This window comes from Streptomyces sp. NBC_00872 (assembly GCF_045161915.1).
GTDB lineage: Bacteria > Actinomycetota > Actinomycetes > Streptomycetales > Streptomycetaceae > Streptomyces.
In genome coordinates this window covers 5,575,219-5,690,561 of record NZ_CP108806.1, presented here as the reverse complement: position 1 = coordinate 5,690,561, position 115,343 = coordinate 5,575,219, and the positions used below count along the sequence as shown (strand labels likewise).

The following is a 115,343-nucleotide window of genomic DNA, read 5'->3' as shown; positions in this document are numbered from 1 at the left end:
GTGCTGCATCTGACGGAGTGGCGCGAGTTCCGCGAGCTGGACCCGGAGGTCCTGGGCGAGGCGGTAACCCGCCGCCTGATCCTGGACGGCCGCAACGCCCTGGACCCGGCCCGCTGGCGCGCGTCAGGCTGGACCTACCGGGCGATGGGCCGCCCCCGGGCGTGACTTTTCCGCCCGGGACCGGCACGTCTCCGCAGCCCGGTTCCGTCCTCAATCGCCGGACGGGCTTGATGTGGACCCGGACCGGACGGGAAGCCGGGGTCCGGGCGGGAGGGGGCCGGGGTCGCAGGAGGTGCGTGTCCGGACACTAAAGCGTGATTTGTGCCGCACACCGAGCCGCACCTAACAAACCGACCCGCACGCGGCGTAAATCATGCCGTCCGGACATGTACCTCCGGAGTGCCCCGGCACCCGCACCACCCACACACCGCACCCGCGCCGCAGGCGCGCACCGCACGCGCCTCGGTAGGGCGCGTCAGGCCGTCGGTTCGCCGTCCAGTTCCTCCAGTGTCGCCCGGGACGGGCCCCGTACGGTCTGGGCGCCGCGTGCCGTGTCCTCCGCCGCGCGCAGTGCGCGCACCGAGTTCTGCCAGGTCAGCTTGGCGAGATCCGCCGTCGACCACTTGCGGGAGAGGAGTTCCGCGATCAGATTCGGATAGCCGGAGACATCGTCCAGGCCCCGCGGGGTGAAGGCCGTACCGTCGAAGTCGCCGCCGATCCCGATGTGGTCGATACCGGCGGTCTCGCGCATATGGTCGAGATGGTCCGCGACCGTCGCCGCCGTCGGGACCGGACGCGGACGCTCCGCCTCGAAGGCCTCATGGATCTTCATGGCCGGGGGCGTGGTGTCGAGCGGATGCAGACCGTGCGCCTCCATGTTCTCGTCCGCCGCCCGGGTCCAGTCCACCGCCGCGGGGAGGATGAACTTCGGTACGAACGTGGCCATCGCGACCCCGCCGTTCGCGGGCAGCAGTTCCAGCACCTCGTCCGGGACATTGCGCGGGTGGTCGCAGATCGCCCGCGCCGACGAGTGCGAGAAGATCACCGGCGCCTCGGTCACGGCCAGCGCGTCCCGCATGGTCGTGACGGCCACATGCGAGAGGTCGACCAGCATGCCGGTCCGGTTCATCTCGCGGACCACCTCACGGCCGAAGGCGGAGAGCCCGCCCACCCCCGGGGCGTCGGTCGCCGAATCCGCCCACGCGTTGTTGTCGTTGTGGGTGAGCGTCATATAGCGGACACCCAGGGTATGGAGGGCGCGCAGGGTCGCGAGGGAGTTGTTGATGGAGTGGCCGCCCTCGGCACCCATGAGCGAGGCGATCCTGCCGTCGCGGCGCGCGCTCTCCATGTCGTCCGCCGTCAGCGCGCGGACCAGATCGCGCGGATGGCGGGCGATCAACCGGCCGACCACATCGATCTGTTCGAGCGTCGCGCTGACCGCGTCGTCACCGGCCATGCCGGACCGTACGTACACGGACCAGAACTGTCCGCCGACACCACCGCGCCGCAGCCGGGGAATGTCCGTGTGCAGCCGCGCCGACTGATCCCCGGCGATGTCGAGCCGGTCCAGGTCGTAGCGGACCTGCTCCCGCAGCGCCCACGGCAGATCGTTGTGCCCGTCCACCACCGGGAATTCGGAGAGCAGTCCGATCGCCTGGGCGAGGAACTCGGCGGCGGCGGGGGCGGTGTCCGGAGAGCCCGGCGCGCTCACGGCGCTCACCGTCCGAACCCGAAGTGCTCCGCGCCCTCGGCCTTGGCCCGCAGCCGCTTGCCCTTCTCCGTCGCCTGTTCGTTCAGCTCCTGCTGGAACTCCCGCATCCGGGCGGTCAGTTCGGGGTCGTGGGCCGCGAGGATACGGGCGGCCAGCAGCCCCGCGTTACGGGCGCCGCCCACCGAGACCGTGGCGACCGGGACCCCGGCCGGCATCTGGACGATGGAGAGCAGCGAGTCCATACCGTCCAGATACTTGAGCGGTACGGGCACACCGATCACCGGCAGCGTGGTCACCGAGGCGAGCATGCCCGGCAGATGGGCGGCGCCGCCCGCGCCCGCGATGATCGCCTTCAGCCCGCGCCCGGCCGCCTGCTCGCCGTACGCGATCATCTCGCGCGGCATCCGGTGGGCGGAGACGACATCGACTTCGTACGGGATCTCGAACTCGTGGAGGGCCTTCGCGGCGGCCTCCATGACGGGCCAGTCGGAGTCCGAGCCCATGACGACGCCGACAAGTGGTCCGGCGAGAGAGGAGGTCATTCGGTGATCGTTCCTCGGAGGTAACCGGCGGCATGGCGGGCGCGCTCCAGCACGTCGTCCAAGTCGTCGCCGTAGGTGTTGACATGCCCCACCTTGCGGCCGGGCTTCACGTCCTTGCCATACATATGGATCTTCAACTGCGGGTCCCGGGCCATACAGTGCAGATAGGCGGCATACATATCGGGATAGTCGCCACCGAGGACATTGCACATGACCGTCCAGGGCGCGCGCGGGCGCGGATCGCCGAGCGGCAGATCCAGCACGGCCCGCACATGGTTGGCGAACTGCGAGGTCATCGCGCCGTCCTGGGTCCAGTGCCCGGAGTTGTGCGGGCGCATCGCCAGTTCATTGACGAGGATGCCGGGCGTCCCGTCCTCGTCACGGGTCTCGAACAGCTCCACCGCGAGATGGCCGACGACTCCCAGCTCGGCGGCGAGCCGCAGGGCGAGCCGCTGGGCCTCGCCCGCCAGCTCGTCGGGCAGACCGGGCGCCGGCGCGATGACCGTGTCACAGACCCCGTCGACCTGCCGCGACTCGACCACGGGGTACGCGACGGCCTGGCCGTGCGGCGAGCGCACGATGTTCGCGGCCAGCTCCCGTACGAAATCGACCTTCTCCTCGGCGAGCACCGGGACCCCGGCCCGGAACGGCTGCTCGGCGTCCTCCTCGGACCGCACGACCCAGACGCCCTTGCCGTCGTAGCCACCGCGCACCGTCTTCAGGACCACGGGAAAGCCGCCCACCTCGGCCGCGAAGGCCGCGACATCCGCCTGATCGGCCACGACGCGGTGGCGCGGGCAGGGGGCGCCCAGCTCGGTGAGACGCGCGCGCATCACGCCCTTGTCCTGGGCGTGCACCAGCGCGTCGGGGCCGGGCCTGACGGGGATGCCGTCCGCCTCCAGGGCACGGAGGTGTTCGATCGGGACATGCTCGTGATCGAAGGTGATCACATCGCAACCGCGTGCGAAGTCACGCAGCGTGTCCAGATCGCGATAGTCGCCGATCACGACTTCGCTCACCACCTGGGCCGCCGAGTCCTGGGGCGTGTCACTGAGGAGCTTGAATCTGAGGCCGAGGGGGATACCCGCCTCGTGGGTCATACGGGCGAGCTGACCGCCGCCGACCATGCCGACTACCGGGAACGTCACGCTCCCAGGGTATCCGCCGTCCACGGGAGCCCGTCCGCCCGCGCCGACCGCCGCCCGGTACGCCCCCTGCCCGCCACCACTACCCACCATCGCCCGTCACACACCGCCACAACCGGTCACGTAACGTCGCGTTTTCCTTCACGTACAGTCGCTCAGGCGGCCGTGAGAGGCGCTGGTTAGCATGGTCGGAACTGACGCCGACCCGGACGGGGCTGAACAGGCATATGAGCGAACGGGGCGCACTCCGCGTGCGACTGGACCGGCTCGTACGCGAGGTGGCCAAGTTCGGCGCGGTGGGCGGCGCGGGTCTGCTGGTCAATCTCCTGGTCTTCAATCTCGTACGGCACACCACCCCCCTGCCCGTGGTCCGGGCCAGCGTCCTGGCCACCGTCGTGGCGATCGCCTTCAACTACGTGGGCTTCCGCTACTTCACCTATCGCGACCGCGACAAGAATCGCCGTACCAAGGAGCTTTCGCTCTTCCTGCTGTTCAGCACGGTCGGTCTGGTGATCGAGAACGGCGTGCTCTACACCGCGACCTACGGATTCGACTGGGACACCCCGCTCCAGAGCAATGTGTTCAAGTTCCTGGGCATCGGTGTCGCCACGCTCTTCCGCTTCTGGTCGTACCGCACCTGGGTGTTCAGGACTCTGCCGGGCACCGGGCGGACCGGTCCCGCGGCCGGGTCGCCCGCGACGGAGACCGCGAACGCGGCGGGCACGGCGAACGCGGCGGACACAGCGAACGCGGCGGACACGGCCCGTGCGCGGGCGCGGGCGCGTCAGCGGACCGGACGGTCCTGATCCTTCTGCGTCTTGCGCGCACCGGCCTCACGGCTCAGGAAGAGCGCGAAGACCGGCGGCTGCTGCTGGAGCAACTCCAGCCGCCCGCCGTCCGCCTCCGCCAGATCGCGCGCCACGGCCAGCCCGATCCCGGTGGAGTTGCGGCCGCTGATGGTCCGCTCGAAGATCCGCGCGCCGAGATCCGCCGGTACGCCGGGGCCCTCGTCGGTCACCTCGATCACGGCCTGGTTGCCGGTGACCCGGGTACGCAGCGCGACCGTACCGCCACCGTGCATCAGTGAGTTCTCGATCAGCGCGGCGAGCACCTGGGCGACCGCGCCCGGGGTGCCGACGGCCCGCATACCCTGCCGTCCCGAGCAGACGATGGCGCGTCCGGCGCTGCGATAGGCCGGGCGCCACTCCTCGATCTGCTGCTTGACGACCTCGTCGAGATCGAAGGCGACGGCCGAGCCGGTACGCGGATCGCGGGCGTTGGTGAGCAGCCGCTCCACCACGTCCGTCAGCCGCTCCACCTGGGTCAGCGCGATCATCGCCTCCTCCTTCACGGTGTCCAGGTCGTCGGTGGCGGAGATCTCCTCCAGCCGCATGGACAGCGCGGTCAGGGGCGTACGGAGCTGGTGCGAGGCGTCCGCGGCGAGCCGCCGCTCGGCGGTGAGCATCCGCGCGATGCGTTCGGCGCTGGAGTCGAGGACATCGGCGACCCGGTCCAGCTCGGGCACCCCGTACCGCTTGTGCCGGGGGCGCGGATCGCCCGACCCCAGGCGCTCCGCCGTCTCCGCGAGATCGGTGAGCGGCGAGGCCAGCTTGTTCGCCTGCCGTACGGCCAGCAGAACGGCGGCGATCACGGCGAGCAGGGCCACCGCGCCGATGATCAGCAGGGTTCTGCCGACCTCCCGGTTGATCGAGGAGCGCGGCTCCTCGACCGTGACGGCCTCGCCCTCCTCGCCGTCGGCGGTGCCGCGGATGACGCTGCCGGTGGGACGGGTGCCGATCTCGACGGGCGCCCGGCCGGGGATCTCGATCCTGGCGTACCGCGTCCGGTCGATCTGCTCGGAGAGGACCTTGGCCGTGATGTTGTCGCCGCCGAGCAGCCGGCTGTCGACGATGCTCGCCAGACGCACCGCCTCGGTCTCCACGCTCTCCTGGGCACTGTTGCTGATCGTGCGGGTCTCGACGATGACGAGCGAGACCCCGAACACGGCGATGACGACGAGCACCACGGCGAGCGTGGAATTGATCAGACGACGGCGCATGGTGCTGCCCTCCGGGCGGGGTGACGCGTTCGACGGCCCGAGACGTCAGTTCTGCCGCAGCGCCTCTTCGGCGCTTCTCGGATCTCTTTCTCAGCTCTTCTCGAACTCGGCTCTGCTCGAACTCAGCTCTTCTCGAAGCGGAAGCCGACGCCCCGCACCGTGGCGATATAGCGCGGGTTCGCCGCGTCGTCGCCGAGTTTCTTGCGCAGCCAGGAGATATGCATGTCGAGGGTCTTGGTCGAGGACCACCAGGTGGTGTCCCAGACCTCGCGCATGAGCTGGTCACGGGTGACGACCCGGCCCGCGTCCCGGACCAGGACCCGCAGCAGGTCGAACTCCTTGGCGGTGAGCTGGAGTTCCTCGTCGCCCATCCAGGCGCGGTGCGACTCGACATCGATCCGTACGCCATGGGTGGCGGGGGCCGGGGCGGAGTCGGCGGCGCCGCGCCGCAGCAGCGCCCGTACCCGGGCGAGCAGTTCGGCGAGCCGGAACGGCTTGGTCACATAGTCGTCGGCGCCGGCGTCCAGTCCGACCACGGTGTCCACCTCGTCGGCACGCGCGGTCAGCACCAGGATGGGTACGGCGTGGCCCTCGGCGCGCAGCCGGCGGGCGACTTCGAGGCCGTCCATACCGGGCAGGCCCAGGTCGAGCACGACCAGATCCACACCGCCCTGGAGTCCGGCGTCCAGCGCGGTCGGGCCGTCTTCGCGGACCTCGACCTCGTAACCCTCCCGGCGCAGGGCGCGGGCCAGCGGCTCCGAGATGGAAGCGTCGTCCTCGGCGAGCAGTACACGGGTCATGTGGTGATGGTAGACCGCACCGGGCGGCCCCCGGGCCGCGCTCGGCGAGGCCTGCGGGTCCAAGGTTCGATCCCATGATCTACCTTCGAATGCAAGTATGTTATTCCATCATTACCTATGATTCACCCCCCAAGTCCCTTCATATACCACCCTGTCCTGTCGTATGGTGGCTGCGCCCATGGAGCACGCCCCGGAAGGAACGACCCATGGCGTCCAGCCTGGCGAAGGACTCACCCAGTCTCCCCACGGGCCCCGAGAAGACCTTCTTCGGCCACCCCCGCGGACTGGCCACCCTCTTCATGACCGAGATGTGGGAGCGCTTCAGCTTCTACGGCATGAGGGCCCTGCTGACCATCTATCTGCTCTCCGGCGGCCCCGACGCGTCGAAGGGGCTCCGGTCCGGCGGGCTCGGGATGGACCTGGCCACGACGACGGCCGTCTACTCCATCTATCTGTCCATGGTGTATCTGCTGGCCCTGCCGGGCGGCTGGCTGGGCGACCGGGTCTGGGGTCCGCGCAGAACGGTCACGATCGCGGCCTGCACGATCATGACCGGCCATCTCGTACTGGCCCTGCCAGGGCCGAAGAGCTTCTTCGCCGGACTGGCGCTGGTGGCACTGGGCTCGGGCCTGCTGAAGGCGAACATCTCCACGATGGTCGGCCATCTCTACGAGGGCACCGACGACCCGCGCAGGGACGGCGGCTTCACCGTCTTCTACATGGGCATCAACATGGGTGCCTTCTTCGCCCCGCTGGTCATCGGCACCGTGGGTGAGAAGTACGACTGGCATCTCGGCTTCGCCCTCGCCGCCGTCGGTATGGGCATCGGCCTGCTGGTCTTCCTGCTCGGTACGCGGCATCTCAGCCCGCGCAGCAGCGTCGTCCCCACCCCGCTCTCCCGCGAGGAACGCGCGACCTGGCTGCGCAGGGGCACGGTCTGGCTGCTGATCGCCGCGGTGTTCTACGGTGTCGCCGGCCTCAGCGGCCACTTCACCCTGAACTGGGCGATGGTCCCGCTGACGCTCGCCGGGGTCGCCATCCCGGCCGGGGTGCTGATCCGGATCAAACGGGACAAGGAGCTGACCCCGGCCGAACAGACCAGGATGTCCGGATACATCTGGTTCTTCGTCGCCGCCGCCGTCTTCTGGATGATCTACGACCAGGGCGGCTCCACGGTCCAGGCGTTCGGTACGACGAAGGCGGACGGCCAACTCTTCGGGCTGACGTTCCCGACCTCCTGGTACCAGTCGCTCAACCCGGTCTTCATCATGGCGCTGGCACCGGTCGCCGCCTGGTTCTGGCTCTGGCTGAACCGCGGGGGCCAGGAGCCCAGCACGGTGGCCAAGTTCGCCGCCGGGCTGTTCTTCGTCGGTGTCTCGTTCTTCTTCTTCCTGGTCCCGCTGGTGATGTCCGGCGACGGCACGCCGGTCAGCCCGATGTGGCTGGTGGGCATCTATCTGATCCAGACGGTCGGGGAACTGTGCGTCTCGCCGGTGGGTCTGTCGGTGACGACGAAGATGGCGCCGGTGAAGTACGCGAGCCAGATGATGGGGGTCTGGTTCCTGGCGGTCACCGCGGGCGACTCGGTCACCGGGATGCTCTCCATCGCCGGAGTCGATCTGAGCCGCGCGGGGGTGGTGGGCCTGGAGGCGGTGCTCGCCGTCGCGGCGGGGTGCGCGGTCTTCCTGTACCGCGGGAAGGTGCGGGCCCTGATGGGCGACATCCACTGAGCCGCCCGCGGGGGACGAGCGAGATGACGGCGCCGCGCCCCCGGAAGTGCGGCGGCACCGACGTACGCGAGTTCACATACGTTCACACGTTTGCGTATGCTTACACGCTTTTATGCGCGTCTGCGCGCTTTGCGGCACGTATACGCGCGTTACGTCGGCGGCGCGGCCAGCTCCGCCCAGACCGTCTTGCCGACGGCGCCCGGCGTCCTGATCACACCCCAGTCGAGACAGAGCCGCTGGACGATGAACATGCCATGGCCTCCGGGCCGTCCCGCGCGGTGCGGGGTGCGGGGCGCCGGCTGTCCCGCACCGCGGTCCGTGACCTCCAGCCGCAGCACCTTGCCGCTGTAGGTGACCCGTAGCATCTCGGGCCCCTCCGCGTGCAGACAGGCGTTGGTGACCAGCTCGGAGACGACGAGCAGCACGTCCTCCGCCGCCGCCCGCCGGTCCGCGGCCGACGCGGGGAGCCATCCCCAGTCGTGGAGCGCCTGGCGGGTGAAGTCGCGCGACAGCGGAACGACACCGCTGGCGCCGGAGAGCGCGAGCGTTCGCACCCGTACGTCGGACGGCACGGAAGGCTGTTCCGCGTCCGACTCGGGGCCGAAGTCGCCCGGCCGAGGCTGCCGGGTGGTGCTCATCAGCGCTTCACCTCACCGATTCACCAATTCACGAGTTCATACATACAGTGCGAGATTCCTGTGCGGGCCCGCCGGGGGTCTTCTGCCCCTCCGAATCGTGACAACACCCACTTCTCGCCACGGAAACCGTGGCGCGGATGACAGGACACGGGTAACAGGAGGAGCGCGTGAGCCGGAAGAGGCGCCCCGGGCAGGGCCCGGCCGGCCCGGTCGGTCGGCCGGAACGGCCGGATCGGTCAGGTCAGGGCGTCCTCGATCGAGTCGTGGACGGTGAACACCGCGTCCGCGCCGGTGATCTCGAAGACACGCGCCACGGCGGGCAGCATGCTGACCAGATGGACCCCTCCCCCGGCGGCCTCCGCCTTGAGACGGGCACCGAGCAGCACATTGAGTCCGGTGGAGTCACAGAACTCAAGCTGGGAGCAATCGATCACCAGGCGTGCCTGGCCCCGTTCGAGGGCGTCGTCGAGAGGCGTCTGCAACAGTTCGGCCGTGTGGTGATCGAGCTCACCGGCCACTGTCACTATCTCGCTCCGGCCCTCGGCCCGAACCCCGATCCGGAGTCGGCCCCGGTTCGCGCTACCGACCGTCTGGCGGTCCATGTCCGTCCTCTTCGCCTTGTCGGATGCCGTCTGTCAGATGCCATCGCCGGTCGAACATTACGCCTTTCACACGTTACCCGGTACTCCAAGTCCCCAGCATTACGGGCAAACAGCGCAATTTACACTTGCAACGACCCCTGGTGAACCGGTATGGCTGGAAGAGACACACCCGACACGGCCGGCTTGGAGGCGCCGCACACCGCTTCGAACACGCACTGGCGTCGGCAGCCATATGCCGAGAACGATGGAGGAGACCATGTCACCCCCGCCCCCCACCCATCGGGCCACGGCTCCCGAAGTCCCGGAGAGCCTGGCGGACCCGACAGACTCAGCGCACCCGACAGACTCAACGGACCCGGCGGACCTGGAAGGCCTGGACGGCCTGGCGGATCTGCCCGAGATCCCGCCCTTCGCCGAAGTCGGGGCCATGGACGCACGGGCCCTGTCGAAGACGCTCTTCGCCCGGCTGGAGTCCCTCGAAGAGGGCACGTACGAGCACGCGTACGTCCGCAACACCCTGGTCGAACTGAATCTCGCCCTGGTGAAGTTCGCCGCCTCCCGGTTCCGCACCCGCAGCGAACCGATGGAGGACATCATCCAGGTCGGCACGATCGGCCTGATCAAGGCCATCGACCGGTTCGAGCTGAGCCGCGGTGTCGAGTTCCCGACCTTCGCGATGCCGACCGTCGTCGGCGAGATCAAGCGCTTCTTCCGCGACACGTCGTGGTCGGTACGTGTCCCGCGCAGACTCCAGGAGCTCCGGCTCGACCTCGCGAGAGCGGGCGACGAACTGGCGCAGCGGCTCGACCGCGCGCCCACCGTCGGTGAACTCGCCCAGCGCCTCGGCATCTCCGAGGAAGAGGTCGTCGAGGGCATGACGGCGAGCAACGCCTACACCGCGAGTTCACTGGACGCGCAGCCCGAGGAGAACGACAGCGAGGGTTCGCTCGCGGACCGGATCGGCTACGAGGACCACGGGCTCGAAGGCATCGAGTACATCGAGTCGCTCAAGCCGCTGATCGCGGGCCTTCCGCAACGGGACCGTAAAATTCTCTCCCTGCGCTTCGTCGCCAATATGACGCAGTCGGAGATCGGCGAGGAACTCGGCATCTCCCAGATGCATGTGTCCCGGCTGCTCTCCCGCACCCTCACCAGGCTCAGAAAGGGTCTGACGCTGGAGGAGTAGCGCCCGCCTGCGGCCACGGCCGCCGCGTCCCCGTCCCCGGAAGGGCCCGCCCGCGCACAGGGCGGGCCCTTCGGCGTTATTGACGGCTCGTCCGGTATGGGACACATTGAGCCGGGGGCAGGGGGGAACGGAATGGCTCGTGGGGAGGGCTGCCCGGCGGAGCACTCGGTGCGCTCGGTGGACGACGACGCCGGTACGGCGTACGCGGCGCTGGAGACACTGATGCGGCAGCGCCTGGGCAGGGAATGTGTGTATGTGCCGTCATGCCGTCTGGGGTTGTATGTGGCGCTGCGCCACTGGTGCCCGCCCGGTGGACGGGTCCTTATGTCGCCGGTCAACGATGACGTGATCTTCTTCGTGGTGCTCGCGGCCGGACTGCGTCCCGTACAGGCGCCGTTGAACGCGCGGGACGGGTCTCTCGACCTGTCGGCCGTGCCCGACGCGTACTGGCGCGGACTGTCCGCCGTACTGACCACCAATCTGTACGGGAACCCCGATCCGGCGCCCGAACTGCGCGCCCGGTGCGACGCGTCGGGCATTCCGCTGATCGAGGACGCCGCGCACGCGCTGGGCAGCGAGGTGGCGGGACGACCGGTCGGGAGCTTCGGTGACGCGTCCGTGTTCAGTCTCTCCAAACATGTGGGGGCAAGGACCGGCGGATTCCTCACGGTGGCGGATCCGGCGTCGCGTCGGGACATGACTGCGGCCCGGGACGCGCTGCTGGAGCCGTCGCGTCTCCTCTCCGAACTCACCTACGCGCTGCGCCCGTACGCCGAGGCCGGGGTCCGCGGACTGCGGCTGGTACGGGCGGCGCGGGCCGCGCTGAGGCTGCTCGGACAGGAGGAGCGGGCGGAGATCCGGATGCCGCTGCGGCCCGGCGAACTGAGGCGGGCGATCGACGGCGGGGCTGGTCTCACGGCCCTTCACCCCTGGGTCCGGGTGGATCTGCACGACTACCGTCTCCGGCCCGGCCGGGTACGGCTCGGACGTACGGAACGGCTGCTCACCGGCCTCGACGAACGGCTCGACGCCCATCGGCGGGGTACGGAGAAGCTGCTGGCCACCCCGTGGGGCAGCCCCCGGGGCGGCCCGGTCGGCGGAGTTGGCGGCGGAGTTGGCGCGATCGGCGGCGGGGTCGGCGGCGGAGTTGGCGGCGGCGGAGGGCTCGTACCCGTACAGCCGCTGTTCCGGGTGCCGTTGCTGGTCGAGGACCGGGACGCGGCCGTCGCCGCCCTCGCCCGGCATCGTGTCACCACCGGGTATCTCTACGATCCGCCGCTGGACGTCTACGCGGGCGACGCCTTCACCGATCCCTCGCCCTCCCCGGAACCGGCCGCCTGGTTCGCGCGGCACGCCCTGCCGGTCGACCCGCGCCGGGCGGACCGGGTGATCTCCGTTCTCACCGCGCTGGGCGCCCGGCCGGCGAAGCGCCCGGACGTAAGGCCCGGGGAACGGGTGGAGGAACGGCACCTGGAGCGAGGAGGGCTCGGCGGCGAGGGGTTCGGCGGCGGTGGCTGACACCACCCGGTTAGGGAAGCCGGCCGCCGATCCCGCGGACTCCGCACCCGGCTCCCCGGGGACTCGGCGGACACGGCGGACACGGACCGACTCCCTCGTCGGCGGCGGCGACTCGATGTTCCGCAACGCCTATGCCCTGATGCTCTCCACCGGTGTCTCCGCCGCCCTGGGCCTCGGATTCTGGCTGGTCGCCGCCCGCTACTACACGGAGGAGGCGGTGGGACAGGGCTCGGCCGCCATCGCCGCCATGCGGCTGCTGGCCTCGATCACCGCCACCACCATGATCGGCGCGGTGGTGCGCTATGTCCCCCGGGCCGGCCGGGCCACCGGGCCCCTGGTGTGGCGCGCCTACACCATCAGCTCACTGGTCGTGTGCGTCGCCTGCGTGGTGTTTCTGCTGACCCTCGATCTATGGGGTCCGTCCTACGCGCCGCTCGACGGTGTCACCGCGGGCCTCGTCTTCACCGCGTCCTGTGTCGCCTGGGCGCTGCTGACCCTCCAGGACGGTGTGCTGACCGGGCTGCGCAAGGCCTTCTGGGTGCCCGTCGGCAACGCCGTCTTCTCCATCGGCAAACTGCTGCTGCTCATCGTGTTCGCCGGCGCGCTGCCCGTTCTCGGGGTCTTCGTCTCCTGGGCGGCGGCCATCGCCCTCTCCGTACTGCCGCTCGGCTGGCTGGTCTTCCGCAGGCTCATCCCCCGGCAGGCGGCGGCCGACCGGGACCGGGAGCCACCGCGGCCCGCCGACATCGGGCGGTTCCTGGCGGGTGACTCGGTCGGGGCGCTGTTCAGCCTGGCGATGATCAATCTGCTGCCGGTGATGGTCGCGGTCCGCTTCGACGCCGCCCACAACGCCTTCTTCTACACGGCCTACACCGTGGGCGGCACGATGGAGTTCATGGCCATCAACATGGCCTCCTCGCTCACCGCGCACGCCTCGCACAGTCCGGACCGGCTCGCCGAGGGCGTACGCGGGGCGCTGCGCCGGATGACGTTCCTGCTGGTGCCCGTGGTGCTGGTGCTGGTGCTGTTCGCGCCGCAGGTCCTCGCGCCCTTCGGGGACGACTACGCGCGCAACGGCACGACCGTGCTGCGGCTGCTGGCCGCCGCCGCGCTGCCCCGGGTCGTCGTGGAGCTGTACATCGGGGTGCTGCGGGTCCAGGGCCGTACGGGCATGCTCGCGGCCCTCCAGGGCGTCATGTGTGTACTCGTGCTCGGCAGCGCGCTGTTCCTGCTGGGCCCCGCGGGGATCTCGGGCGCGGGGCTGGCGGTGCTGCTGTCCATGACGCTGGTCGCGCTGGTGGCGGCGCCGGGGCTGCGGGCGGCGCTGCGGGACGGTCACCGTACGGGGCGGGGGCAGGGGCAGGGGCGGGGTTGGGGTTGGCGTCGGAGGCGGGGATCAGGTCGGGGACAGGGGACGGGCCAGGCAGCGGGACAGGGGACGGCGGGGCGGGGAGCGGGCACGGACGAGTACGGCACCGAGTGGGCCCGCAGGGCCGCCAGGCGCCGTCGGGACACGACCGAGGAGGCGTCACGGGAGCGGGCGGAGTACGGCACGACCTGGGCGGAGCGCGCGGCGTATCCGCACGGTGTGCACGACACCGCGACCCCGGCCTTCGGCCTCCCCATATCCGCGTCCGAACGCACAGGGGCCCGGCGGTCCGAACCTGCGCCCGCGTCCGCACCCGCCGACGAGAGCCGGACGGTCAGTCTGCTGTGGCTGCTGCTGGGGATCGCGTGCGGACTGTTCTGGTCTCCGCTCGCACGGGCCGAGGACATCGGCCGTGATCAGCTCTCCGGCGGCCAGCTTCTCGATGTGCTGCCGCCGTTCACCCTGATCGCGGGCATCCTGCTGATCGTCGTCCAGTGCGCCGCCGTCTCGCTCGACCGGCCGGGGCGGGTGCTGCTCACACTGACACCGCTGATCACCTTCGCCGCGCTGCACTCGGCGCCCCCGCTCCTGGGCGTGCCGCCCGACCGGGCGTCAGGTCCCTGGCACGCGCTCGTCGCGGACCTTCCCGACGCGGCGCTGCGGGCCCTGCCCATCGCCCTGCAACTGCTGTGTCTGGGGCTGACCGCCGTCACACTGTGGGCGCTCCGCACGGACGGACGGATCACGGCGGGCGTGGTGTGGGTGCTCGCCGTGGCGGGCTGGGCGGCGCAGCACCCGTTCGCGACGGTGGCGCTGCCCGTGACGGCCGGACTGTGCGCGGTGACGGCGTCGGCCTTGGCCGTACGCCCCCGCCGCCGCCCCCGTACGCCGTCGCCGTCACCGTGAAGGAACGGGCTGTTGGAAGTACGGGTCACGGCCCGCCTCCCGGTAACCCTCCAGCGCCGGGCCCTTGTCGACGGTGAGATCGCAGTGCCGGCCCGGTACGGGACGGTTCCAGTGCACCAGCGCCCGTACACCCGGGAGGGCCGGCACGACCTCCGGGATCTTCTCGTACCAGCCGCGCTGCCGGCCGGGACGGGCGGGATCGGGCGCCGTACTGAACTCGGCGAGCATGATCGGCTTCCGGTCGGACACATGCGCGCGCAGCCACTCGTAGGACGGCCGCTGGCTGCGCTCGAAGTCCAGCCAGTTCGTGGAGTCATGACAGGCGAAGTAGTTGTACTGGTCCATGCCGATCCAGTCCACGTACTCGTCGCCCGGATAGAGCGACCTCATCAGCTCGGCGTTGCCCAGATAGCCGGAGACCGTCCACACCCACACCACGTTGTCCACACCGAGCTTCTCGAAGCGGTCGTGGATATGGCGGTAGGCGGCGATGAACTCCTCGGGCGTGCCCGCGTCCGGGGTGCGGAAGTCGGTCTCCTGGTCGAAGGAGAAGAAGACGCGCTTGCCGTACGCCTTGAGACGGCGGGCCTGCGGATCGATGATCTCCTCGTCTAACTTCCCGGCGGCGACATTGCGCCAGCCGAGCTGGGTCTCGGTCCAGTTCTCGTGGTGCGGCTCGGTCCACACGGTGGACTCCCAGGCCAGCATCAGCATCCGCTCCCGGCCCAGCTCCCGTTCGTCGGGGGTGAGCAGCACACCGTCCCGGGGGGTGTTGGACATGTCGTGGTAGTTGTAGACGAGATCCAGCTTGCGTCCGATCTTCTTCTCGAAGCCGTACACCGCGTCCTTGAGCGAACCGTTCTCCGCGTACGGCACATACGCGCCCCACCAGGCCCCGCAGGGCGGCTCCAGCGCGGGGCCGGCCGCGCACCGTGCGCCCCGCGCCGGGTCCCCCGGTCCGGTGGCGCCGATCCCGAGACCGACGAGCAGCGCCCCGGCGGCGGCCAGGATCAGCGCGACATGGGTGGACCGGTGCCCGCTCTTGCCCCGGTGCCGTGTCGGTATACCCGTCACCGGCCCCTCCAGGGGCCCGGTTTGAGGCGCTCGGTGGCCCGTAGAGCCGCGGCCTCCCGGGTCGCGGCGGGCAGCGGTACGGCGGGCAGGGGCGCCACCACCGTGCAGAAGGCGGCGAGCGAGGCCAGGAAGAACGTGACCGAGTAGCTCTCCAGCACAAAGAGCGCGGTCGCGGTGAGCGTGGCGAGGGACAGACTCAGGGGCGCGGCGAGTGCGACCGTCTCCAGCAGGGCGCCGCCGGGCCGGGTGCGCTCGGCCGGGGGCCGGGGCAGGAGCAGCGCGCATCCGGGACCGAAGGTGACGAAGAGCAGGACGGGGAGCCACCGCAGGGGGGAGCCGCCGGGCAGCGCCGTGACGGCGAGCGCCACCCAACCGGAGAGGGCGAGGGCGGCTCTGAGCCATAGCCGTAGCAGGGGCGGTCCCGGTGCCCGCGAGTCGGCCGGCTTCTCGATGTCCGTCACGGCGGCTGCCTCCTCCTCGTGCGTCATCGGTCAGCCGTAACCGTGGTGGTGGCGGCGGGATCCGCTATGTGCTCCAGCACGAGCCCGTGCTCGTTCTCCTCCACGACCCGGAACAGCGGCGAGGCCTTCAGCGCCTCGCTCATCCGGGCGAAGCCGCCGTACGGCAGATATCCCTCGCCGGTCGTGGCCCTCTCCTGGGTCCGGGTGAGGATCACATAGGCCGGACGACCCTCCGGAATGCCCGCGTCGAGATAGCCGACCGGATCCCGGAGCATCTTCAGGTTCTCCGGCACTTCCTGCTCGGTGAAGAACCAGCGCTCGTACTGGTCGTAGCGGTAGTAGGCACCGGGGAAGGACCCGGTGGTGGCCAGGATCAGCGCACCCTCCGGAGCCCGGTCGTACGCCCGTCTGACCAGCGCGGTCTCCGCGGGGGGCGCGTACTGCATCGCCTCCTTGCCGTAATACGACGGCAGGAAGCCCGCCAGCAGGGCGATCAGCGCCACGGGCAGCGCCACCGCGCCGGTCCCACGGGCCAGCCGCCGCGCCCCGCCGGTCCCCGCGACGGTGGGCACCAGGGCCGCCGCGGCGAAGAACGCCGTGCCGGGCAGCCCGAACAGATAGACGCGGAAGAGCATCTCGCCGCCGTAGTCGTTGACGGCGAAGAGCGGTACGGGCGCGGCGGCGGCCAGCAGCAGGGGCAGGGCGCTCCGGGTCAGCGCGCGCCGCAGCAGCACCGCCGTACCGGCCAGAATGCCGAGCACGGCCACCATCATGATGTTGGCGTCGCCGACCAGTTCGGGCCCGGGGCCGGTCGGTTCACCGGCGAACCCCGCACGGGAGTTGCTCAGCAGATCGCCCGCCGTGTCGCGCAGCGTGCCGAGCGTGTCCAGGAACAGCACCCGGCCCATCGTCAGATCCCAGACGAGCATGATGACGCCGGTGACCACGAGCAGCCCGATATTGCGGTAGCGCCGGGTGAGACAGAGGGCCATCAGGGTCATACCGAGCATGACCGGGGTGAGCTGGTGCGAGGCGTTGACCGCCGCGACGAGCGGGGCGAGAAGCGCCACACCGACCGCCCGTTGCCGAAGACCGGTGGGCGGTGGGACGGAGGCCGCTGCCGGGTCCAGATCCGGCCGGTCGCGCAGCCGGCCGGCGGCCCCCGGGCGTACGAAGTGCCGTACGACCACGGCGAACACGGTCAGGAAGAGCAGATAGGCGAAACCCTGGGGGGAGAGATAGTCCTGTCCGACCCAGTTGGCGAGCTGGAAGATCCAGACCGCCGTCCACACCAGACGCCAGTCGTCGCTGAACGTGCGGTAGATCAGTATCAGGACCGGCATCGTCAGCAGCCCGAACGCGACCGGCGCCCAGTTGGTGTACACCGCCGCGCCCTCCACCCCGAAGGCGCGGACGAGCGCGGCGTTGAGCGAGAAGAAGCCGGGCCACTGGTCGTACGCGGACATCCCGCCGGAGAGTTCGACGGTGGGGTGTACGGTCCCCTCGGCCAGCAGCCGGGCGATCACGGCGTCGTGCTTGGACGCCCAGGCGTAGCGGACCGAGTCGTAGAGCAGGGCGGGCGGCGCCTTGAGCGCCAGGAGCAGGGTGACGCAGTAGGTCAGCGGCCACCAGGGAGCGGTGCCCGCGCGGCGCAGACTGACCAGGAAGCCGGCCGAGAGCACCACCGGCGCGGCGTAGAAGGCGATCGGGAACCGGTCGAGGAGCCCGAAGTCCCCCATGCCGTGGAAGTCGATCCGGGGTAACGACCAGCTCCACAGCGCCGCCGCGACCACCAATGGCAGCCAGGTCAGCAGGAGTTGGGGACGGAACAGGGCCGTCGCGGGGCCGGATCCGCGACGGTGCGCGGCGAGGGGCTCCGCCACCGGGACGTCCGGCGCGGGAGCGTCCGACGCGGGGGCATCAGGCACGGGGACGTCCGGCACGGAAGCATCCGACGCGGAGGCGTCCGGCACAGGGGCATCCGACACGGGAGCGTCCGGTGCAGGGGCGGGCTCGGGCGGGGGCTCGCCGCTCCCCTCGACCGGCGTGGGCACGGGCTGTTGCACAGTGCGACTCCCCCCACAGATGTGGTCGCGGCCGTCACGCCGCTGTCCCTGAAGCGAAGTATAGGAATTCTCAACGCGTTTGTTTCGGTTCTATCCGGCGAACTCGGGCCCATGTATCCGGGCCCGCGCGCGGCGGTACAGCCGCCACCCCAGCGTGCGCGGGGAGTCCGGGAAGGGGGCCGTCCTGGCCCGCTCGCCGTCCGCCGCCCCGCCCGCCATCCAGGACGCCACGTCCGCCGCGGTGTGCGTACGGCGCACGATGAGCCGGGAGACGCGGTATGTCTCGTCCCGCTCCGAGCTGTGCGCGTGGCGCACGGCGACGGCGGAGGCGTATCCCGCGCGCTCGGCGGCCCGGCGCACCGCGCGGCTGTTGTAGCCGTGCGGATAGGCGAGATGCGCGACCTCATGGCCGAGCGTGTCCTCCAACGTGCCTTTCGCGTCGCGCAGTTCACGGTGGAGATCGGCGGGGCGGAGGGTGTCGAGCGTGGGATGGGTGACGGTGTGGGCGCCCACCTCCATCCCGTACCGCTCCAGCGCGGGCGCCTGGGCCAGCGTCATCATCGGCGCGGGCGGCAGCAGGCTGGTCAGGCCCGGGGTGATCGCCCCGGTGGTCAGATACGCGGTGGCGGGCAGGGACCGGACGGCGAGCGCCTCGGCCGTGGGGCCCGGCAGATCGGCGAATCCGTCGTCGAAGGTGAGCACGACGGGCCGGGGCGGCAGGGGCATGCCACCCGTCGTCCCACGGCCGGTCAGGGCGCTGATCGTGACGGGGGTACGGCCGCTGGCGAGGACGGCGTCCAGGTGGGTGGCGAAGTCCCTTGGGGTGACGGTGAATTCGGCGATCCAGGCGGGCGGGTCGTCCATCACCGCGTGATACAGGAGGACCGGAATGGGGGCGGGCGGGCCGTCGCTCATCACCGCCCCCCGCTTGTCCGACGGCGTACCCGTGCCCGACGGCGTACCCGTGCCTCACCGCGTGGCTGTGCCTCACCGCGTGGCTGTGCCTCACCGCGTGGCTGTGTACGGCCGTCCGTCTGACGGCGTACCCGTATCCGCGCCTTCAGATAGCCGAGCGGTCCGTACAGCATTCCCCGCCGCTCCAGCCGGGAGAGGTCGCGCGGCCAGGCATGGGCCCGCGCGCCATGGGTCCCGGGCGCCGGATCCCCCGCCGGATCCGGACGGTGCGCCGTGATGGCGCGGGCGTGGGCGAGACCGCGCGGCAGCTTGGCGAGCAGCGCGGGCAGCAGCGCCGGGTGCCTGACCAGGATCGCGGTGAGATAGGCGGTCAGACCCGCGCCGTAGCCGTACGCCTGGTTCCGCAGGTCCTGCCAGGTCTCGCGGTGGTGGTGCCAGACGAGCGCCTCGGGCGCGTAGCGCAGCCGGTGCCCCTCGGCCAGGATCCGTACGAAGGCGTAGAGGTCGTCGCCGCCCCTGGCGGGGGTGCCGGTGCCGGTGGCGGGATCGAAGCCGCCCACGGCCCGCAGTGCCTCGGCGCGGAAGGCCATATTGGCGCCGGAGCCGAAGCTGCCCGCGGTGAACGGGAAGAGCGGCTCGTCGGCGGGCGGGCTCGCCGGGTCGTACAGCCGGGGCTCGAAGCCCTTGGCGAAGCCGCCATGGCTCTCCAGCAGGATCTGCGCGGAGGTGGTCAGCCGCGCGGGAAGGATCAGTCCTGTGACACACCCCAGGCCGGGATCGGCCGCGAAGGGCGTGGTGAGCGCGGTGAGCCAGTGCGGATCGGCGATCACGTCGTCGTCGGTGAAGGCGATGACCGTGCCGTCGGCGGCGGCGGCACCGCTGTTGTGCGCGACGGCCAGACCGGGGCGCGGCTCCTGGACGTAGTCGACGCGGCCGGCGTAGCGGGACTCGACGAGATCGCGGGTGGCGGTCGTGACGGGCGCGTTGTCGACGACGAGGACACGGAAGTCCGGGTGGTCCTGCGCGAGGAGCGAGTCGAGGGCACGGGCGAGCTGTCCGGCGCGCTCGCGGGTGGCCACGACGACGGTGGTACGGGGAGGCGCGGTGACCACGGCCGCGGGCGGCGCGGGCGCTCCGTACGCGGGCGCTTCGCGTACGGGCGCTTCGCGTACGGGCTCCGCGGGCGTCGGGGCCGCGCGTGTCGGCTTCGCGGGCGTCGGCTCTGCGGGTGCGGGCGGACCGTACGGACCCTTCCGTGCGCGGAAGACGGCCGTGAGGACCTCCGCCGGATCCTCGTCCGCCCCGACATGACCGAGCACGGTGGCGATGGGGCGGCCCCGGAGCCGGACGAGCGCGAAGATGTCCCCGGCGCCCGGAGGCGGACCGCCGAGCGCCGGGCCGAAGGACAGCACCGGGCCGTCCGGGCCGTCGGGATCGAGGTCCAGTTCGGCCACGGCGATGGGCGGTAACTCCCGTAACCCCGGCGGCGGTCCGCCGGACGCATACGACGTCGCCGTCGCCCTCGACGCGGACGCGGATGTCGACGCGGATGTCGACGCGGATGTCGACGCGGATGTCGACGCGGATGTCGACGCGGATGTCGACGCGGATGTCGACGCGGATGTCGACGCGGATGTCGACGCGGATGTCGACGCGGACGGTGATGTGCTGGGCGTGCTGGGCGTGCTGGTCATCGGCTCCCCCGTCGGTGATACGGCCCCCGCCGTCACTTCTCCCGCAGCCGGCCCACCCGGTTCAGCGTGCGCTGCGCGTATCCGGCAAGCTTCGGCCGGCTCCTCACAAAGCTGTGCGCCCTGCGGGACGGCTCCCGGCTGAGCCAGTGCAGAGCCGCCCGCGCGCCCGGCCGCGCCACGGAGCCCTCGTACACCCGCACTCCGCCGGTCTTGAGCGCGTCCTTGTACTCGGCGGCCCCGCGCCCCAGATCGAGCACCTGGATCCCCGCCCCGGCGGCGGCCTCGGCCATCCGCAGATGCAGGATCAGCCCCGGGGAGTACTTGGCGAACGCGGGGTCGTACGCTGGGAACCAGCAGGCCAGGACCGTGCGCGAACGCAGCCCGAAGTGCGCGGCGACCGGCCGGTCCGCGACATAGAGCACGGAGAGCACACCGGAGCAGCCCGGCGCGCGTGTCTCGGCCAACTGCCGTACGAGCGCGCTGATCCACTCCTTGGCGAAACGGTCACGGCGGCCCGTCCTGCGGTACTGCGCGGACTTCCACTCCATGAGCCGGCGCAGCGCCGCCGGATCGCGCTCGTCGAAGACGAAGCGGACCTCGCCCGCCTGGCGGCCGAGCCTGCGCTCCTTCGCGCTCGTCGTCCTGAGGAACTTGGGCGACCGCGCGCGCAGCGCCGTCTCGTACGCCTCGTATCCCTCACGGACGTCGATGACCGGGGACTCGAACTCCTCGGCCGTGGCGGGGGCGAACAGCTCCTGTCCCGCCTCCAGATTGTCGAACTCCCAGGCGGAGAGCGAGCAGGCCTTCAGCAGCTCGGGCGCCGACAGCCGCAGGCCGTCGCGGAACACGGCTCCCTGCACATCGGACACACCGAGGCCGATGGCCCTGCCGTGCCCCAACGGTCCTGTCTCGTACGGGAAGAAACCGACGGGCTCGCCGGCACGCGGGCCGCCATAACCGGACACGCCCCCCGCGCCGTCCTCGGCCGGATGCTCCCGCACCACCGCCACCCGGGCGGTGGGCCGGACGCGGCCGACGGCGCGGGTGAACTCCGGCTCCATGAAGGGACTGGCAGGCGCGCCGGACAGGGCCCTCAAGGCCCGCCACGCGTCGATCTCGGTCTCGTCGAGACTTCCCGGCTCGGCGACTCGGATGCGCGCCCGGTGGCGCGCGGCACTGCGTACGTCACTCATTTCGACCCCCCGGTCCCCAACCCCACCGAAAGGACGGTACCGACCCAAATCATTCCGGGATAGGGCCCGGCGACCATTCGCCAGAGGCTGAACAACTACTGTCCGAAGCGGTCCGATCGCTCATAGGATCGCATCACGCGTAGATCGAAGCAGTCGCCCGGGAGGAGGTCCCCTTGCTCACGTCGCACCGGATGGACCCGACGGGCGGCTGCCCCCATGCCGCCAACGCCGCGCTGCTGACGAGGGGAGCCGTGGCCCCGGTCGTGCTCCCCGGCGAGGTGCCGGCCATGGCGGTGCTGGGGCACGAGGCGCTCAGGGAGTTCCTCGGCCACCCGGATGTCGCCAAGGGCGCCGAGCACTTCACGGCGCTGCGCGAGGGGCGGATTCCGGACGGCTGGCCGTTGAAGACCTTCGCCACCGTGCGGGGCATGACGACGGCGGACGGAGCGGACCACCGGCGGCTGCGGTCGCTGGTGAGCAAGGTGTTCACGGCCCGGCGGGTGGAGGCTCTGCGGCCGGGTATCGAGCGCCTTACGGAAGAGCTGCTGGACGGTCTGGCGGACGCGGCGGGGACGGACTCCGGGCGCGGCGGCGCCGTCGATCTGCGCGCCCGCTTCGCGCTGCCGCTCCCCATGAGCGTCATCAGTGAACTGCTGGGTGTGGACGCCGAGTTCAGGGACCGGCTGCATGTCCTGTCGACCCAGCTCGTGAGCACGGACATAGGCCCGGAGGAGGCGATGGCCGCCAACCGGGAGATGGTGGCCGTGCTCGGCGCGGTGGTGGCTTCCCGCAGGGCGCGGCCGGGCGACGATCTCACCAGTGCGCTGATAGCCGTCCGCGCGGAGGACGGCACCGCCGCCGATCACGGTGCCGACACCGACGTTGACGCCGACGCCGGTGCGAGAGCGGATACGCCCACGAGCGGCGACCGGTCGGACCGGCTCAGCGAGTCCGAACTCATCGGCACCCTGCTTCTGATGATCATCGCGGGACATGAGACCACCCTCAATCTGATCACCAACGCCGTCCGCGCCCTCTGCGCCCACCGTGACCAGCTCGAACTGCTCCTGGAGGGCCGCGCCGACTGGGCGGACGCGGTGGAGGAGACCCTGCGCTGGGACAGTCCGGTGAGCTACTTCCCGTTCCGCTATCCGACCCGTGATCTGACCGTGGACGGCACGCTGATTCCCCGGGGCACTCCCGTGCTGGCCGGTTACTCGGCGGCCGGCCGCGATCCGTCGGTCCATGGCCCGGACGCCGGCCGATTCGATCTCGCCCGCCGCCCGTCCTCCGCCATGACCCGTCATCTCTCCCTGGGCCATGGCGTCCACTACTGCCTCGGGGCTCCTCTGGCGAGGATGGAGACCACCATCGCCCTGAGGCAGTTGTTCACCCGCTTCCCCGGCCTGAAGGTCGCGGTCACGGAAGAGGAACTGCCCCGCCAGCGGAGTTTCGTGGGCAACGGTGTGCGCGAACTGCCCGTGGTGCTCGGGTAGTCCGCCGTATGTTCGATTGTGGTTGTCAGCTCACGTACTCATCGGACCGTACTCATCTCGGGTGGTCATAGACACCGTCGGGGCGTCATAGACGCAGTCCCACGGCCAGGGCGATCGTGAGCCCGAGGGTGCAGACCGCGACGACGAACCACGTCTGATGCTTCGCTTCGGGAGTCATGGGCGGCCTCGTCCTTCGCGCTCACGCAGATAGTCCATGAATGTGCGGCACATCCGTGCCATGGCCCGCATGTAGACCCAGTCGGCCATGGCCCCGTCGCCGGGCCCGCTCTCCGTCAGGTCGTACCAGTCCTTGAGCGCGCCCTTCGCCCGCACCGTGTGCTCGGCCTCGGGCACCCTCTCGACGAGACCCACGAGCCGCGCCCCATGGGTGATGAGCCGCTCGGTGAGATCGCTGATCTCCTGCGGAGGGGGCATCAGACGATGGGGAGCCAGGGCACGATCGGCGTCGAAGGCGATCGCGTCGAAGGCCGAGGCTATGGAAGTGGCATCGTGGGCCATGGCCTCGGTGTGCGCGTTTTCGTCTGTGCTGCCGGCTCTGTGGTCTGTCACTGTGGTCACCTTGGCCCCCGTCTTCGTGTGATCGGCGTCTACGAAGAGAAAACCGCGTTATCAGCCTCCACGAGTACCGTGGAAGCAGGTCTGAGAATGAAAGCCATGAACGCACTGGGGGAGTTGAGAGCATGGCGAGTAACTCACGCACACCCAATACCGGGCTGGCCTGCCTGCTTGAGCAGGCGAAGTGGTCCCGTTCGCAGTTCGCGCAAATCATCAACCGCATGGGTGCCGAAGCCGGTCTCGAGCTTCGCTACGACCAGTCCGCCGTCTCCCACTGGGTCGCGGGCACCATGCCGAAAGAGCAGGTCAGACCCCTGATACTGGAGGCGTTCGCGCGGAAGCTCAACCGGCCGGTCACCCACTCGGAGGCGGGGCTCACGGTCGCGTCGGCCGGCTTCTCCTCGACACGTACGTCCGTTCAGGGGTCCGTACACGGGTCCGCACAAACGTCCATGCACGCCGCCCCGGACGATCCGGCGGCTCGCGTCAACACCCTTGAGGAACTCGTCGACATGGGGCGGGCGGACATGGATCCGTCACGTCGTGGCCTGATCGCGGCGGGGCTGTTTTCGGCCGCCGTCGTGGTGCCCCTGTTCCCGGATCTGGCACAGGCCGCCACTCCGCCGCCGGCCGCACCGGGGAAGCGGACGGTCCGGATCGGCGCGCCCCAGGTGCAGGCCGTACGGACGATGACGGACCGGATCGCCAACATCCTCGATGAACTCGGAGGCGGTCACGCCCGCCCGATGGCCGCCGCGTTCCTGGTGAACACCGTGATGCCATGGCTGAAAGCGGAGGCCGCGGAAAGGGTACGCAACGACATGCTGGCCGCCGCGTCGGATCTGGTCTATCTGACCGGGTGGATGGCGATGTACGAGCGCGCGCACGGGCTCGGTCAGCGCTACTACCTCAGGGCGCTCGAACTGGCGGGCGCCGCCGAGGACCATGTCACCTACTGCCGCACCCTGCGCGGTATGTCCCTCCAGGCGTCCAATCTCGGCTACGGCAGACGGGCCCTGGAACTCGCCGACTCGGCCGCCGAGGCGTCCTCGAAGGCGGAGCCGCGCCTCCAGGCGTTCCTGTCGGGACAGCAGGCCCACGCCGCCTCGATGGTCGGCGACAAGCGCCAGGCCTTCACCCGGCTGCGGGAGACCGAGACGGCGCTGACCAAGGCGGACAACAGACGCGAGTCCATCGGCGGCTACGACCAGACCGCCTATCTCTTCCATGTGTCGCACGTGCTCTACGAGTTCAAGGACCTGCCGGGCTCGATCTCCGCGCTCCAGCAGTCCCTGAAGGCACAGCAGAAGAACGAGCGCCAGGGCCGGGTGCACTTCCTGGCCGTGCTGGCGCAGCGCCAGTTGGAACTGGGCCATCTCGAAGCCGCGTGCGGGAGCTGGTGGCAGTTCCTGGACGACTACGAGCATGTGTCCTCGGCGCGCGGGGACGAGCACTTCGAGACGATGCGGCGGCGGTTGAAGCCGTACGCGAAGACGCGCGCGGTACAGCGGCTGCGACCGAGGATGGACGAGGTCGCCGTACTGAAGGGCTGATCCGGACGCGGCCGGTCACCGGCCGGTTCCTCTTCCCGCTCAGAACATACGCAGGCCGCCACGCCAGACGGAGGAGACCAGGGGGACTCCCGGGCGGTAGGCCAGATGGACATGGCTCGGGGCGTCGAGAAGTACGAGGTCGGCGCGGGCACCGGGGGTGACACGACCGATGTCCTGGCGGCGCAGGGCCGCCGCGCCACCCGCGGTGGCCGACCAGATCGCCTCGTCGGGGGTCATGCCCATGTCGCGTACGGCGAGGGCGATACAGAACGGCACGGACGAGGTGAAGGACGAACCCGGATTGCAGTCGGTGGAGAGCGCGACGGTGGCGCCCGCGTCGAGCAGACGGCGGGCGTCCGGCCAGACGGCGCGGGTGGAGAACTCCGCGCCGGGAAGGAGGGTCGCCACGGTGTCGCTGTGGGCCAGCGCGTCCACATCGGCGTCGGTGAGATGGGTGCAGTGGTCGGCGGAGGCGGCGTCGAGCTCGACGGCGAGCAGCACCCCGGGGCCGTAGGAGAGCTGATTGGCGTGGACACGGGGCTGGAGGCCCCGCGCCAGGCCCGCGGTGAGGATCGCGCGGGCCTGGTCGCCGTCGAAGGCGCCCTGTTCGCAGAAGACATCGATCCAACGGGCGTACGGAGCACAGGCGTCGAGCATCTCGCCGGTGACGAGGGCGACATACGCGGCGGGGTCGTCGGCGTACTCGGGCGGGACGATGTGCGCGCCGAGATAGGTGACCTCGTCGGTGTGGTCGCAGGCGATACGCACGGCGCGGGCCTCGTGCTGGACGGTCAGCCCGTAGCCGGACTTGGTCTCCAGCGTGGTGGTGCCCTGGCGGAGTGCCTCGGCGAGATAGCGCGCGACATTGGCGGCCAGCTCGGCGTCGGTCGCGGCGCGGGTGGCGGCGACGGTGGTGCGGATGCCGCCCGCGGCGTAGCCGCGTCCCGACATCCGGGCGTTGAACTCCTCGGTGCGGTCACCTGCGAAGACGAGATGGGAGTGCGAGTCCACGAAGCCGGGGACGGCGGCCCGGCCGTCCGCGTCGACGGCGTTGTCAGTGGCGGGTGCTTTGCTTGATTCACCGACCCAGGCGATGCGGTCGCCGTCGATGACGACGGCCGCGTCCTGGATCAGACCGATGGGGGTTCCGTCACCGAGGGAGGGGTCGTTGGTGACCAGACCGGCGATGTTGGTGATGACGGTGGACGTGGGCGTGGCCGTGGCCGCGGTCATGGTGGTGGTCGTGCTCATGGCGGGGGTTCTCTCCTCCGGCGGCTTCGGTCCGCGCGGCTCGGGGGGCCTGGGCGGCCTGGGCTCTGTAAGGCGTGCGGGGGATGTCGGGGGTGGGGGAGCCGTCAGCCGCGCAGGGCAGCGATGGACTCGGCGAGGGCCTGGGGCACATCGGGCACGAGCGCGTGGACCCCGTCCCGTACGAGATGACGGCCGCCCACGACGGTGTGGCGCACATCCGCAGCGGAGGCGGCGAATACGGCGGTCTCCGCACCGAGCCGGGTCAGTGGGCCCGCTGTTCTGACCGAGTCCAGCGCGATCGTGACGAGATCGGCGAGCGCGCCGGCCTCGATCCGGCCCGCCTCCGGCCGGCCGAGCGCCGCATGGCCTCCGGCGGTGGCGGCGTGCAGGAGGGACGCGGCCGTCCAGTGGCCACGGCGGCGCGAGCGCAGCCGTTCGTCCAGCTCCATCGCGCGGGCCTCTTCGAGGATGTCGATCACGGCATGGCTGTCGCTGCCGAGGGACAGCGGCGAGCCCGCGCGCTGAAGACGGGACGCCGGGCCGATGCCGTCGGCCAGATCGCGTTCCGTGGTGGGACACATACAGGTGCCGGTGTGGCTGGAGCCCAGCAGGGTGATGTCCTCGTCGGTGAGATGCGTGTTGTGGACCCCGGTGGTGCGTGTGCCCAGGACACCGTGGTCGGCGAGGAGCCGGGTGGGGGTGCGGCCGTGGACGGCGAGGCAGGCGTCGTTCTCCGCGGTCTGTTCGGAGAGATGGACATGGAGCGGGGCCCGGCGCGCCTCGGCCCATTCGGCGACGGTGGCGAGCTGTTCGGCGGGGACGGCGCGTACGGAGTGGATGGCGGCGCCGATCAAGGCGTGGTCGCTGTCCTTGAGCGCGGAGACACGCTCGGCCCAGGTGTCGGCCGTGCCGTCGGAGAAGCGGAGCTGATGGCGCTCCAGGGGCGCCCCGCCCCGGTGCTTGGTGAGGCCGGCGGAGAGATAGGCGGTGTCGAGGAGCGTGATCCGGATCCCGGCCTCGGCGGCGGCCGCGATCAGGGCCTCGCCCATCGCGTTCGGGTCGGCGTAGGGCGTGCCGTCCGGCGCGTGGTGGACATAGTGGAACTCACCGACGGCCGTAATGCCGGCCAGCGCCATCTCGGCGTACACGGCGCGGGCGAGCGCGTGGTACGAGTCCGGGGTGAGCCGGGCGGCGAAGCCGTACATGAACTCGCGCCAGGTCCAGAAGGTGCCCGAGCCGACCTGGACGGTGGAGCGCAGGGCGCGGTGGAAGGCGTGGGAGTGGGTGTTGGCCAGACCGGGGAGGGTCAGTCCGCGCAGAACGGTCGCGCCGGCGGGCGGGGCCGGGACGCCGGTGCGCACCTCGGTGATCCGGCCGTCGCCGGCGGCGGCGCCGACGGTCACACCGGGCTCGACATGGTTGTCGTACCAGGCGTGTTCCAGCCAGTACAGGACGTCGGGTGCCCGGTGGGTGCCCGGTGCGGTGCGTGTCTCCGGTGTGCCGCCGCCGGTGACCCGGGCGGCCTCCGCGATCTCGGCGGGAGTCATGATCCGGGTCCTGCCCGGCGCCGCGGTCGGCCGGGCCCGCTTCGGCTGCGCCGCCGACGGACGCGCCGACTGGGGACGCGCTGCCTGGGGACGCGCTTCCGCCGCCGGTGCCGCCCCCAGGCGGGCCGTCTCCGGGCGGGCCGTCTCCAGGCGGGCCGTCTCCGGGCGGTGTGCCGTCCGCGGGTGGGACGGCTCCAGGCGTGGCGGTTCCAGGCCTGGTGGCTCCGGGCGTGCTGCCGCTGTCGGCTGCGTCATGTGCACGCGAGTCCTTCCAGTACGTCGGCGAGTGCCAGGACCCCGGCCACGCAGTCGTCCTCGGCCGCGAACTCGGCCGGGGAGTGCGAGACACCGGTGGGGTTCCGTACGAACAGCATGGCGGTGGGGATGGAGCCGGACAAAATACCCGCGTCGTGTCCGGCGCCGGTGCCGAGGACGGGGACGGCGGACCGGGCGCCCGGACGCTGTCCGAGGATCTTGCCGAGTTCGTCCCGCAGGGCGTGCTCGAACTCGACGACGGGCGTGAAGGACTCGCGTACGACCCGCAGTTCGATACCGGCGCGGTCCGCGTGGGCGCGGGCGGCGGACTCGATCCCGGCGACCACCGTGTCCAGGACGGACTGGTCGGCGGCGCGGGAATCCAGCCAGCCACGGACGAGGGAGGGGATGGCGTTCACACCGTTGGGCTCGACGGAGACCTTGCCGAAGGTGGCGAGGGCCCCGGCGAGTTCCGCCTCGCGGCGGGCGGCGAGCACGGTCTCGGCGTAGGTCAGCATCGGGTCGCGGCGGTCGGCGAGACGGGTGGTGCCCGCGTGGTTGGCCTCACCGTGGAAGTCGAACCGCCAGCGGCCGTGGGGCCAGATCGCGGACGCGATACCGACGGGGTCGCCGGAGAGATCGAGAGCGCGGCCCTGCTCGACATGCAGTTCGACGAACGCGCCGATACGCGCGAGCCGTTCGGGGTCGGGCCCGAGGGTGGACGGATCGTGTCCCGCCGCCTCCATCGCCCGGGGCAGCGGGACCCCGTCGCCGTCGCGCAGCTCATAGGCCTTCTCGGCGGTGAGCCGGCCCGCGGTGAGCCGGGAGCCGACACAGGCGAGCCCGAAGCGCGCGCCTTCCTCGTCACCGAAGTTGGTGATGGCGACGGGCCTGGTGAACCGCGCTCCCCTGCGGCGCAGTTCATCGAGCGCGGCGAAGGACGAGACGACACCGAGGGGACCGTCGAAGGCGCCACCGTCGGGTACGGAGTCGAGATGCGAGCCGGTGACGACGGCGTCCCCGGCGAGCGGATCGCCCAGCCAGGCCCACTGGTTGCCGTTGCGGTCGAGTTCATGGACCAGCCCGCGGATCTCGGCCTGCGCGCGGAACCACGCGCGACAGTCGGTGTCGGCGGCGGTCCAGGCGTAGCGGCGGTAGCCGCCGCTGCCGGGATCACGTCCGAGAGGGACGAGATCACGCCACATCTCATGGAACGAGGGCGGGCTCGTACCGCCCCCGGCCGGCACGGACGCCCGCCCGGCCGGGGCGGCCTCGGCCGGCTCGGGGAGTGTGTCGTCGGGGCCGCGGGAGGTCATGCCGGGACGCCGTCGGTGGCCGTGGCGGGGGCTTCGTCCTCGCGCATGGGGATCCGCACATCGCGTTCCCCGGCGACCGATTCCGCGATGTCGTAGCCCGCGTCGACATGCCGGATGACGCCCATGCCGGGGTCGTTGGTGAGGACCCGGCGGATCTTCTCGCCCGCGAGCCTCGTCCCGTCGGCGACCGTGACCTGGCCGGCGTGGATCGAGCGGCCCATGCCGACGCCACCGCCATGGTGGAGGGAGACCCAGGAGGCACCGGAGGCGACATTGACCATGGCGTTGAGCAGCGGCCAGTCGGCGATGGCGTCGGACCCGTCGAGCATGGCCTCGGTCTCGCGGTACGGGGAGGCGACCGAGCCGCAGTCGAGATGGTCGCGGCCGATGACGACGGGCGCGGCGAGCTCGCCGGAGGCGACCATGTCGTTGAAGCGCTCGCCCGCCTTGTCGCGCTCGCCGTAGCCGAGCCAGCAGATCCGGGCCGGCAGACCCTGGAAGCGGACGCGCTCGCCGGCCAGCCTGATCCAGCGGTGCAGCGACTCGTTCTCCGGGAAGAGTTCGAGGATCGCCTTGTCCGTCTTGTGGATGTCGGACGCCTCGCCGGACAGGGCCGCCCAGCGGAAGGGGCCCTTGCCCTCGCAGAAGAGTGGCCGGATATAGGCGGGTACGAAGCCGGGGAAGGCGAAGGCACGGTCGTATCCGGCGAGTTGGGCCTCGCCCCGGATGGAGTTGCCGTAGTCGAAGACCTCGGCGCCCGCGTCCATGAAGCCGACCATCGCCTCGACATGCCGCGCCATCGACTCACGGGCGCGCAGGGTGAAGTCGGCGGGCTTCTCGGCCGCGTACGAGGCCATGTCGCCGAAGTCGACGCCGAGCGGCAGATACGCCAGCGGGTCGTGCGCCGAGGTCTGGTCCGTGACGATGTCGACGGGGGCGCCCTCGGCGAGCATCCGGGGCAGCAGCTCGGCCGCGTTGCCCAGCAGTCCGATGGAGAGCGGCCGGCGCGCGTCCCGGGCCTCGGTCGCCAGCCGGAGGGCGTGCTCCAGGCTGTCGGCGCGCACATCGAGATAGCGGTGCTCGATCCGGCGGTCGATGGCGCGCGGGTCGCAGTCGATACAGATCGCGACGCCGTCGTTCATGGTCACGGCCAGCGGCTGGGCACCGCCCATCCCGCCCAGACCCGCGGTGAGGGTGATCGTCCCGGCCAGTGTCCCGCCGAACCGCTTCGCGGCGACGGCCGCGAAGGTCTCGTAGGTGCCCTGGAGGATGCCCTGGGTGCCGATATAGATCCAGGACCCGGCCGTCATCTGCCCGTACATGGTGAGCCCGAGGGCCTCCAGCCGCCGGAACTCCTCCCAGTTCGCCCAGTCGCCGACCAGATTGGAGTTGGCGAGCAGCACGCGCGGCGCCCACTCATGGGTCTGCATGACACCCACGGGACGGCCGGACTGGACGAGCATCGTCTCGTCCTGCTTGAGCGTGCGCAGGGTACGGACCATGGCGTCGAAGGAGCGCCAGTCGCGGGCGGCCTTGCCGGTGCCCCCGTAGACGACGAGCTTGTCCGGGTGTTCGGCGACCTCGGGGTCCAGATTGTTCTGGAGCATGCGGAGGGCGGCTTCCTGCTGCCATCCCAGGGCGCTCAGTTCCGTACCGCGCGGTGCCCGTACGGGGCGGGGTCCCGACATGGCGTTGCCTCCTCCTTGGTGGGTCTGCCGATCCTCGGCGGGTCCGCCGGTCCTCGCTGGGTCCGGCGCCCCTCGGGGAGTCCGCGACCCGACGGACTGTTGGCCGATCTATTCACATCCTGGCTTGATGAATACTTGTAGTCAACCGCTGCGTGGGCGCCCGCCGGATGATTGGCTGGAGTCCATGGCCTCGGTTCAGCACAACAGTCAGAGCGCGGATCACGGCGCGCGACACGACAGCCGGCACGGTACGGATCGCCATCCGGCCGGATCCGCGCCCGGACGGGCAGGACACACCGGCCGCACCGGCGCGGCGGCCCGCCGTGACCTGGCCGTACGGGCGGCGGTGGCACAGGGGCTGATCAGCGAGGCCGAGCCGGTGCTCGCGCTGCTCGATGTGGCCGGAATCCGGTCCTCGGCCGCCGCGCTCCGCGCCGCCTTCGACGAGGTCGTCGCTCCCGGCACCGCCGTGCTGCACGCCTTCGCCGTGAAGGCGACCGCGCTCGTGCCCGTACTGCGTCTGCTGGCCGCTGAGGGCATCGGCGCCGAGGTCGCCAGCCCTGGTGAGCTGGCGCTCGCCCGCGCGGCCGGGATACCGGCCGACCGCACCGTCCTCGACTCCCCCGCGAAGACCACCGCCGAACTGCGTGAGGCCATCGCACTCGGGATCGCCGTCAACGCCGACAACCCGCAGGAGCTGGCGCGTATCGACGCCCTGGTCGGCTCGGGCGGGACCACGTCCCCGTTCGGGCTACGGGTCAATCCGCAGACGGGAGCCGGCTCCATCGGCGCGCTGTCCACCGCGACGGCGACGTCCAAGTTCGGGGTCGCGCTGCGCGACGAGGGCGCCCGCGCCTGGGTCGTCCAGGCCTATCTGGACCGCCCTTGGCTGACCCGGCTGCACACCCACTCCGGATCGCAGGGCCTTCCGCTGGAGCTGATGGCCGAGGGCGTACGGGCCCTCCACGGACTGGCCGAGGAGATCAACGCGGCGGCGGGGCGCCGGCAGATCGACACTCTCGACATCGGCGGCGGCCTTCCGGTCAACTTCGCCTCCGACGAGGAGACACCGACGTACGCGGCCTACGCCCGGCTGCTCAAGGACACCGTCCCCGGGCTGCTGGACGGCGGCTACGGACTGGTGACCGAGTTCGGCCGCTCCCTGCTCGCCAAGCACGGCCTGGTGCTCGCCCGGGTCGAGTACGCCAAGTCCGCCGGAGGCCGTCCCATCGCGGTGACGCACGCGGGCTCGCAGATCGCCACGCGCACGGTCTACAACCCTGTGTCCTGGCCGCTGCGCATCGCCGCGTACGACGCCGGGGGACGGCCCAAGAGCGGCCCGGACGTGGCCCAGGACATCGCGGGACCGGCCTGCTTCGCGGGCGACCTGCTGGCCGAGAACAGAGCGCTGCCGCTGCTGGAGCAGGGCGATCTCGTCGCCGCGCTGGACACCGGCGCGTACTACTTCACCAACCACTACGCGTACAACAGCCTTGTCAGACCGGGCATCCAGGGCTTCACGGTGCGGCCCCGCGCCGGTACGGACGGGGCCGACGGGGTGGGCGGGGCCGACGGGGCGGGCGGGATCGACGGTACGGACGGGGTGGGCGATACGGACGAGGTGCGTTTCACGACCGTACGAGCGCCGCAGACGGTCGAGGAGATCGTCACCGAGTCGGGCGGCGCGTACGCGGACGCGTTGCTGGACGACTGAGCCCGAGCCCAGGCCCGGACCGGCCGAACCACGTCGCATGTTCCTATGGAAAATGCCAGAACTCCCTCCCCCCGCACGGACGTTGCGTAATCTCACGGTTACTGCCGTACAGCAGTGCGCCCGTACACCCGGCTGGGAGGGGGAGCCCGCGTGCCCGGAATCGACGCATGCCTTCAGGAAGCCATGAGCCTGCCAGGGGCGCGCGGAGCGGCCATAGTCGACTGGACCAGCGGACTCGCCCTCGGCACGGCGGGCGAGTCGCCCGGCGGCGACCACGAGGCCACCGCCGCCGAGACGGCCGAACTGGCCAGGGCGGCGGCGGAGTACACCGCGTTCGCGCCGGCCCCGGGAGCGGCCGAGGGGACGGCATCGGGACCGGCATCGGGACCGGCGTCGGGACCGGCGTCGGGACCGGCGTCGGCATCAGCACCGGGAACGGGAACGGGAACGGCGTCGGGAAAGGCGTCCGGAACGGCCGACGGCGCAGGCTCGGCCGACCAGGACAAGGGTCCGCCCGTCGAGGACCTGATCGTCACCAGCCGCACCGGCTATCACATCCTCAGCTTCGTCGAGACGGCCTTCGACAGCAGCGTCTTCCTGTACCTCTGGCTCGACCGCGACACCGGCAATCTCGCCCTGGCCCGGCTGCGTCTGGGCCAGCTCGCGGAACGGCTGGTACTGGGATGACCGCCGAGGCCCCCTTACCGGCGATACCGCCGGAACCCCCGACGCCCCAGACGCCCCCGACACCACCGTCGCCGCCGACCGCCTCCGTCTCCCCGATGCTCGTCCGGCTGGCCGGCGAACGCGCCACCGGCGCCCTCCTCCGTGACCACGGCACGCTCTATCTCACCGACGGCCGCATCGTGCACGCCGAGAGCCCCGCCGCCCCCGGGATCGACGTCCTGCTCACCGCGGGCGGCCGACTGCCGCGCGCGGGCTGGGAGGAGGCGGTCGACCGGGCCGGTGCCCGCCGCGAGGTCGGCAGATTCCTCGTGGAAAGCGGCCGGCTCGGCGACGGCGAGCTGGAGATCTGCCATCTCGGCGCGTTGTTCGACGCGGCCTTCTTCGCACTCGCGCCGGGCAGCGGCCCCACCCGCTTCCGTTACGGCGTGGCCCACTGGATCGGTCCCGTACGCCCCGTACCGGCGGCGGCCGTCGAGCGTGAGACACGGCGCAGACGCGAGCTCCTCGACCGGGTCTGGCCGTATCCGGCCGTCGACACCGCGCCCGTGGTGGCCCGCGGGCCCGCACCCGGTCAGGCCGTCACCCGCCGCCAGCGCGCCCTGCTGGAACTGGCCGACGGGGTGCGGACCCCGGTGGCCATCGCGTGGGCCCTGGGACGGCCCGCCTTTCACACCCTGCTCGATGTCCGGCGGCTGGCCGCGGCCGGACTGGTCGAGACGCCCGACGAACCGTCGGCGGCCCCGCCCGCGCCGGTCCCCTCCTGGGTCGCCACGGTCGCCGCCGACCCGGACATCGCCCTGTTACGCCGGCTCCGCGACGCCCTGGAGGCAAGCCTGTGACTCCCCGCTCCATCCCCTTCCGGTCCGCCCCCTTCCGGTCCGTGCTCATCCGGTCCGTGCTCATCCGGCCCTCGCTCATCCGGCCCGTCCCTTGCCTCGCCTGCCCCGTCCGGTACGCCGCCACGGCGTCATGAGGCGCGCTCTGCGGGCGCGTGCCGAGAGGAGACAGCTCATGACGGCAGAAGCCGAGGTGCTCGGCGAACTCAGACGGCTGCGGGCCCGGCTGCCCCAGCTCACGGGCGCGCTCGCGGCCAGTACGGACGGTCTGGTGCTGGCCCAGGACACCACCGGGGTCGAGCCCGAGGGGGTGGCCGCGCTCACGGCCGCCGCGCTGGGCGTCGCCGTACGGCTCACGGACACCACGGGCCAGGGCGGATTCCGGGAGCTGGTGATCCGCGGGGAGCTGGGCTATGTGGCGACGTACGCGGCGGGCTCCTCGGCGGTCCTGACGCTCCTCGCGGAGCCCAAGATCAATGTGGGCCGGCTCCATCTGGAGGGCCGCCGCTCCGGTGCCCGTATCGGCGAACTGGTCGACGGCGCCCTCGAACGGCTGGAGAACGCCTGAGCCTCCCGCCCCCTCTCTCCCCGCCGCTCCCTATCTCCCCGCCCGCTCTCCCTCCCCTCTCCTCGCGCGACTTCACGCACCACCCGGACGTCCGGAATTCCCCGGACCTCCACCGGAACGGAAGGAAGTACGACATCCATGGCCAACACCGACGCGGCTCTCAAGCAAGCCACGACCGCCATCGAAGGAGCCCTGGGGGCCGCCCTCGTCGACTACACCAGCGGGATGGCCCTCGGTACGGCGGGCGGCAGCAAGGATCTCGACATGACGGTCGCCGCGGCCGGCAACACCGATGTGGTCAGGGCCAAGGTCCGCGCCCTGGAACTGCTGGGGATCAAGGAGGAGATCGAGGACATCCTGATCACCCTCGGCGGCCAGTACCACCTGATCCGGCTGCTCAAAGGGCGTGGCAACAACGGGCTGTTCCTCTATCTGGCGCTCGACAAGTCACGCGCGAATCTGGCGATGGCCCGCCATCAGCTCATGAAGATAGAGGCCGATCTGGAGGTCTGACCGCCCGAGTCCGGCGCCGGACCCCGGCCGCCCCGGGCCATGGGCCTGTACGGGTACGGTACCCACCGGCCCGGCGGGGCCCGCCCGGCGGGCGGCCGAGGGGCCGGGAGCCGGGAATCGGGGACCGGGTCCCGAAGTCGGAAGCCGGAGCGCCGGAACAGCCGCCCGGCGGCCGTCCGGGAGCCCTGCGACCGTCCGGGAGCCGCCCCGGCGCCGCCCCGACGGCCGACCGCGCCGTGCGCTCCCCCGGCTCAGCGACGGCGTGTTCCGCCCGGCGCCGCGTCGCCCGCGGCGACACCCGTCGTACGGAAGCCCTTCACCTGCCTGCCGACGGGCCGGCCGGAGCCGGCCCAGTCGGTGCGCACCCAGAGCAGTTCGTCCTCGCGCCGCTCCCGGCGTCCCAGCCAGCCGGCCTTGAGCCACAGACCGGCGCCCGCACCCGCCAGGGCGCCGCCGCCCGCGCCGGGCAGCGCCAGCGAACCGGCCACGGCCACGAGAAAACCCGCGAGCAGCCACCAGCGGTGGGCCCGCCGCCAGTTCCGGGTGGTCACCCGACGGTCCTGGAGATAGTCGTGCCGGCCCGCCCGCTCGGTCCGTTCCGCCCACGCGCTGTATCTGCGACGGTGTACGAGGGCGACGGCCGCGGCACACACCACGAAGAGCGCCGCCCCCGCGTAGACACCGATCCTGCGGCCGGTCAGTCCGGGGAACACGATCCCGATCCCGGCGGCGAGCACCCCGAGCCACCACAGCGGGACCGCGCCGGCCCGTACGATCACTGCCACCCGTGCCAGAGACTGCCCTCCGCGTCCCACTGTCCGCCTCCTCGTTCCGGTGAGTTTGGCGGGCAGATTAATGACGTTCTCTGAACTTTTCCTGAGAACGGCACGGGACTGAGCCGAACGGAGCGGAGGAGCGGAACGGAGCAGCACGGAGGCGGGACGGAACGGAGCTATTCGACGAACAGTCCCCGCGCCGCCGCCCGCGCGTCGAACTCCTCCAGCCGCGCCTGCGCCTCCGGCAGCCCGTCGCACATCGCCTCCAGCAGCATCCGCCCCAGCAGCATCGGCGCACACGCCGTGTCGAAGGCGAGGCCGGTGCCGACGGCCGCCGGAATCAGCAGATCGCTGTGCTTGGCGACGGGCGCGAACGCGGAGTCGGCGACCGTCACCACCGTCAGCCCGGCCGACCGCGCGTACGCCAGCGTCTCCACGACCTCCCTCGGATGGCGCGGCAGCGCGAAACAGAGCAGCGTGCTCGCGCCCGCGTGCCGGGCGGTGTCGATCCGGTCGGCGAGCATCGTGCCGCCCTCGTCGAGCAGCCGTACGTCCGGATGGACCTTGGCCGCGAAGTAGGCGAAGCCACGCGCCTGCGAGGAGGCCGCGCGCAGACCGAGCACCGGCAGCGGACGGGAGGCGGCGAGCAGCCGGCCGGCCCGCTCGACCGGCTCGGGGTCGGCGAGCAGCTCCGCGAGTTGCCGCAGGTTCTCGATCTCGCCACGTACGGCCTGCTGGTACTCGTTGGGGGTGGTCTCGCCCGCCACGGGAGCGCCGGGCGCGACCTCCCGCAGATGTCTGCGCAGCGCCGGATAGCCGTCGAAGCCGAGGGCGACCGCGAAGCGGGTGACGGACGGCTGGCTGACTCCGGCCAGTTCGGCCAGTTCGACGCTGGAGAGGAACGGCGCGTCCCCCGCCCGGCGCACCATGCTGTGCGCGATGCGCCGCTGGGTGGGGGTCAGCCGGTGGCCCTCGAAGAGCTGCTGGAGTCGGGCGGCAGGGCTGTCGCTCATGCGATCCCCCTTGTCTGATCTGTCGGATCTGTCTGATCGGTCTGGTCGTTGCTCGCGCGGATGGTGGCGTTCGTACGGGCCGGCCGCCCGTCGTCGGCGGCCAGCTCGGTGAAGCGGTCGAGCAGCGCGGCGGCCGCCGTCACATCATCGGTCAGCGGACGGTCGCCGACCTCCTCGTCGAGTACGGTCTCGGCCAGCTCGAAGGCCCGTCCGACCGGGAGTCCCGGCTCGGGGCGCAGTCCGCGCTGGCGCAGGGCCCGTACGGCGGCGACCAGTTCACAGCCGACGACCAGGCGGTACGCGCTGCCCGCGCGCAGTGTCTGACGCGCCGCCAGCGAGGCGAAACTGGCCTGCTCCTCCACGCCCCGGGACAGTACCGCGTGGCCCAGCGAGGCGGGCGCCGAGTAGGCCCGCAGATCACCGAGGGCGGCCCCGGCGGCGTACTCCAGGATCATCACACCGGAGCTGGCGGGCTCGCCGTCGGCGAGGAAGGGCCGCAGCCGGGTGAAAGCGGGCTCGTTGAGCGCGGAGAGCCGGGAGGTGGACAGCCGCGCGGTCTGCACCAGCGAGAGCCTGAAGTGGTCCAGTGCCAGGGCGAGTTGGGCAAGATAGAAACCGCCGTGATGGTAGGCGGCGGGGACCGGGTCGGCCTCCGTGCCGGCACTGATCAGCGGGTTCTCTGCGGCTGCGTTGATCTCGACGGCGAGGGTGTTCTCCAGCGCGTCGGCGGCGTCGCGCGCCGGGCCGTGGATCTGCGGGACACAGCGGAAGCCGTACGGGTCCTGTATCCGGCCGAGCGGTGGTCCCGGCCGTTCCGGGGCGCCGAGGAAGCGCCGCATATCGGCGGCGACGGCGTACGAGCCGGGGTGCCGGCGCGCCGCGTGCACGGGCTCCGCGTACGCCTCGTACGAGCCGTCGACGGCCAGCAGGGAGAGCGCGGCGACCAGTTCGGTGGCGGCGACGAGCCGTCTCAACTCGTCCAGGGCGAGCGCGGACTGACCGAGCGTCAGGGCGTTGCTGCTGATCAGGGCGAGGGCGTCGTTGTTGTCGAGGAGCTGGGCCCCGGGAGGCGGGCCGCCGCCCTCCCAGGCGTGCTCCCAGGGGCGTTCCCCGGCGAGGGCGAGGCCCATCTGCGCGAGGGCCGCGATGTCGCCCGTACCGACCGAACCGTATTCGTTGACGACGGGGTACGCGCCGGACCCCAGCGCCTCGCAGAGCGCGGTGACGACGGTCGGGCGCAGTCCCGCGCCGCCGGCGAGCAACTGGTTGGCCCGCACGGCGAGCATGGCGCGGACCTGACGGGCCGGCAGCGGTTCGCCGATGGCGCCGGCGTGGCTGCGCAGCAGCCGCAGTCCGTGGCCGGCGGCGGCCTCGGTGGGCACGGCCTCGGTGCGATTGGCGCCGACGCCGGTGGAGCGTCCGTACACCCGGCCCGATCCCGCCAGTTCACGGGCGAGATGCCAGCTCTGCTCGACGCGCTTCATCGCCTCGGTCCCGGGTACGGGATGTGCGGCGCCGTCCGCCAGCCGGACGACATCGGCGACCGGGAGGCTCTGTCCGTCCAGAACGACGAGGGGCGTGCTCACGGGTGTGCTCGCGGGGCTTCCCGTACCCGGCGGGTCCACCATGTGGGACGACATCATGCGCGAACGCCTCCATTCCAGACGTTACGTCTCACCCCGCGACCATCCGTAACCAGTGATTTACGCCAGGGCATTGACATTCTATTCAGACACCAAGAACTCTGCATGACTATATGCAGGCCGGGCAAGGGACGACTGATGATCAGATTCGACGCGGTGAACAAACGCTTCCCGAACGGCACCACGGCGGTTCACGACCTCACCCTGGAGATGCCGGAGGGCGGTATCACCGTCCTGGTCGGCTCCTCCGGATGCGGTAAGACCACCACGCTGCGCATGATCAACCGGATGGTCGAACCGACCTCGGGCACCATCCGGCTGGGCGGCAGGGACGTGCTGGAGCAGGACGCCGCCGAGCTGCGGCGCGGTATCGGCTATGTCATCCAGCAGTCCGGGCTCTTCCCGCACCGTACGGTCCTCGACAACATCGCGACCGTGCCGCTGCTGCTGGGCTGGGGCCGGCGGAAGGCCCGTACGCGGGCGGCGGAGCTGCTGGAGACCGTGGGGCTGACGGCGGAGGCGGGCAAGCGCTATCCGCACCAGCTCTCCGGCGGCCAGCAGCAGCGGGTCGGGGTGGCGAGGGCGCTGGCGGCGGATCCGCCGGTGCTGCTGATGGACGAGCCGTTCGGCGCGGTCGACCCGGTGGTACGGACCCAGCTCCAGGACGAGCTGCTCCGTCTCCAGAAGGATCTGAACAAGACCATCGTCTTCGTCACCCACGACATCGACGAGGCGGTACGGCTCGGCGACCGGATCGCCGTCTTCCGCACGGGCGGCCATCTGGTGCAGTGCGCCACGCCCGCGGAGCTGCTGGCCCGCCCTGCGGACGGATTCGTCGCCGGCTTCCTCGGCGCGGAACGCGAGCTGAAGCTGCTGTCGCTGACGACGCTCGCGGAGGTGCCCGCGCGGCAGGCCGCGACGGCGGTACGGACCGTACGGGAGGGCGAACCGGTGCCGCGTCCGGGCGAGGGCGCGAACGGCGAGGGTGTGTACGGCGAGGGCGCGAACGGCGACGGGCCGTATGACGACGGACCGTATCTGGTGGTGTCCGCCGGGAACGAGCCGCTCGGCTGGCTCGCCCCGGAGCGACGGCCGGGACCGGAAGGCGCGGGCTCCCCCGGCACCTCCGTCTCCCCCGGCTCCCTGGTGCCGGTACGGCCGCTGCGGGACACGGACTCGCTGCTCGCGGCGCTGAACGAGTCGATCGCGTCGCCGACGGGTCTGATAGTGCGGGTCGACGCCGAGGGCGTGCTGACGGGGGTCACCTCACGGGAGACGATCCACGAGCACGCGGGCCGCAGACACCAGGAGGCGGCGCGGGCCGCCCGGGAAGCCGCCTCCCCGACGAGCACGGGCGCCGCGGCCCCGGACGCCACGTCCCCGGGCGGAGCCGTATGACCATCGAATGGGGATGGATCTCCGACCACGCGGGCGATCTCACCACCCTCGCCCTCTCCCATCTCCAGGCCGCGCTCACCGCCGTGCTCCTCGGTCTGCTGATCTCGCTCCCCCTCGCGGTACTCGCCCACCGGGTCCGGCCCCTGCGCGGCTTCCTCCTCGGGCTCTCCAACGTCCTGTTCACGATCCCGTCCATCGCGGTCTTCGTCCTGCTGCTGCCCGTCTCCGGGCTGACCAGGACCACCACCGTCATCGGTCTGACGGTCTACACGCTCGTCGTGCTGCTGCGGAACACCGTCGAAGGGCTCGACTCCGTACCCGCCAAGGCCCGTGAGGCCGCCGTCGCCATGGGCACCCGCCCGCTGCGTACGCTCCTCACCGTCGAGCTGCCGCTCGCGCTCCCCGTGATCATGGCCGGGGTACGGATCGCCACCGTCATGTCGATCTCACTCGTCAGCGTCGCCACGTACATCGGGGACGGCGGTCTCGGACAGCTCTTCACCGACGGCTTCCAGCGCGACTTCCCCACCCCGGTGGCGGCGGGCGTCGTACTGACCCTGCTGCTCACGCTGGTCGCGGACGCCCTGCTGGTGGCCGTGCAGTACGTCCTCACCCCGTGGACACGGGAACCCCGGACGCGGGAAGGAAGGGCCTGACACCACCATGTACGAACTCTTCGAGGATCTGGGCTCCTGGCTGGTCTCGGGCAAGCAGTGGACGGGTGCCGACGGCATCGGCCACCGGCTCGCGGAACACCTCCAGTACTCCCTGCTCGCGACCCTGATCGCCGCCGTGATCGCGCTGCCGCTCGGACTGCTGATCGGGCATACGGGCCGGGGCGCGTTCGTCGCCATCAATCTCGCCTCGTTCGGCCGGGCCCTGCCCACGGTCGGCCTGGTCGTACTGGTCTTCCTGGCGAGCGGTCTCTCCATGACGCCGGTGTATGTGGCGCTGGTCGCCCTCGCCGTCCCGGCCATCGTGACCAATACGTACGCGGGGATGACCGCCGTCGACCCGGAGGTGAAGGACGCGGCCAGGGGCCAGGGCATGCGCGGCCACCAGGTGCTGTTCCAGGTCGAGATCCCGCTGGCGCTCCCGCTGATCATGACCGGGCTGCGGCTCGCGCTGATCCAGGTGGTGGCCACGGCGACCATCGCCGCGTACGTCAGCTTCGGCGGACTCGGCCGGTATGTCTTCGACGGCCTGGCCCAGCGCGACCTCGTCCAGGTGCTGGGCGGCGCGGTGCTGGTGGCGGTCGTCGCCGTCGTCCTCGATCTGGCGCTGTCCGGACTCCAGCGCGTTCTGTTCCGCCATCGCACCGCCGTCTAGGGAGAGACCACCCCGATGAACACCCGGAACACAGGAAACACCCGGCGCACACTGCTCGGCGGTCTGCTCGCCGGTGCCGCCATACCCGTACTGGCCGCGTGCAGCACCGGCATCACCTCCCTGGACGGCCAGGGCACCGGAGGCGGCGCGGGAGGCGGCTCCAGCGCGGGCGGCATCACGATCGGCACGGCCAACTTCACCGAGAACCAGATCCTCGGTCATCTCTACGCGACCGTGCTCGAAGCCGTCGGGGTGAAGACCACCGTCCGCGCCAACCTCGGCACCCGCGAGATCCTGATCCCGGCCCTCAGGGGCGGCGACATCGATCTGCTCCCCGAGTACCAGGGCGCGCTGCTCCACTACCTCGACGCGAAGGCGACCGCCACGGAGGAGGGCGAGATGCAGAACGCCCTCGCCATCGCCCTCCCGGCGGGCCTCCAGGTCCTCCCGTACGGCCGGGCCGAGGACTCGGACGCCTTCGCCGTCACCCGCGAGACCGCCGAGAAGTACGGCCTCACGACGCTGGCGGACCTGAGGAAGCAGAACGGCAGGCTGGTCATCGGCGCCGCGCCCGAGGTGAAGAAGCGGGTGGTCGGTGTCGTCGGGCTCAAGGAGGTGTACGGCGTGGAGTTCAGGGAGTTCAAGTCGCTCGACTCCTCGGGCCCCCTGGTCAAGGGAGCCCTGAAGAAGGGGGACGTGGATGTCGCGAACCTCTTCACCACGGACACGGACATCGTCACCGAGGGCTGGGTGGTCCTCACCGACCCCAGGAACCTCGTCCCCGGCCAGCACATCGTCCCCCTGATCGCCGACCGCAAGGCCGACTCGACGGTACGCAAGGCACTGGCCCGCCTGGGCAACACCCTCACCACGGAGGCCCTCACCGAACTCAACCGCCAGGTCGACAAGGACAAGAAGGACCCGGACGACGTGGCCCGCACCTGGGCCACCACCCACGGCCTGACGAAGAAGTGACCGTCGGCGAAGTGACCGTCGGCCGGTGAGGCGGCGCGGCTTCGGTCGTGCCGGTTCGGGACCGGTTCCGCGCCGGTTCAGGTCTTCCGTCCGGTCAACTGCCCCTTGTCGGGGGGCAGTCGGCCGGTGCGGGGCCGTGGCCCGGCCGGAGTCCGTCCCGGTCGCGGCACTAGAATCCGGGCCGGTACCGGCGATACGGGAGGATCATGCGTCAGCAGGGGTACGTGCGCGTCGCGGCGGTGGGGCTGGGCATGGTGATGGGGTTGGGGGGTCCTGGCCGCCTGTGGCGGCGCGGAGCGCGAGGACACCGCTTCGGCGCTCGATGAGGCGCAGGTCCGGTCCGTACTGCCGGACGCGCCGTCCATGCCGGGCTGGAAGACCGCCAAGAAGGTTTCGACGGGCGCCCTCGACAGTACGTTCATGCGCAGCACCATCTGCCCGAACAAGGGCAACAAGGGGTGCGAGGCCTCCCTCTTCCTGGGATCCGCCAGCTATGAGAGCGACACCGGCGACGCCCACGCCAGCCTCTGGATGGTCGCGTACGAGGACGAGAAGGCCGCGGAGGCCGGCTACGACGTGCTCTGGAAGGACACGGCGAGGAAGACCGGCAGGGAGAAGGCCGACCTCGGCCCGGTGGGCGAGGAGCGGAACGCCCGGCGCGGCCCGCTGGGCTACTCCGAGGACGCGGAGGCGATCACGGGCCAGATCCGCGTGGGCACGGCCATTCTGTGGCTCTCCGCCGACGCCCGCGACAACGACGGACTCGACAGCGGGTTCGTCCAGGACATCGCGGCGCTCTTCGCCGAGCGGGCGCGGCAGGCCCAGAACGGTGAGGATCCGTCGGCCGGCCTCGACGACGTGCGGGGCTGAGCCCGGGGAGGGTGAGGGGCCAAGAGGGGGGTTAGCCCCACTGCCCCGGGTGCGCGTGGGTTCGTACCGTAGCGGTATGGATAGCCGCGACACCGAGCTGAAGCCCGAGCTCAAGAAGGAACTCGACGCCACCCTTCAGGCGCGCCAGGAGCTGGGGGCGGATTACGAGCCCGCGCTCGTCGAGTCGTTCCTGGAGAAGATCGAGCAGCGTCTGGACGGTACGGTCGAGCGCCGTGTCCGGCGTGAGCTGGCCGAGCGGCAGATGGCGGCCGCCCGGGGCACCCGTACGGCCGCCCCCGTGGAGGGATTCGGCGAACGCTTCGGGTTCGGCGTCATCTCGCTGATCCTGGCGATCCCGCTGTCCGCCATCGCCGCGGTGAACGCGGACCTTGAGGGTCTGGTCGTCTGCTGGCTGGGCATCGTCGGGGTCAATGTGGTCCATGCCTCGCGCGGCCGGCCCCGGATGCCCGGAAAGCGCCACCGGTCGTCGTCCGACTGGGAGGACTGAGCGGCGGACCGAGCGGCGGACCGAGCGGCCGACCGAGGGCGGACGGACGGCGGACCGACAGCGAAAGCCGGTCGGTGCGGGAAAGCGGTGGCGGGGACCCGCGAAAGGTAGTCGCGGGGACCGCCGCACCCCCGTTACCGGGGGGCGGGACGACGGCGGTCCCCGCGAGGGACACGGTCCGGGTCAGGGCCGGTGTTCGTGTCCTTGGCGTCCATGGAGGTCCGGGAGCCGCTCCGGAGGTCCTTGACGCCGACAACCACTACTGTGCAGGACGCGTGTTAAGCGGGTGCTGCGTGGACGTGTCGCGCTCGTACCACTTTCGCGGATACGCGCCATCGCCCATTGAACCGCTCGCTACACAACCGTCGAGATCAGGCCTTCGACAGATACGCCAGCAGATCCTGCCTGCTCACGACCCCTGTCGGCTTCCCCTCGACGAGCACGATCGCCGCGTCGGCGCCGTCGGAACCGCTCAGCGCGGTCATCAGATCGGCCACCGGCTCACCCGAGCCGACCTGCGGCAGCGGGGACGACATATGTTTCTCCAGCGAGTCGCCGAGCGAGGCCCGCTGGGTGAAGAGCGCGTCCAGCAGCTCCCGCTCCACCACGGAGCCGATGACCTCCGCGGCCATCACATCCGGGTGTCCGGCCCCCGGCTTCACGATCGGCATCTGCGAGACGCCGTACTCCCGCAGCACCTCGATCGCGTCGCCGACCGTCTCCTCCGGGTGCATATGGACGAGCGTCGGGATCGCGCCCGCCTTGTGGCGCAGGACATCGCCGACGGTCACCGCGCCGCCGCCCTGGTCCAGGAAGCCGTAGTCGTTCATCCACTCGTCGTTGAAGATCTTGCTGAGATAGCCGCGGCCGCTGTCCGGCAGCAGGACGACCACGACATCGTCGGGGCCGAGCCCCTCGGCCACCTTCAGCGCGGCCACGACCGCCATCCCGCAGGAGCCGCCGACGAGCAGGCCCTCCTCCTTGGCCAGCCGCCGGGTCATCCGGAAGGAGTCCTTGTCGGACACGGCGACGATCTCGTCCGTCACCGTACGGTCGTACGCGGTCGGCCAGAAGTCCTCGCCGACGCCCTCGACCAGATACGGCCGCCCGGAACCGCCGGAGTAGACCGACCCCTCGGGGTCGGCGCCCACGATCCGCACACGCCCGCCGCTGACCTCCTTGAGATAGCGGCCTGTGCCGGTGATGGTGCCGCCCGTACCGACACCGGCGACGAAGTGGGTGATCCGCCCGTCGGTCTGCTCCCACAGTTCGGGACCGGTCGTCTCGTAGTGCGAGCGCGGGTTGTTGGGGTTGCTGTACTGGTCCGGCTTCCAGGCGCCCGGCGTCTCACGCACCAGCCGGTCGGAGACGTTGTAGTACGAGTCGGGGTGCTCGGGGTCGACCGCCGTCGGGCAGACGACGACCTCGGCGCCGTACGCGCGCAGCACATTGATCTTGTCCGTGGAGACCTTGTCCGGGCAGACGAAGACACACTTGTAGCCCTTCCGCTGGGCCACGATGGCGAGACCGACGCCGGTGTTGCCGCTCGTCGGCTCGACGATCGTGCCGCCGGGAAGCAGCTCACCGCTCTCCTCGGCCGCCTCGATCATGCGCAGGGCGATCCGGTCCTTGACCGAACCGCCGGGGTTGAAGTACTCGACCTTCGCCAGGACTGTCGCCTGGATTCCCGCCGTCACGCTGTGCAGCTTCAGCAGGGGGGTATTGCCAACCAGACTGATCATCGAGTCGTGGAATTGCACCGTTGTCTCCGGGGTCTCCGTGATGGTCCGGCCAGGGTATGCGTACGCGCGCGAGATTGGGCGACGGTCCTTACGGGGCAGTTAGCTGGTGTACGTACCCATACTCGTGCGTACGGTCGGCTCATACGTACGGCTGGCTCATACGTACGGCCAGAGGGAGGTGGCTCGGACTGTGTCGAGGGCGAGGGTGGCACGGCGGATCGCCGCGGGCGCGGCCTACGGCGGCGGGAGCATCGGCCTGCTGGGGGCGGCCGGCGTCGGAGTGGTGCTGGCGGAACTGCAGCTGGCGAAGCGGTCGGTGGGCGGCGGTGTGGCCCCCGTTCCGCCGAGCGGCGACGGCTGGTACGGACTGGCGTACGGACACAACGAGCCGCCGCTGCGGATGGGCATGCTCGGCGACTCCACGGCGGCGGGCCAGGGCGTACGGCGGGCGGGACAGACCCCGGGGGCGCTGCTGGCCTCGGGGCTCGCGGCGGTCGCGGAGCGGCCCGTGGAGCTGCGGAACGTGGCTCTGCCCGGTGCCCAGTCGGACGATCTGGACCGCCAGGTGACCCAGCTTCTCGCGGACCCGGCGCGGGTCCCGGACGTCTGCGTGATCATCGTCGGCGCGAACGATGTGACGCACCGGATGCCGGCCACCCGTTCGGTGCGGTATCTGGCGGCGGCGGTGCGGCGGCTGCGTACGGCCGGGGCGGAGGTGGTCGTCGGGACCTGTCCGGACCTCGGCACCATCGAGCCGGTGTACCAGCCGCTGCGGTGGCTGGCGCGCCGGGTGAGCCGCCAGCTCGCCGCGGCGCAGACGATCGTGGCGGTCGAGCAGGGCGGCCGTACGGTCTCGCTGGGCGATCTGCTGGGTCCGGAGTTCGCCGCGAATCCGCGGGAGCTGTTCGGCCCGGACAACTACCACCCCTCGGCGGAGGGCTACGCGACCGCGGCGATGGCGGTCCTGCCGACACTCTGCGCGGTGCTGGACCTCTGGCCGGAGACGGACCATCTGGACGCGTCCCGCGACGAGGGCATGCTCCCGGTGGCGAAGGCGGCCTCGGCGGCGGCGTCGAGGGCGGGCACGGAGGTCACCGGGGCCCGCGCCCCCTGGGCCCTGCTGAAACACCGCCGACGCCGCAGTCTCCCGCCCCAGACGGAAGCGGCCCCGCCGGAACCGAGCCAGGTGCCCCGGGAGGTATGACACCGGGAGGTATGACCCGAAGGTGTGACGCGGAAGGCGGCGCCCGGACGTATGACACAACGAGCCGCCCCGGGGGCCCTGCCGGACTTCCCGGGCCGGCGTTCGCCCGCTGAGCAAGCGCTTGGAAAAGAGGTCCTCATCACACGACCGGCCGGGTGACCCCCGGCGCTACGTACCGGTAACTTCCACGTCAGCCCTGCCTTCTCCCTCCTGGAGCCGTGATGCCCGAAGCCGTGATCGTCTCTGCCGCCCGTTCCCCCATCGGCCGGGCCTTCAAGGGGTCGCTCAAGGAAGTACGGCCCGACGACCTGACGGCCACGATCATCGAGGCCGCGCTCGCCAAGATCCCCGAGCTGGACCCCCGCGACATCGACGACCTGATGCTCGGCTGCGGGCTGCCCGGCGGCGAGCAGGGGCACAATCTGGGCCGGATCGTCGCCGTCCAGCTCGGTATGGACCACCTGCCCGGCTGCACGGTCACCCGCTACTGCTCCTCGTCCCTCCAGACCTCCCGGATGGCGCTGCACGCCATCAAGGCCGGCGAGGGGGACGTCTTCATCTCGGCCGGCGTCGAGATGGTCTCGCGCCAGATCAACGGCTCCTCGGACGGGATGCCCGGCACCCACAACCCGCTGTTCTCCGACGCCGAGGCCCGTACGGCCTCCGTCGCGCAGAGCGAGGGCGCCGACTGGCACGACCCGCGCGAGGACGGCCTCGTCCCCGACGCGTACATCGCGATGGGGCAGACCGCCGAGAACCTGGCCCGGTTCAAGGGCATCACCCGGCAGGAGATGGACGAGTTCGGCGTACGGTCGCAGAACCTCGCCGAGGAAGCCCTCAAGAACGGCTTCTGGGAGCGCGAGATCACGCCCGTGACGGTCCCGGACGGCACGGTCGTGACGAAGGACGACGGACCGCGCGCCGGGGTCACCCTCGAAGGGGTGCGGGGCCTCAAGCCCGTCTTCCGCCCCGACGGTCTGGTCACGGCGGGCAACTGCTGCCCGCTCAACGACGGCGCCGCCGCGCTCGTGATCATGTCCGACACCAAGGCGCGCGAGCTGGGTCTGACCCCGCTGGCCCGGATCGTCTCCACCGGGGTCACCGCGCTCTCGCCGGAGATCATGGGATACGGCCCGGTCGAGGCGTCCCGGCAGGCGCTCTCGCGCGCCGGGCTGACCATCGGCGACATCGATCTGGTCGAGATCAACGAGGCCTTCGCGGCCCAGGTGATCCCGTCCTACCGGGACCTGGACATCCCGCTGGAGAAGCTGAACGTCAACGGCGGCGCGATCGCCGTCGGCCACCCCTTCGGTATGACCGGCGCCCGGATCACCGGCACACTGATCAACAGCCTCCAGTTCCACGACAAGCAGTTCGGCCTGGAGACCATGTGCGTCGGCGGCGGCCAGGGCATGGCCATGGTGATCGAGCGGCTGAGCTGAGCTGAACCCGCCCCTGTCCCCGCGCGGATCGCGTCCGCACGGGCCGCGCCCGCAGGAGCCGCGCCCGCGCGCGAAGTGTCCGAAATGCGGAGACTCGTCGCGCAGAGTAGCCGCACCGTCCGGAATCGTATGGATAAACCCCACCGATCCCCAGTCGTGACTGAATCTCCCCCAGGATGTGACCTAGTCCCGGGGGAGATTCGTTTGTCCAGGTCAGGGCGTCAATGAGAGTAAACCTAAGGCCCAAAGACCTGTCCATTTCGTGACGTAATGCACTGACGGTGGGATCCCGCCCGGGACAAGCTGAGGTAGGAAGTCGGGGGTACCGATCGGAACGGGAGTAGTCAGTGAGCGCCATGTCTCTTGCCCTGCTGCTGACCACAGCCGCCTCCACAGCCGTGGGCATCGCCGCCCTGCACGCCGCTCACGGACTGCGCAGGCAGGTCAGCGCCCTGCGTGTCGAACTGGCCGCGGTGAACCCGGGGGGTCTCACCGCCGCCGTACCGCAGGCCAGAAGCGCGGCCCAGGCCGACTGCCCGGACGCCATACGCAACGCCGTCGCCGAGGCGCTCGCCGAGGAGCGCGAGCGCGAGCTGGCCGAGGCGCGCGCCTTCTGGGCCGCCCAGGAGGCCAGGGACGCGGCCGACACCCCGTCGCTGCTCGGCGGACTCGCGGGCCTCGGCGCCGAGGACGGACCGTTCTACATCCCGCGCCAGGTGGACTTCGCCGGTCTTGAGCCCCTGGATCTCGACGCGGCCGACGCTCTGGACAGCTTCGCCGACTACCCGGACCTCAGCGAGGTCAGTGAGGTCAGCGGCGTCGGTGAGGTGAGCGGAGTGGGCGGCGGCGCCGGCATCGGCGAGGCCGGCGATTTCGCGGAGGACTCGCCGGAACTGGCCGCGGCCCGCCGCCGGCATCCCTCGCACCCGGACTTCGTACCGCTCCAGACGCCCGTCGTCACCGACCACGAGCGCACGATCACCCGGCTCGAAGAGCTGGCCGAGACCCGTACGGCGCTCGCCGATGTACGGCCGGGGCCGCTGGGCACGCTCGACGTCTATGTCTTCGCCGACGGCACGACGCTCTGTATGACCCCGGGCCACCGGGAGACCGCCGAGCGGCTCGCGGCGGCACTGCGCGCGGGCGACGCGCCGTTCCTGCTGGGCGGGTCCGGTGTCTCCGGCGCGTACACCCTGACGTTCTCGTACGGAGGTGACGGAAGCGAAGGCGGCGACGGCGACACGACCGGCCCCGGGGGCTCCGGCGCCGGCGGGGAGGCCGCCGAGCACGTCTATATCCTCGCGGACCGCGTCATCGCCTCGCTGTAGCCGTCGGCGCCCCGCCACGGCCTCACAGGGCCGCGCGGCCGACCGCCCGCTCGACCGACCTCACGGCCTCGTCCAGTTCCTGCACGGACGGGGTCGTTCTCAATGCCTCGGCCAGATCCGCGGCCGCGACCGTGAGCTGGTCCGCCACGACGAAGACACCGGCGTCCGGCATGATCCGCGGCTCCCCGCCGGGCGCGTCGAGCCGCTGGGCCCGTACGGACAGTTCCCTGGCCAGAGCCAGTGCCTCGGCCGCCGCCCCGCGCTGGAGCCGGCTCCGCGGAGCGGCCCGCAGGCGGTCGGCGAATCGGTCCACGGTGGCCGTCAGCGGCGTTGTGTCGAGCACCCCGCCGACCCTACGCGCCCCGGCGGGGCCGCCGTCAACGGCCGGGGGAACGGCCACACGAATGACTACGGGACTGTTGCCAACAGGCCAATGCTCGGGCACGGTGGCGTGAAGGACCAGTACGCGCGGAGCGTCCGGAGGCGCCGATGTCCCTTGTCTTCTCCGAAGAGACCCATCGCAACATGCTCTCCCGCATCCCTCATTGCACCGGTCGTGAGATCTCCGACTGGGTGCGCGCCGTCGAGGAGGGCCCCGCCCTCATCCGTTTCGAGGAGAAGGTGAGCTGGCTGAGGAGCGAGCACAACCTCGCATACGGACACGCGAAGGCGATCGTCCACGAGTACGACCTGAGGCGGGCGGCCCGGCGGCTGCTCTGACGGCCGTACACACCACCCCCCGTACACACCGCACAACCGCACACAACCGGCACACGGCAGAAGCACACAGACCGAAGCACACAACGGAGAAGGGGTCCGCGGGCACCAGGCCCGCGGACCCCTCCGGGTCAGCTCTGTGTCACCGTGCCGGACGGTGACCGCCACGCTCAGTCGTTGCCTTGGAGGATCGACAGCAGGCGCAGCATCTCCAGGTAGATCCACACCAGGGTCAGCGTGAGGCCGAAGGCCGCGAGCCAGGACTCCTCGCGCGGAGCGCCGTACGCGACGCCGTCCTCGACCTGCTTGAAGTCGAGCGCCAGGAAGCACGCGCCGAGGACGATCCCGACGATGCCGAAGATGATGCCCAGCCCGCCGCTGCGGAAGCCGAGGCCGTCACCGCCGCCGAAGACACTGAAGAGCATGTTGGCGACCATCAGGAGCAGGAAGCCCATGGCCGCCGCCATCACGAAGCCGTAGAAGCGGCGGGTGACGCGGATCCAGCGCATCTTGTACGCGAACAGCACACCGGCGAAGACCGCCATCGTGCCCATGACCGCCTGGATCACCACGCCCGGCGCGATGTACGTGCTCACCGCGCTGCTGATGACACCGAGGAAGACACCCTCGAAGGCGGCGTACGCGAGGATCAGCGCCGGGGTCGGGCGGCGCTTGAAGGACTGGATCAGCGACAGGACGAGCGCCACCAGCGCGGCGCCGATCGCGATGCCGTACGACTTGCCGATGTTGGCCTCGTCGACCGGCAGCAGGACCCACGAGAGAACCGCCGTGAGGATGACCGTGCCCAGCGTCATGGCGGTGCGGGTCACGACGTCGTCGATCGTCATGACGTCGGTGCGCGCGGGCGCCTGCGGTCCCGCGCCGTGTCCCGCGCCCTGCTGGGGCGCGTACGGGTTGGTCGCGTAGGGGTTGGTCGCGTACGGATTGGTTCCTACAGCGGGGCCCCCGGCCTGCGGCGCCGCGTTGAAGCCCGCGTGGCCGTTGTCGCGGCTGAAGCCCCGTCGCGAGAAGACCGGGTTACTGCTCCTCATCTCACTCCTCCATGGCCACCCTGCGTGGCCTTGCCACAAGAGTAATAGGGACGCAAAGCGTCTGCCCTAGTGCTGGGGGAGGATCTTTCCAGGATCGTGACACCACACGCGTGCCGCGTGTCACACCGGCGACCGTCGGAAGGTCGGAAATGTGCCCGGAACCGGACTTGAACCGGTACGCCCCCGAGGGGCAGCGAGGTTTAAGCTCGCCGTGTCTGCATTCCACCATCCGGGCACGCGCGACGCCGCGTTGGCACATGAGCCTATCGGGACACACCACTCGAACAGCCGAGCGGCAACCCGATGTTGTCTTATTTTATTGACGTCTGAGGGTGCGTCAGGGCACGTACCGAGCCATCCGCACATGCCGGGCGCGGGTGGTCATCTCGTACCCAGGCGTACAGGAATGACGAAAAGTCGCCGCCCGGTCACTCATTCGGCACAACGCGCGGCCCCTCCACCCCGGGTGGACATCCTTCAGGGGCGGTGTCATACCGGAGGAGGAGGGCGGCGCCCGGCGGTCAGACCCAAGAGGGCCCCGCGAACGGGCATCGGGACGGACGACCCGCGCCGGGGCGGCACGGAGGATGGAGTCGTTCCCACCGAGCGTCCGACAGGAGTTCCTCCCGTGACCACCACCCAGATCGCCCACCGCGCCACCGCGGTGGCCGCGCGCGCCTCCGAACTGTCGAAGGTCTATGGAATGGGCGAGACCCAGGTGGTCGCCCTCGACCGGGTCACCGTGGACTTCCGCCAGGGCGAGTTCACCGCGATCATGGGGCCTTCCGGCTCCGGCAAGTCCACCCTGATGCACTGTGTCGCCGGCCTCGACACCTTCAGCGGCGGGTCCGTGAGAATCGGGGAGACCGAACTCTCCACACTCAAGGACAAGCAGCTCACACAGTTGCGCCGGGACAAGATCGGCTTCATCTTCCAGGCGTTCAATCTGCTGCCCACCCTGACGGCCCTGGAGAACATCACGCTCCCCATGGACATCGCGGGCCGCAAGCCCGACCAGCGGTGGCTGGACCAGGTGATCGCGATGATCGGGCTGGCCGACCGGCTCGGCCACCGGCCCACCCAGCTCTCCGGCGGTCAGCAGCAGCGGGTGGCCGTCGCCCGCGCGCTGGCCTCCCAGCCCGAGATCATCTTCGGCGACGAGCCCACCGGGAACCTGGACTCGCGCTCCGGCGCCGAGGTGCTGGGCTTTCTGCGCAACTCCGTGCGGGAGTTGGGGCAGACGGTCGTCATGGTGACCCATGACCCGGTGGCCGCCTCCTACGCGGACCGCGTCATCTTCCTCGCCGACGGCCAGATCGTCGACGAGATGCCGCACCCCAGCGCCGACGGTGTACTCGACCGGATGAAGGCCTTCGACGCCAAGGGCCGTACGAGCTGACGCCGGACCCGGACCGGGCTCGCGCCGGGCTCGCGCGCCGGGCTCACGTCAGGCGAATCCCCCGCGGACATCGAGCAGATGTCGAGCGGACGTCAAGCGGACGTCGAGCAGACATCGAGCCGACGTCGGACAGCACCCAGCAGACCGCACCGGACCGCACCGGACCGCACTGAACCGCCGCAGATCCGCACCGCAGCAGGTCCCAGCGGACCTCAGCGGATACGGAGCGCACACCGGGCAGACCCCGGGGCTGACGCTCCCCCCGCCGGCCCTCCCGCCGGCAACTCCGGCCCGCCGACCCATGGACCGGTCCCGGCGGCCATCCGTACGCCGGTCTCCGCACCGGGTCATTCCACGCCCGGGTCATTCCACGCCCGGCCGACCGCACCCGCGCCGACCGCGCTTCCCGTGCCCACCGCGTGCATCCCGCCCGCGCCTCCCGCCGCCAGGCCCATCCATTCCACCAGGACTCCCACCATGTTCCGTACCGCCCTGCGCACCGTGCTCGCGCACAAGGCCAGGCTGCTGATGACCGTGCTCGCCGTCATGCTCGGCGTGGCCTTCGTCTCCGGCACCCTGGTCTTCACCGACACCATCGGCAACGCCTTCCGCAATCAGTCGGCCAAGAGCTACAAGGACGTCGCCGTCGCCGTCACGTCCCACGACAACCGTGACGACGGCGCGAGGAAGGAAGGCGGGAAGAGTCCGGGCATCAGCCGGCGGACCGTCGAGAGGATCGGGGCCGTCGACGGTGTCGCCTCCGTCACCGGCCGGGTCAGCGGCTTCGCCGGGGTCGCCGACGCGGACGGCAAGCTCATCGGCAACGGCTGGTCCAACACCGGTGCCAACTTCGCGCCCGGCGCGAACGGCGAGGACACCGCCTACACCTTCACCGACGGCTCGGGCCCCACGGGCGACGACCGGATCGCGCTCGACAAGTCCTCGGCCGCCAAGGGCGGTTACCACGTCGGCGACCAGGTGCGCGTCGCCACCAACGGACCGGTGAAGGAGTACACCCTCTCCGGTGTCTTCACCACCGAGGACGGCGCGGTCAACGCGGGCGGCAGCCTGGTCCTCTTCGACACCGCCGTCGCCCAGAAGCTCTATCTGGAGCCCGGCTACTTCATGGACGCCACCGTCACCGCGGCGCCCGGCGCCTCGGACCGGGCGATCCTGACCGCCGTCAAGGGACTGATCGGGGACAACGCCGAGGCGCAGACCGGCGAGCAGCTCGCCGACCAGCAGGCCGCGGACATCGAGTCGAGCGTCTCCGCGCTCAACCAGATGCTGCTTGCCTTCGCCGCCATCGCCCTGTTCGTCGGGGTGTTCCTGATCTCGAACACCTTCACCATGCTGGTCGCCCAGCGCACCAGGGAACTGGCACTGATGCGCGCCGTGGGCGCCTCGCGCAGCCAGGTCAAGCGCTCGGTGCTGGCCGAGGCCGCGGTCGTCGGCGCCATCGCCTCGGTGGTCGGCTTCGTGCTCGGCCTCGGTCTCGCGACCGGACTGCGCTCCGCGATGGGCGCGTTCGGCGCGCGGATGCCCGCCGGACCGCTGGTGATCTCACCGACCGCGGTCGGCGCCGCCTTCGGTGTGGGTGTGCTGATCACCGTGATCGCCGCCTGGCTGCCCGCCCGCAGGGCCGCGAAGATCCCGCCGGTGGCGGCGATGAGCAGTGTGCACGCGGTGGCCACCACCAGGTCGCTGGTCGTACGCAACTCCATCGGCGCGGTACTGGCCCTGACCGGCGCCGCGGTGATCGTCGCGGGCGCCGCCGCCGGCGCCGACAACGGCCGGCTGCTGATCGGCGCGGGCGCGTTCCTGACGATGATCGGTGTCATCGTGCTGATCCCGCTGCTCTCGCGGCCGGTCATCGCGCTCGTACGGCCCGCCCTCCAGCGGGTGTTCGGGGTCGCGGGCAAGCTGGCGGGACAGAACGCCGTCCGCAATCCGCGCCGTACCGGAGCCACCGCCTCCGCGCTGGCCATCGGGCTCACCCTCGTCACCGGTCTCACGGTGATCGGTGTGACGATAGGCCAGGCCGTGGACCGGATGACCACGGACAACATCAGGGCCGACTACATGGTCACCATGGCGAGCGGCGGTCCGCTGGACGAGTCGGCCCTGACCGCGCTGGAGAAGGTGCCCGGTGTGAGCGCCCTCTCCCCGCAGCAGGCCACCTCCCTGAAGATCAAGGGCGAGTTCCGCTCCGCCTCCGCGGTCACCCCCGGGGACATCGAGAAGGCCTTCAGCATCGGCGGTGTCTCCGGTTCGCTGGACACACTGGGCCGGGGCGGGATCGCGGTCGCCGACAAGACGGCGGAGTCCAACGGCTGGAAGCCCGGTGACACCGTCGAGGTGACCTACGCCGACGGCGAGTCCGCCCGGCTGAAGGTCGGCGCGGTCTACGCGGCGAACGAGTTCCTCTCGCCCCTGCTGATCTCCACCGACCTGGTCGCCCCGCACGAGTCCAAGCCGTACATCCCCGAGATCTGGGTGAAGATGGACGGCGGTGCGAGCGCCGCCCATGAACAGGCGCTGGTCGACGCGCTGGGCGACAACCCGGGCATCGACTTCAAGGACCGGCAGGACATCAGGAACACCTTCGGCGGCTTCATCAACACCGCGCTGAACATCATGTACGGACTGCTGGCGATGGCTCTGATCATCGCGGTCCTCGGAGTCGTCAACACCCTGGCGATGTCGGTCTTCGAGCGGCAGCAGGAGATCGGCATGCTGCGGGCGATCGGTCTGGACCGCCGCAAGGTCAAGCTGATGATCCGGCTGGAGGCCGTGGTGATCTCGGTCTTCGGCGCGGTGATCGGGGTGGGTCTCGGGACCTTCCTGGCCTGGGCGATCGGCGAGACGTTCAAGGATTCGATCCCGGGTTACGCCCTGGTCGTCCCGTGGGACCGGATCGGGATCTTCCTGGCGCTGGCCGGACTGGTGGGTGTGCTGGCCGCGCTCTGGCCGGCCCGCAGCGCCGCGAAGCTGAACATGCTGACGGCGATCAAGACCGAATAGCCGTACGCGGCGGACCCGTACGTCCCGCGCGGTGCGTACGTCCCGCGCGGCGCGTACGTACGGAGAAGGGCCGGACCTCCCGATACGACGGAGGTCCGGCCCTTCCGGCTCGTCAGGCCCTCACGAATCCGTCAGACGCCCCAGGCGCGGGCGCGCCACGGCATCCCGGAGGCCCCGGTCTCCGGGGTCTTCACGGCCAGGATCTGGTTGACCCCGATCCTGTTGCGCTCGAAGGAGACCGCGGACGCCGCCATGTACAGACGCCAGACCCGGGCGCGGCCCGGGGAGGTGGCCCGTACCGCCTCGTCCCAGTGCTTCTCCAGGTTCGCCACCCAGCGGCGCAGGGTCAGCGCGTAGTGCTCCCGGATCGACTCCACGTCACGGGCCTCGAAGCCCGCCTCCTCCAGGGTGGCGACGGTCCGGCCGAGCGGGGCCAGTTCGCCGTCGGGGAAGACGTACGCGTCGATGAACGGGTCGATGTGGTACTGGCTCTCGTCGCGCTCGGGGCGCCGGGCGATCTGGTGGTTGAGCAGCCGTCCGCCCGGCTTGAGCAGGGCGTAGAGATCGTCGGCGTACTCGCGGTAGCGCACGGACCCGACGTGTTCGGCCATCCCGATGGAGGAGATCGCGTCGTACGGACCGTCCCTGACGTCCCGGTAGTCCTGGACCCGGATCTCGATCCGGTCGGCGAGCCCCTCCTCCGCGATGCGCTTGCGCGCGTACGTCGCCTGTTCCCTGGAGAGGGTGACCCCGGTGACCCGGGCGCCGTACTCGCGTGCGGCGTGGATGGCCATCGAGCCCCAGCCGCAGCCGACGTCGAGAAGCCGCTCGCCCTCCTTGAGCGCGAGCTTGCGGCAGATCAGATCGAGCTTGTCGCGCTGTGCGTCTTCGAGGCTGAATCCGGCGTCGCCCTCCCAGTACGCGCAGGAGTAGACCATGGACGGGCCGAGCACCAGCCCGTAGAAGTCGTTGCCCACGTCGTAGTGGTGGCTGATCGCCTCCTTGTCCCGGCGCTTGGTGTGCAGCGCGCCGTACCGCCGCCGTACCTCCTCGGCGGGCGGGGCGGGCGGCGGCCAGGGGCCCGCGATCCGCAGGAACGCGGCGGCGGCGGCCCGCATACGGGGGTCGCGCAGGAGATGGACCGGGTCCTTGGCGTCGGCGCCGCGCTCCCAGATGAATCCGGCGAGCCGGTCGAGGACCGCGTACAGATCGCCGTCCACATCGATCTCGCCGGCCACCCAGGCCCGCGCGAGACCCATCTCGCCCGGCTTCCAAAGGAGTCGGCGCAGGGCGCGCCGGTTACGGATGATCAGGGTCGGGGCGCCGGGGGGACCCGATTCGCTCCCGTCCCAGGCACGGATACGGACCGGGAGCGGAACTCCCAGCATCTCCTCGGCAAGAGTGGTCAGCCGCAGCGCGGCGTCGGCCATGGCGCACACCTCCGTGGTGGCGGATACGGATGCTCAACACCACGTAAACACCGGACGGGTGGGGATGCAGTCCCTGTGGCTCGCAATGGACCGGCAAAATGCCTGCACCCGCCACACACTTTCCTGACGGTGTGCGCCTTTTCTCCCCGGCCGCCGCCCGCCGACGGGGCGGAGGTGACCGTACGGCACCGGCCGGAGGGTAGGCCGTCAGGGCGAGCGGCGGGCGCGAGGGGCAGACGCGAGGGGCAGACGTGACGGGCACGAGAAGACACAAGAGGACACGAGAAGGGCCGCTCGCACCACGGATGGCGAGCGGCCCTTCTCGTCTGTCGGTCATGCCCGTTGTGTCAGTCGCGTCGCACCGGTGGCCCGCTGTCCCGTGGCCGTCGGTGCCCGCCTCCCCGGGTCAGGAGGCCTTGGCCCTCTCCGGCGTCTGCGTGACGGCGGCCACGGCCGGCGGGTTGGGCTTGGCCGCCTCGTAGAACTCCTCGCGCGGTGTCTCCATCGCGCCGAGGGAGACGACCTCGCGCTTGAGGAACATCGCCAGGGTCCAGTCGGCGAAGACACGGATCTTGCGGTTCCAGGTCGGCATGGCCAGACCGTGGTAGCTGCGGTGCATGTACCAGGCGAGCCGGCCCCTGAGCCTGATCTTCACCTTGCCCATGACGATCATCGCGACGCCCTTGTGCAGTCCCAGACCGGCGACGGCACCCTTGTTGGCGTGGCTGTACTCCTTCTGCGGGAAGCCCCGCATACCGGAGATGACGTTGTCACCGAGCAGCCGCGCCTGGCGCAGCGCGTGCTGGGCGTTCGGCGGGCACCAGGCGTTCTCGACACCGGCCCTGCGGGCGGCCATGTCCGGGACCTGGGCGTTGTCGCCGGCGGCCCAGATGTAGTCGGTGCCCCGCACCTGGAGCTTCTCGCTGGTGTCCACATGGCCCCGGGGACCCAGCGGCAGACCGTAGCGGGTGAGGGCCGGGTTCGGCTTGACGCCGGCCGTCCAGACGATGGTGTTGGAGTCGACCTCAAGGCCGTTGTTGAGCACCACGTGTCCGTCGACGCAGGAGTCCATACCGGTCTTGAGGTAGACCTCGACGCCGCGGCTCTCCAGGTGCTCCTTGCCCCAGGCGCCCAGCTTCGGGCCGACCTCGGGAAGGATCTTGTCGGCGACATCGACGAGGACGAAGCGCATGTCCTCGCGCTTGACGCTCGTGTAGTACTTGGCCGCGTCGCGCGCCAGGTCCTCGACCTCACCGATGGTCTCCGCGCCGGCGAAGCCGCCGCCCACGAAGACGAAGGTCAGTGCCTTGCGGCGGACGGCCTCGTCGGTGGTCGAGTCGGCCTTGTCGAGCTGTTCGAGCACATGGTTACGCAGGCCGATGGCCTCCTCGATGCCCTTCATACCGATGCCCTGCTCGGCGAGGCCGGGGATCGGGAAGGTACGGGAGACCGCGCCGAGGGCCACGATCAGATAGTCGAAGGGCAGCTCGTAGGCCTCGCCGACGAGCGGCGCGACCGTGGCGACCTTGCGGTCCTGATCGATGGTGGTGACTCGGCCGGTGAGCACCTCAGCCTTGGGCAGCACGCGTCGCAGCGGTACGACGACATGCCGAGGCGAAATGCTGCCGGCGGCGGCTTCGGGGAGGAAGGGCTGGTACGTCATGTACGAGCGGGGGTCGACGACCGTGACGGTCGCCTCCCCGTAGCGCATCTTCTTCAGAATGCGACGAGCTGCGTACAGGCCTACGTACCCACCGCCTACAACGAGGATCCTGGGACGCTCCGTGGTGCTCATGCCATCGAGTATCCACCCCCCTCGGAGGGGGTGCTCGTGAGCCCCTTCACAAGGTCTACCCCCTATGGTGCTACACTGCGCGGCCCACATGATCGAAATCACGATCGCCCCAGGGAACCAGGGGGTTCGGCCGGTCGTTGCCCACCCCCTGTGAGCTGGCCCTCCGCCCTCGCCACCGCCCGAACCACCCGTCTGGTTCATGCGCCCGTAACGCGTCCGGAACCGCCCGGTATAAGGAGCCGAAGGCCCGCCGGGGGCCTCCGCCGACGCGATCGAACCGCGACGACACCCAAGAGGATCGAATTCCTTGTGAAGAACTTCACGAACTTTCTCGCGAGGACCCCGGCGAAGGCCTGAACGGGGTCCTGAACGAGGTCCGGAGCGGGGCTCGCGAGGAAGCCTGAGCGCGGGCGCCCACGCGGTCCCGGCCGCCTGCGGCCACCGCGTCGCCCGTCGGCTCGACGGAGGCGAACGTCCCGTCCTCGGGGCCGAGTTCGACGGCCGCCGCGACGGCCGCCGCGACATCCGCCGCGCCCTCCGGCCGGACGGGCCGAGCGGGTGCGGCCGACCCCCGAAGGGATACGGCCGACCTCCGAAATCGGGCGAGCGGACCGGGCGGGACCGGTACGCGGTCCCGCCACCGCTCACCCTTCCCGCGCGGCTCTCCAGGCGATGCCGTCCAGGATGTCGTGCTCGCTGACGACGACCTCGGCCGCGTCGGCGCGTTCCATGATCGCGAGGAGTATCAGGGCACCCGCGCCGATGACATCGACGCGTCCCGGATGCATGACCGGGATCGCGGCGCGTTCGGCGTGGGTGGCCGTGAGCAGCCGCTCCGTGATCTCCGCGACCTGGGCACGGGAGATACGGGAGTGATGGATCGCGGTGGAGTCGTACGCGTTCAGCCCCAGCGCGATACCGGCCACCGTGGTCACGGAACCGGCGAGCCCGACCAGGGTGCGGGCCTCGCGCAGCGGGACCGTCCGCTCGGCGAGATCGAGGGCCGCCTCGATGTCCGCGCGCATCGCGGCGATCCCGGCGGCGCCGGGCGGATCGCCGACGACGCCGTCCTTGACGAGATGCCGCTCGGTCAGCCGTACACACCCGATGTCCACGGAGCGGGCGGCCCGTACCCGGTCGTCACCGACGACGAACTCGGTCGAACCGCCGCCGATGTCCACGACCAGACAACTGTCCTGGCCCGGCAGTTCCTTGGTGGCGCCGGTGAAGGAGAACTCCGCCTCCTGCTCGCCGCTGATCACCTCGGGCTCCACGCCCAGGATGTCCAGCACCCCCCGGACGAACTCGTCGCGGTTCTCCGCGTCGCGCGAGGCGGAGGTCGCCACGAACAGGACCCGCTCGGCGCCGTGCTCCTTGATGACGGCGGCGTACTCACGGCACGCCTCGAAGGTCCGCTCCAGCGCCTCGGGCGCCAGCCGGCCGGTCCTGTCCACGTCCTGGCCGAGCCGGACGATCCTCATCCGCCGGTCGAGATCGACCAGTTCGCCCGTGGACCCCGCGCCGGAGCCGCTGTCGGGCAATGTCACATCGGCGACCAGCAGACGGATGGAGTTCGTACCGCAGTCGATGGCGGCGACCCGGGTCATACGCGCTCCTCGTCCCGGTCCTCGTCCTGGTCCCGGTGCCCGTTCTCTTCCTTCTCCTGCGCGGGCTTCTCCTGCGCGGGCGCGCACGGGGTCACACACGGGCCCTTCGCCCACCACTCCGGCAGCATCGCCAGCGCCTCGTCGCCCAGCGGGTTCACCCCGGGGCCCGCCGCCAGCGAGTGGCCCACCAGGACATGCAGACACTTCACCCGGTCCGGCATACCGCCCGCGCTGGGAAAGCCCTCCAGCACCTCGATGGCGTCACGGCGCGCGAGATAGTCCTCGTGCGCCGCGCGGTACGCGGCGGCCAGCCCGGGGTCGGCCGCGAGGCGCACGGTCATCTCCTTCATGACACCGTTCGCCTCCAGCGTGCCGATGGCCGAGGCCGCACGCGGACAGGTCAGGTAGTACGTCGTCGGGAAGGGCGTGCCGTCGGGGAGCCGCGGGGCGGTCTCCACGACATCCGGCTGTCCGCAGGGGCAGCGGTGCGCGATGGCGCGCAGTCCGCGCGGGGGACGGCCGAGTTGTTCCTCGAACGCGGCCACGTCCGCCTCGGTGGGCTCGGTGCGTTCGGTCTGCGGAGGGGGGGTTTCCATGCCTGCCTTGGTTCTACGGTTCTGCGTGCCTGATGACGATGGTGCTTGCCTGGTACGGATCGTGCCGCTGGTACGGGGGTCGTGCCGGTCCACCGGTACCGCCGGTCCGCACGCGTCCCTACCGGTCCGTGCGGTCCGCGGTGTCCACGCCGTCCAGGACGTTCGAGTACCAGGGGCGGTCCGTCGCCTCCCGCTCCTCACGGCGCTCACGCACCGCGTCCGGGTCGATCATGGTGTAACCGCTCTCCCCCGGCCTCACATAGTGGAGATGCTCGCGCGCCAGCCGCTGGATGTAGGCGTCGTCCTGGAGCCGCGCCTTCTCGTCGCGCAGTTCCTCGACCCGCTGCCTCGCCTCCCGCGCCTGCCGCTCCTGCTCGGCGATCTCGTTCCGCTGCGACACGTACTGCCGCATCGGATACGCGAGCGCCACCACCAGTGTGCACACGACCAGGGCGAGAAAGGCCGCCCGGCCGGTGAGACGGGAGCGGCGGTCCTGGCGGCGGTTCTGCGAGCGGTAGACGCGCGCGGCGGTCTGCTCGCCGAGCAGCCGCAGCCTGGTCGCGGTGGAGAACCGGTCCCGGTTCCCGGCCATGGCTCGCCTCCCCTGTTACGTGCGTACGTCCCCGGACACGGTACGGGACCGGGGCCGGGGACGTACGGACGACGGGCGGGACGGGCGGCCTCACCCGACGGCCGGCCCGGCCCCGCCGCTCGCGCTCAGGCGGAACGGAACCGCGGGAACGCGCTGCGGCCCGCGTACACCGCCGCGTCGTCGAGGATCTCCTCGATACGCAGCAGCTGGTTGTACTTGGCGACACGGTCCGAGCGGGCCGGGGCGCCGGTCTTGATCTGACCGCAGTTCACCGCGACGGCGAGGTCGGCGATGGTGACGTCCTCGGTCTCGCCGGAGCGGTGGGACATCATGCACTTGAAGCCGTTGCGCTGGGCCAGCTCGACGGCGTCCAGGGTCTCGGTCAGCGAACCGATCTGGTTGACCTTGACCAGCAGGGCGTTGGCGGAGCCCTCCTCGATGCCACGGGCCAGCCGCTCCGGGTTGGTGACGAACAGGTCGTCGCCGACGATCTGCACCTTGGAGCCGAGCTTGTCGGTGACGACCTTCCAGCCGGCCCAGTCGTCCTCGAAGAGCGGGTCCTCGATGGAGACGAGCGGGTAGGCGGCGACCAGCTCCTCGTAGTACTCGGTCATCTCGGCGGCCGAGCGGGACTTGCCCTCGAACTCGTACGAGCCGTCCTTGTAGAACTCGGAGGCGGCGACGTCGAGCGCGAGCGCGATGTCGCGGCCCGGCACATAGCCGGCTTCCTTGATGGCTTCGAGGATCAGGTCCAGCGCGGCGCGGTTGGACTCCAGGTTCGGCGCGAAGCCGCCCTCGTCGCCGAGGCCGGTGGAGAGCCCCTTCTGCTTCAGGACCTTCTTGAGGGTGTGGTAGACCTCGGCGCCCCAGCGCAGCGCCTCGGAGAAGGACTCCGCGCCGATCGGGGCGATCATGAACTCCTGGATGTCCACATTGGAGTCGGCGTGCGAGCCGCCGTTCAGGATGTTCATCATCGGAACGGGCAGCAGATGCGCGTTCGGGCCGCCCAGGTAGCGGAAGAGCGGGAGGTCCGAGGCCTCGGAGGCGGCGTGCGCGACGGCGAGGGAGACACCGAGGATGGCGTTGGCGCCGAGCGAGCCCTTGTTCTCGGTGGCGTCCAGGTCGATCATGGCCTGGTCGATCAGGCGCTGCTCGGTGGCGTCGTAGCCGACGAGCTCCGGGCCGAGCTGCTCGATGACGGCGAGTACGGCCTTCTCGACACCCTTGCCCAGGTAGCGGTCGGGGTCTCCGTCACGGAGTTCCACGGCCTCGAACGCACCGGTGGAGGCACCGGAGGGGACAGCAGCACGGCCGGTGCTGCCGTCGTCGAGGCCGACCTCGACCTCGACCGTGGGGTTGCCTCGGGAGTCCAGGATTTCCCGGGCTACGACGACGTCGATGGACGGCACGAGCATCTCCTTCTGGGATGTGACGCTTGGAGTGCAGGGTCTCATTGGCCTTGCGGCAAGAGCCTAACCGGCTCGGAGACGTCGGCCGCCCGGTGCCCGCCCGCTGGGACGGATCTAGGTCCTGTCCGGCGGATCTTCGTGGATCAGCCCGGGGCGTCTGGTGCGGTACATCGCAAGGCGGAGGATCGTCCTCGTACTGGACGTACTTGGACGACTCCGACAACGCGGCGAGGTGCCGTGCCAGGCGTTCCGGGCCCACGAAGATCCGCCGGACAGGACCTAGCACCCGAGCGCCTCGGCGCACCTATGAGCACCGTCGTGCGCACCGCCGTGAGCGCCGCCCCGCGTACCCCCTCCGTACTCCCCGAGTGCCCCCTCCGTACGCCGGGAAGAGGGCAGACCCCGGCCCGGCGCGTACGGGGGATCACGCGCCGGGCCGGGGGGATCGGGGGGCGGGTCAGCTCAGGTGGAGCTGCTGGCCCGGGTAGATCAGATCGGCGTCGCGGACGATGTCCTTGTTCAGGTCGAACAGCTTCTTCCAGCCGCCCTTCACCTGCTGCGCGGCGGCGATCTTGGAGAGGCTGTCGCCGGACTTGACCTTGTACTCGCCGTCGCCCTTCTCGATCGTGGCCGTGGCGGCGCGGGTCTCACCGCGCGAGGCGGGCTGCGCCTGCTCCCGCTTCGGCTGCGCGGGCCGGGTCTGCTGCGGGGAGGCCTGTTCTCCCGTACCGGAGCCGGATCCCGAGCCGGAGCCGGAGCCGGAGCCGGAATTCGAAGCGGAACCGGAACCGGAATCAGAGCCGGAGCCCGAGCCCGCCGAGCCACCGTCGTACGCGGCGCCGGAGAGGTTCACCCCGCAGGTGGGCCACGCGCCCTTGCCCTGGCCGGCCAGGACCTTCTCGGCGACGGCGATCTGCTGGGACTTCGAGGCGAGGTCGGCCCTGGCCGCGTAGGCGGTGCCTCCGTAGGCGGCCCAAGTGGAGCCGCTGAACTGGAGTCCGCCGTAGTACCCGTTGCCGGTGTTGATGGACCAGTTGCCGCCGGACTCGCACTGGGCGACCTGGTCCCACTCGGAGGCGGTCGCGGCGGACGCGGAGGTGGCGCCGATCAGCGGGACCGCGACAGCGGCGCCGGTGATGCCGGCGAGCGTGGCGTAGCGGGCGGTCACGGAGCGGGAGGGACGGCGGTGCCTGCCCTTGCTGGAACCCTTGCTGGAACGCGGCATGGAACTCTCCTCACCGACGCCTACGAGGTGAGCTGTCGGGTTCGGGCCAAGTGAGTTGCCCGGCCGGGTGCTCGCGCACCCGGCTTCACCCCTAGCCGGTCGTCGGCCGTCTCTCGACGGCCGGGGCCGGCACAAACCTTGGGTCCCCCGCTCCTGCCTTCGGCGCATGACGCGACGACTACTCCCCCCGACCGACGGCAGGATTCGGCGTGACGGTCGACGAGGCCCGCGGTGCGAGCGGTTCAGACCGTAATCACAGGCCCGTCGGTTCTTCAAAGGAGAACATCAGGGAAATAACACCCTTACCCACCCTCCGGGTTTACGCATTTCCGCTGGTGAGAGCGGAAAGCGGGGCAACCCGTAGGCCAAAAGTCCCTAGTTGCAGCAAAGAGACCCTTGTCTCACTTGCACAGAAGTGGACATAGGGCAGCGAACTACCCTTGCATCCGTGCCACTTCACGGCAGTTCAAGGGCGGGATCAAGGAAGAGGCCGAGGGGGGAGACCGAGGGGGAGACGCGGAGGGAGCCAGGGGGAGATCAGGGCCGCGGCCAGGGAGGACACCCCCATGGCACACCGGGGCACACCGGGGCCCAGCGGGAAGCGCCGGGGCGCGCCAGGGGGGCGGCACACCGGCCGCCCCCCGTTCACCCCTCAGCCACCGCGCCGACAGCCCCGGAGCCGTCAGCCCGTTCGTCTCACAGCCAGCCGCCGAGCACCTTCTGCCCGTCGGCGATCAGCCAGTTGCGCTCGACGGGCCGGTCGGCCTCCGCCGGAGCGGGCGATTCCGCACGATCCGTCAGACCGTCCGTACTACGCGACAGTCCGTCACCCCGTGAGGCATGACGGCCGTAATCAAGCCCTTCATCCGAATTGCCCGTTACGGCATCCTCCTGGGCGGCCTCACCGCGGTGCTTGCCCTTGGCCGACTCCGTACCGCCGGCGGCGGTGCCACCGAGGCCGTCGGCGCCAAGACCGTCGGAGCCGAGGCCCTCAGCGCCCTTGCCGCCGTCCGCGGAAGCGGAGGTTCCCGGTGCGGGCGTGGTGGCCGAACCGGAGGGGACCGGCTCTCCGGGCGGCGTCTTCCCGTCGGAGGGGGCGGAGGGCGTGGCGTCCGGAGTACCGGAGGGAGCGTCCGCGGGGCTGTCGCTCCGGTCGTCCTGCGCGGCCCCCGCCGAGCCGGAGCCGCCCCCGAGACCGACACCCTCCAGCAGGGCGCCCGTGAGCCCGGAGACCGGCGCGCAGCTCGACCAGGCCTTCACGCCCTGCGCCGCGAGCACCTTCTCGGCCACGGCTATCTGCTGGGAGCGGCTGGCGAGGTCGGCGCGGGCCGCGTACTCCCCGCCACCGAAGGCGTCCCAGGTCTCCTGGCTGAGCTGGAGGCCGCCGTAGTGGCCGTTGCCGAGGTCCGCGCTCCACATGCCGCCGCTCTCGCATTCCGCGACACGGTCCCAGGTGGAGGCGTCCGCCGCGCTGGCGCCCGAGGCGGCGAACAGCGGGATGGCGATCGCCGACCCGGTCACCCCCGCGGCGACGATCAGAGCGGGGGCCTGGCGTGGTCTGCGGTGTCGGCCGTTCGCGGAGCGCATGCGCTTGCCTTCCGTGTGACTGTCGTTTCGACTACGGCGTGTTGCAGCTGAGTCGTCGGTGAACGTAGCGGTACTCGAACGTCTGTCACAAGTCGATGCAGCGGAGATCACGTGAAAGTCACATTCCTGACGGCCCGTCAGTTATGGAGCGACGATCCGCCAGTGATCGGCGCCTGTCCCACGGCGATACGCCGGCCGTCCGCCGCCGAATCCGTCAGTGACTCATCAGCCGGACAATGGCGTGAACTGCACCGGAAGTGTGCGCAATCCACGCATGATGAGCCCGCCGCGCCAGCGCAAATCGGCAGGATCCACGGCAAGCCGCACATCGGGCAGACGGGTCAGCAGGGACGCGAGAGCGGTCTGTCCCTCAAGGCGGGCGAGGGGCGCACCGAGGCAGTAGTGGATGCCGTGCCCGTAGCCGAGGTGCTGATTGTCACGCCGCGCGAGATCGAGCGTGTCGGGCGACGCGAACCGCTCGGGGTCACGGTCCGCCGCGGCGAGGACGACCAGTACGGGATCGCCCACCGCTATCCGCTGCCCGCCGAGCGTCACAGGCTCGGTGGCGTACCGCCAGGTGGCCAGCTCCACCGGACCGTCGTGGCGCAGCAGTTCCTCGACACCCGTCGCGAGCAGTTCCGTCTCCCCCGCGTCGAGCGAACGCTGAAGCCGGGCGCGCTGCTCCGGGTGGCGCATCAGCGTATGGACGCCGTTGCCGATCAAATTCACGGTTGTCTCAAAACCGGCAAAGAGGATGATAAAGGCCATCGCCGCGGCCTCGTTCTCGGTGAGATGCTCGCCGTCGTCACTGGCCCGGACGAGACCGGAGATCAGATCGTCGCCCGGGTTCTCCCTTTTGCGGTGGATGAGTTCGGCCAGATATCCCCGGATCTTCTTGACCGACCGCGCCACTCCGCCGCGCGGCCCGCCGCCGTGCCGGATCATCATCCCGGCCCAGTCGCGGAAGTCGTCCTGGTCCTCGGCCGGCACCCCGAGCAGATCGCAGATCGCGTAGATGGGGAGCGGGAAGGCGAAGTCATGGATCAGATCCGCCTCCCCCTCCGCCGCGAAACCGTCGATGAGCCGGTCGGTGAGCTGCTGGACCCGGGGAGCGAATTCCGCGATGCGCCGGGGTGTGAACGCCTTGGACACGAGCCGGCGCAGCCGGGTGTGGTCGGGCGGGTCGATATTCAGCAGATGCGTCATGAGATCCGCGTTGCGCTCCCCGGGAATCCCGGTCTTCCCCTTGGCGTGCGCCGCCTCCGCGTGATGAACGGGGTTCTTGGAGAGCCGGGCGTCGGCGAGCGCCGCCCTGGCGTCCCCGTACCGCGTCACGAGCCACGCCTCGACCCCGCTGGGCAACTGGGCCCGGTACACGGGCGCGTGCTCGCGCAGCCAGGCGTAGGCGGGGTAGGGATCGGTGGCGAACTCCCAGGTGAAGAGTTCGGGGACGGGGACGAGCCCGGGGGCGGGCGCGGTCTCGGGGGCGGGGGGCTTTTCGGTCACCGGTCGACGGTATCGGGGCGGGTCTCGGGGGCGGTCGGGGCGGGGGTGCGGGTGCGGGTGCGGCCCAGCTCGGGGGCCTTGGCGTACCCCCTCCCTGGTCGGCCTCGCCCCGTCACTCGGTGGCGGTGCCGCCCGTTTCAGCCGTGCGGATCGCGTCCCGGTAGGTGCGGGCCGCCGCACGCAGGGCGGTTTCCGGGTCGATGCCCGCCTCCTCCGCCCGTACGGCCATGGCGAGCAGTTCGTACCCGATCCCGTCGCCCGAAGGGAGCCCGACGTCCAGGCCCGCCGTACGGACGCGGCCCGCGAGTTTGGAGGCGAGCGCGAGACCCGGCTGCCCCAGCGGGACCCCGTCGGTGACCGAGTCGCGCTGCTTCTCGACCGCTTTGGTACGGAGCCAGTGCGCCTTGACGTCCTCGGGGGTCTCCGCCGTCTCGTCGCCGAAGACATGGGGATGGCGGTGGATCAGCTTCTCCACGATCGTGGCGGCGACATCGTCGATGGAGAAGGGTTCCCTGCCCTCTTCCTCCTCCAGGCCGTCCTGTGCGATACGGGCGTGGAAGACGACCTGGAGGAGTACGTCACCCAGCTCCTCGCGGAGTTCGTCGCCGTCGCCGTCCTCGATCGCCTCGACGAGTTCGTACGCCTCCTCGATGCCGTACTTGGCGAGCCCCTTGTGCGTCTGGGTCGACGACCACGGGCATTCGCGCCGGATCCGGTCCATGACATGGACGAGATCGAGAAGCCGGGCGCCGGGCAGATCGTACGAACCGGGGAGCAGCTCCAGGTCGGGCATCTGTACGCGGCCGGAGCCGGCCAGCCGGGCCAGGCCGTCGGTCAGGGCCCCTTCGCCCGCGCCCTCACCGTCACCGCCGCCGGACGGGATGACCACGACCGTACGGCCGCCGGCGCATTCGTCGACCAGATCCCGCGCCGTGAGCGCGGCGGGCGCGGGCGCGCCGGCCTCCACGGTGATGCCGCTCTCCACGGTGATGCCGGCCTCACGCAGATAGGGCAGCAGCGGATGGGCGCCGTCGGCGCACAGCACACGGTCGGCGGCGCGGAGCGTCTGCCAGGCGGGCCAGGACAGGAGTCCGGGCGCGACCCGGTGGCTGACGGTCAGCAGGACGATACGGCCGGGGGTGGCGGGAGCTTCGTCTGTCACCACTTGAACCTACCTCCGGCCCGCCTACGGCCGGACCCCGCCCGTCAGCCGGACCGGGACCGGGGCGGCGGGCCCGGGGCCGGGTCCGGGACCGGAGCGGACCCGGGACCGGAGCGGCCCGGTCGTCAGGCGTCCGTCGGCTCCTGCTCCGGTGCCTGGCGGGTGACCTGCGTGATCCACGGCAGCTTGGCCTCGCCGAGCCGGACCTGCTTGTAGTCCCAGCTTCCGTAGCGCGGATTGACATCGATACCGAGTTTCTCCGACGTCTTGGTCAGATCGGCGAGCACGACCTGCTGGCCCTCGGGGGTCATGGTGTTCGCGCCGAGCGCCTGGGCCAGCTTGTTCAGCAGGACCTCACGGCGGATCGCGGCGTCGATCTGCCCCGCCGAGAGCGCGCCCTGCTGGAGCAACATCGCGGCGAACTGCTTCTCGCCGCCCGACTGCGCGGCGGCCTGCTGCCGGGTGGTCTGGATCTCCTTGCGATTGATCTTCACCCCGGCGTCGTCGGCGGCCTGCTGGAGGATCCGGTCGAAGATCAGACTGTTCAGCTTGGCCTGGCTGAGCTGCCCGGTGTTCTTGACGAGCTGCGCGCCGTCCGGCGCGGACTCCTGCGCGTCCCGGACGTCCCGTACCTGGGCCTGGATCGTGGACACCTCGATCCGGTGCCCCCCGACGACCGCCGCGGCTCCGGGATGGGCCTCGTTGCCGCAGGCGGTGAGCAGGGGGGCCGCGGCGAGGAGCGCGACGGAGACGGAGAGCGCGGTGCGACGGCGGCGGTGCAAAGTGGGCCTCCCGGCGTGATTGTGCGGCGATGCACAAGGCCTTGCAGTGATCGATGGTAGGCAGTGGACGTGGCCTGGGCCACTGGTTCGACCAACGATTCACGGGGAGATTGGGGCACGTGCGCCGCGCCACGAGCCGGTGCGGGTCCGATTCGGGTCCCCTACGGGTCCCGTACGGGTCCGGTACGGGTCCGGTACGGGTCCGATTCGGGTCCCCTACGGGTCCCGTACGGGTCCGGTACGGGATCCGTACGCGGCCAACGCATGTGCGCGTACGCACAATCGGGGCGCCGGCGTGAAGAGGGTTCCGCGCACCGCCCGGCACCCCGTCCAGCACACCGTCCGGCGTCCTCGTCCCGGCATCTTCACCAGCAGTTCATTTGACGGCCGTCCGCCCGACCGCCCTGTTCACCCCGCGGACGCCGCACCGTTCACCGCGTGCCGCCTAGTGTGTCTCCGTTGAGGGCTGTCACGCCGCCGTGCTGTCGCACCGCCGCTCTTCGGGCCTTCCGGGCCCCGCCCGAGCCCGATGGACCGGCCGTACGAACAGCACCCGGCGCTGTCGGGCCCGGGGTCGGCCGGCGTGCGCGTGACGACGCCCGTACCGTCCTCGGCCGCGCGGCTCCCGCCCCATCCCCGCCGTCGTAAACGAACGGAACAGACGGAATGACTCAAGCGACACTGACTCGGGCACCCGGTCCGGATCCGGAGCCGGTACCCGGGCCGGGGAGCGCCTCCGCCCCTCCGAAGGACTCCTCGGCGCCCAGGCACGACCGTATGCGGGCCCTCGACGGACTGCGCATCGTGGCGGCGCTCATGGTCTGCTTCTACCACTACTCGGGCAGAGGCGGCCAGATCACCCGCTCCTGGGGCCAGTCGCCGAAGGAACTGTTCCCGGATCTGTCGGCGATCGCCGTCTACGGTCCCCTGGGCGTCCAGTTCTTCTTCATCATCAGCGGCTTCGTCATCTGTATGAGCAGTTGGGGCCGGTCGCTCGGGGACTTCTTCCGCTCGCGTGTCTCCCGGCTCTATCCGGCGTACTGGGCCGCCATCGTCGTCACCACCGCCGCGGCCGTCGTACTGCCCTCGGTCGTCGAACCGCTGCGCCTCAACGAGGTGCTGGTGAATCTGACCATGCTCCAGCAGCCCGCGGGGGTGGGCCGGGTGCTCGGGGTGTGCTGGACCCTCTGGGTCGAGGCGCGCTTCTATCTGCTCTTCGCGCTGTTCGTGGTGTGGAAGGGCGTCACGTACCGCAGGGTCGTGATCTTCTGCTGTCTGTGGACGGTGGCGGCGGTGGTGGCCCGGGTCGGCGACCTCCCGCTCACCAACGAGATCGTGATGCCGGACTACGCGCCGTTCTTCGTCGGCGGCCTCGCGCTCTATCTGATCCACCGGCACGGCAGCGATCTGCTGCTCTGGGGCATCGTGGGCGTGAGCTGGCTGCTCGGCCAGCGCTACGCGACGATCGGGCTGTGGAACCCCGAGGCGACCGATGTCTTCCAGCCGCGCTCCCCGCACGTCATCCTGCTGATCGTCACCATCGCCTTCGCGGCGGTCGCGGCCGTGGCCCTGGGCTGGCTGCGCTGGGCGAACTGGCGCTGGCTGACATTCGCGGGCGTCCTCACGTACCCCTTCTATCTGGTCCACGAACACATCGGCTGGTTCACGATCAGCGTTCTGCACCGCCACTTCGGCCTGGAGCCGAGGCTGACCCTCGTCGCCACGGTCCTGCTGATGCTGACGCTCGCCTGGCTGATCCACCGGCTGGTGGAGAAGCCGTTCGGGCCGCGTCTGAAGCGCACGATGAAGCGGCAGGCGGACCGGGTACGGAGCCGGGCACACGCCTGACCGCCGCCTGACCGCCGGGCCGGCCGCCGGCCGATCGCGCGTCGGGAAACGGGACCGCGGCCCCGGACGCACAGTCCGGGTACGCGCCGAGTCCGGGCCGGGGCTCCCGCCTTCAGAGGCCGTTCGCCGTCGGCTCCCCCGACGCGCTGAGACAGCCCTCGGACGACCCGCCGAGATGCGCCTCGCAAGGAGTGCCGGCCGCCGGACCGCGGTCGGCGCTCCGCCGGGTGTCCGCCGTACGGGCCCGGTCCGGGCGGAGCATGATCGTACGGGAGACCACGAAGGTGACCGGTACGGCCGTCGCCGCGGCGACCAGCGGGGCGTAGCGGCTGCTGAGATGCAGCACGTCCACGAGCAGATAGACCCCGGTCGTGGTGATCACGAAGTTCGCGGCGTTGGTGAGCGGGAAGAGCAGGAACTTCCGCCAGGTGGGGCGCGTCCGGTAGGTGAAACGGCTGTTCAGGAAGAACGAGCCGGTCATGCTCAGCAGAAACGCCAGGACGTGCGAGACGACATAGGAGAGCCGGTTCAGCAGCACCAGATAGCAGGCGTAGTACGTGCCGGTGTTCACCACGCCCACCATGGCGAATCTGACTAGCTGGCCGCGAACCGTCATCGTGTACCGGCTCTCCGCTCTCCCTGGCTGGATGCGGCCGGTGTACTCGTCGACCGGCCATCTGGAGTGTGGCACAGCCGGATTGCCCGGACGCCGTACGCCGTCTGACGTGCACCCGACAGCTCGCGTCGGTCCAGACCCATTGACGAATGGTCTGGACCAACTTTACGTTGAGCGCGTCGCATCGCACCGCGTATGTCTCCGGGTCCCCCCACAATCCCGGCGGGCCAGGGGCGCGAAGGGAGCACAGCATGATCGCTCGGACGGTACGGCCTCGGACCGCCCCACCCCGGACATCACGGCTTCGAACGGCACGGCTCCGGACAGCACGACTTCGGACAGCACGGCTTCGGACAGCACGACTTCGGACAGTGCGACTGCTGGGGGCCGGTCTCGCCCTGGCCTTCGTTCTGCAAGGGCTGATCGCCGCGGCACCCGGCGCTCCCCGTGCGGTGGGCGCGGCGCAGGACGTCACCTGCGCGGTCAAGTCGAAGCCCACGGGCAAGGTGCTCCAGGGGTACTGGGAGAACTGGGACGGCGCCGCCAACGGTGTGCATCCGCCGCTCGGCTGGATCCCGATCACCGACAGCCGTATCCGTGAGCACGGCTACAACGTGATCAACGCGGCGTTCCCGGTGATCCGCTCGGACGGCACCGTCCTCTGGGAGGACGGGATGGACTCGACGGTGAAGGTCGCGACCCCGGCCGAGATGTGCCAGGCGAAGGCCTCCGGGCTCACGACACTGCTGTCGATCGGCGGTGCCACGGCCGGTATCGACCTCAGTTCGAGCGTGGTCGCCGACCGGTTCGTCGCGACGGTGGTGCCGATCCTGAAGAAGTACAACTTCGACGGGATCGACATCGACATCGAGACCGGCCTCGTCGGCAGCGGCAGCATCACCACACTGTCGCCCTCGCAGGCCAATCTCATCCGCATCATCGACGGCGTACTCGCCCAGATGCCCTCGAACTTCGGCCTGACGATGGCGCCCGAGACGGCGTATGTCACCGGGGGCAGCGTGGCGTACGGCTCGATCTGGGGCGCGTATCTGCCCATCGTGAAGAAGTACGCGGACAACGGCCGCCTCTGGTGGCTGAACATGCAGTACTACAACGGCAGCATGTACGGCTGCTCGGGCGACTCGTACTCCGCCGGCACGGTCGCGGGCTTCACCGCGCAGACGGACTGCCTGAACAGGGGCCTGGTCATCCAGGGCACCACGATCAAGGTCCCCTACGACAAGCAGGTCCCGGGACTGCCGGCGCAGACGGGCGCCGGGGGCGGCTATATGGCGCCGAACCTGGTCTCGCAGGCGTGGACCCGGTACAACGGCGCCCTGAAGGGTCTGATGACCTGGTCGGTCAACTGGGACGGCTCGAAGGGCTGGACGTTCGGGAACAACGTCAAGGCGCTCCAGGGCCGCTAGTCTCCAGGGCCGCTGGGTCCTGTCCGGTCGGTCTTCCCCGGTCGGTCTTCCCCGGTCGGTCTTCTCCGGTCGATCGTCGTGGGTGGTGTCAAGGGCCCCGGGTGTTCAACGCCCGGGGCCCCGCCCGTACTTGGGCCGATGCCGCTCTACGCCCTGAACTTCTGCTGGCGCTCCAGCGTGCGCCGCAGCTCCAGCGGGAGCGCGTGATAGGCGCCGTAGGCGCGCTCGGTGTCCCAGAGCAGATTCTGCAACTGCTGCCGGGCCGCCGTGTGATCGCCCACCGCGAGCAGCAGATTGGCGACGCGGTGCCGGATGTCGAAGGCGCGGCCCGGGTCGGTGGCGGCGCCCGGCTGCCCGCTCTCGTAGTACGGAAGGACCGCGCGGTACTCGGCCAGCGCGGCGGACGCCTCGCCGAGCTGCTCCAGACACTGCGCGGCGTCGTAGCGGAACTGGAGCGTCTGCGGATCGCCGGGGCCGGCCTCCGCCGTACGGTCGTCGGCGAGTCTGCGCAGCTCGGGGAGCGCGCGGCGGTACTGGCCGTCGTCCATCAGCGTCGAGGCGTACTGCTTGCGCAGGATACGGACGACCGGGGAGTGCTCGCCGTGCTCCTCGGCCGCCGCCGGGAGGATATCGCCGAGGATGTCCACGGCCTGCGCGATGCTTCCCTCACCGAGCAGCCGTTTGACCTCGTCGACCGCGGCGGCGATGTCGGGCCGCCGCGCCGGGACCGGAGGCCTGCGCGGCGCGGGCGCGGTCGGCGGTGTGCTGACACGGTCGGGCCAGGGGGCGTGCGGACGCAGAAAGGGGCGGGTCGGATCGAGCGGTCCCGTCGCCGAGCCGCGGCGCAGCGGCAGCAGCGGGATGAGCTCCTCGTACACCTCCTGCGCACCGGCCGGCCGGTGCTGCGGATCCTTGGCGAGCAGCCGCAGTACGAGCGTCTCCAGCGCCTCGGGTATCTCGGGTCTGATCCTGCGGACCGGCAGCGGCGCCTCGTAGAGATGGCGGTGCAGCACCCCGAGGGCGGTGGTGCCCGCGAACGGGACACCCCCGCTGAGGAGTTCATGGAGGAGCACGCCGAGCGCGTACAGATCGGTGTACGGGCCGACCGCGCCGCCCATGGCCTGCTCGGGGGCCATATAGGCGGGACTGCCGATGGGCGAGCCGGTGTGGGTGAGCCGGGTGGTGTCGCTGTCGATGACGGAGGCGACGCCCAGGTCCAGAACGGTGACCGTGCCATCCGGTCTGACCATCACATTGCGCGGCTTTAGGTCGCGGTGGACGATCGGCACGGCGTGCACGGCGGCCAGTACGGCACAGAGCTGGGCGGCGACCGAGGCCGCCCAGGGCCAGGGGTAGGGATCGTGCTCCGCGAGATGGTCGGCGAGGTCCGCGCCCTCGACGTACTGCATGACGAGATAGAGGTCCTCGTCGTCGCTGCCCGCGTCATGGACGGTGACCAGCCCGGGATGGTCGACCCGGGCGGTGACCCGGCACTCGCGCACGAAGCGCCGCCGCATCTCCTCTGCGGCCGTCGCTGCGGCCATCCGGTCGGGGCGGAGCAGCTTCACCGCGACCCGGCGGTCGAGCCGCTGGTCGTACCCCGTCCAGACCTGGCCCATTCCGCCCTGGCCGATGAGCGTGGACAGCTCGTAACGACCGGCGATGACACGTCCGTTCACCGGTCGTTCCGGCCTTCCCGGCCTTCCCGGCCCTCCTGGCCTTCCTGCCCCTTGCGCAGGATGTCGCTCAACTCGTCCAGCTCGGCGCGGACCTGGTCGATACGGGGCGGAGTCTGCGACGGCGCCGACTGCGGGTGTATCCGGGGCTGGGGGTTGGGCTGGGGGTTGGGCTGGGGGTGGGGCTGCGGCTGGGCCGGTACGGCGTACGGGGGCGGATAGGCGTAACCGTACGGCTGCGGCACCGGCGTCGACGCTGTCGGCGACGGCCCGTACGCGACCGCCGCCGCCCGGCGCTCACGGGAGAAGTGCCTGATGTCGAAGACCAGGAAGTACGTGGTGATCCCGATCGCCATCAGAACGAGGACGACCAGCAGGGCCATGTCCGAGGAACGCGGTTCCTCCGTCTGGCCCGTACCGATGTACATCAGCGCGCCGAAGGCCACCACCACGGTGGCGCAGAACAGCACCCAGTCGACCGGGCGCTTGCGCACGACCGCGATCCTCAGCATCGCCGCCCAGCTCAGAAAACCGAAACTCAGCACCGTGAGAGCCACGAACAGCACCCGCAGGAAAATGAGCACGGCGGTGTGCGGTCGCCGCGGGGGCGGCGGCGCGAAGCCGGGGCCGAACATGACTGCTCCTGGGTGCCTGGTGGACTGGGCTCGCACGGGAATGCGGATCCGAGCGTATACACCGACACGGACAACGGGTTACGGGTTGCGCCGAACCGTTGTCGAGCTGATCACATCGGGACGCTGCCGTCCGCCAGACCGTCGTACAGCCCCTGTACGAGCTGCTCCCCCAGCTGTCCCGCCAGCCTCAGCGCGTCCTCGAACGCGGCCAGCGCGCGGAAGTGTTCACCGTACCGCCGCTGGTCGGCGAGGGGCAGCCGGGGAAGCTGGAGCCTGCGCACATCGAGCCGGGTCGCGGTGGAGGCATAGCTGCTGGCCCGGCGGGCGTTGGCGGTGCCGCGCAGGAAACCGGCCAGGAACCACGGGTCGAGGGCGGCCGGGTCGGGCCGCAGCAGCTGGAGGTTACGGCCGAGCGCCGCGCCCGCCAGTGCGGCGTCCATGACCCGGGCGACCGCGCCGCCGCCGAGGACGGGCACGACCACATCGCCCTCCTGGATCCGTACGGGCTCCTCGGCCGCCACGCCCTCGGGAAGTACGCCGGAGGGGGCGCGGCCCGCGAGCACGTCGTGCTCGGTGAGCACGGGGACGGCCGTGACATCGGCGGTGGCGCCCGAGCCGCCGGCGTACAGCACGAGGGCGCCGGCGCGGGCGAGTTCACCGACGGTGGTGGTGGGCCGGTGGAGGGGCGCGGCCGGTTCCGCCGCTCCGGACGGCCGGGCATCGCGGGCATCATCGGCATCGCGGGCATCACGGGCATCGCGGCCGTGGGGCCACGGGGTGAGTTCGGCCGTCAGCCGGAGCGTGTCGGCCAGCCGCTCGCGTACGAGGGCCAGTTCGGCCGTACCGCCCGCGGCGGCCGGGGGCGGGAGATGGCGGGCGGGGGTCAGATCCACATCGTCGTCGAGGAGTTCGACGACCGGCACCGCCCGGCTGACACCCGGTCGCTCCTCGGCCGTGCCCAGCCGGTCGAAGGGGTGCCAGGCGTCGAGCACGGTGGTGTGGACGGTCGTCCAGTCGACGTTGTCCCGGCCGCCGCCCGAGTCCCGGCCGCCCGCCGCGGAGAGTTCGGCGGTGTCGACCAGCAGCAGCTCGGGGGAAGGGCGTTCGCCCGCGACGGGCTTGCGCAGGACCCAGAGATGGAGCGGGATGCCATAGGGAGGCGCGGCTCCTGCGGGCAGGGCGACCACGGCGCGCAGGGCTCCACGGCGCAGCAGATCGGCGCGGACGCGACGGCCGGAGCGGCGGGACGCGACGGCGGGCGGCATCAGCAGGACGGCGGTGCCGCCGGGGCGCAGCCGGGCGAGCGCGTGCTGGGCCCAGGCCAGTTCGGACTCCGTGCGGGCCGGGAATCCGTACTCCCAGCGCGGATCGTAGGCCAGTTCGTCATGGCCCCAGTTGCGCTCGTTGAACGGCGGGTGGCAGAGCACGATGTCGACGGCGAGCCGTGGGAAGGCGTCGGCGCGCAGTGTGTCCCCGGCGCGCGTCCGGATCTCGGCGTCCGTGTGATCCGTACGGTCCTCGTGACCCGTACGGGCGGATTGGTCCGTACTGCCTGTGCCACCCGTGCCGCCCGTGCCGCCTGCGCCGCCCGTGTGGAGGGCGAGACGCAGTCCGGCGAGCGCGGCCAGTTCCGGGGCGGCGTCCTGGGCGTACAGGACGGCCGCGTGCGGTACGGCGCACAGCAGCGTGCCGGTGCCGCAGGCGGGGTCGAGGACGGTCACGTTCCCGGCGGAGGGAGCCGGGGCGGACGGGGCCGGGCCCGGGGCGGACGGGGCCGCCAGCGCGGCCATCAGCGCGGCGGCTTCGGGCGGGGTGGGCGTGTACTGGCGCGGATTGGCGTCGAGATGGCGGCCGAGCAGGAACTCGAAGGTGTCACGGGGACCCAGCTCCGCCGCCAGTTCGGCGACGCCCCGCAACAACGGGACGGAAGGAAGCAGTTCACGCAGGCCCGGGGTGTGAACAGCGCTCTCCACCGGCGCGCCGAAGTGCGGGGCGAGCACCTCGCCGAGCGCCACCGGCAGCAGTTCCGCGAGCTGGGTGTCCGGGGCGGTGGCCAGTTGCCGCCACAGGGTCGGCCTGTCCCGTACAAGCAGCAGGACGCAGCCGGCGCGGACAAGGGCGGTCGCGGCGGTGGCGCTGTCGCTCGCCAGCTCCTGCCAGACCCGTTCACGCAGCGGCACCTCGGCGAGTTTCCCCTGGTCGCGCAGCCACCGCTCGACCTGGCTCAAGGCGAAGGACGGGCTGGTCTCGGTGCCGCCGACGGGCTGGGGGAAGTCGGCGTGCCGACGCCGCCAGTTGCTCACGGCCGCACGTCCCACCCCCGCGAGCCGGGCGATTCCCGCGGCCGTCACCTCTGCTGCGTTCTCCGGCACCTGGCTGCCTCCCTCACCCTGCGGCTCCGCTGTGGTCCTGCTGAGCGCTGAGCATAGCGGCGGCGTAGACGGACGATCCGATTCACAGCGTAGACCGACCCGAGCACCGTGAACAGTGTTGACTCGATTCACAGGCTCTGCTGTTATTGACGCATCGCTACAAGGGAGGGCATCGAAGTCCCGATCACACTCGTGTGCCGGTTCGCCGCGTTTCACATCGCCACGCACCTGATGGGCGCCGTACTCCACCTCGCCGTACTCCACCTCGCCGTACTCCACCTCGCCGTACTCCACCTCGCCGTACCTCACCCCGCCGTACCCGGAGGCACCCCATGTCGCAGTCCTCGCAGCCCTCGCAGCCCTCGCAGCCCTCGCAGCAGTACCCGCAGCACCCGCAGGCGTCGCCGTATCCGCAGGCCCCGGTGCCGCCGGGACACGGCGCTCCCGCGGCCGCCCGTAACGGTCTCGGCATCGCCTCGCTGGTCCTCGGGATCATCGGTGCCGTCGCGGGTGTGATCCCGTTCCTCTTCTGGCTGGCGGGTGTCCTCGGTCTGATCGGGCTGATCCTCGGGCTGGCCGGACGGGGCAGGGCCAGACGCGGCGAGGCGACGAACAGAGGGGTGGCCACCTCGGGTGTCGTCCTGGGTCTGCTCGCCCTGGTCCTCGCGGTGGTCGGCGCGTTCCTCACCTTCAAGATCGTGGGTGACGCGGTGAAGGAACTGGACGAGGCGACGTCCTCGGTCGGCGCCGCCCCCAAGGCGGCGGGCGGTACGGACGGCAAGAAGGGCGACGGAGCGGGCGGCGGCGCGGCCGCCGGGGCGGGCGGGACGAAGGACGGGGCCAAGGGCGAGACGCTCGGGGGCGGCGACTCCGCCGTCTACGACGACGATCTGACCGTCACGGTCTCGGAGCCCACCGCCTACACACCCGGTGAGTACGCGGTCGGCCACACCAAGGGCAACAAGGCCTACAAGGTGACCGTGGTGATCGAGAACGCCGGCGGGAAGAAGTTCGACGCCGGACTGGCGACCGTCACGGCGCGGGCCGGTGAGAACGGTGTCGACGCGGAGTCGATCTACGACGACGCCACCGGGATCGGTTTCAGCGGCACGGTCCTGCCCGGCAAGAAGGCCACGGTCCTGTTCGCGTTCGACACACCGGCCGCCGCCAAGTCGCTCACGGTCGAGGTCAGTCCCGGCATTCTGCACGACTCGTCCCAGTGGGACCTGAAGCTCTGAGCCCCCTCCCCTCTGCCCACGCCCCCCTCTGCCCGCGCCCGCTACCCGTCTGTCCGCGCCCGCTACCCGCAACCCGCTTCCGCCAGATCACAGCTCGTCGCAGCTACCGGAGAACCGTTATGACTGTCACCACCGCTCCCCGAATCCGCCGTGGCGCCCTCGCCGCCCTCTGCACCGTCGCCGTCCTGACGCTCCCGGCCTGCGGAGCGACGGGCGCGGACGGCAAGGACCCCGGCACGAAGAAGCCCGGTGCGTCCACGTCCGAGGGGAGCGACCGCCCGAGCGGGAAGCCCGAGCCGTTCGCGGATCTCTCGGGCCCCGAGATCGCCGAGAAGTCCTTCACCGCCCTCCGCGCCGCCTCCTCCCTCACCCTCCACGCCGATACGAAGGAGGACACGGGGACCGTCCTCACCGACATGGCCCTCAACAGGAAGGGCGACTGCGCGGGCACGATGTCGATGAACGGCGAGGGCACCGCGACGGTGTCCAAACTCGGCCCGACCGTCTATATGAAGTTCGACGAGAAGATGCTGCGGGCCCAGGGCAAGGGACAGCCCAAGACGGAGACCGACGCCGTGGTCGACATGCTCGCCGACCGCTGGGTGAAGACCGACGCCAAGGCCCCGGACGCCAAGGACTTCGTGGGTTTCTGCGATCTCGACGAGCTGCTGGGCGAATTCGAGAACGGCGACAGTTTCGCGCGCAAGGGACCGCTCAGCACCGTGAACGGGCAGCGGGCGATCACGCTCACAGAGACCGACGGCACGTCCGACTACACCATGTACGTCGCCACCGAGGGCGAGCCGTATCTGCTGAAGATCGTCGTCAAGGGCAAGGACGCCGGCACCATGACGTTCACGGACTTCGACAAGCCCGTCCCCGCCAAGGTCCCCGCCGACAAGGACATCGTGGACCTGGACGGCATCGGCGGCTGAGACTCGGCTCGCCGTACGGGGGAGAGGGAGGGGCAGGGGGCAGGGGCAGGGGGAGGCCACCACAGGGGAGTGGCCTCCCCCCTCGGCGTACCCCTCAGCTCCCCTTCGCCTTCCCCTACTGCCGACGGGTCAGCCGGTCAGCAGTCGGCGGTCAGCCGCCGCACTGCGCGAGCATGGTCCTCTTGTCCGGGGCCGTGACCGGCAGTTCGTACTTGAGCGCCACCTGCGCGAACCGCACCGCGTAGGCACACCGGATCTTCCTGTCCGGAGGCAGCCAGGACGCCGGACCGGAGTCGCCCTTGGAGCTGTTGGCCGGACCGTCCACCGGAAGGAGATTGAGCGGGTCGTTTATGTCGGCACCCGTAACTGTCTCAGCGGCCACTCGGTTATGCATGCGTACAGCTTGTCTCACGACGGGGAGGGCAGCTTGCGCACGGAAGAGACAGCAGGGTCCGGCAGCGCACCTGAGGCAGTGGTGGTCCTGCATCGGACCGCCGGCCGATCGGCGGTGTCGCAGAGCTTCGGCTTCGAAGCAGAAGCGGTCCTGGAGAGAGCTGGAGCCCGCGAGGGGCGACCGTTCGTTCTCGCCCCGGACGGCAGCTACGACCTCGAACTCAACCGGTTCCTGCGGGACATGGAGAACTGGGGCGTGAGGTCGGAGAACGGGATCATCGGCTACAGCACCGACATCATGCTGTACTGCCGGTTCCTGCACGAGTCCCGTGGCGGCAAGGCAATCTGGCAGACGGACGGCGCCGACCTCCGCGCGTACAAGGCCGTACGGCTGCACGGCACCGGCCCGGGCAAGGTGTCCGTGGCGACCTGGAACCGCTCCATCGCCGCACTCGACAAGTGGGTTCAGTGGTCGCTGTACGAAGAACTGCTGCCTGCGGAGCCGTTCCGGTACATCGACAAGACGGTGGTGTCTCCGCAGGGACCGAAGCGGGTACGGGTCAACGCGGACGCCGAGCCCGAGGTGCCCCGGCAGCCGATCAGGTTCCTGTCTCACGAGGACTTCATGCTGTGGCGGGACGTCGGCCTCCGGGGTCTGCTGCCGGACGGCTCCCCGGACGCAAGGTGGCGGGGCCGCAACGGCGAACGCAACGCCCTCTTCGCCGATCTCCTGATCTGCACCGGCATGCGACTGGGCGAGGCAGCCGGCCTTCTGGCGACGGAACTGCCGCCGGTCACCGGCAGCCGTGTGATCGGCGACATCATCGTCCCGGCCGCCGTGGCGAAGCGGAACAGAGCCCGGACGGTGTACGTCCGCCCCCGGGTAGCCCGCGACCTACACCACTACGTCAGCATCGAGCGCGATGAGCTGGTGCAGCGGCGACGCACTCAGGGCGTATACGAGGCGTGTGCCGATCCCCTGCCGGTGCGCCGGGCGAACCGCCACGCGTTGGCGATCGAGGGCGGCTCCACCTGGTCGTACGCACGGATCGGCACAGCGGACCGGGCACGGCTCATGCAGGTCGACGGTCAGGGGCTCGCGAACGGGCCTCTGTGGCTGTGGCTGGGCGAGAACGGATTGCCGCTGCGGAGCAGTACCTGGCAGTCGGTTTTCCGGCGGGCGAACGAGCGGTGCGCGAGCTTCGGACTGGACTTCGATGTCCACCCGCACACCCTGCGGCACTCCTTCGCGGTGCACATGCTGGGCCTGCTGCTGCGGCAGACCGTCCGGGCGCTCGGCATGCGGGAGGACCGCCGGTTCACGCACGCCGAGGTGAAACGCCTGCTCATCGGCAATCCCTTGCGCAAACTGCAACTGCTGCTCGGCCACCGTCACGAGGCGACGGTCTACACATATCTGGACGTGCTGGACGAGGCCCAGGAGATCGTGCTGGCTGCACTCGGCGACTGGGACGAACAGGCAGCCGCGTTCGAGCAGGTCCACCTGGATACGGAGGAGGACCGGTGAGCCCGCGCCGCATCCGCTTCCCCACCGTTGTCGACACCCCTGCCGCAGCGGACCTCGTGCCGTCGATCGGTCCGGTGGTCTTCACTGTGGATCTGAGCGGAAGCCCCGAGTACATCGACCTGTCCGGGCTCCCGTGTCCGCGCCTCGCCCGGGCTCTCGCCACCGCGCTCGCCGAGGTCATCAGCCTTCCCGGATCCCTGCGTGACCGCAGCGCTGTCCGCTACGTCGTCAAGCGGGTACGGGAGTTCGTCCAGTTCACAGCCGCGGCTCTCCCCGAATCCGCCGACGACCTGCTGCTGGGCGACCTGGAACCGGACCTCCTGGACGCCTTCGAGCTGCGTCTGATCGCCAGGTACGGGGAGGCGAGCAAGGAGCCGTACCTGACCATGACGTACCTCGTGCGGCTGCTGAAACTGGTGCACGAGGCCCATCCCGCTGCCTTCGACGCAGCGTTCCACGCTCGCTTGGGATTCACTTCGGCATCGGCCAACCGCGCGACGAAACCGCTCGACGCCTATCCGTTCCCGGTGCTCGACGCCCTGGAGAACGCCGCCCGGGAAAACGTCGCCCGAATCCGCGACCGGATTCTGGAAGGCGAGAGATTGGCCGTCACGGGACGCGACCCTCATCAGCACGGCTGGGACCGGCTGGAGAACGTCCTGTGGCACATCCTGAACTGCGGCCCGCTGACGGCAGACGACGTCTCGTACAAGATCCTTCGCCGCTGGGGCGGCAAGAAGGAACTCAACGGCCGCCTGCACCTCAGCCCCCGGGACTTGGTGCCGTTCCTCGTGCTGCTGGCCTGCCAGACCGGTATAGAGCCGGAGTGCATCCGGCGGTTGCGGTCCGACTGTCTGGTCAGTCCAGCACGCGGCTACGTCAGCGTCGCCTACGTCAAGAAGCGCGCCGCAGGCGCCACCCACAAGACGATCAGGGTCGCCGACGGCGGCTCCCTGCGCTTTCCCGGTGGAGTGATCCGGCTGGCTCTGCGTCTGACGAAGCGGACCCGTGAACTGATCGGTGCTGACGCACTGTGGTGCGACGTCAGTGGGTTCGGGCATCCCCGCGCGCCTTTCGATAGCTTGCACGCCTGGTCGACTGTGACCCGGGAATGGATGTCCGAGCACGGGCTCGACCACCTCACCGACCGCAGCGGACTGCCGGTCGCCCTTGATCTGCGCCGCGTTCGCAAGACGGTCAAGTCCCGGCAGTACCTGCGCGCCGGCGGAGTACTGGAGGACTTCGCGTCGGGCCACACACGGCCGGTCGCGGCGAAGCACTACGCGGACATCGACGCTCACCACGAGACCCATGCGCAGGCGGTGGAGGCGGGCCTTGAGCAGGCGCTGGGCGCGGCTCTGGCCCCACCGATGGTGCTGTCGGACGACGGCGACCGTCTTGACGACGGCGAGGCCGCGCTGAGCGCGAAGGAGATCGAGTCCGCACTCTCCGATGAGAAGGACGTGTGGCTCGCCTCCTGCCGCGATTTCTTCGCCTCCCCGTTCGCACGCAATCCTGGGGCAGCCTGCCCGGTCTCGGCCTGGGGATGCCTGGAGTGCCCGAACGCGGTGTTCACCAGTCGCCACCTGCCGAGTCTGCTGTCCTTCCTGGACTTCCTGGAGCGGCAGCGCGAGGAGTACCCGGCTGCCGAGTGGACCGCGCGCTTCGGGCTCGCGTGGGACCGCATCGTCCACGGTGTCCGAGCCCGCTTCAGCACCCGCCAGATCACCACGGCGCAGGCCATCGCCGAGGCCGATGGGGCCCGGTTGCTGCTGCCCGCGTCGTTCCTGGAGGTCATCGCGTGACTGCCGTTCCGAGGCCCAGGGCAGAGCAGCCGGGCCTGCCGCCGTCTGAGGGGTTCGTCCTCCCGGAGCGGCTCACGCTCGGCCTACCGAGCCGGGGCCCGCTCCTGCTCGATGACACTTGGGACCTCCGGTGCGTGCTCCCCCGTACGTGGCGAACGTGGCGGCTCGACTTCACACAGATCTTCGATCCGGTGACACGACACACGGCCAAGGAGTACGTCGCCTCCCGTCTGCGTCGGGGTTCGCTCGGCCTGGGGCCGCTCAAGGCCACGGCGGCGGCTGGAGAGTTGCGAGTTTTCGTCGCCGTCGCGGCGGATCTACGGGAAGCAGGCGCCGCACGGCTGTCCGACGTGAACCGCACCCATCTGGACGCGGTGCTGAAGAAGTGGAAGAGCAAGCCGCACACGGCTGTCCGTAACGTGACACTGCTCAAGCAGCTCTCGGCGCACGGACCGTTCTTGTCCGAGGACAGGCTGAACGTCCTGCCGTGGAACGGCCGCAGCGCCTACGGCGTCGCCGGAATGCAGCGTGTCAAGGGCGAAAACCTCACTCCCCGCATCCCTGAGGAGGTTCTCGCGCCCCTGCTGCGGGCGGCGGTCTTCTACGTGGAGACAGCGAGCGGCGACATCCTTGCCGCACACGGGGAGATCGCCGCACTCGAAGCAGCCCGCAAGGGCCGGAGTCTCGGGCACGGCCAGGCACGGGCGCGAGTGCTCGCCTTCATCGCCGAACGTCGCGCGACCGGCCGGGGCATCCCGGCGGTTCCTCGCGAGACCGCCCACACCGTGCCCCACGCCGTCGCCGTCAACGGAGTAGTGCACGCCCCCAACCACACCCTCGTCTCTCTCCTCGCCGGCTGCGGTAAGGCCGAACACCTACGAGCGCTGATGGTCGAGGCCGGGGAGGACATCGGATACGAGGAGGGCGGGCTCGACACCCGGCTTTCACAGTGGCCAGGCTCGGGCAAGCCATGGCGGTCACGGCTCAGCCCCTTCAGCCTGGCCAACGAGCTGTCCTTCCTGCGCACCGCGTGCTGGATCGTTATCGCCTACCTGTCGGGGATGCGGGACACAGAGGTGCGTGAGCTGGGCCGCGACTGTGCGCTCACCGAACGGGGGGCCGACGGGCGGACCCGGTACAAGATCCGCGGCAGGGTCTTCAAGGGAAAAGGACGCAAGCTCAGCGGAGAAGAAGCCGAGTGGGTTGTCCTTGAAGTCGTCCACCAGGCCGTCGCCGTTCTCCGGGAGGTCAACGACGACCCCGGGCACCTCTTCGGCTACGACGGCGGCGGCCGCAACGGGCACGTACTGCTGAGCAACCTGCCCAGGCGCATCCGAGCCTTCCGGGATCACCTCAACGAGCTGTTCAGCACTCCGGAGGGGCGCTACGTCCCCTTGGCCACGGCAGCACCTGACAATGCCGACCCGGGCGCGGATGACACGGCGGAATCCACCGCCCTTCCCTGGGCCTTCGACACCCGGCAGTTCCGCCGGACCCTCGCCTGGCACATCGCCCATCAGCCATTCGGCGTGGTAGCGGGCGCCCGCCAGTACAAGCATGCCGCGATCACCATGTTCGAGGGGTACGCGGGAACTTCGTCCTCCGGCTTCGCCGACGAGGTCGCCGCCGAGGAAGCTGTGGCCAAGCTCGACTACGTCGAGGACCTTTACCACGACTGGAACGACGGTGGTCCGTCCGCTGGTGGGGCCGCCGCACGAGTGGAGGCCGAGTTCGACCGCATCCGCAGCGAACTCGGCGACCTGCCCGGCGTCGTGGCGAGCCCGTCCCGGCTCCGGACGCTGCTGCACCACCTGACCAGGACACTCCACCCAGGCGTGCTGAACGACTGCTTCTACCAGGCCGAGACGGCAGTGTGCCGCAAGCGCGCGAAACCCCTGGGGCGTCCCGTCCCCATGCTCGACATGTGCATGCGCTGCCCCAACTCCCGGCGCTCAGCGGTACATGCGCCGCGCTTGGAGCGCGCCCGCGACATGGCGCGGGCCGAGCTCGGGGACGCAGTCGGTGTCCCGCCCCTCCAGAAGCTCGCCATCACCGAGCACCTGGCCACGCTCACCCGCCTGATCGCCGAAATCGACACCACCGACAACAAGGGCGCCTGACGATGACCGACTCCGCGGACCAGACGCTCCCCGTCGTGCAAGCCGCCTTCGCCCGGCTGACACGCGAGAACAGCGAGCTGAGCGACATCGACCGCAGGATCATGCGTGCCTTCGAGCAGCTCATGCTCGGGCGCCCCGAGATCACCGACGGCCGGACCTCGGCGGTGAACATCTGTGCCGAGGCCGGTGTCTCCCGGGCCTCGTACTATCGCTCACCGGTCTCGGCGGCGATCAAAGAAGTCCTCGGCGCCCCGCAGGCCAAGCGGCCCGAGGCCGACGAACTGAGGCAGGAGATCGCCCGGCTCAAGAAAACTGTGCAGGAGCTTCGCAGCGAGAAGGCCGTCGAGATCCGGGAGCTGCGATCGACCGTCGCGGCTTACGCGAATCAGATCCAGATCCTGGCGCTCCGGAACGCCCAACTAGAGGCGGACGCACGACGGTTGCAAGCTCAGGTCGCAGGAGGCCAGGAGCGGGTTGTCAGGCAGCTCAAAGGAACCCGGACGCCCACCGAGACGGCTTTGGAACAGTCGTGACCTCGTAGAGAGCGCCGCTGCGGACTACGCCCTTGCGCCAGGTACTCATCAGTTCGCCGCGCGCAGCCGATCCAACTCGTCCCCGATCGCCTCGCGCAGCGGCTCATGCTGCGGACCGAGTGCGAACTGCTCGTCCGTCCATCTGTCACGGGCGTAGAGCCAAACCGGCCGCCCCACCAAGTCGGCCGGCTCCCACGTGAATCGTGGCCATACGTGCGCGTGCAGAAAGCCCTCGGTATTGCCCAGGATCTCCAGGTTGACCCGGCGGAACTCCGTGTCCAGACGTCCGCAGGCCCGCTCGACCGCCTCTCCGAGCTGGTCCATGTCGGACAAGAACGACAGCCTCTTGGCCCTGGGCAGATCCGACAGTCTCTCCACACCCGGGTCATCCACGAGAAGCACTGAGTAGCCCGGCAGGAACTGCACATCGCCGATCACTGCGAATCCCGCAGTCAAGCGCCTCAGTACAGCGGGGTTCTCACCCCGCAGAGCGCTCCCGATCCGATCCATTCGCCAGTCGTCAGCCATGACCAAAACCTATCTGGTCCCCATCAGCGTCCCTTCAGCCTGCCTCTCGGCCCCTTCAGCCTCCGCATTGGCGAAGCATCATGCTCTTGTCCGCCGACGTCACAGAGAGCTCGTACTTCACTGCCACCTGCGCGAACCGCACCGAGTACGAGCAACGGATCGCCTTGTTCGGCGGCAGCCAGGACGCGGGCCCGGAGTCGCCCTTGGAAGCGTTGGGAGAACCCGAGACCGGCAGTAGGTTCAGCACGTCGTTGGCCAGCCGCTCCCGCTTGTCCTTGCTCCAGTGGGCAGCCCCCATCTGCCAGCCGTAGGACAACGGCACCACGTGGTCTATCTGCACCTCGGTGGCCTTCGCCTTCTTCCAGGCGATGTCCTTGCCGGTGTACGGGTCGTACAGAGTCATCGAGACGACCACGCAGTCCGACCCGGATCGGAGGGTGACCTTCTGGCCGTCGCGTTTCAGCAAGTCGTTTCGGGTGTCGCAGCCGTTGTGCGCCAGTGGCACGCCGTCCGCCGTGTCCATCCAGGCATACCCGAACTTCTCACGCTCGTAGCCCGTCTTCGGGCCGCGCCCCTTGGTGGCCAGCTTGGAGATCAGTGCACGCGCCGCCTCCATGTCCTTCTGGGAGGAGATCGCGGCCAGCCCCGGCTTGGTCCCGTCAGGATCTGCGAGAGGGCTGGTCCCGTGCGCGTCCGGCGACCCCGACACCACCGAACCGCCCGTCGGCGAACCCGTTCCCTCCGGCAGATCACTCGCCTTGCACCCTGCCAGCGACGATCCAAGCGTCACCACCACACAGCCGGCGGCCGCCCCACGAGCAGCCCATTTCGCGCGCCTCGTCATCTCCCCGCCCTTCCACCGGCTCATCCACCCACCGAGCCGGAACATGTCACCCGTGAGACACAGCTTGGCGGAACGCATACCCCGTCCCTGAGACACATCACCGTGAGACACCTACGCCGCCAACATAAGATCGTTGGCGATCCGCTCGCGCTTCTCCTCGTTCCACCGGGCGGCGCCCAGCTGCCAGGCGTACGAGAGCGGCACCATGTGGTCTATCTGGACGGCCGTCGCCTTCTGCTTCTTCCAGTCGATGTCCTTGCCGGTGTACGGGTCGCTCAGCGTCATCGACACCACGACACAGTCGGACCCGGAGCGGAGCCGGACCTCCTGTCCGTCCCTGGCCAGGAGGTCGTTCCTGGTGTCGCAGCCGTTCCGCGCCAGGGGCACCCCGTCCGCCGTGTCCATCCAGGCGTAGCCGAACTTGTCCCGCTCGTACCCCGTCCTGGGCCCGCGACCGGCGGTGCGCACGGTCTCGATGAGCTGCCGCGCGGTCCGCCGGTCGGACTCGGACACGACCGGCGCGAGCCCCGGCTCCGTACCGTCCGGATTCCCGAGCGGCCCGGCCCCGCTCCCGCCGCCCGGTGCCCCCGGTGCCGAGGTGCCCGTGGACGACGGGTCCACTCCCAGTTCCCCGTCGCAGCCCGCCAGCACCACCCCGAGCAGCAGCACGACACCGCCGGCTGCCCGTCCACGAGACGCACGCACTCCGCGACCCCGCACTTTGCCCGCCTTCCCGCCAACCGGCTCTGCCGGCCGCAGAGTTCCGGCACGATCCGCCTGATCCGCCTGATCCGCAGGAGACACCGTCTCACGGACACCGCCGCCCGGTGCGGCAGTCGTCAGCGGCCCCGCCCCGCTTCGTCCGTGGCGCACGGCCCCGCTCCATACGCGACGCGCGGCCCCGCTTCGTACGCGGCGCGCGGCTCAGCCCCGGGTGGCGCGCTCGGGTGGGCTGCCCAGCCGGGAGAACGCCCCGGTCAGTCCCTTCTTCAGGAACTTGGCCAAGGGCCGCTCGACGAACCGGTGGACGAGCCAGCTCAGCACCAGCATCCCGGCGATCAGCCCGGCCACCAGCAACCGCGCGTCGACGCGGTCGCGCAGGTGGTGGATCACCGCGACGCCGGCCGCGTAATGCATCAGATAGAGCGGATACGTCAGGGCGCCCGCCGTGGTGAGCCACTTCCACCGGATCCTGTCGGTCAGGCCCAGCGCGACGCCCGCCATGAAGATCAGGAAGAGCGTGTAGAGGATCAGCGAGCCCTTCCAGGTCGACACGTCCTCGAATCTGACCCGGCGCAGGATCTCGTTCTGCGACATCAGCCAGGACATGCCCAGGATGCACCACAGCAGCAGATCCTGGCCGAAGCGGTGCATCAGATAGAGGGCCAGTCCGGCGATGAAGAACCACGCGGCGTCGGGGTTGGCGAGCGTGATCAGCAGAGGGATCCCGGACTTCCCCGCGAGCACCGCGGTGGCGCCCCAGACACAGCAGAAGACGACCACCTTGCGGTAGGTCAGACCGGTGGCCACCACCAGCAGGAAGATCAGGTAGAAGCGGAGTTCGGACCAGAGCGTCCAGTAGACACCGTCGACGTCCGGCACCCCCATGCCCTTCTGGAGCATGGACAGGTTGAGCATCCACTGCGTGGGCTTCAGCGGCGGGAAGACGCCGGGGAGTGCGGTCAGGACCGCCGTGGTGAACAGCACCGCGAACCAGTAGCCCGGGTAGAGGCGGATCACCCGGGAGACGAAGAAGTCCCTCGGCCGCCGCCCCCACGACGACATGCAGATGACGAAACCGCTGATGACGAAGAAGAGTTCGACACCCAGCCAGCCGTAGGCGGCGACCGCGGAGAGATCCGGGAAGATCTCCGAGACCGGCCGGCCCCAGATGAGGTTGTCGGGCCGGTCGGCGCGGGCCGTGCCCACATAGTGGTGCAGCACCACCAGCAGGGCCGCCACAAGGCGCAGCCCGTCGATCACATAGAGCCTCGTCCCGCGCCGCCCGGCCGGTGACGCCGCGGGCCCCGAGGGCCCGTCGGACCGCTCCCGTTCGGCGGAGAGGCTGCCGGCCTCGACCATCAGGGGTTGCGGTATGTGACGCTCGTCCGTGGTCGTTTCGACCTGCTTCATATGTTCTGTTGCCCATCTGGTGCGGTCGAGGCAACTCGACGGGGCACAGAGAGCAAGCGTGTACGCCCCGGTGATTCAGCCGTTGCCCCACTGAACGGGATCCTGGCACTCAAGGCGGTCACGGCAAACTGAAGGTGTCGAGAAGGCGACCAGCGGTGGAATGTTGCGTCCTCCCCCGGTACGGAGCGCGCGCAGCGACGGCCGACCGCCGCACGCACCCGTACCGGAAGAGGCGCCAGGCCCGTACCGGAAGCGGTGCCGGGCCCGTACCGAAGAGGCGCCGGGCCCGTACCGAAGAGGCGCCAGGGCCCCCACCGGAGAGGTGCCGGGCCCCGTACCGGAAGCGGCTCTAGGAGCCCAGGATCGTGGTGAGGAACTCGCCCGTCCACGCCAGCAGTTCGCGTCCCACCACCGGCTTTCCGCCGATCTTGCCCGTGGTCGGGCGGGGGACCAGGATCTGGTGGACGGCCGGCTTGATGACCGTACGGGGGTGCAGCCGCTTCAGACGGAGCTCCTGCGACTCCCTCAGCTCCACCGGGGCGAAGCGGATGTTCGGCCCCTGGAGCACGATCTCGCCGACGCCGCACGCCCGCGCGAGCATCCGCAGGCCCGCGACGAGCAGCAGATTCTCCACCGGCTCCGGGAGCTTGCCGTAGCGGTCGGTCAGCTCCTCGCGGACGGCCGTGATGTCCGCCTCCGTGTTGGCGGAGGCGATCGCCCGGTACGCCTGGAGCCTCAGCCGCTCGCCCGGCGCGTAGTCGTGCGGGACGTGCGCGTCGACCGGGAGCTCGATCTTGACCTCCAGCGGCGGCTCCTCCTCCACCCCGCCGTCCAGGGACGCCCGGTAGTCGGCGACCGCCTCGCCCACCATCCGTACATACAGATCGAAGCCGACGCCCGCGATATGGCCGGACTGCTCGCCGCCGAGGAGATTGCCCGCGCCGCGGATCTCCAGGTCCTTCATGGCGACATACATGCCGGCGCCCATCTCCGTGTGCTGGGCGATCGTCGCGAGCCGCTCGTGCGCGGTCTCGGTCAGCGGCTTCTCCGGCGGATACAGGAAGTACGAGTATCCGCGCTCCCGCCCGCGGCCGACCCGGCCCCGGAGCTGATGGAGCTGCGAGAGCCCGAAGTTGTCACCGCGCTCCACGATCAGGGTGTTGGCGTTCGAGATGTCGATACCGGACTCGACGATCGTCGTGGAGACCAGGACGTCGAACCTCTTCTCCCAGAAGTCCACCACCACCTGCTCCAGCGCGCTCTCGCCCATCTGCCCGTGCGCCGTCGCGATCCGCGCCTCCGGCACGATCTCGCGCAGCCGGGCCGCGGCCCGGTCGATCGACTCCACCCGGTTGTGGATGTAGAAGACCTGGCCCTCGCGCAGCAGCTCGCGCCGCACGGCCGCGCCGATCTGCTTCTCCTCGTACGGTCCGACGAACGTCAGCACCGGATGCCGCTCCTCCGGCGGGGTCGTGATCGTCGACATCTCGCGGATACCGGTGACGGCCATCTCCAACGTACGGGGAATGGGCGTCGCGGACATGGTGAGCACGTCGACATTGGCGCGGAGCTTCTTGAGCTGCTCCTTGTGCTCCACGCCGAAGCGCTGCTCCTCGTCCACGATGACCAGGCCCAGATCCTTGAACTTGGTCTCGGACGAGAAGAGCCGGTGCGTCCCGATGACGACGTCGACCGCGCCCTCCCGCAGCCCCTGGAGCGTGGCCTTCGCCTCCGCGTCGGACTGGAAGCGGGACAGCGCCTTCACGGAGACGGGGAACTGCGCGTACCGCTCGGAGAACGTACCGAAGTGCTGCTGCACCAGCAGCGTCGTCGGCACCAGGACCGCGACCTGCTTGCCGTCCTGGACCGCCTTGAAGGCCGCCCGCACGGCGATCTCCGTCTTGCCGTAGCCGACGTCGCCGCAGATCAGCCGGTCCATCGGGACCGTCTTCTCCATGTCCTCCTTGACCTCGGCGATGGTGGAGAGCTGGTCGGGCGTCTCCACATAGGGGAAGGCGTCCTCCAGCTCCCGCTGCCAGGGCGTGTCGGGGCCGAAGGCATGGCCGGGGGCCGCCATCCGCGCCGAGTAGAGCTTGATCAGATCGGCGGCGATCTCCTTGACGGCCTTCTTGGCGCGCTGCTTGGTCTTCGTCCAGTCCGCGCCGCCGAGGCGGTGCAGCGTCGGGGCCTCGCCGCCGACGTACTTCGTGACCTGTTCGAGCTGGTCGGTGGGGATGTAGAGGCGGTCGCCCGGCTGGCCGCGCTTGGCCGGGGCGTACTCGACGAGCAGATACTCGCGGGTCGCGCCCTGCACCGTGCGCTGCACCATCTCCACATAGCGGCCCACGCCGTGCTGCTCGTGCACGATGTAGTCGCCCGCCTCCAGGGTGAGCGGGTCGATGGTCTTGCGGCGCTTGGCCGGCATCCGGGCGCCGTCCTTGCCGGCCGCCTTCTGGCCGGAGAGATCGGTCTCGGTGAGCACGGCCAGTCTGAGATCCGGATCGACGAATCCGTAGTCGATCGAGCCGCAGGCGACATGGACGACGGACGGCGTGATGTCGGTCAGTCCGCGGGCGCCGCGTGTGCCGGGGGTGTCGAGCCGGGCCGGGATGCCCTCGCCGCTCAGCACCTCGACCGTACGGGAGGCCGTGCCGTGCCCCTCCGTGACGAACACGGTGCGCCAGCCCTCGGCGAGCCAGCCCTTGGTATCGGCGAGGGCGCGGGCGGTGTCGCCGCGGTACGTCTCGGGAGCGCGCATCCCGAGCGTGATGGTCTCGCCGTCCCCCGACGCGTACTCCAGCTCCTCGTCGACGGCGAACGGGGAGACGGACCACCACATCATGCCCAGCTCGCGCGCCCGCTCCCGGACGTCCGCGATGCCCCACAGGGAGGCCGCGCCGACATCGATGGGAGCCTCGCCGCCGCCCGCGGTGGCGGCCCAGGACGCCTGGAGGAACTCCTGGCTGGTCGCCACCAGGTCCGCGGCCCTGGTCCTGACCCGCTCGGGGTCGCAGACCAGGGTCATCGCGCCCGCCGGCAGCACGTCGAGGAGCAGCTCCATGTCGTCCACGAGGACGGGCGCGAGGGACTCCATGCCCTCGACCGCGATCCCCTCCGCGATCTTGCCGAGCAGTTCGCCCAGCTCGGGGTGGTCCTCGGCGAGCGCGGCGGCCCGCTCCCGTACCTGCGGTGTGAGCAGCAGCTCACGGCAGGGCGGCGCCCACAGTCCGTGCTCGGCGACCTCCAGGGAGCGCTGGTCGGCGACCTTGAAGTAGCGGATCTCCTCGACGTCGTCGCCCCAGAACTCCACCCGCAGGGGGTGCTCCTCGGTGGGCGGGAAGACATCCAGGATGCCGCCGCGCACCGCGAACTCGCCGCGCTTCTCGACCAGCTCGACGCGGGCGTACGCGGCTGCCGCCAGCGCCTCCGTCACCTCGTTCAGATCGGCGCTCTGCCCGGAGCGCAGCGCCACGGGTACCAGCTCGCCGAGCCCCTTGACCTGCGGCTGGAGCACCGACCGTACGGGCGAGACCACCACGCTGACCGGGCCGGCCGTCGGGTCGTCCTTCGCGGGGTGCGCGAGCCGGCGCAGCACGGCGAGCCGGCGGCCCACGGTGTCGGAGCGCGGGGAGAGCCGCTCGTGCGGCAGGGTCTCCCAGGAGGGGTACTCCACGACGGTGTCCGGGTCCAGCAGGGACCGCAGGGCCGCCGCGAGATCCTCGGCCTCCCGCCCGGTGGCGGTCACGGCCAGCACGGGCCGCCCGGCCTCGCGCGCCAGCGCGGCCACGGCGAAGGGCCGCGCGGCGGGCGGTCCGACCAGGTCGACATGCGTACGGTGACCGGCGGTGGCGGCCTTCACCGCTTCCGCGAGCGCCGGATCACGTACAACGGCGTCGAGCAGACCGTGCAGGCTCATGAAGGGGTTCCATCCAGGCGGTGGGCAACGCGAAGGACCCGACACGTCGCACGGGCCGGGGGTTCTCCAGCGTACGACGCCCCACGGACCCGGGGGGACGGGACGGCGGGCCGGGGGCCCGCGAGACGCGTCAACCGGTCACCAGGGGCTCGCTCGCCCCTGAGACCGGTGCCCGCCGCTGGACACCGGCGAGCAATCACATGCCCTGTCCCAGGACCTCCAGGATGTCCTCGGCGTACGCGGCGGCCGGGGAGTCCGGATCCGCCGCCCGCTCACGGCGCGCGAGATCAAGGCCCGGACGAATGAGCGCGGCACACGCGCCGTACAGGCCGGGGTCCTCCGGAAGTGTGTCGTCCTCCGAGCCCAGAACGGCGGAGAGCGCCCACAGCAGTCCCTCGCGAACCGCCGGACGTGGCGGGCTCGCGGACCACATCGCCATCAGCACCGCGCACACCGCCGGGGCGGGGGGCTGAAGATTCGACTGGATGAAAATGTGGTTGTCCAGCGAACGAAACGCGGCCGGATGTCCCTCGGCCGCATCCCACAGAGTGACGACGAGATGGCCTGCCGAACGTCCGCAGCCGCACGCGCACGTCTCCCACTCATGCCGCGCGATCTCGGCTTCCACCGTCGCACGCCACACGGGGTCGATCGGCGACCCGGCACGGCTTCCGAGGCGTCGCCCGCCGCCCGCTCGGTGGCCGTGTCGCTGATGGGCGGTCGCAGCGGGGACTTCAGCCATGCCGGGATGATGGTGCTCGATGAACATACGAGCCATCCTGACGCCACCCGGCCTGTGCTCGCACAGGTTTTCGCACGGCCCGCGGCGACCGGGGCTGACGCGCGGAGACCGGGTACGCCCGAGACGTACCGGCACGACCGTGGCCCCGGTGGGTGTTGGAGGACACCCACCGAGGCCGTGCGGTTCACCTTATCGTCCCCGCTCGCCCTATTCCGTGGCGATCGCGTTCAATACGTTCATCCGGCCCGCGCGGAACGCCGGGACCAGGGCCGCGAAGAGGCCCACGAAGGCCGAGGCGACGAAGACCGTCAGGATCGTCGGCCAGGGGATCTCCAGGACGCCGAGGCCCTCCAGGGCCAGCAGCTTCTGGGCCGCCGTGCCCCAGCCCATGCCCAGGCCCAGGCCGAGCAGGGCGCCGAAGAGGGCGATGACCACCGACTCCAGGCGGATCATGCGGCGGAGCTGGCGGCGGGAGAGGCCGATCGCCCGCAGCAGACCGATCTCACGGGTGCGCTCCACCACCGACAGGGCCAGGGTGTTCACCACACCCAGCACCGCGACGATGATCGCCAGCGCCAGCAGCCCGTAGACGATGTTGAGGAGCTGGCCGATCTGGTCCTTGAGGTCCTGCTTGAAGTCGGTCTGGTTCTGCACGGTGTACTGCGGATAGGCGGCGAGCGAGTCCTTGAGGGCCGCGTACGCCTCCTTCTCCTTGCCGTCCACGGCCGCCGCGAACATGATCATGTTCTTGGGCATCCTGTCGGCCGGGACATACTCCTCGACGGTCGTGATGTTGGCGTACATCGCGCCCTTGTCGATGCTCGTGTCGTCCGAGGTGATCGCCGCGACCTTCAGCTTTCCGGTCCTCCCGCCGGGAAAGACGACCGACATCTCGTCGCCGACCTTCACCCCGTGCTCCGTGGCGTACGCGTCGCCGACCGACATGGCGTCCTTGCCGTACGCCCCGGACAGTTCACCGGCGGTGGTCTCGCGGCGCAGGTCCTGCGCGTACGTCGGGTCCGCGGCGGCCAGCCCCACCTCGTCGGTCTTCCCGTCCGGGGAGGTCAGCTTGACGTCGACCCACTTGTACTCGGTGACATGCTCGATGTCCGGCGCCTTCTCCAGCGCCGCCTGGGCCTGCGGCATGATCGGCTGGCCGTTGTCCGACTGGACGATGAAGTCCGCGCCGACCGACTTGTCCAGTTCGTCCGTGGCCGAGGCGACCATCGAGGAACCCACCACCGACAGACAGGCCACCAGCGCGAGCCCGATCATCAGGGCGGCGCCCGTCGCCCCCGTACGCCGGGGGTTGCGCAGCGCGTTGCGCTCCGCCATCCGTCCGACCGGGCCGAACATCCGCAGGACGAACGCGCTCAGCACCCGGACCACTCCGCCCGCCAGCAGCGGACCGATGACGACGAACCCGATCAGCGTGAACACCACGCCCACACCGAGGAAGAGCGAACCCTCGCCCGCCTCCTCGGCCCGTGTCGAGACGAGCAGCGCGGCGGCGCCGGCCCCCGTGAGCACCAGTCCGACGACCGCCCTGATCCAGCCGGCGCGTCCGTCGGCGGGCGTACCCGCCTCGCGCAGCGCGGCCATCGGGGAGATCTTCCCGGCGCGCCGGGCCGGCACATACGCCGAGACGACCGTGACCACGACACCGAGCACCAGCCCGACCACCGGGGTCGTCCACTTCACGGTCAGATCCTGGGTGGACAGCTCCATCCCCATGGAGGCCATCAGCTTCATCAGCCCGACCGCGAGCCCCACCCCGGCGGCGACCCCGGCGACCGAGCCGATGATCCCGAGCAGCACGGCCTCCAGCAGCACCGACCGGTTGACCTGCTTACGGCTGGAGCCCAGCGCCCGCATCAAACCGATTTCCCGGGTCCGCTGGGCGACCAGCATCGAGAAGGTGTTGACGATCAGGAAGATCCCGACGAGGAAGGCGATCCCGGCGAAGCCGAGCATCGCGTACTTCATCACATCGAGGAACGAGCCGACGTCCGCGCGGTTGGCGTCCGCGGCCTCCTGCTGTGTCTGGAGCTTGTACGGTCCGCCGGCGAGCACCGCGGCCACGTCCCGCTTGAGGACATCGTCGCTGACACCCGGCTCGGCGGTGACATTGACATGGGTGAACCGGCCGGTGCCGCCGAGCAGTTCACGCTGGGCGGTCGCCGTGTCGAAGTAGAGGACGGCCGCGCCCGGGTTGGTGACGGTGAAGGTGGCGATCCCGGAGATCTTCGCCGTGAAGTCGCCGGTGACCGCGATCGTGCGCAGCTCGTCGCCGATCGCGAGACGGTGCTTCTCCGCGGTGTCCGCGTCGACCATCACCTCGGTGGGGCCGCGCGGGGCATGGCCGGAGGTGATCTCCATCGAACGGAGGTCGTTACGCGTCCAGTTGCCGGCGATCGTCGGAGCGCCGCTGGTCGCGCCCACGTTCTTGTTGTCGGCGTCGACGACGGTCACGCTCGTGCTCATGACCGCGCCCTCGACGGACTTGACCCCGTCCGCCTTCCGCACGGTCTCCACGAGGGAGGCGGGCAGCGTCTCGGGCCTGCCGGTCTGCGATATCTCGCCGCCGCTCTTGGCGGCCTTGGGGCTCACCGTGACATCCGAGGAGGTCGCGGCGAAGAGCTTGTCGAACGTCGTGTTCATCGTGTCCGTGAACACGAGCGTGCCCGAGACGAAGGCGACCGAGAGCAGGACCGCGACGGCGGAGAGCGCCATCCGTCCCTTGTGCGCGAGGAAGTTGCGCATCGAGGTTCTGAGGACGGTCATGACGTACGTCCCCGGGCGTCGAAGTCCTTCATACGGTCGAGCACGGCCTCGGCGGTCGGCCGGAACATCTCGTCGACGATCCTGCCGTCCGCGAGATACAGCACGCGGTCCGCGTAGGAGGCGGCCACCGGGTCATGGGTGACCATCACGATCGTCTGGCCCAGCTCGTCGACGGACCTGCGCAGAAAGCCCAGCACCTCGGCGCCGGCCCGCGAGTCCAGATTCCCCGTCGGCTCGTCACCGAAGATGATCTCGGGACGGGCGGCGAGCGCTCTGGCCACCGCGACGCGCTGCTGCTGGCCGCCCGAGAGCTGGGTCGGCCGGTGCTTGAGACGGTCGGCGAGGCCCACCGTCTCCACCACCCGCTGGAGCCACGGGCCGTCCGGCTTACGGCCGGCGATGTCCATGGGAAGCGTGATGTTCTCCAGGGCGTTGAGCGTCGGCAGCAGATTGAACGCCTGGAAGATGAAGCCGATCCGGTCCCGGCGGAGCTGGGTGAGGTGCTTGTCCTTGAGCTTGGTGATCTCGGTCTCGTCGAGATGGATCTCGCCTGAGGTCACGGTGTCCAGACCGGCGAGGCAGTGCATCAGCGTCGACTTGCCGGAGCCGGACGGGCCCATGATCGCGGTGAACTGCCCGCGGGCGATGTCCACATCGACATGGTCCAGCGCGACGACCCGGGTCTCGCCCGAGCCGTACGCCTTGACGACCTGCCGCGCTCGCGCCGCGACGGCCGTACGCCCTCCCGTGCCCCCGTGCTTGGGGATCGTTACAGCCGTTGTCACGGTATGTCTCCTAAGTCGGTCGATCGACAAGTGATAGCGGTGCTATGCCGATGTGGTCGATTGGTTCACCGATGGATACCCGGTGAGGTCGTGCTCCGAGTCTGTTGGTTCCGGGGCCCCGGCGCGCTGGTGCTCAGCGCAGTCTTCGCCTGGGGTTTTCCCCACCCCCGCGCTACGGAGAGCCCCCCTCGTGCGCTCTCGCGCTCTCCGTCGCGTAAGACCAAGGTAAGGAAAGGGGACCGGAGTTCTCGTCCTCCACCGGGACGAACCGCCCCTGGACAGAAGTAAGGAGAACCCCCTAAGGGTCTCCACCCCCGGACGGAGCCCCTGGGTGGAGACGGCGTAGACGGCGGGTCAGGGGTGAGGTGGACGGCGCCGCCGGGGCGACGTGGACGGCGGGGGCGGGTTCCGGGGCGGGCCGGGGAACGGGCCGCGCCCTCCCGCCGCGAGAGGTGCGGGTGAGAAGGTGTCTCCCGACGAGATACATGCATAGGGAAGGAATCGGGATCCCGTGAGCGGCGCCGGCGACAGTACCGAGGACACCGGACGTACCGAAGCGATACCCGAAGCCCCGTCGGCGGACGCCGGTCCGCCGCCGGGGCCGAACCCGACCCCGCGGTCAGGGCCGCCGCCGTCCGGACCGTCGTCAGGACCGACGTCAGGACCGACGTCAGAACTGGCGTCAGGACCGACGTCAGGACCGGCGTCAGAACTGGCGTCAGGACCGAGGCCCGGACCGGTGTCAGGACTGGCGTCAGGACCGCTGTCAGCACCGGCCTCAGAAGGGCCGTCCCGACCGCGTGAGCGCGGCAGAGGGCCGGTGGTCGCCGCCCTGATGCTGGGCATGGCGCTCGCCGCGCTCGACGGCACCGTCGTCTCCACGGCCGTCCCGCAGATCGTCGGCGACCTCGGCGGATTCTCCGTCTTCTCCTGGCTGTTCTCCGGCTATCTGCTCGCCGTGACGGTCACACTGCCGGTGTACGGAAAGCTCTCCGACACCTTCGGCCGCAGGCCCGTACTGATCGCGGGCATCGTGCTCTTCCTCGTCGGCTCACTGCTCTGCGCCACCGCGTGGAGCATGGCCTCCCTGATCGCCTTCCGTGTCGTCCAGGGCCTCGGCGGCGGGGCGCTCCAGGGCACGGTGCAGACCATCGCCGCCGATCTCTACCCGCTCAAGGAACGGCCCAGGATCCAGGCCAAGCTGTCCACGGTCTGGGCCACCTCCTCGGTGGCGGGACCGGCCCTGGGCGGACTGCTCGCGGGATACGCGGACTGGCGCTGGATCTTCCTCGTCAATCTGCCGGTGGGTGTGGTGGCGCTCTGGCTGGTAGTCACCTACCTGCGCGAACCGGGCCGTACGGCACCGGCGGCACCGGCGTCCCCGGCGGCGCGCACCGGCACCGCGCTCCGGCACCGGGTCGACTGGGCGGGCGCGCTCGCCGTCTTCGCCACCGGCGCGCTCCTGCTCACCGCGCTCGTACAGGGCGGCGTCGCCTGGCCCTGGCTCTCCGCGCCCTCCTTCGCCTTCCTCGGCGGCAGCGCCGTCCTCGCCGCCGTCACGGTCGTCATCGAACGGCGAGCGGCGGAACCGATCATCCCCGGCTGGGTCTGGCGCCGCCGTACCATCGCGGCCGTCAATCTGGCGCTCGGCGCACTCGGACTGCTGATGGTCGCCCCGACCGTCTTCCTCCCGACGTACGCGCAGTCCGTGCTCGGCCTCGGGCCGATCGCCGCCGGTTTCGTACTCTCCGCGATGACCCTGAGCTGGCCGGTCAGCGCCGCCCTGTCCAACCGCGTCTACAACCGCGTCGGTTTCCGGCAGACCGCCGTCATCGGGATCTTCCTCGCGCTGCTGATCCTGCTCGCCTTCCCCCTGCTCCCGTTCCCCGGGCAGCCCTGGCAGCCGGCGCTGATCATGCTGCTGCTCGGCGGCGCGCTCGGACTCTTCCAACTCCCGCTGATCATCGGGGTGCAGGCGACGGTCGGCTGGTCGGAGCGGGGGACGGCGACCGCGTCCATCCTCTTCTGCCGCCAGGTCGGACAGAGCGTGGGCGCCGCGGTGTTCGGCGCGGTCGCCAACAGCGTGCTCGCCTCCCGTCTCGCCGATCCGCCCTCGCCCGGACTCCCCCGCGATCTGGACTCGGTCTCGACCGCCCTGGAGAACCCGGCCGCGCTCACCGCCGAGGCCGCGGAGTATCTGCGCCGTGCGGTGGACGCGGCGGTGGACCGGGTCTATCTGGGCGCGGCGGTCGCGGCGGCACTGGCCCTGCTCGTACTGCTCGTACTGGCCCCGAAACGCTTCCCGGTCATCGCCGAGAAGGACGCCGACTGAGCACGGCGGCGCACCACGACGCTCCACAAGTGCGCACCACCACGCTTCGGAAGTGGGGCACCCCCACCCTCCCGATGTGCACACCACCACGCTCCGGAAGTGGGGCGCACCTATGAAGGGGCCGGGTGCTATGTGGTCCGACTCCATTGTGTTCCGGTCACCCCGGGCCCAAGATCCTCCCCCGTCGGCCGACCCGACAGGCTGACCCGACAGTGAGGACACCCGATGACCACGGCACCCCCACAGGAGCCGGATCCGGACGTGACGACCGGCCGGGAACCCTGGCCGGCACGGATGGCGCTGCGCTTCACGGCCTTCTCCGAGAGATGGCTGCCCGACGCGCTGGGCTTCGTACTGGTGGGCACCTTCGCGGTCTTCGCGCTCGGCCTCGCGACCGGTGAGAGCCTCTACGGCGCCCCCTCGGATCCGGCCGCGACGACCGGATACGGGCTGGTGGACGCGTGGGGCCAGGGATTCTGGTCCCTGATCACCTTCACACTACAGATGGCGATGATCATTATCGCCGGATACGCGGTCGCGGTCTCGCCCCCGGTCGGCCGGCTGATCGGCAGGATCGCGCTCGTACCCCGGACACCGCGCGGGGCCGTCGCGTTCACGGCCGCCGTCGCGATGGTGACGTCCTATCTCAACTGGGCGTTCAGCCTGATCTTCACGGCGATCCTCGCCAAGGAGATCGCCCGCAGGGTCACGGGGGTGGACTACCGGGCCCTGGGCGCGATGGCCTTCCTCGGACTCGGCACCGTCTGGGCCCAGGGCCTGTCCGGGTCGGCGGCGCTCCAGGTCGCCAGCGCCGCGTCGAGCCCGCCCGCCGTCCAGGAGGTCATCGCGGAGGGGCGCGGCAGCGGTCTGATCCCGCTGACGGAGACCATCTTCCTGTGGCAGGGCATGGCGGCCACCGCGATCATCTTCGTCGTCGCCGTGGGCATGGCCTGGTTCCTGTCACCCTCACCGGAGCGCGCGAAGACGGCCGAACAGCTCGGCATAGAACTGGGCCCCAGCGTGGCCGAGCAGCGTTCGCCGCTGCGCCGCGGCCGGCCCGGCGAGTGGATCGAGTACAGCCCCGTCTTCGCGATCCTGCTGTTCGCACTCGGTGTGTGGTACCTGGCACGGCACTTCGCCCGCGCGGAGGGCAGCGCCCTCAACGCCCTGGACCTCAACACCGTCAATCTCATCCTCATCCTGCTGGCGCTCATCCTGAACTGGCGGCCCGTACGCCTGGCCCAGGCCGTCAAGGACGGAACACCGGCGGCCTCGGGCGTACTGCTCCAATTCCCGCTGTACGGCGGGATCTTCGGGATGATCGCCTTCACCGGGCTGAGCAAGACCATCGCCGGCTGGCTGGTGTCCGTCTCGAACGAGTTCTTCTACCCGGCCTTCATCGCCATCTACAGCGCCGTCCTCGGGGTCTTCGTCCCCAGCGGCGGCAGCAAGTGGGTCATCGAGGCGCCGTACGTCCTGGACGCGGCCAACCAGCTCCATGTCAACCAGGGCTGGGTGGTCGTGGTCTACGACCTCGGCGAGGCCAGTGCCAATCTGCTCCAGCCGTTCTGGATGCTGCCCACGCTGACGATCCTCGGCCTCAAGGCACGCGACATCATGGGCTACACGTTCGCCATGTTCCTGGTCTGCTTCCCGGTGGTGCTGATCCTGGTCACGCTGTTCGCCCGCACGCTCAGCTTCCCGTGAGGTCCGTGGGCCCGTAAGACCCCTTGAGTCCCGTAAGACCTGTGAGTCCCGTGAAGCCCGTGAGCCCGTAAGTCCCGCGAGGCACAAGGGCGTCCGAGCCGTACGGGCCCGCCGCGCGGCGGGCCGGAAACCCCCTACCAGGTCCCGGCCCCCGCGCGTCACGCGCCGCGCGTCACGCGCCGCGCACCTCCGACGGACCTCACAGCAGCCCGTCCCACATCTGCTCCAGCAGCACCGACCACCAGTTCTCCGGCGACGACAGCGCCGCCGCGTCCAGCGACACGAGCTGCGCCTGGAAGTCGACCGTCCAGCGGCCCGCCTGCTCCGGGTTGAGACCGAAGCGCAGCCGCCACATCCGGCCCAGCAGCGCCAGCGACCTGGTGAACTCGGGCAGTCCCGTGTTGACGAACTGCGGCGGCACCGACTGCCCGCCGGGGCCCGCCTCCACCGGCACCGCCATGATGTGCGCCGTGCCGTACTGGACACAGAGCGCGCGCCCGAAGTCGCTGCCCACCACCAGATACGAACCCGCGTCAGGCGCGGCGTGCACCTGCCGCTGCGCGGCCAGCTCGGCCAGTGTCGGCATCACCGGATGCGGAGGCTGCGCCCAGAAGAACGGACCGAAGTCGGCCGGCAGCCCCGCCCACACCAGCGTGCGCGCCACGATCTCCGGCACGCCCTGACGGGACACCGCCCGCTGGTCGAACCGGCAGATGCCCTGCGGACCGAACGCCCCCAGCAGCTCCTGCGCGACCCCCTCCGGCGGAACCGGCGGCGCGGGCGCCATCGGGGGCAGCGGGGCACGGACCGGCGCGGGCCGCGCGGGCCCGTCCGCGACCTGGTGCAACTCGCCCTGGTGGGTGAGCAGATGCCGCATGCCCTGCTGCCTGCTCGCGTGATCCTGGCCGTACGGCGCGACGCTGGTGATCCGCACCTGCGGCCAGGTCTCCCGGATCATCCGCGCGCAGTACCCGCCGGGCAGCTCGCACGACTCCAGCTCCGTGTGCAGTTCGAGCACCTGCTGCGGCGGCACGTTCAGCGCGCGCAGCTCATGCAGGATCTGCCACTCGGGGTGCGGGGTGCCGGGCGCGGAGCGCCGGATGAGCTGGGCCTCCGAGCCGTCGGGCGCGCGATAGCGGAGCACGGCCTGATAGCCGGGCCCGACGGTCGGCGGACCGGGCGGCTGCTGCGGATAGCCGTACGCCGGAGGCTGCCCCTGGGCCGGCGGCGGCACGGGACCGGGCATGCCCGGCGGCACCCCGGGGGCCCCGGGCACACCAGGAGGCCGCGGAGCCGACGGCGGTACGGGACCGGCCTGGCCGGATCCCGCCGGCATCGTCGCGGCAAGGGGCGCCCCACCGGGCGGCACACCAGGAGGACCGGGCGGACCGGGCGGACCGGGAGGACCAGGAGGCTGCGCGGGAGCGCCCGGGGCGCCCAGGGCGCCGGGCGGACCAGGAGGGCCGGGAGGCTGTGGAACGCCCGGAGCGCCGTGGTTCGGACCGGCGAGCATCGTCGCCGCGTGTCCGCCCGGAGGCGTACCGGGGCCACCCGGGGCGCCGGGAGGTCCCGGGGGTCCGGGCGGACCAGGGGGACCCGACGGGCCCGGCCCCGCGAGCATCGTCTCGGCCAGATGCGCTCCGTCGGACGGCGCACCCGGGGCACCGGGCGGGCCAGGGGGGCCAGGAGGAGCGGGCGGACCAGGAGGGCCGGGAGGGGCGGGCGGACCAGGGGGACCAGGAGGGGCGGGCGGACCCGGCGGCCGTGCTCCCTCGGGACCCGCGTTCGAGACCAACTGCGTGGGCAGATAACCACCCGCCGGAGCGCCGGGCGCACCCGGCCCCGACTGCGGCGGCGCCCCGCCCGGCATCGGGCTCACCGCCGTGGACGGCAGTCGGCTGCCCCCCGACATCAGCGCCGTCGGCGCCTCGGCGCCCACGACCGGCGGCGTGTCATCGTCGTCCGAACCGGACAGCGGCGGCGCGAAGACCGTCGCGGGCAGCGGTACGGAACCCTCGTCGGCCGAGCCGGCGCCATTGGTGTCCGTCCCTGCCCAGGGTGTGGCCCCGGCGGCCGCCGCCGAGGACGGGACGGCCGCACCGCCACCGGCGGCCGGCACATACGCGCGGCCACCGCCACCGCCGTAACCGCCCCCCGGCGACGACGGCGAAGGAGCGGCCGGAGCAGACGGAGCAGACGGAGCGGACGGAGACGGGGCCGGGGATGGGGGCGGGGACGACAGCGCGGGCGAAGGCGCGGGCCCCGAGACCGGTCCGGCACCCGGAACGGCCGACGGGGACACCGCCGGAGACGGATCCGGAGCCCCCCGTCTGTCCGCCGCCTCCTGGAGCCACTCCGGCGGGGTCAGCAGGAACGACGTCTGATTCAGATCGATACGCCTCGGCGGCTCCGGCGCGGCCGGCGGCGCCTCCGGCACCCCGTACTCCTCCTCGTACCGGCGGATCACCTCGCCCACCGGGAGCCCCGGCCACAGCGTGGCCTCACCGCTGTCCCGCGCGATGACCAGCCGCTGCCGGCCGCCGTCCGACGTGGGCCCCGCCTCGCGGTCCTCCGCCCAGACGACGAAGCCCAGCTCGAACTCCCTTACCCGCACCTCCCGGTGCTGATATCCGGGCAGATCGCCATTGACCCACTCTTCCGCGCGCTCCTGCGCCTGCGCGAAGGTCACCATCGCGCTCATCCCTCCACCGGGACGGCGCGCGCGAAGCCGCCGTCCACCATCAGGTTCGCCACGGTCTCCAGCTCCGGCGGACTGCCCGCCAACCTCAGCAGAAAAGCGTCGAAGTCCTCACCGCAGGGCAGCAGCAGCCGCTCCACCCGCTCCTGCACGCTCCAGCCGTCCTGGTCCCTGGCGTCGTCGTACGCGCAGAACCAGACCGAACCCACCCGGTCACCCCGCACCTTCACCGCGAGAATGCCGCCCTGGACAAAGGCGACACCCAGATAGTCCTTGGTCAGATGGTCCCGCAGGCACTTGTTGACATACACCAGGTCATTGACCGCGGCCTCCTCACGCACCGTGAAGAACGGCTGGTCCACCAGCAGCCCCAGCTCCGGATCGAGCGCCGCGCCCACCGGCGCGCAGCCGCCCGCCGCCTTCAGGAACGCGCGATACGCACCGGGCAGCCGATAGCCGAGATCCTCCTCGACCCCCTGCAATTGCTGCTCGCTCACCGACACCGCGCCCTTCGGCAGCCCGAAGTGCACCGGCCGGGTCTCCTGGAGCGGACGCGTGCCGCGCTTGCCGTGGTCCACGGCCGTCGTCGTCAGGCCGCCGTGATGCCGCAGCAGCGCCTTCACCTCGACCGGCACCAGTACCAGCCGGCGCGAGGCCGGAAGATGGTGCCACGTCCAGCCGTGCGGGGTCGCCACCGAGGGGACCGTGTCCCACAGCTCATGCCCCGAGGCATGCAGCGCGGCATTGGCCGACACATAGTCCGTCAGCCGCAACTCGTCCACACCGAACCCCTCCGGAGGCTCGGCTATCTCCACCGCCGCGCGCGCGTACGGCGAGAAATCCGGAAAGCCGGCGTCGTCCACCCGCACCCCTCTGGGATGCCGGGAAGCCCGGACCGGGTCCGGGAAATGCACGACCTGCCCGGCGTAGGCCGCGTTCGGTGGCGCGGCTTGCTGCCCGAGCCGACCTGTCGTCATGGCGGTTGCCCCCTGGTGCTTCCGGCTGGTTCCACAGCCCTGATGGCGCACAGCCTATGCGGTGGGACAAGAGGGGCTCCGACGCTCCTCCACAGGGCCGATCCGATCATCCTCCCCGCGTCCACCCCGGCCACCACGCCTCCCTCGAACCGGTGACCAACGGTCACGCGCGGGTGACCCAGCGCCGACGCCACGCCATGATTCACGCCCCAGCTTCCCGACCGCCCGGCGTATTTGGCAGTCTGTCCACACAACCGGGGGCGTGACACCAGCGGCTACCAGCCGCGGGCACGGGGAGGGGACAGCACTTGCACACCGCATCAACAGACGCATCCGGCGACCCACGCCTCGGCTGGAGCAGCACCGAACCACACCGTCCGCCCGTACTCCACAGGCGCCGCGACGGCATCCTGCCCGCCGTCGCCGCCGCGCTCTCCGTACGCGGCCGGACGACCCTCACCTGCACCGGAGGCAAGGGCGACCAGCCACCCGAACTCCACCCCCTCGTACAGGACTTCCTCGACACCCTCACCAGCGGCCAACGGGAACGTTTCACCGGACGCTGCCCCGAGGCGATCCTGCTCTCCCGTCACCTCACCGCCGCCGAGGCCGACCGCTCCAAACGAGCCCGCCGCAAACCCCTCACCCACGGCGAAGCACGCCGCACCCTCAAACACTCCAAACTGACGGCCCGCCGCATCCGCGAGGACGGCGACCCGCTGCACGGCGGCTACGCCCCGCCCTGCCGCTCCTGCTCGGCACTCCTCGCACACTTCGGCGTACGCCCCGTCGACCCCACCCAGAACGGCTGACCATGCCCGACCTCGACACCACCCGCTTCCCCGTACCCGTCGACGCCGCACTGCGCGAAGCGGGCTGGCGGCCAGGACGCCGGGACATGCGGCAGGCCGAGGAATGGGCCGACGCCCTGCGCGCCCACATCACACCCGCCGGACACCGGCTCAACGTCTTCCCCGCCGCCGTCGAGGCCTGGGCCGAATTCGGCGGACTGCGCCTCACCGCGCCCGGACCCGGCCGCCAGATAGCCCCCGCCTCCGTACTGATCGACCCATTGGCCGGCCTCCACCTCGCCCGCACCCTCGCGGACCTCGGCCGGTCCCTGGACACCGAGATCAGCCCGCTCGGCGAGGAGAACGACGGACAGGCCGTCCTCGCCATCGACACCACCGGACGCGTCTTCAGCATCGACCACACCGGCGACTGGTACCTGGGCCCGGACCTCGACCAGGCACTCGGCACACTGCTCACCGGCATGGAACCGGCAAGACTGACCTCGGCCACGGGCTGACCCCGCCCCCGAGCTGACTCCGGCCCGTCTCTCGGGCCGACCTCGGCCACGGGCTGACCCCGCCCGCCGGGCCGACTCCGCCCCGGCCGGCCCCGGAACCGTCAGCGGCCGAAAACCCACCACAGGACCGTCCCAGCGGCCCGCGAACACCAGCCCACAGACACCGGCGCGCAAACACCGGCCCGCAAACACCGGTTCCCGAACGACCGGCCCTACGCGGACGCGCGGTCCGGCAGCACCGCCGACACCCGGAAACCCCCCGCGTCCGTCTCCCCCGACACGAACACCCCGCCCAGCGCCAGCACCCGCTCCCGCATCCCCACCAGACCATTGCCCCCGCTCGGCAGCCCCGCGTCCTGCGCACCACCGTCCGAAGGCCCGTTCTCCACCTGCATCGCGACCTCCGCCTCCCGGTGCGCCAGCCGGACCATCACCTTCGCGCCCGCCGCGTGCTTCAGCACATTCGTCAGCGCCTCCTGCACCACCCGGTACGCCGTCTGCTCCACCTCCGGCGCATACGGACGCGACTCCCCCTGCACCGAAAGCTCCACCACCATCCCCGTCTCCCGGGACTGGCCCACCAACGCCTCTATGTCCCCCATACCAGGACCGTCCCCCGCCGCCGCGGCGGCCGCGGCGGCCGCCGCCCGCCCCACAGCCGCCAGCGGAACCCCCGGCGAGAACACCTCCCCCGGCACACCATCCGCCGCCTTGCGCGCCGCCACCTGCTCACCCGCCCGCAGCACCCCGAGCATCTCCCGCAGCTCCGTCAGCGCCTGCCGCCCCATATCGCCCACCAGCGCCGCGTTCTTCACCGCCTTCGGCGGATCCTTCAACGCCACCGCCTGCAACGCCGCCGCGTGCACCACCATCAGACTCACCCGATGCGCCACCACATCGTGCATCTCACGCGCGATCCGCGTCCGCTCCTCCGTACGCGCCCACTCCGCACGCTGCTCCGCGCGGTCGGCGAGCAGCGAAAGCTCCTGCTCCAGACTGTCCGCCCGCTCCCGCAGGCTCTCCATCAGCCGCCGTCTCGCCCCTACATAGAGCCCGAACAGCACCGGCGGCGCGGTCAGCCCCACCGACATCAGAACCGCGACCACGGGCACATACCAGCGCGCCGAGTCGAACGCCGTGTCCGCCACGTTCTGCCGGGTCCGTACGAACGTGACGATCAACGTCCCCACCAGCGACATCCCGGCCAGCGCGCCGATGATCCTGCGCGGCGCCTCCGAGGCGGCGAGCGTGTACAGCCCGACCAGCCCCATCAGATAGCCCATCTCCGCCGGCGTGATCGCGATCGAGACCAGCACCACGGCGAACGGCCACCGCCGCCGCACCAGCAGAACCGCCCCCGCGAACAGCCCGAACAGCACCCCCAGCGGCACCGGCAGCGCGGCGGTGTCCGCGAACCGGACCCCCTCCAGCGCACACTCCAGCGCCGACACCAGCGCCAGCCCCACATCCAGCACGGCACTACGCCGCCGCCCCCACCACCACAAACCGCGGGGAGTCACTCCCGCGGCGTCCTGATGTGCCCCCGTTGTGGTCATGTCTCCCACCCTACGGGCGCCCGCACCCCATTTTCCGGCGACCGCCCCACCACGGAACGCGACCGAACACGCCGGGAACACGCGTCGATCCCTCGAACTGGTGAATAGCCCGCGCATTCGATCCGCGCGTCCGGATTCTGGCCGACGATCACCCCTATGACAGCAATCCACAGCAAATATGCCGACTTCGAGGGACTCCGCGCACAGGCGGTTGCACTGCGCCGTGAAGGCCTCAGCCGTCGCCAGATACGCCAGCGGCTGGAGATCCACAACAACGACACCCTCAGCCGCCTACTGGAAGGCGAACCTCCGCCTGAGTGGACGAAGCGCCCGAACGCGAAGGACGGCACGCGACTCAAGGCCAGAGAGCTTCGCGCTCAGGGCTTCACCTACGACGAGATCCAAGCGCAACTCGGGGTTTCGAAGGCATCCATCTCGGCCTGGGTCCGGGACCTTCCGAAGCCCGCGCCACGATGGACGAACATCGAAAAGATGCAGCGCCTCGAAGAGGCCCACTCCGCGTTCCGCGCGTCGCGCGACGAAGAGCGCCGGCAGCTCACCTCGGACGCTTTTCAGCAGGTTGGCGACATCAGCGATCGCGAGCTGCTGCTTCTCGGCGCCGCGCTGTACTGGGCCAAGGGCACGAAGGACAAGACGTACGCTCGTCGGGAGAGCCTGACGTTCATCAACAGCGACGTCGGCATGATCCGCACGTACGTTCGCTGGCTCGAACTACTTGGAGTCGCACGCCACAGGATGCGCTGCAGTCTGCACATCCACGACTCAGCCGACCTCGCGGACGCGACTCGATTCTGGTCCGAGGTCACAGGCGTTCCTGCGGAGGATTTCCTGAAGCCCTGCATCAAGCGGGACAATGCAGGTACGAGCCGCCTCAACCGCGGAGAAGGCTACCGAGGCTGCTTGAGAATCCGCGTCGCCAACAGCGCCCGGCTGTACCGGCAGGTTGAAGGCTGGTGGGGTGGCATCGCGGCAGGTGTCGCCTCGACACTCCGGTAAGGTCTGGCGTGGTGATCCGCCGTGGGGTAGCGGCATCCCGCAGGCCTTTGGAGCCTTGAGACGCTGGTTCGAATCCAGCCGGCGGAGCCAACAAGTTCGGGTCCCGACCGCACCGGTCGGGACCCGTCCTCGTTTCCGCGTCGAAACCCCCCGGTATCCTGCGGGTGTCCACCACCCGAAAGCCGAAGGGCATTCCCGTGAGCGCCATCCGCCCGGCAGCCGTCGTCGTTCTCGCAGCGGGTGAAGGGACCCGCATGAAGTCCAGGACTCCCAAGGTTCTGCATGAGGTCTGCGGGCGCTCGCTCGTCGGACATGTCGTGTCCGCGGCCCGTGAGCTGGGGCCCGAGCAGCTCGTCGTCGTTGTAGGCCATGCCCGGGAGCAGGTCGAGGGGCATCTTTCCGCCGCGTACGAGGGGGTGCGCACCGCCTATCAGGCCGAGCAGAACGGCACCGGGCACGCGGTGCGGATCGGGCTTCAGGAGTTGGGCGGGACGCCCGACGGGACCGTGGTCGTCGTATGCGGTGACACCCCGCTGCTGACCGGTGAGACGCTCAGGGCGCTGGCCGCGACCCACGCGGCCGACGGTAACGCGGTGACGGTGCTGACCGCCGAGGTTCCGGACTCGTCCGGGTACGGGCGGATCGTCAGGGACGGCGCGAGCGGCGCGGTCACGGCGATCGTGGAGCACAAGGACGCCACCGACGCGCAGCGCGCGATCCGGGAGATCAATTCGGGGGTGTTCGCGTTCGACGGGCAGCTGCTCGCGGACGCGCTGGGGAAGGTCCGTACGGACAACAGCCAGGGTGAGGAGTACCTCACGGATGTGCTGGGCATTCTGCGGGAGGCCGGGCACCGGGTGGGTGCGTCGGTCGCGGTCGATCACCGGGAGATCCTGGGGATCAACAACCGGGTCCAGCTCGCGGAGGCGCGCCGGCTGCTGAATGGGCGGTTGCTGGAGCGGGCGATGCTGGCGGGGGTGACGGTGGTCGATCCGGCGTCGGTGCTGGTGGATGTGACGGTGACGTTCGAGCCGGACACGGTGGTGCATCCGGGTACGCAGCTTCTCGGGTCCACGCATCTGGCCGAGGGCGCGGAGGTGGGGCCGAATTCGCGGCTGAGGGACACCCAGGTCGGCGCGGGCGCCCGGTTGGACAATACGGTCGCGGACGGCGCGGTGGTGGGTGAGGCGGCGCTGGTGGGTCCGTACGCCTATCTGCGGCCGGGTACGCGGCTGGGGGTGCGGTCGAAGGCCGGTACGTATGTGGAGTTGAAGAACGCGACGATCGGTGAGGGCACGAAGGTGCCGCATCTGTCGTATGTGGGGGACGCGACGATCGGCGAGCACACGAACATCGGCGCGGCGAGCGTCTTCGTGAACTACGACGGGGTGCACAAGCACCACACGACGATCGGGTCTCACTGCCGGACGGGTGCGGACAATATGTTTGTGGCGCCTGTCACTGTCGGGGACGGTGTGTACACGGCGGCCGGGTCGGTGATCACGAAGGATGTTCCGGCGGGTGCGCTGGCCGTCGCCCGGGGCCAGCAGCGGAATATCGAGGGTTGGGTGGCCAGGAAGCGTCCGGGGAGTGCCGCGGCGCAGGCGGCCGAGACGGCTCGTACGGTGCCCGGGAGCGCCGAGAGCGAAAGCTGACCGGAAACAGATGCGCCGTTCTCGGCGTACCGTGATATCTGCACGATTCGGCTGGCTCGCAGGGGACACGCGGGCGCAGCGGCCGTCAACACGTCTGAGGAGACAGTGCTGTGACCGGGATCAAGACGACCGGCGAGAAGAAGCTGATGCTCTTTTCCGGCCGCGCCCACCCCGAGCTGGCCGAGGAGGTTGCCCATCAACTGGGTGTGGGGATTGTGCCCACCAAGGCATTCGATTTCGCCAATGGTGAGATCTATGTCCGGTATCAGGAGTCGGCGCGCGGTGCGGACTGTTTTCTGATCCAGAGCCACACGGCTCCGATCAATAAGTGGATCATGGAACAGCTCATCATGATCGATGCTCTGAAGCGGGCTTCGGCCCGGAGCATCACGGTGATCGTTCCCTTCTACGGCTATGCCCGTCAGGACAAGAAGCACCGCGGCCGGGAGCCGATCTCGGCCAGGCTGGTGGCGGATCTGATGAAGACGGCGGGTGCGCACCGGATCCTGACGGTGGATCTGCACACCGATCAGATCCAGGGCTTTTTCGACGGTCCGGTGGATCATCTCTTCGCGCTGCCGGTCCTGGCGGACTATGTGGCGGGGAAGGTGGACCGGTCGAAGCTGACGGTGGTGTCTCCGGACGCGGGCCGGGTGCGGGTCGCGGACCGCTGGTGCGACCGGCTGGGCGCGCCGCTGGCGATCGTTCACAAGCGGCGTGACAAGGATGTCGCGAATCAGGTGACGGTCCACGAGGTGGTCGGCAATGTGGCGGGCCGGGTGTGTGTGCTGGTCGACGACATGATCGATACGGGTGGCACGATCTGCGCCGCGGCGGACGCGCTGTTCGCGCATGGCGCGGAGGATGTGATCGTGACGGCGACGCATGGTGTGCTGTCGGGTCCGGCGGCCGATCGCTTGAAGAACTCGCAGGTGAGCGAGTTCGTGTTCACGAATTCGCTGCCGGATCCGGGCAATCTGGATCTGGACAAGATCACGGTTCTGTCGATCGCGCCGACGATCGCCCGTGCGGTGCGTGAGGTCTTCGAGGACGGTTCTGTGACGAGTCTCTTCGAGGAGCAGGCGTAACGTCCCTGCTTGTACCGCTTGGGCGGGTTGCACCGCTTGCGGAAGATCGATTTCTGGGCGGCCTCCCCGCCGGGTAGACTCAGCGAGTTGCTCGGCGAGGGAGGCCGCACTGTTCCGGTGCGGCGGTCCGTTATCGACGCGCTCTTCGTAGCAGGCCTGTCGTGGCCGGGTGACGGCCGATTCCGGTCACCTTTCGCTCATTACTACGAGGAGTGCAGCCATGGCTGAAGTGAAGATCAGCGCGGAGATCCGTACCGAGTTCGGCAAGGGCGCCGCCCGCCGTACGCGTCGCGCCAACAAGGTCCCCGCGGTCATCTACGGCCACGGCGCGGACACCGTCCATGTGACCCTGCCGGGCCACGACCTGATGATGGCGCTGAAGACCGCGAACGCGCTGATCGGTCTGGACATCGAGGGCCGCAGCGAGCTGGTCATCCCGAAGGCCGTGCAGCGCAACGCGATCAGGGGTCACATCGAGCATGTCGACCTGCTCGCGGTGAAGCGCGGCGAGAAGGTCACCGTCGAGGTCGCGGTGCACACCGAGGGCGAGCTGGCCCCGGGCGCCAACCTGCTGGAGAACGTGCTCAACACCCTGACCGTCGAGGCCGAGGCCACCCATATCCCGGACTCCGTCACGGTCTCCGTCGCGGGTCTGGACGCCGGTGACTCGATCGTGGCCAAGGATGTCCCGCTGCCGTCCGGCACGACGCTGGTGACGGACGAGGACGCGGTCGTCATCCAGATCCTGTCGGCGCAGGCCGAGGAGCCGGCCGCGGAGGGCGAGGGCGCCGCCGAGGGCGCCGAGGCCTGATCCGTACGCTGTGCCCCACGGGGTGGCGGGCCGCCGAACGGCCCGCCACCCCGTTCGCCTGTGCGGAGCACCGCGCGGGTCACCGGGCGGGGCACCGCGCGGGCCATCGGGCGGGGCACCGCCGGGGCCACTGGGCGCACCGCCCGTACGTTCGTTCCGCACCCGTATACGTATGCGAGGAGACGCAGCGCGGATGACGACAGATGCCAACGCCCCCTGGCTGGTCGTGGGCCTGGGGAACCCGGGTCCGGGCTATGCCGCCAACCGGCACAATGTCGGGTTCATGGTGGCCGATCTGCTGGCGGCCCGTATCGGCGGTTCGTTCCGGCGGGCGCAGAAGGCGCAGGCCACGGTGGTCGAGGGCCGGTTCGGTCCGCCGGGTCCTTCGGGCCGCCGGGTCGTACTGGCCAGGCCCACGTCGTATATGAACCTCTCCGGGGGCCCGGTCGTCGGGCTGCGTGATTTCTACAAGGTGCCGACGGAGCGGATCGTCGCGGTCCATGACGAGCTGGACATCGACTACGGCACGCTGCGGCTGAAGCTGGGCGGCGGGGACAACGGCCACAACGGGCTGAAGTCGATGACGAAGGCGATGGGTCCTGGCTATCACCGGGTGCGGTTCGGGATCGGCCGGCCGCCGGGCCGGATGCAGGTGGCGGATTTCGTGCTGAAGGACTTCTCGTCGACGGAGCGCAAGGAGCTGGACTACTTCGTGGACCGGGCGGCGGACGCGGTGGAGGCGCTGGTGCTGGAGGGGCTGGAGCGCGCGCAGAGCACGTACAACTCCTGACAACCTCCGCATTCCCCGTCGTTCCGCGGCCGGAAGTTGACCGGGCATGTGCCCATGGCCAAAGATCCCGCCCTATGAAGGGGAAGCGGAGCAATTCCGACCGCATGCTGTCGTTCGGCCGCCGGGCGGCGATGGCCTGTATCGCCCTGCTGCTCCTGGTCGCGGGTGTCTGGTCGTCCTGGAGCTCGGCCCAGCATGTGGTGCTCGCCAAGGGCCGTGAGCACGGCACGCTGACGGTGGAGCGCTGTGCGGACGAGAGCTGCACCGGGCCCTACGACCCGGACGGACCGCAGGGGCCGCGTGCCGGGATGACGATCGGGCAGTCGGTCGCCGTGAAGAAGGGCGAGCGGTTCCCGGTCGTGGTGAAGCCCGATACGGACGAGCTGGTGCGTACGGGTACGCCCGGTCTGCTGTACGCGTGGGTGCCGCTCGGCGGGGCGCTGCTGCTGGCTTCCCTGATCGTCGGCGGCGGGCTGCGGCTGACCCGGACGGCGTGGGGGACGGCGCTGGCGGGCGTGGCGCTGCTGCTGGCCGCGTTCTTCGCGGTCTGACCGGCCGCGCGCCGCGCGCGTACCGTACGAGCCCGCTCGCGCGCGTACCGTACGAATCCGCTCCCGTACCGTACGGAACCGCCCCGCCCGGATGTCCCGGAGCGGGGCGGTGCCGTACATCAGGCCGTGGTCAGCCGGTGTTGCGCAGTCCCGCCGCGACCCCGTTGACCGTCAGCAGCAGGGCCCGCGCGAGCAGCGGGTCCGGGGTCTCCTGGTGCTCGGCCGCCGCGCGCTGGCGTGCCAGCAGCGAGACCTGGAGGTAGGAGATCGGGTC

At 70.6% G+C, this 115,343-nt stretch carries 94 protein-coding genes, 2 tRNA genes, 2 pseudogenes and 1 riboswitch (2 of these 99 only partly in view); of the genes and pseudogenes, 45 read left to right on the top strand and 53 right to left on the bottom strand.

Going from position 1 to position 115,343, the window contains the following annotated elements; translation table 11 throughout:
- A protein-coding gene (locus tag OG214_RS24515; protein ID WP_405985969.1) for a UDP-glucose dehydrogenase family protein crosses the window boundary here: on the top strand, nt 1–165 show its final stretch. Its footprint begins 1,182 nt before the window's first position; the window shows 165 of its 1,347 coding nt (coding positions 1,183–1,347); the start codon falls outside the window, past its left edge; the stop codon is at nt 163–165.
- 310 nt (nt 166–475) lie between these two features.
- Here the strand turns inward: OG214_RS24515 and OG214_RS24510 are convergent, their stop codons facing one another.
- From OG214_RS24510 to OG214_RS24500, 3 genes are all read right to left on the bottom strand, one after another.
- A complete protein-coding gene (locus tag OG214_RS24510; protein ID WP_405987605.1) occupies nt 476–1,651 on the bottom strand; it encodes a dipeptidase in 1,176 nt (391 codons plus the stop codon).
- Between the two features lie 65 nt (nt 1,652–1,716).
- Nucleotides 1,717–2,253: a 5-(carboxyamino)imidazole ribonucleotide mutase gene (purE, locus tag OG214_RS24505; protein WP_363079484.1), complete on the bottom strand. Its 537-nt coding sequence runs from the start codon at nt 2,251–2,253 to the stop codon at nt 1,717–1,719.
- On the bottom strand, nt 2,250–3,401 hold the full coding sequence (locus tag OG214_RS24500) for a 5-(carboxyamino)imidazole ribonucleotide synthase (protein WP_405985968.1): 1,152 nt from the start codon (nt 3,399–3,401) through the stop codon (nt 2,250–2,252). The genes purE and OG214_RS24500 overlap by 4 nt, the downstream gene beginning before the upstream one ends.
- Nucleotides 3,402–3,625: 224 nt before the next feature.
- Here OG214_RS24500 and OG214_RS24495 point away from each other — a divergent pair, with 224 nt between their 5' ends.
- A complete protein-coding gene (locus OG214_RS24495) occupies nt 3,626–4,204 on the top strand; it encodes a GtrA family protein (RefSeq protein ID WP_405985967.1) in 579 nt (192 codons plus the stop codon).
- Here the strand turns inward: OG214_RS24495 and OG214_RS24490 are convergent.
- Both OG214_RS24490 and OG214_RS24485 read right to left on the bottom strand, forming a co-directional pair.
- Nucleotides 4,183–5,457 (bottom strand): ATP-binding protein, encoded by a 1,275-nt coding sequence (locus tag OG214_RS24490; protein ID WP_363079481.1) that lies wholly within the window; start codon nt 5,455–5,457, stop codon nt 4,183–4,185. The two genes, OG214_RS24495 and OG214_RS24490, sit on opposite strands and share 22 nt — an antisense overlap.
- 122 nt (nt 5,458–5,579) lie before the next feature.
- Complete coding sequence (locus OG214_RS24485) at nt 5,580–6,257, bottom strand: response regulator transcription factor (protein WP_363079480.1); 678 nt, start codon at nt 6,255–6,257, stop codon at nt 5,580–5,582.
- A 206-nt stretch (nt 6,258–6,463) separates the two neighbouring features.
- Here OG214_RS24485 and OG214_RS24480 point away from each other — a divergent pair, with 206 nt between their 5' ends.
- Nucleotides 6,464–7,987: a peptide MFS transporter gene (locus tag OG214_RS24480; RefSeq protein ID WP_405985966.1), complete on the top strand. Its 1,524-nt coding sequence runs from the start codon at nt 6,464–6,466 to the stop codon at nt 7,985–7,987.
- Nucleotides 7,988–8,136: 149 nt separating this feature from the next.
- On the opposite strand, the gene OG214_RS24475 is transcribed toward OG214_RS24480, so the two are convergent.
- Complete coding sequence (locus OG214_RS24475) at nt 8,137–8,625, bottom strand: ATP-binding protein (protein WP_363079478.1); 489 nt, start codon at nt 8,623–8,625, stop codon at nt 8,137–8,139.
- A 236-nt stretch (nt 8,626–8,861) separates the two neighbouring features.
- Nucleotides 8,862–9,227, bottom strand: a complete 366-nt coding sequence (locus tag OG214_RS24470) for an STAS domain-containing protein (RefSeq protein WP_405985965.1) — start codon at nt 9,225–9,227, stop codon at nt 8,862–8,864.
- Nucleotides 9,228–9,471: 244 nt separating this feature from the next.
- Between OG214_RS24470 and OG214_RS24465 the strand changes: the two genes are divergently transcribed.
- From OG214_RS24465 to OG214_RS24455, 3 genes are all read left to right on the top strand, one after another.
- Nucleotides 9,472–10,413 carry an RNA polymerase sigma factor SigF gene (locus OG214_RS24465; protein WP_405985964.1) on the top strand — a complete coding sequence of 314 codons (942 nt, stop codon included), beginning with the start codon at nt 9,472–9,474 and terminating at the stop codon, nt 10,411–10,413.
- A 222-nt stretch (nt 10,414–10,635) separates the two neighbouring features.
- On the top strand, nt 10,636–11,931 hold the full coding sequence (locus OG214_RS24460; protein ID WP_405987604.1) for a DegT/DnrJ/EryC1/StrS family aminotransferase: 1,296 nt from the start codon (nt 10,636–10,638) through the stop codon (nt 11,929–11,931).
- Nucleotides 11,924–14,206, top strand: a complete 2,283-nt coding sequence (locus tag OG214_RS24455) for a lipopolysaccharide biosynthesis protein (protein WP_405985963.1) — start codon at nt 11,924–11,926, stop codon at nt 14,204–14,206. Before OG214_RS24460 ends, OG214_RS24455 begins: the two co-directional genes overlap by 8 nt.
- On the opposite strand, the gene OG214_RS24450 is transcribed toward OG214_RS24455, so the two are convergent.
- From OG214_RS24450 to OG214_RS24430, 5 genes are all read right to left on the bottom strand, one after another.
- Nucleotides 14,198–15,271, bottom strand: a complete 1,074-nt coding sequence (locus OG214_RS24450) for a glycoside hydrolase family 26 protein (RefSeq protein ID WP_405987603.1) — start codon at nt 15,269–15,271, stop codon at nt 14,198–14,200. The two genes, OG214_RS24455 and OG214_RS24450, sit on opposite strands and share 9 nt — an antisense overlap.
- Nucleotides 15,272–15,276: 5 nt before the next feature.
- Complete coding sequence (locus tag OG214_RS24445) at nt 15,277–15,768, bottom strand: hypothetical protein (protein ID WP_405985962.1); 492 nt, start codon at nt 15,766–15,768, stop codon at nt 15,277–15,279.
- Nucleotides 15,765–17,669, bottom strand: coding sequence for a hypothetical protein (locus OG214_RS24440; protein ID WP_405985961.1), 1,905 nt, complete (start codon nt 17,667–17,669; stop codon nt 15,765–15,767). The genes OG214_RS24445 and OG214_RS24440 overlap by 4 nt, the downstream gene beginning before the upstream one ends.
- A gap of 228 nt (nt 17,670–17,897) precedes the next feature.
- Nucleotides 17,898–18,671 carry a polysaccharide deacetylase family protein gene (locus OG214_RS24435; RefSeq protein WP_405985960.1) on the bottom strand — a complete coding sequence of 258 codons (774 nt, stop codon included), beginning with the start codon at nt 18,669–18,671 and terminating at the stop codon, nt 17,898–17,900.
- Nucleotides 18,672–18,721: 50 nt separating this feature from the next.
- On the bottom strand, nt 18,722–20,182 hold the full coding sequence (locus tag OG214_RS24430) for a glycosyltransferase (RefSeq protein WP_405987602.1): 1,461 nt from the start codon (nt 20,180–20,182) through the stop codon (nt 18,722–18,724).
- Between OG214_RS24430 and OG214_RS24425 the strand changes: the two genes are divergently transcribed.
- Entirely contained in the window at nt 20,181–20,558 is a 378-nt protein-coding gene (locus OG214_RS24425; RefSeq protein ID WP_405987719.1) for a hypothetical protein, read from the top strand. The two genes, OG214_RS24430 and OG214_RS24425, sit on opposite strands and share 2 nt — an antisense overlap.
- On the opposite strand, the gene OG214_RS24420 is transcribed toward OG214_RS24425, so the two are convergent.
- Entirely contained in the window at nt 20,449–21,609 is a 1,161-nt protein-coding gene (locus OG214_RS24420) for a GNAT family N-acetyltransferase (protein WP_405985959.1), read from the bottom strand. The two genes, OG214_RS24425 and OG214_RS24420, sit on opposite strands and share 110 nt — an antisense overlap.
- A 191-nt stretch (nt 21,610–21,800) precedes the next feature.
- Here OG214_RS24420 and OG214_RS24415 point away from each other — a divergent pair, with 191 nt between their 5' ends.
- Nucleotides 21,801–23,105 (top strand): cytochrome P450, encoded by a 1,305-nt coding sequence (locus OG214_RS24415; protein ID WP_405987601.1) that lies wholly within the window; start codon nt 21,801–21,803, stop codon nt 23,103–23,105.
- A gap of 174 nt (nt 23,106–23,279) precedes the next feature.
- On the opposite strand, the gene OG214_RS24410 is transcribed toward OG214_RS24415, so the two are convergent.
- Nucleotides 23,280–23,675, bottom strand: a complete 396-nt coding sequence (locus OG214_RS24410) for a DUF6415 family natural product biosynthesis protein (RefSeq protein WP_363079467.1) — start codon at nt 23,673–23,675, stop codon at nt 23,280–23,282.
- A 131-nt stretch (nt 23,676–23,806) separates the two neighbouring features.
- Between OG214_RS24410 and OG214_RS24405 the strand changes: the two genes are divergently transcribed.
- Nucleotides 23,807–25,234, top strand: coding sequence for a hypothetical protein (locus OG214_RS24405; RefSeq protein ID WP_405985958.1), 1,428 nt, complete (start codon nt 23,807–23,809; stop codon nt 25,232–25,234).
- Nucleotides 25,235–25,273: 39 nt separating this feature from the next.
- Here OG214_RS24405 and hutI read toward each other — a convergent pair whose 3' ends face one another.
- From hutI to hutU, 4 genes are all read right to left on the bottom strand, one after another.
- Nucleotides 25,274–26,485, bottom strand: coding sequence for an imidazolonepropionase (gene hutI / locus OG214_RS24400; protein WP_405985957.1), 1,212 nt, complete (start codon nt 26,483–26,485; stop codon nt 25,274–25,276).
- Nucleotides 26,486–26,589: 104 nt separating this feature from the next.
- Complete coding sequence (locus OG214_RS24395; protein ID WP_363079464.1) at nt 26,590–28,032, bottom strand: formimidoylglutamate deiminase; 1,443 nt, start codon at nt 28,030–28,032, stop codon at nt 26,590–26,592.
- Between the two features lie 251 nt (nt 28,033–28,283).
- Nucleotides 28,284–29,492 (bottom strand): allantoate amidohydrolase, encoded by a 1,209-nt coding sequence (locus OG214_RS24390; protein WP_405987600.1) that lies wholly within the window; start codon nt 29,490–29,492, stop codon nt 28,284–28,286.
- Nucleotides 29,493–29,599: 107 nt separating this feature from the next.
- Complete coding sequence (hutU, locus tag OG214_RS24385; protein WP_405985956.1) at nt 29,600–31,291, bottom strand: urocanate hydratase; 1,692 nt, start codon at nt 31,289–31,291, stop codon at nt 29,600–29,602.
- A 184-nt stretch (nt 31,292–31,475) separates the two neighbouring features.
- On the opposite strand from hutU, the gene OG214_RS24380 reads away from it, so the two are divergent.
- From OG214_RS24380 to OG214_RS24360, 5 genes are all read left to right on the top strand, one after another.
- Nucleotides 31,476–33,005, top strand: coding sequence for a diaminopimelate decarboxylase (locus OG214_RS24380; RefSeq protein WP_405985955.1), 1,530 nt, complete (start codon nt 31,476–31,478; stop codon nt 33,003–33,005).
- A gap of 150 nt (nt 33,006–33,155) precedes the next feature.
- Nucleotides 33,156–33,692 carry a hypothetical protein gene (locus tag OG214_RS24375; protein ID WP_405985954.1) on the top strand — a complete coding sequence of 179 codons (537 nt, stop codon included), beginning with the start codon at nt 33,156–33,158 and terminating at the stop codon, nt 33,690–33,692.
- Complete coding sequence (locus OG214_RS24370) at nt 33,689–34,531, top strand: transcriptional regulator (RefSeq protein WP_405985953.1); 843 nt, start codon at nt 33,689–33,691, stop codon at nt 34,529–34,531. Before OG214_RS24375 ends, OG214_RS24370 begins: the two co-directional genes overlap by 4 nt.
- Before the next feature lie 130 nt (nt 34,532–34,661).
- Nucleotides 34,662–35,096, top strand: a complete 435-nt coding sequence (locus OG214_RS24365) for a roadblock/LC7 domain-containing protein (protein ID WP_363079460.1) — start codon at nt 34,662–34,664, stop codon at nt 35,094–35,096.
- 138 nt (nt 35,097–35,234) lie between these two features.
- Nucleotides 35,235–35,609 (top strand): hypothetical protein, encoded by a 375-nt coding sequence (locus OG214_RS24360; RefSeq protein ID WP_365901512.1) that lies wholly within the window; start codon nt 35,235–35,237, stop codon nt 35,607–35,609.
- Nucleotides 35,610–35,860: 251 nt separating this feature from the next.
- Here the strand turns inward: OG214_RS24360 and OG214_RS24355 are convergent, their stop codons facing one another.
- From OG214_RS24355 to OG214_RS24345, 3 genes are all read right to left on the bottom strand, one after another.
- Nucleotides 35,861–36,424: a hypothetical protein gene (locus tag OG214_RS24355; protein WP_405985952.1), complete on the bottom strand. Its 564-nt coding sequence runs from the start codon at nt 36,422–36,424 to the stop codon at nt 35,861–35,863.
- A gap of 137 nt (nt 36,425–36,561) precedes the next feature.
- Nucleotides 36,562–37,398, bottom strand: a complete 837-nt coding sequence (locus OG214_RS24350) for a MurR/RpiR family transcriptional regulator (protein ID WP_363079457.1) — start codon at nt 37,396–37,398, stop codon at nt 36,562–36,564.
- Nucleotides 37,395–39,038 (bottom strand): aromatic amino acid ammonia-lyase, encoded by a 1,644-nt coding sequence (locus tag OG214_RS24345; protein WP_405987599.1) that lies wholly within the window; start codon nt 39,036–39,038, stop codon nt 37,395–37,397. The genes OG214_RS24350 and OG214_RS24345 overlap by 4 nt, the downstream gene beginning before the upstream one ends.
- Nucleotides 39,039–39,179: 141 nt before the next feature.
- On the opposite strand from OG214_RS24345, the gene OG214_RS24340 reads away from it, so the two are divergent.
- The 6 genes from OG214_RS24340 to OG214_RS24315 all read left to right on the top strand — a co-directional run bounded on the left by OG214_RS24340 (nt 39,180) and on the right by OG214_RS24315 (nt 44,121).
- Complete coding sequence (locus OG214_RS24340; RefSeq protein WP_405985951.1) at nt 39,180–40,439, top strand: ABC transporter ATP-binding protein; 1,260 nt, start codon at nt 39,180–39,182, stop codon at nt 40,437–40,439.
- Nucleotides 40,436–41,095 (top strand): ABC transporter permease, encoded by a 660-nt coding sequence (locus OG214_RS24335; RefSeq protein ID WP_363079455.1) that lies wholly within the window; start codon nt 40,436–40,438, stop codon nt 41,093–41,095. The genes OG214_RS24340 and OG214_RS24335 overlap by 4 nt, the downstream gene beginning before the upstream one ends.
- A 7-nt stretch (nt 41,096–41,102) precedes the next feature.
- Nucleotides 41,103–41,768, top strand: a complete 666-nt coding sequence (locus OG214_RS24330) for an ABC transporter permease (RefSeq protein ID WP_363079454.1) — start codon at nt 41,103–41,105, stop codon at nt 41,766–41,768.
- 15 nt (nt 41,769–41,783) lie between these two features.
- On the top strand, nt 41,784–42,743 hold the full coding sequence (locus tag OG214_RS24325) for an ABC transporter substrate-binding protein (protein WP_363079452.1): 960 nt from the start codon (nt 41,784–41,786) through the stop codon (nt 42,741–42,743).
- Between the two features lie 420 nt (nt 42,744–43,163).
- On the top strand, nt 43,164–43,613 hold the full coding sequence (locus tag OG214_RS24320; RefSeq protein ID WP_405985950.1) for a hypothetical protein: 450 nt from the start codon (nt 43,164–43,166) through the stop codon (nt 43,611–43,613).
- Nucleotides 43,614–43,689: 76 nt separating this feature from the next.
- Nucleotides 43,690–44,121, top strand: coding sequence for a hypothetical protein (locus tag OG214_RS24315; RefSeq protein WP_363079448.1), 432 nt, complete (start codon nt 43,690–43,692; stop codon nt 44,119–44,121).
- A gap of 371 nt (nt 44,122–44,492) precedes the next feature.
- Here the strand turns inward: OG214_RS24315 and OG214_RS24310 are convergent, their stop codons facing one another.
- The gene (locus OG214_RS24310; protein ID WP_363079446.1) at nt 44,493–45,881 is read right to left on the bottom strand and encodes a cystathionine beta-synthase; all 1,389 of its coding nucleotides are present in this window, start codon (nt 45,879–45,881) and stop codon (nt 44,493–44,495) included.
- A gap of 187 nt (nt 45,882–46,068) precedes the next feature.
- On the opposite strand from OG214_RS24310, the gene OG214_RS24305 reads away from it, so the two are divergent.
- From OG214_RS24305 to OG214_RS24295, 3 genes are all read left to right on the top strand, one after another.
- On the top strand, nt 46,069–47,067 hold the full coding sequence (locus tag OG214_RS24305) for an SGNH/GDSL hydrolase family protein (protein ID WP_405987598.1): 999 nt from the start codon (nt 46,069–46,071) through the stop codon (nt 47,065–47,067).
- Between the two features lie 221 nt (nt 47,068–47,288).
- Nucleotides 47,289–48,509 carry an acetyl-CoA C-acetyltransferase gene (locus OG214_RS24300; RefSeq protein ID WP_363079445.1) on the top strand — a complete coding sequence of 407 codons (1,221 nt, stop codon included), beginning with the start codon at nt 47,289–47,291 and terminating at the stop codon, nt 48,507–48,509.
- Between the two features lie 356 nt (nt 48,510–48,865).
- On the top strand, nt 48,866–49,837 hold the full coding sequence (locus OG214_RS24295; protein WP_405987597.1) for a hypothetical protein: 972 nt from the start codon (nt 48,866–48,868) through the stop codon (nt 49,835–49,837).
- A gap of 22 nt (nt 49,838–49,859) precedes the next feature.
- On the opposite strand, the gene OG214_RS24290 is transcribed toward OG214_RS24295, so the two are convergent.
- Nucleotides 49,860–50,180 carry a hypothetical protein gene (locus tag OG214_RS24290; RefSeq protein WP_405985949.1) on the bottom strand — a complete coding sequence of 107 codons (321 nt, stop codon included), beginning with the start codon at nt 50,178–50,180 and terminating at the stop codon, nt 49,860–49,862.
- Between the two features lie 146 nt (nt 50,181–50,326).
- On the opposite strand from OG214_RS24290, the gene OG214_RS24285 reads away from it, so the two are divergent.
- Nucleotides 50,327–50,557 carry a DUF4287 domain-containing protein gene (locus OG214_RS24285; protein WP_363079442.1) on the top strand — a complete coding sequence of 77 codons (231 nt, stop codon included), beginning with the start codon at nt 50,327–50,329 and terminating at the stop codon, nt 50,555–50,557.
- 167 nt (nt 50,558–50,724) lie between these two features.
- Here the strand turns inward: OG214_RS24285 and OG214_RS24280 are convergent, their stop codons facing one another.
- Nucleotides 50,725–51,606, bottom strand: coding sequence for a Bax inhibitor-1/YccA family protein (locus tag OG214_RS24280; protein ID WP_405985948.1), 882 nt, complete (start codon nt 51,604–51,606; stop codon nt 50,725–50,727).
- A gap of 152 nt (nt 51,607–51,758) precedes the next feature.
- Nucleotides 51,759–51,841 (bottom strand) — tRNA-Leu (locus tag OG214_RS24275).
- A 393-nt stretch (nt 51,842–52,234) separates the two neighbouring features.
- Between OG214_RS24275 and OG214_RS24270 the strand changes: the two genes are divergently transcribed.
- Entirely contained in the window at nt 52,235–53,005 is a 771-nt protein-coding gene (locus OG214_RS24270; protein WP_405985947.1) for an ABC transporter ATP-binding protein, read from the top strand.
- 477 nt (nt 53,006–53,482) lie between these two features.
- Entirely contained in the window at nt 53,483–56,029 is a 2,547-nt protein-coding gene (locus OG214_RS24265) for an ABC transporter permease (protein WP_405985946.1), read from the top strand.
- A gap of 131 nt (nt 56,030–56,160) precedes the next feature.
- On the opposite strand, the gene OG214_RS24260 is transcribed toward OG214_RS24265, so the two are convergent.
- The 11 genes from OG214_RS24260 to OG214_RS24210 all read right to left on the bottom strand — a co-directional run bounded on the left by OG214_RS24260 (nt 56,161) and on the right by OG214_RS24210 (nt 69,720).
- Nucleotides 56,161–57,459, bottom strand: a complete 1,299-nt coding sequence (locus OG214_RS24260; protein WP_405985945.1) for a class I SAM-dependent methyltransferase — start codon at nt 57,457–57,459, stop codon at nt 56,161–56,163.
- A gap of 406 nt (nt 57,460–57,865) precedes the next feature.
- Complete coding sequence (locus OG214_RS24255; RefSeq protein WP_363079437.1) at nt 57,866–59,254, bottom strand: NAD(P)/FAD-dependent oxidoreductase; 1,389 nt, start codon at nt 59,252–59,254, stop codon at nt 57,866–57,868.
- 644 nt (nt 59,255–59,898) lie between these two features.
- Nucleotides 59,899–60,861, bottom strand: a complete 963-nt coding sequence (locus tag OG214_RS24250; protein WP_405985944.1) for an exopolyphosphatase — start codon at nt 60,859–60,861, stop codon at nt 59,899–59,901.
- Nucleotides 60,858–61,457: a DUF501 domain-containing protein gene (locus OG214_RS24245; protein ID WP_405985943.1), complete on the bottom strand. Its 600-nt coding sequence runs from the start codon at nt 61,455–61,457 to the stop codon at nt 60,858–60,860. Before OG214_RS24245 ends, OG214_RS24250 begins: the two co-directional genes overlap by 4 nt.
- Before the next feature lie 118 nt (nt 61,458–61,575).
- Nucleotides 61,576–62,049, bottom strand: coding sequence for a septum formation initiator family protein (locus OG214_RS24240; RefSeq protein ID WP_363079434.1), 474 nt, complete (start codon nt 62,047–62,049; stop codon nt 61,576–61,578).
- Between the two features lie 125 nt (nt 62,050–62,174).
- Nucleotides 62,175–63,464, bottom strand: a complete 1,290-nt coding sequence (eno, locus tag OG214_RS24235; protein ID WP_363079433.1) for a phosphopyruvate hydratase — start codon at nt 63,462–63,464, stop codon at nt 62,175–62,177.
- A 451-nt stretch (nt 63,465–63,915) separates the two neighbouring features.
- Nucleotides 63,916–64,683 carry a transglycosylase family protein gene (locus OG214_RS24230; protein WP_363083193.1) on the bottom strand — a complete coding sequence of 256 codons (768 nt, stop codon included), beginning with the start codon at nt 64,681–64,683 and terminating at the stop codon, nt 63,916–63,918.
- A gap of 2 nt (nt 64,684–64,685) precedes the next feature.
- A riboswitch (cyclic di-AMP (ydaO/yuaA leader) is annotated at nt 64,686–64,858 on the bottom strand.
- Between the two features lie 521 nt (nt 64,859–65,379).
- Nucleotides 65,380–66,270, bottom strand: a complete 891-nt coding sequence (locus tag OG214_RS24225) for a transglycosylase family protein (protein WP_405985942.1) — start codon at nt 66,268–66,270, stop codon at nt 65,380–65,382.
- Between the two features lie 225 nt (nt 66,271–66,495).
- A complete protein-coding gene (locus OG214_RS24220) occupies nt 66,496–67,776 on the bottom strand; it encodes a cytochrome P450 (RefSeq protein ID WP_405985941.1) in 1,281 nt (426 codons plus the stop codon).
- Nucleotides 67,777–67,888: 112 nt separating this feature from the next.
- Entirely contained in the window at nt 67,889–68,938 is a 1,050-nt protein-coding gene (locus OG214_RS24215; protein ID WP_405985940.1) for a nucleoside triphosphate pyrophosphohydrolase, read from the bottom strand.
- Nucleotides 68,939–69,063: 125 nt separating this feature from the next.
- A complete protein-coding gene (locus OG214_RS24210; RefSeq protein ID WP_363083189.1) occupies nt 69,064–69,720 on the bottom strand; it encodes a SurA N-terminal domain-containing protein in 657 nt (218 codons plus the stop codon).
- A gap of 666 nt (nt 69,721–70,386) precedes the next feature.
- Here OG214_RS24210 and OG214_RS24205 point away from each other — a divergent pair.
- A complete protein-coding gene (locus tag OG214_RS24205; RefSeq protein ID WP_405985939.1) occupies nt 70,387–71,568 on the top strand; it encodes an acyltransferase family protein in 1,182 nt (393 codons plus the stop codon).
- A 112-nt stretch (nt 71,569–71,680) separates the two neighbouring features.
- Here the strand turns inward: OG214_RS24205 and OG214_RS24200 are convergent, their stop codons facing one another.
- Complete coding sequence (locus OG214_RS24200; RefSeq protein WP_405985938.1) at nt 71,681–72,184, bottom strand: GtrA family protein; 504 nt, start codon at nt 72,182–72,184, stop codon at nt 71,681–71,683.
- Between the two features lie 377 nt (nt 72,185–72,561).
- Here OG214_RS24200 and OG214_RS24195 point away from each other — a divergent pair, with 377 nt between their 5' ends.
- On the top strand, nt 72,562–73,611 hold the full coding sequence (locus OG214_RS24195; protein WP_405987596.1) for a chitinase: 1,050 nt from the start codon (nt 72,562–72,564) through the stop codon (nt 73,609–73,611).
- Between the two features lie 146 nt (nt 73,612–73,757).
- Here the strand turns inward: OG214_RS24195 and OG214_RS24190 are convergent, their stop codons facing one another.
- From OG214_RS24190 to OG214_RS24180, 3 genes are all read right to left on the bottom strand, one after another.
- A complete protein-coding gene (locus OG214_RS24190; RefSeq protein WP_363083184.1) occupies nt 73,758–75,290 on the bottom strand; it encodes a serine/threonine-protein kinase in 1,533 nt (510 codons plus the stop codon).
- Nucleotides 75,287–75,922: a hypothetical protein gene (locus OG214_RS24185; RefSeq protein ID WP_405985937.1), complete on the bottom strand. Its 636-nt coding sequence runs from the start codon at nt 75,920–75,922 to the stop codon at nt 75,287–75,289. Before OG214_RS24185 ends, OG214_RS24190 begins: the two co-directional genes overlap by 4 nt.
- A 110-nt stretch (nt 75,923–76,032) precedes the next feature.
- Nucleotides 76,033–78,294 (bottom strand): N-6 DNA methylase, encoded by a 2,262-nt coding sequence (locus OG214_RS24180; RefSeq protein WP_405985936.1) that lies wholly within the window; start codon nt 78,292–78,294, stop codon nt 76,033–76,035.
- Between the two features lie 332 nt (nt 78,295–78,626).
- On the opposite strand from OG214_RS24180, the gene OG214_RS24175 reads away from it, so the two are divergent.
- Entirely contained in the window at nt 78,627–79,532 is a 906-nt protein-coding gene (locus tag OG214_RS24175) for a DUF4352 domain-containing protein (RefSeq protein WP_405985935.1), read from the top strand.
- Nucleotides 79,533–79,651: 119 nt separating this feature from the next.
- Nucleotides 79,652–80,467, top strand: a complete 816-nt coding sequence (locus tag OG214_RS24170) for a hypothetical protein (protein ID WP_405985934.1) — start codon at nt 79,652–79,654, stop codon at nt 80,465–80,467.
- A gap of 151 nt (nt 80,468–80,618) precedes the next feature.
- On the opposite strand, the pseudogene OG214_RS24165 reads toward OG214_RS24170, so the two are convergent.
- Nucleotides 80,619–80,816 (bottom strand): annotated as a pseudogene (locus OG214_RS24165) (HNH endonuclease); the annotation flags it as partial.
- 159 nt (nt 80,817–80,975) lie between these two features.
- Between OG214_RS24165 and OG214_RS24160 the strand changes: the two are divergent.
- From OG214_RS24160 to OG214_RS24145, 4 genes are all read left to right on the top strand, one after another.
- Nucleotides 80,976–82,388 carry a tyrosine-type recombinase/integrase gene (locus tag OG214_RS24160; protein WP_363081127.1) on the top strand — a complete coding sequence of 471 codons (1,413 nt, stop codon included), beginning with the start codon at nt 80,976–80,978 and terminating at the stop codon, nt 82,386–82,388.
- The gene (locus OG214_RS24155; protein WP_363081126.1) at nt 82,385–84,193 is read left to right on the top strand and encodes a hypothetical protein; all 1,809 of its coding nucleotides are present in this window, start codon (nt 82,385–82,387) and stop codon (nt 84,191–84,193) included. Before OG214_RS24160 ends, OG214_RS24155 begins: the two co-directional genes overlap by 4 nt.
- Nucleotides 84,194–84,384: 191 nt before the next feature.
- Nucleotides 84,385–86,313: a hypothetical protein gene (locus tag OG214_RS24150; protein ID WP_363081125.1), complete on the top strand. Its 1,929-nt coding sequence runs from the start codon at nt 84,385–84,387 to the stop codon at nt 86,311–86,313.
- Nucleotides 86,314–86,315: 2 nt separating this feature from the next.
- Nucleotides 86,316–86,846 (top strand): hypothetical protein, encoded by a 531-nt coding sequence (locus OG214_RS24145; protein ID WP_405985933.1) that lies wholly within the window; start codon nt 86,316–86,318, stop codon nt 86,844–86,846.
- 48 nt (nt 86,847–86,894) lie between these two features.
- Here OG214_RS24145 and OG214_RS24140 read toward each other — a convergent pair whose 3' ends face one another.
- From OG214_RS24140 to OG214_RS24105, 8 genes and pseudogenes are all read right to left on the bottom strand, one after another.
- Nucleotides 86,895–87,374: a diadenosine tetraphosphate hydrolase gene (locus tag OG214_RS24140; RefSeq protein ID WP_363081123.1), complete on the bottom strand. Its 480-nt coding sequence runs from the start codon at nt 87,372–87,374 to the stop codon at nt 86,895–86,897.
- 55 nt (nt 87,375–87,429) lie between these two features.
- Complete coding sequence (locus OG214_RS24135) at nt 87,430–88,218, bottom strand: HNH endonuclease family protein (RefSeq protein ID WP_405987595.1); 789 nt, start codon at nt 88,216–88,218, stop codon at nt 87,430–87,432.
- Between the two features lie 129 nt (nt 88,219–88,347).
- Nucleotides 88,348–88,938, bottom strand: a pseudogene (locus OG214_RS24130) (HNH endonuclease family protein); the annotation flags it as partial.
- A gap of 204 nt (nt 88,939–89,142) precedes the next feature.
- Entirely contained in the window at nt 89,143–90,351 is a 1,209-nt protein-coding gene (locus OG214_RS24125) for an acyltransferase family protein (RefSeq protein ID WP_405985932.1), read from the bottom strand.
- Between the two features lie 349 nt (nt 90,352–90,700).
- Nucleotides 90,701–94,267 (bottom strand): transcription-repair coupling factor, encoded by a 3,567-nt coding sequence (gene mfd / locus OG214_RS24120; RefSeq protein WP_405985931.1) that lies wholly within the window; start codon nt 94,265–94,267, stop codon nt 90,701–90,703.
- A gap of 196 nt (nt 94,268–94,463) precedes the next feature.
- Nucleotides 94,464–95,009, bottom strand: a complete 546-nt coding sequence (locus OG214_RS24115) for a hypothetical protein (RefSeq protein WP_405985930.1) — start codon at nt 95,007–95,009, stop codon at nt 94,464–94,466.
- A 207-nt stretch (nt 95,010–95,216) separates the two neighbouring features.
- Entirely contained in the window at nt 95,217–97,793 is a 2,577-nt protein-coding gene (locus tag OG214_RS24110; protein WP_405985929.1) for an ABC transporter permease, read from the bottom strand.
- On the bottom strand, nt 97,790–98,578 hold the full coding sequence (locus tag OG214_RS24105; protein WP_365901475.1) for an ABC transporter ATP-binding protein: 789 nt from the start codon (nt 98,576–98,578) through the stop codon (nt 97,790–97,792). The genes OG214_RS24110 and OG214_RS24105 overlap by 4 nt, the downstream gene beginning before the upstream one ends.
- 835 nt (nt 98,579–99,413) lie before the next feature.
- On the opposite strand from OG214_RS24105, the gene OG214_RS24100 reads away from it, so the two are divergent.
- Nucleotides 99,414–100,910 (top strand): MFS transporter, encoded by a 1,497-nt coding sequence (locus OG214_RS24100; protein ID WP_405987594.1) that lies wholly within the window; start codon nt 99,414–99,416, stop codon nt 100,908–100,910.
- Between the two features lie 225 nt (nt 100,911–101,135).
- The gene (locus OG214_RS24095; RefSeq protein WP_363081115.1) at nt 101,136–102,617 is read left to right on the top strand and encodes a TIGR00366 family protein; all 1,482 of its coding nucleotides are present in this window, start codon (nt 101,136–101,138) and stop codon (nt 102,615–102,617) included.
- A 199-nt stretch (nt 102,618–102,816) separates the two neighbouring features.
- Here the strand turns inward: OG214_RS24095 and OG214_RS24090 are convergent, their stop codons facing one another.
- Together OG214_RS24090 and OG214_RS24085 are read right to left on the bottom strand one after the other, a co-directional pair.
- Nucleotides 102,817–105,318 carry an SUKH-4 family immunity protein gene (locus tag OG214_RS24090; RefSeq protein ID WP_405985928.1) on the bottom strand — a complete coding sequence of 834 codons (2,502 nt, stop codon included), beginning with the start codon at nt 105,316–105,318 and terminating at the stop codon, nt 102,817–102,819.
- Nucleotides 105,315–106,292: an SMI1/KNR4 family protein gene (locus OG214_RS24085; protein WP_363081113.1), complete on the bottom strand. Its 978-nt coding sequence runs from the start codon at nt 106,290–106,292 to the stop codon at nt 105,315–105,317. The genes OG214_RS24090 and OG214_RS24085 overlap by 4 nt, the downstream gene beginning before the upstream one ends.
- Before the next feature lie 308 nt (nt 106,293–106,600).
- On the opposite strand from OG214_RS24085, the gene OG214_RS24080 reads away from it, so the two are divergent.
- Nucleotides 106,601–107,104, top strand: coding sequence for a YwqJ-related putative deaminase (locus OG214_RS24080; protein ID WP_363081112.1), 504 nt, complete (start codon nt 106,601–106,603; stop codon nt 107,102–107,104).
- Nucleotides 107,105–107,106: 2 nt separating this feature from the next.
- On the top strand, nt 107,107–107,601 hold the full coding sequence (locus tag OG214_RS24075) for an SUKH-3 domain-containing protein (protein WP_363081111.1): 495 nt from the start codon (nt 107,107–107,109) through the stop codon (nt 107,599–107,601).
- A gap of 212 nt (nt 107,602–107,813) precedes the next feature.
- Here the strand turns inward: OG214_RS24075 and OG214_RS24070 are convergent, their stop codons facing one another.
- Nucleotides 107,814–109,157, bottom strand: a complete 1,344-nt coding sequence (locus OG214_RS24070; RefSeq protein WP_405985927.1) for a sensor histidine kinase — start codon at nt 109,155–109,157, stop codon at nt 107,814–107,816.
- A gap of 156 nt (nt 109,158–109,313) precedes the next feature.
- Between OG214_RS24070 and OG214_RS24065 the strand changes: the two genes are divergently transcribed.
- The 7 genes from OG214_RS24065 (at nt 109,314) to OG214_RS24035 (ending at nt 115,069) form a co-directional block, all read left to right on the top strand.
- On the top strand, nt 109,314–110,174 hold the full coding sequence (locus OG214_RS24065) for a hypothetical protein (protein ID WP_405985926.1): 861 nt from the start codon (nt 109,314–109,316) through the stop codon (nt 110,172–110,174).
- Nucleotides 110,175–110,189: 15 nt separating this feature from the next.
- Nucleotides 110,190–110,264, top strand: a tRNA-Gln gene (locus OG214_RS24060).
- A 107-nt stretch (nt 110,265–110,371) separates the two neighbouring features.
- Entirely contained in the window at nt 110,372–111,829 is a 1,458-nt protein-coding gene (glmU, locus tag OG214_RS24055) for a bifunctional UDP-N-acetylglucosamine diphosphorylase/glucosamine-1-phosphate N-acetyltransferase GlmU (RefSeq protein WP_363081108.1), read from the top strand.
- 110 nt (nt 111,830–111,939) lie between these two features.
- Complete coding sequence (locus OG214_RS24050) at nt 111,940–112,917, top strand: ribose-phosphate diphosphokinase (RefSeq protein ID WP_363081107.1); 978 nt, start codon at nt 111,940–111,942, stop codon at nt 112,915–112,917.
- A 220-nt stretch (nt 112,918–113,137) separates the two neighbouring features.
- Nucleotides 113,138–113,728, top strand: a complete 591-nt coding sequence (locus OG214_RS24045; protein ID WP_363081106.1) for a 50S ribosomal protein L25/general stress protein Ctc — start codon at nt 113,138–113,140, stop codon at nt 113,726–113,728.
- A 193-nt stretch (nt 113,729–113,921) separates the two neighbouring features.
- Nucleotides 113,922–114,518 (top strand): aminoacyl-tRNA hydrolase, encoded by a 597-nt coding sequence (gene pth, locus OG214_RS24040; RefSeq protein WP_382856086.1) that lies wholly within the window; start codon nt 113,922–113,924, stop codon nt 114,516–114,518.
- Between the two features lie 74 nt (nt 114,519–114,592).
- Nucleotides 114,593–115,069 (top strand): hypothetical protein, encoded by a 477-nt coding sequence (locus OG214_RS24035; protein WP_363085471.1) that lies wholly within the window; start codon nt 114,593–114,595, stop codon nt 115,067–115,069.
- Between the two features lie 130 nt (nt 115,070–115,199).
- Here OG214_RS24035 and ppc read toward each other — a convergent pair whose 3' ends face one another.
- Nucleotides 115,200–115,343, bottom strand: the final stretch of a protein-coding gene (ppc, locus tag OG214_RS24030) for a phosphoenolpyruvate carboxylase (RefSeq protein ID WP_363085472.1). Its footprint extends 2,586 nt past the window's final position; only the last 144 of its 2,730 coding nucleotides appear in the window; its start codon lies off the right edge, out of view; the stop codon is at nt 115,200–115,202.

What these genes read in the sequence shown, in the direction of transcription:
- purE (WP_363079484.1), bottom strand. Translation starts at nt 2,253, where the DNA reads ATGACCTCCTCTCTCGCCGGACCACTTGTCGGCGTCGTCATGGGCTCG.
- OG214_RS24495 (WP_405985967.1), top strand. Translation starts at nt 3,626, where the DNA reads ATGAGCGAACGGGGCGCACTCCGCGTGCGACTGGACCGGCTCGTACGC.
- OG214_RS24490 (WP_363079481.1), bottom strand. Translation starts at nt 5,457, where the DNA reads ATGCGCCGTCGTCTGATCAATTCCACGCTCGCCGTGGTGCTCGTCGTC.
- OG214_RS24485 (WP_363079480.1), bottom strand. Translation starts at nt 6,257, where the DNA reads ATGACCCGTGTACTGCTCGCCGAGGACGACGCTTCCATCTCGGAGCCG.
- OG214_RS24480 (WP_405985966.1), top strand. Translation starts at nt 6,464, where the DNA reads ATGGCGTCCAGCCTGGCGAAGGACTCACCCAGTCTCCCCACGGGCCCC.
- OG214_RS24475 (WP_363079478.1), bottom strand. Translation starts at nt 8,625, where the DNA reads ATGAGCACCACCCGGCAGCCTCGGCCGGGCGACTTCGGCCCCGAGTCG.
- OG214_RS24470 (WP_405985965.1), bottom strand. Translation starts at nt 9,227, where the DNA reads ATGGACCGCCAGACGGTCGGTAGCGCGAACCGGGGCCGACTCCGGATC.
- OG214_RS24465 (WP_405985964.1), top strand. Translation starts at nt 9,472, where the DNA reads ATGGAGGAGACCATGTCACCCCCGCCCCCCACCCATCGGGCCACGGCT.
- OG214_RS24460 (WP_405987604.1), top strand. Translation starts at nt 10,636, where the DNA reads ATGCGGCAGCGCCTGGGCAGGGAATGTGTGTATGTGCCGTCATGCCGT.
- OG214_RS24445 (WP_405985962.1), bottom strand. Translation starts at nt 15,768, where the DNA reads ATGACGCACGAGGAGGAGGCAGCCGCCGTGACGGACATCGAGAAGCCG.
- OG214_RS24435 (WP_405985960.1), bottom strand. Translation starts at nt 18,671, where the DNA reads ATGGACGACCCGCCCGCCTGGATCGCCGAATTCACCGTCACCCCAAGG.
- OG214_RS24425 (WP_405987719.1), top strand. Translation starts at nt 20,181, where the DNA reads ATGGGCGGTAACTCCCGTAACCCCGGCGGCGGTCCGCCGGACGCATAC.
- OG214_RS24420 (WP_405985959.1), bottom strand. Translation starts at nt 21,609, where the DNA reads ATGAGTGACGTACGCAGTGCCGCGCGCCACCGGGCGCGCATCCGAGTC.
- OG214_RS24415 (WP_405987601.1), top strand. Translation starts at nt 21,801, where the DNA reads ATGGACCCGACGGGCGGCTGCCCCCATGCCGCCAACGCCGCGCTGCTG.
- OG214_RS24405 (WP_405985958.1), top strand. Translation starts at nt 23,807, where the DNA reads ATGGCGAGTAACTCACGCACACCCAATACCGGGCTGGCCTGCCTGCTT.
- hutI (WP_405985957.1), bottom strand. Translation starts at nt 26,485, where the DNA reads ATGAGCACGACCACCACCATGACCGCGGCCACGGCCACGCCCACGTCC.
- OG214_RS24395 (WP_363079464.1), bottom strand. Translation starts at nt 28,032, where the DNA reads ATGACTCCCGCCGAGATCGCGGAGGCCGCCCGGGTCACCGGCGGCGGC.
- OG214_RS24390 (WP_405987600.1), bottom strand. Translation starts at nt 29,492, where the DNA reads ATGTGGCGTGATCTCGTCCCTCTCGGACGTGATCCCGGCAGCGGCGGC.
- hutU (WP_405985956.1), bottom strand. Translation starts at nt 31,291, where the DNA reads ATGTCGGGACCCCGCCCCGTACGGGCACCGCGCGGTACGGAACTGAGC.
- OG214_RS24380 (WP_405985955.1), top strand. Translation starts at nt 31,476, where the DNA reads ATGGCCTCGGTTCAGCACAACAGTCAGAGCGCGGATCACGGCGCGCGA.
- OG214_RS24370 (WP_405985953.1), top strand. Translation starts at nt 33,689, where the DNA reads ATGACCGCCGAGGCCCCCTTACCGGCGATACCGCCGGAACCCCCGACG.
- OG214_RS24365 (WP_363079460.1), top strand. Translation starts at nt 34,662, where the DNA reads ATGAGGCGCGCTCTGCGGGCGCGTGCCGAGAGGAGACAGCTCATGACG.
- OG214_RS24360 (WP_365901512.1), top strand. Translation starts at nt 35,235, where the DNA reads ATGGCCAACACCGACGCGGCTCTCAAGCAAGCCACGACCGCCATCGAA.
- OG214_RS24350 (WP_363079457.1), bottom strand. Translation starts at nt 37,398, where the DNA reads ATGAGCGACAGCCCTGCCGCCCGACTCCAGCAGCTCTTCGAGGGCCAC.
- OG214_RS24345 (WP_405987599.1), bottom strand. Translation starts at nt 39,038, where the DNA reads ATGTCGTCCCACATGGTGGACCCGCCGGGTACGGGAAGCCCCGCGAGC.
- OG214_RS24340 (WP_405985951.1), top strand. Translation starts at nt 39,180, where the DNA reads ATGATCAGATTCGACGCGGTGAACAAACGCTTCCCGAACGGCACCACG.
- OG214_RS24335 (WP_363079455.1), top strand. Translation starts at nt 40,436, where the DNA reads ATGACCATCGAATGGGGATGGATCTCCGACCACGCGGGCGATCTCACC.
- OG214_RS24330 (WP_363079454.1), top strand. Translation starts at nt 41,103, where the DNA reads ATGTACGAACTCTTCGAGGATCTGGGCTCCTGGCTGGTCTCGGGCAAG.
- OG214_RS24325 (WP_363079452.1), top strand. Translation starts at nt 41,784, where the DNA reads ATGAACACCCGGAACACAGGAAACACCCGGCGCACACTGCTCGGCGGT.
- OG214_RS24320 (WP_405985950.1), top strand. Translation starts at nt 43,164, where the DNA reads ATGCGCAGCACCATCTGCCCGAACAAGGGCAACAAGGGGTGCGAGGCC.
- OG214_RS24315 (WP_363079448.1), top strand. Translation starts at nt 43,690, where the DNA reads ATGGATAGCCGCGACACCGAGCTGAAGCCCGAGCTCAAGAAGGAACTC.
- OG214_RS24300 (WP_363079445.1), top strand. Translation starts at nt 47,289, where the DNA reads ATGCCCGAAGCCGTGATCGTCTCTGCCGCCCGTTCCCCCATCGGCCGG.
- OG214_RS24295 (WP_405987597.1), top strand. Translation starts at nt 48,866, where the DNA reads ATGTCTCTTGCCCTGCTGCTGACCACAGCCGCCTCCACAGCCGTGGGC.
- OG214_RS24285 (WP_363079442.1), top strand. Translation starts at nt 50,327, where the DNA reads ATGTCCCTTGTCTTCTCCGAAGAGACCCATCGCAACATGCTCTCCCGC.
- OG214_RS24280 (WP_405985948.1), bottom strand. Translation starts at nt 51,606, where the DNA reads ATGAGGAGCAGTAACCCGGTCTTCTCGCGACGGGGCTTCAGCCGCGAC.
- OG214_RS24265 (WP_405985946.1), top strand. Translation starts at nt 53,483, where the DNA reads ATGTTCCGTACCGCCCTGCGCACCGTGCTCGCGCACAAGGCCAGGCTG.
- OG214_RS24260 (WP_405985945.1), bottom strand. Translation starts at nt 57,459, where the DNA reads ATGGCCGACGCCGCGCTGCGGCTGACCACTCTTGCCGAGGAGATGCTG.
- OG214_RS24255 (WP_363079437.1), bottom strand. Translation starts at nt 59,254, where the DNA reads ATGAGCACCACGGAGCGTCCCAGGATCCTCGTTGTAGGCGGTGGGTAC.
- OG214_RS24250 (WP_405985944.1), bottom strand. Translation starts at nt 60,861, where the DNA reads ATGACCCGGGTCGCCGCCATCGACTGCGGTACGAACTCCATCCGTCTG.
- OG214_RS24245 (WP_405985943.1), bottom strand. Translation starts at nt 61,457, where the DNA reads ATGGAAACCCCCCCTCCGCAGACCGAACGCACCGAGCCCACCGAGGCG.
- OG214_RS24240 (WP_363079434.1), bottom strand. Translation starts at nt 62,049, where the DNA reads ATGGCCGGGAACCGGGACCGGTTCTCCACCGCGACCAGGCTGCGGCTG.
- eno (WP_363079433.1), bottom strand. Translation starts at nt 63,464, where the DNA reads ATGCTCGTGCCGTCCATCGACGTCGTCGTAGCCCGGGAAATCCTGGAC.
- OG214_RS24230 (WP_363083193.1), bottom strand. Translation starts at nt 64,683, where the DNA reads ATGCCGCGTTCCAGCAAGGGTTCCAGCAAGGGCAGGCACCGCCGTCCC.
- OG214_RS24225 (WP_405985942.1), bottom strand. Translation starts at nt 66,270, where the DNA reads ATGCGCTCCGCGAACGGCCGACACCGCAGACCACGCCAGGCCCCCGCT.
- OG214_RS24205 (WP_405985939.1), top strand. Translation starts at nt 70,387, where the DNA reads ATGACTCAAGCGACACTGACTCGGGCACCCGGTCCGGATCCGGAGCCG.
- OG214_RS24200 (WP_405985938.1), bottom strand. Translation starts at nt 72,184, where the DNA reads ATGACGGTTCGCGGCCAGCTAGTCAGATTCGCCATGGTGGGCGTGGTG.
- OG214_RS24185 (WP_405985937.1), bottom strand. Translation starts at nt 75,922, where the DNA reads ATGTTCGGCCCCGGCTTCGCGCCGCCGCCCCCGCGGCGACCGCACACC.
- OG214_RS24175 (WP_405985935.1), top strand. Translation starts at nt 78,627, where the DNA reads ATGTCGCAGTCCTCGCAGCCCTCGCAGCCCTCGCAGCCCTCGCAGCAG.
- OG214_RS24170 (WP_405985934.1), top strand. Translation starts at nt 79,652, where the DNA reads ATGACTGTCACCACCGCTCCCCGAATCCGCCGTGGCGCCCTCGCCGCC.
- OG214_RS24145 (WP_405985933.1), top strand. Translation starts at nt 86,316, where the DNA reads ATGACCGACTCCGCGGACCAGACGCTCCCCGTCGTGCAAGCCGCCTTC.
- OG214_RS24140 (WP_363081123.1), bottom strand. Translation starts at nt 87,374, where the DNA reads ATGGCTGACGACTGGCGAATGGATCGGATCGGGAGCGCTCTGCGGGGT.
- OG214_RS24135 (WP_405987595.1), bottom strand. Translation starts at nt 88,218, where the DNA reads ATGACGAGGCGCGCGAAATGGGCTGCTCGTGGGGCGGCCGCCGGCTGT.
- OG214_RS24125 (WP_405985932.1), bottom strand. Translation starts at nt 90,351, where the DNA reads ATGAAGCAGGTCGAAACGACCACGGACGAGCGTCACATACCGCAACCC.
- mfd (WP_405985931.1), bottom strand. Translation starts at nt 94,267, where the DNA reads ATGAGCCTGCACGGTCTGCTCGACGCCGTTGTACGTGATCCGGCGCTC.
- OG214_RS24115 (WP_405985930.1), bottom strand. Translation starts at nt 95,009, where the DNA reads ATGGCTGAAGTCCCCGCTGCGACCGCCCATCAGCGACACGGCCACCGA.
- OG214_RS24110 (WP_405985929.1), bottom strand. Translation starts at nt 97,793, where the DNA reads ATGACCGTCCTCAGAACCTCGATGCGCAACTTCCTCGCGCACAAGGGA.
- OG214_RS24100 (WP_405987594.1), top strand. Translation starts at nt 99,414, where the DNA reads ATGCTGGGCATGGCGCTCGCCGCGCTCGACGGCACCGTCGTCTCCACG.
- OG214_RS24095 (WP_363081115.1), top strand. Translation starts at nt 101,136, where the DNA reads ATGACCACGGCACCCCCACAGGAGCCGGATCCGGACGTGACGACCGGC.
- OG214_RS24090 (WP_405985928.1), bottom strand. Translation starts at nt 105,318, where the DNA reads ATGAGCGCGATGGTGACCTTCGCGCAGGCGCAGGAGCGCGCGGAAGAG.
- OG214_RS24085 (WP_363081113.1), bottom strand. Translation starts at nt 106,292, where the DNA reads ATGACGACAGGTCGGCTCGGGCAGCAAGCCGCGCCACCGAACGCGGCC.
- OG214_RS24075 (WP_363081111.1), top strand. Translation starts at nt 107,107, where the DNA reads ATGCCCGACCTCGACACCACCCGCTTCCCCGTACCCGTCGACGCCGCA.
- OG214_RS24070 (WP_405985927.1), bottom strand. Translation starts at nt 109,157, where the DNA reads ATGACCACAACGGGGGCACATCAGGACGCCGCGGGAGTGACTCCCCGC.
- OG214_RS24065 (WP_405985926.1), top strand. Translation starts at nt 109,314, where the DNA reads ATGACAGCAATCCACAGCAAATATGCCGACTTCGAGGGACTCCGCGCA.
- OG214_RS24045 (WP_363081106.1), top strand. Translation starts at nt 113,138, where the DNA reads ATGGCTGAAGTGAAGATCAGCGCGGAGATCCGTACCGAGTTCGGCAAG.
- pth (WP_382856086.1), top strand. Translation starts at nt 113,922, where the DNA reads ATGACGACAGATGCCAACGCCCCCTGGCTGGTCGTGGGCCTGGGGAAC.
- OG214_RS24035 (WP_363085471.1), top strand. Translation starts at nt 114,593, where the DNA reads ATGAAGGGGAAGCGGAGCAATTCCGACCGCATGCTGTCGTTCGGCCGC.